Consider the following 82,301-nt stretch of genomic DNA (forward strand, 5'->3'; position numbering starts at 1 on the left):
CGGCAGTATGGCACCCGAGATCGGGCCTGTACCGGGAAGACGCGCAAGCGAACGCGCGGGATGTCTGCGGCAGGAACGGGCCGGCTCGGGGACACCATCGTGTGTATCAGAACGCCCGGGTTCGAAATGCGAAAACTGGATAGGTGATGGCCATATCATTCAGCGCCACGGGCGGACGGCGAAAATACAACCGCTGGGTCGCCAACGAGACCATGGAGGACTTCGCCCTGCGCTATACCGCGCGGCGTGCGCGGCGCTGGAGCTATGGACGCGTGGCCAACACCGCGCTCGGCTCAATCTCGTTCCTGGCACTGGAGGCGATCGGCGGGGCGCTGACGCTGATCTACGGCTTCGACGCGGCTATCATCGCGATCATGCTGGCGGGGCTGATCCTGTTCCTGACCTGCCTGCCGATCAGCTATTACGGCGCGCGATACGGTGTGGACATCGACCTGCTGACTCGCGGTGCGGGGTTCGGCTATATCGGCTCGACCATCACCTCGCTGATTTACGCAACCTTCACATTCATCTTCTTCGCGCTAGAGGCCGCAATCCTGGCCTTCGCGCTGGATTTCTGTTTCGGCGTACCCCTGGGGATCGGGTACCTAGTGTCCGCGGTCGTAGTCATCCCACTGGTTGTCAACGGCTTTTCCAAGATCTCGACCTTCCAGACATGGACCCAGCCGTTCTGGGTCGTGCTGCATATTCTGCCCTTTGCCTTGCTGGCTTATTCCGGCGTCGACCTCGGAACGTGGACCCAGTTCACCGGCCAGCGCGGCGGCGACGGGCCGACGATCATGATGATCGGGGCGGCAATGGGGGTGGTGCTGTCGCTGATCGCGCAGATCGGCGAGCAGGTCGATTTCCTGCGCTTCCTGCGCGAACCAAGGACCCCTGCCGAGCGCCGCAAGTGGTGGCTCGCCCTGCTGGCCGCCGGCCCGGGCTGGACGGTTCTGGGCGTGGCCAAGATGCTGGCGGGATCATTCCTGCTTGTGCTGGCGATCGATGCAGCGGTGCCGCCGCGTGACGCCACCGACCCGACAAAGATGTATTTCACGGCATTCGACCAGGTGATCACCCTGCCCTTCGTGGCACTGGCCCTGACAGGCGCGTTCGTGATCCTGTCGCAGCTGAAGATCAACGTGACGAACGCCTATGCCGGGTCCATCGCTTGGTCGAACTTCTTTTCCCGAATTACCCATTCGCATCCCGGACGGGTGATCTGGCTGGTGTTCAACGTGTCGATCGCGCTGATGCTGATGGAACTGGGCGTCTTTCACGTCATCGAATCGATCCTTGGTCTTTATTCGCACGTGGCACTGGCATGGATCGGCGCGCTGACGGCGGATCTGGTTGTGAACAAGCCGCTGGGCCTGAGCCCGAAGGGCATCGAGTTCCGGCGCGCGCATCTTTACGACATCAACCCGGTGGGCACAGGTGCAATGCTTGCCGCGGTTCTGGTCTCCATTCTTGTGCTGCTGGGCGGGGCGGGGACGATCTTGCAGCCGTTCTCGGCGCTGATCGCGCTGGCCACGGCCTTTGTCGTGGCACCGCTGATCGCGTGGGGTACGGGTGGCAAGTATTACATCGCGCGCCCCGATACCGCGCCGCAGCCTACCACACCGGAAGGCGCGCAGACCTGCTGTGTCTGCGAATACCGGTTCGACCGCGAAGACATGACCGACTGCCCGTTCTACGCCGGGCCGATCTGTTCGCTGTGCTGTACGTTGGATGCCTCGTGTCGGGACAGCTGCAAACCGCATGCCACGCTGGGCGCGATGTGGATGAGCGCCTTGCGCAGGACGTTGCCGCAACGGGCGATCGACCTGCTGACCGCGCGACTGTCGGTGTTCTTCATGGCCACGGCGGTGCCGTCGTCGGTAGTGGCGGGGCTGTTGCTTCTGATCCGCGCACGGGCGCAGAGCGAACAGCTGGACGCGGTGCTGACGATTATCTTTTGCACGTTGCTGGTGGTGAATGGGATCGTGGTCTGGACCTTGATCCTGTTCCGCGAAAGCCACCACAAGGCGCGCGACGAGGCCGAATTTCAGACACAGCGCCTGCTGCGCGAGATCCGGGCGCACGACCGAACTGACGCGGCGTTGCAGGCCGCCAAGGAAAAGGCCGAGGCCGCGAACCTGGCCAAGACGCGCTACATGGCCGGGATCAGCCACGAGCTGCGCACCCCGCTGAACGCGATCTACGGATATGCGCAGCTGCTCGAACAGGACCGCGACATGCCCGCCGGCCGACGCGAGGCGGTACTGGCGATCCGGCGCGGGTCCGAGCATCTGGCGGCGCTGATCGAGAACCTGCTGGACATTTCCAAGATCGAGGCGGGCCGGCTGGAAATCTACCGTGACCGGATCAACCTGCCCGAGCTGCTGCGGCAGATCGCGGCGGTTTTCAAGCGGCAGGCGCGCGAAAAGGGACTGGATTTCGGGATCCAGACCTCGGGAAATCCGCCCGAGTGGATCGAGTTCGACGAGAAGCGCCTACGCCAGATCATCATCAACCTGCTGTCCAACGCGATCAACTATACGCCCCAGGGCACCGTGACCCTGCACCTGCATTATCGCAACGAGGTCGCGCGGATCGAGGTCAGCGATACCGGGACCGGGATCGAAGAAGGAAACCTCGAACGAATCTGGAAGCCGTTCGAGCGATTCTCGACCAGCTCTCCGGGCGGATCGGGGCTGGGCCTGACTATCACGCGGCTGCTGGTGGATATCCTTGGCGGTGAGATCACTGTGGACAGTGTGCCGGGCGAAGGCACAACATTCTCGGTGCGCCTGATGCTGCCGTCGCTGCGTGAGAGCGCCATTCCCAGTGCCGCGTGGAACATGCAGGAGCGCGCCATGGCGGTGGGCTATGTCGGGGTGCGCAAGACGGTGATGGTGGTCGATGACGACATGAATCACCTGCGCCTGCTGGAAGCCACGCTGAAGCCTTTGGGGTTCCTCGTGCAGGCGATGCCGTGCGGCGAGGATGCACTGAAGGCGCTGGAGGACGTGACACCGGACCTTTTCGTGCTGGATATCGACATGCCCGGGATGACTGGCTGGGAACTAGCGCAGGCACTGCGCGACCGGCCTGCGTACCGCTCGACCCCCATCATGATGGTGACGGGCCACGCTCTCGAAGCGCGGCAGTCGATCGACCGCGAACAGCTTTACGACGCGTTCATCGTAAAGCCCTATTCGCTCAGCGATTTCCTGGCGCGGATGGCCGGTCTGCTGAAGGTGGAGCTTACGACCGAAGCTCCCGAAACAGAGGCTGGGCCGGCAGCCGGAATACCCGACGATGCGCTGGCACGGATGATCCGGCTGGCCGAGATCGGCCACGCCGCGGGTATCGCGCGGGAACTGGATGCGATGACGGCCGGGACCGGACCGGAAAGCGGGCAGGTCGCGCGAGTGCGCCGCCACCTGGAGGTGTTTGACCTGCCCGGGATCGCCCGGATACTGAAGGAGATGATGCAAGATGCCGCCTGATGCCTTGCTTGACACCGTTGCCGCCGGCCGTTTCATCGCGCTGGTGATCGACGACGCACCCGAAACGCTGGGGCTCGTGTCCCGCGCGCTGGAAGAGAACGGGATGACCGTGCTGGTGGCGCGATCGGGCGAGGAAGGCATCAAGCTGGCACAAAGGGTGCAGCCGGATGTCATCCTGATGGACGCATTGATGCCGGAACTGGACGGGTTCGAAACAACTCGGCGGCTGAAATCCGCGCCCGGCGCGACACCCGCGCCGGTGATCTTCATGACCGGAATGACTGAAAGCGAACATATCCTGAAAGGGTTGCGGGCCGGGGGTGTGGATTACATCACCAAGCCCGTAGTCGTCGAGGAACTGCTCGCGCGGATCACAACGCACGTGTTGAACGCTCGTGCGATCCAGTCGGCCCGCGCCGCGCTGCACTATGCCGGGCAGACGGTGGTCAGCTTTGCAGTTGACGGACGGATCAGCTGGGGCACGCCGCAGGCGGTCGAACGCCTTTCGGAAACACCACTGACAGAAGACGGCGTCGCATCGCTGCCGGTGCAGGCGTGGCTGGCAAAGCTGGGGGCGCAGCCGATGTCGGATGCGCAGCCCTATGTCGAGGGGCGGCTGAGCCTTGTATACCTCGGGCAAGTCCAGGGCGAAACCGTTGTGCGGCTAAAGGAGGTCGAGACGGCGATCAGCGATGATGAGCAGTTGGCGCGGACCTTTGCGCTGACCACACGCGAGGCGCAGGTCCTGTTGTGGCTGTCGCACGGCAAGACCAACCGCGATATCGCGGAAATCCTGTCGCTGAGCGCGCGGACGGTCAACAAGCATCTCGAGCAGGTCTTTCACAAAATGGGGGTGGACAACCGTACCTCTGCCGCCGTTCTGGCGGACCGGGCGCTGCACGGCGTTTGAAAGCTTGCTTTGCACCAGAGTAGTTGTGCCTCTGAGATGATCGGCGGGCAGCAATCGGAATGTTTTATTAGTAGACTATTGCAGCGAAAGCGCCTCAATCGGACTTGTGGACTTGCCCGAGTCTTGTGGAGAGCGTTTAGCGCACTTCGAGGGCCCTGCGCTCGAGGGCGATAGGGCTCAGGAAGCCGAGCGATGAGTGTCGCCTGACGGGGTTATGGAACCCGTCGATGTATCTGGCGATGGCGTTTTCGCTGTCCGTGGTCCATTTGAACGGCCGCTTCTGACGGGCCACGAGGCCAGCCTCCGGCATCAGCCAAGCCGTGCGGTGACGCCCGATCCGATGGCCGTCGCCGACGAGATCCCGATGCATCCGTGGGTTACCATAGGTGCCATTCGGCAGGGCGAAGGCCGTGCGGTTATGTGCAAGGTGAACCATAGCCTGCCGCAGACGCTGGCAGGTCTTCAACAGGCTCCTCAGCGTCGCGATCCTGCCTCACCCAGCGTGTCAGCGTTGAGCGGTCGGCCGAGATCGTCGGCGATTTGACGTCGCGTGCGCCCGCTCGTCAGCGCCAGTCGCACCGCTTCACGACGAAATTCCGGCGTCGGTCGTTTCCCGTTGGACATAGTACGCCTTTTGGTTCCTCAGTTGATGCTCTCCACTTTTCGAGGGCAAGTCCAGATGAGTGCTGTCAGGGCTCGCAACTCGACGACCGCTACGAGCCATTTCACGACATTCGACAGCATGCCGCCTGGCCGGTAGGACCGGGAGGCAACGAGATCAGGTCTTTTATGCCGAAACCATCAACATCATTGGCCGTCCCACCTCGTCGGCCAACTCTGGCATCACGGCGATTTGGCCCGGTGTCGGTGCGAACTCCTCGATCCGGCGCAGGGTGAAGCCCACGCCGATCAGGGTATTGATCGTGGTCGCCAGTTTCCGATGCTGCTTCAGAACCCCTTCGTGGAAACCAGTTGGTGCGGCGTTCACCTTCCGCCGAATACCCGTTTACAGGCCATGTTTTTCGCCTGTCTTCGTCTTCAGTCCAATGCGGATGGGAAGCCGCCATGAAGATCGGGTGTTCAATGGTGAAGATTAGATCTCCGGCGAGTGTCAGCGCGCGGTGGATCGCGCCCATCAGCCGACCGAAATCCCGCACGCAAGGGAAAGTGAGCGCGCTACAGACCAGATCGAACGCGGCTTCCGGCAGGTCGAGCGTGTCGAGATCGGCAATGCGATAGTCGATTGCAGCATCGTCTGCGTCGGCCCGTGGCCGGTTGATCATGTTCTCCGATAGATCGACCCCCAGAACCGAGATCACATCGTTCTTGCGGAACCAGCGGGACGCCCAACCAAAGCTGCAGCCCAGATCGGCCACGCACTTGCCTGCTACGTCCGGCTGCACGGTAAGGATGGCGTTCCATTCCGGCGCCCCGTCCAGCCCTTGCACCTGCCGGGGAAGCTAGCTGTAGCCGGTGAAGAATTCGGGATTGTCGGAGATATTCTGTGCCATGTTCATCTCCAAAGTAAGGGGATACGAGGCACGTTTTCCACACCAGTGTCCCTCGTCCAAAAGAGCAGGGCCGAGGCTGGCAATCGGCGTGGTCAGGTCGCGTGATCGTCATGCTGGCATCCCGCCAAGGGGATACAGGCTGACCGGACGACTATGTGGAAATCCTTCTCAACCATGCGGGCGGTTTTGACCGCAAGGCAATAAAAGTCAATTTGACCGCCACTTGAACGGCAAGAATCTCCTGCCAAGTCGTCCTTGAGGGTAGATGGCTCCCGAAGATTTCTTCGGGAGCCATGGCGTGGTTTGGTGTCATGCTCTCAGGGGGCCAGGTCACGAGTGGCACCACGATATGCAACGGGCCGGACCCTGGGTCCGCCCTCTGAATTCAGACCTCGGGCAACTGGTCGATGAACTTGTCCAGCGTGACCGGATAGTCGCGGACGCGGACGCCCGTGGCGTTGTAGACGGCATTGGCTACGGCTGCAGCCACGCCACAGATCCCCAGTTCGCCGACGCCCTTCGCCTTCAGCGGCGTCGAGATCGCGTCGAGCGTGTCGAGGAAGATGACCTCCTGTTCGGGAATGTCCGCATGGACCGCGACCTCGTACCCGGCGAGGTCGTGATTGGCAAAGAACCCGCGCCCGCTGTCCAGCGCCATCTCTTCGGACAGCGCCGCGCCAACACCCATGGTCATACCGCCGATGACCTGGCTGCGGGCGGTAATGGGGTTCAGGATACGTCCTGCATCCGCGACCGCCAGCATCCGGCGCAGCCGGATCTCGCCGGTGCCGACATGCACGCCCACCTCGACGAAATGCGCACCGAATGTGGCAAGGACATAGTCCTGCTTGAACTCGCCCCATTCCATCGTGTCCGTTGCCTCAAGCTCGCCTTCGAGATCGGCCAACGCCATGTCGGTGTCGCCGCCAGTGACGCGGCCCTCGCGAAACTCGAGGTCGTCGACCCCCAGCTGCTCGGCGATCTGCTCGCGCAGTCCAATGCAGGCTGCATAGACACCAGCGGTCGAACTCGCCGCCCCGAACTGACCGCCGGAGCCGGAAGACACCGGATAGGCGCTGTTGGCCAGCCGGACCTCCACCGCGTCGAGCGGCAGGCCTAGGCACTCTGCCGCGGTCTGCGCCAGGATGGTGTAGGAGCCGGTGCCGATGTCGGTCATGTCGGTCTCGACCACCAGCTGTCCGCCGGACAGCCGCACCGTCGCGCCCGAGGCCAGCGTGGGGGCGCCGCGATAGGCGCCGGCCATACCGTGCCCGATCAGCCACTGACCTTCGCGACGGCCGCCCGGCGTCTCATTGCGCTCCGACCAGCCAAAGGCCTCCGCCCCCCGCTCCAGGCACTCGACGAAATGACGATCCGAGAAATCCTGTTCCGGGTTCGACGGGTTCACCTGCGTGTCGTTGATGATGCGCAGCTGCACCGGGTCCATGCCCAGCGTCTCGGCCATCTCGTCCATGGCGATTTCCAGCGCCATCAACCCGGAGGCTTCGCCGGGGGCACGCATGTCCGAGGCTTCGGGCAGCGGCATCTCGACGATATGATGCTGCACGCGCAGGGCCGGTGAAGCGTAGAAGAAAGGCGTCTGCGCTGTGGCATTCTCGCCCCGCCCCCCCGGCAGCGAATGCGAGGCCGCCTCGTGCCAGATACCCTGAAGCCGCCCGTCGGCATCGGCGGCCAGCCGGATACGCTGGACGGTCGCGGACCGGTGCGTGGAATTGTTCATCATCATTGGTCGGGGTATCGCCAGTCGTACCGGTGCTCCGACCGCGCGTGACCCGAGCGCCGCCAACACCTCGTCCGCCCTGAGCCAGAGCTTGCCGCCAAAGCCGCCGCCCACATACGGGCTTTCCACCCGGATGCTGTCCGGCTCGATTCCGAAATTGGTCGCCAGCGCCTGTCGGTTCCACTCGATCATCTGGTTCGAGGTCCAGACAGTCATGTTTTCGCCGTCGGACCAATCGACGATCGAGGCGAAAGGCTCCATCATCTGATGGCTCTCGGACGGGGTATGATACATCTGGTCGACCACTGCGGCAGCGTCGCGGAACGCGCCGTCCACGTCTCCCACCATCGTGCCCGGCTCGCCCGTGCCTTCCAGCCGCTCGAAGGCCGCGTCCAGATCGTAATCAGCCGGATCGCCCTCCTCGTAATCGACCTCGATTAGCGCGGCCGCGGCGCGCGCCTGCTCGAAACTCTCGGCCACGACCACGGCGATCGCCTGGTGGTAATGCTCGATGACGTCGCCGCCGAAAAGACGCGCGACGTTGTAATCCCAGATACCCAGCGGCTCGATCTCGAGCGTCGTCACGACACCCCGGACACCGGGGGCGTTCCGCGCGGATTCAGCGTCCATGGCGGTTATGCGCCCGTGCGATATGCCGGCAACGACCGGATACCCGTAGAGCTGGCCCGGCACCACGTCATGCCGTTCGTGGGCATAGGGGGCGGTGCCGGTCACCTTGAGCGGGCCGTCGATGCGGTGCGCGGGCCGGCCGACGATGCGGGCATTGTCGAACAGGTTCTGTCCTGCGGGTTCGGTGAACTGCATGGGGTTACTCCTCTGCCAGCATGGCGGCAAGCGTCCGCTCTGCCAGGGTGATCTTGAACGCGTTCTCTTCGGTCGGGCGCGCGCCTTCCAGCAAGTTGGCCATCACCGCGCGGGCGCCGTTCGGCACCTCGGCATCGGCCGCGTCCGACCGCCAGGGTTTCGGCGCGATCCCGCCCAGCGCGACGCGGCCCGTGCCGTCCGGCTGACGGATCAGCGCGACGGACACCAGCGCAAAGGCATAAGAGGCCCTGTCACGCGCCTTGTGATAGGCCTGCGTTCCGCCGACCGGCGCCGGTAGGCTAACATGGGTGATCAGCTCACCCGGCATCAGCGCCGTCTCGATCTCGGGCGTGTCGCCCGGCAGCAGGTGAAGATCTTCCAGCGCAATACGGCGCGTCATGCCCGTGGGGGTCACCGTTTCGACCGTGGCATCAAGCACACGCATCGCGACGGCCATGTCGGAAGGATGGGTTGCGATGCAAGCGTCCGACGTGCCGATGATCCCCAGCTGGCGCGAAAACGCGCCCTCGGTCAATGCACCGCACCCCGATCCGGGCTCGCGCTTGTTGCAGGGCATCGCCGTGTCATAGAAATACGGACAGCGCGTGCGTTGCAGCAGGTTGCCACCGGTTGTCGCCTTGTTGCGCAACTGGCCCGATGCGCCGGCGGCCAGTGCCCGCGTCAGGACCGGATAGTCACGGCGGATCCGCATGTCGGCCAGCAGATCGGTGTTCGACACCAGCGTGCCGATGCGCAACCCGCCCTTCTCGGTCTCCGTGATCTCGTCCAGTCCAAGACCGTTCACGTCGATCAGATGGGCCGGCGTCTCGATCTCCAGCTTCATCAGGTCCAGCAGGTTGGTCCCGCCCGCGATGAACTTCGCGCCTTCTGCCTCGGCAGCGCGGGCGGCAGCGGCGACATCGGCCGGCTTTTCGTAGGAAAACGCTCTCATGTCTGCTCCTCCGCGACTTGAGTGATGGCGGCGAGGATGTTGGAATAAGCCCCACAGCGGCAGATATTGCCGGACATCCGCTCGCGGATCTCGGCGTCGGTCATGGCGATCTCGGCTGTCAGGTCGGCGGTGACATGGCTGGGGATGCCTGCGCGGATCTCCTCGATCACCTTGCGGGCGGACGAAATCTGGCCCGGTGTGCAGTATCCACACTGAAATCCGTCGTGTTCGACAAAAGCGGCGTGCATCGGCTCCATCTGATCGGGCGTGCCGAGACCCTCGATCGTTTCAACCTCGTCACCGTCATGCATGACGGCAAGGCTCAGGCACGAGTTGATCCGCGATCCGTTGACGGTGCACGTGCACGCGCCGCATTGGCCGTGATCACAGCCCTTCTTGGTGCCGGTCAGGTGCAGATGTTCACGAAGGGCATCAAGCAGCGTGACGCGGTTGTCGACGGTCATGTCCTGCGGCGTGCCGTTGACCGTGACGGTGATGTCGGTCGTCTCGGGGCCGGCCGGCGCGGTTCCGTTGTCCGTCTGTGCGCCGACGCTCCGGCCAACGCCGGCTCCTAGTGCGGCGGCAGCCGTGCCAACCAGCAGCGTTCTGCGCCGAAGTTCGAATTCGATGGGGGGCGGGCTCATATGAGTTTCCTTCCTGACCTGTCTCGCAATCATGTACAGGTTCACGTAGCGCCTCCGCCGCCGCTGCACAGTCTGCGGTAGCCGATAGCACCGATGAACCGGGCTCATGAGTTGACCGGCACGGGGCAGCGCATGCACGTCTCGCTGCCACGCAGGTGCAATCCATCCGTGATGGTGACGCCCCTCCGGTCGGGTTTGTCTTCGGCGTCGCAGCGGCACGTCGGCTTCGGCTTGCGGGTCCGCGGGTCGCAGGCTTTCGCACAGTGTCCACCGCGCGCCAGCGGGCCGTGGTCTCGCCTCCCGGTTCCGTGGCACGCGGGCGTCGGCTTCATCCTTGGCGGAATATGGCGCCGGATCAGCCGTTGTAATCGGCGTCCGAAACCTTCTCCAGCCACGTGACCGGCGTACCGTCGATGCTTTCCTGGATCGCGATGTGGCTCATCGCCGTATCTGCATCGGCACCGTGCCAGTGCTTTTCGCCGGCGGGAAACCAGACCACGTCGCCTTGGCTGATTTCTTCGACCGGCCCGCCGTCGCGCTGGACGCGCCCGCGGCCGAACGTGACGATCAGCGTCTGGCCCGCGGGGTGTGTGTGCCAGGCGGTGCGGGCGCCGGGCTCGAAGGTGACATGCGCACCGCTGGTGCGGCCGGGCTCCTCGGCCTGGAACAGGGGGTCGATACGAACGGTGCCGGTGAAATAGTCTTCCGGTCCCGGATTGGACGGCGAGCTGCCGGAACGGGTGATCTTCATGTCTTTTCCTTTCAATGCGCAGCGCGCAGTTTTTCGAAACGGTAGGTCAGGGCCGGACCTCCGGGCTGGCCATAGGCCAGTTCGGCGGTGACCATGGCAAAGGGCTCGACGAAGCGAGCGGTGCGCAAACCACCGGCCTCCAGCGGCTCGAAGCCGGCTTCGCGGATAAGGCCGCGCGCCACTTCCTTTGCGCCCTCGTCGTCGCCATAGGTAAGAACCTGCGGCCGCGGCTTTTGGTTCCTGCGGTCGAAGACCGGTCCGAAGGCTTCAGACGGCACGGTGTTGAAGCACGACACCCAGCGGGCGCGCGGCCGCAACGCCGCCAGTTCCTCGGCCCCCGAGGTGGTGGTTCCGACGACGAGGTCGGTATTGCTGTCATCCAATGGCACGCAGCAATTCAGCACGACCGCACCGCTCAGTTCTCCTGCCTGGTCCAGTACATCGACGATGCGCGACCAGTGGACGGCAAGCAGAACGGCATCGGTCCCGGACACGGCCTCTGCCACGCTGCCATGCGCGGCGCCTACATCTCGCGCCAGCCGCTCAAGCTTTTGCGCGCTGCGGGAATACGAGAACGTGACCGCATGCCCGCTGGCAGCCCAGAGCCGCCCAAGCTGCGATCCCATCAGGCCGCTTCCGATGATGCCGATCTTCATTCCGGTCTCCTGTTGATGAACCGGCGGGGGTTGTCCCCGCCGGCAAAGGCTCATTCAGAGCGGTTTGCGAACACGTCCTTGGCCACCGGCATCGCCGAGAAGACGCGCGGCCAGCCCGTGTAGAAGGCCAGGTGCGACAGCATCGCGCCGGCTTCCTCCTGCGTCAGGCCGTTGTCCATGGCGCGGTTCAGGTGAAAGGTCATCTGCTCGGGCTGACCGGCGGCGATCAGTGCGGCCACGGTAACGAGGCTGCGGTCCCGCGGCGCCAGCGCCGGGCGCAGCCACAGGTCGAGGAAAAGCAGTTGCTCGGTGTTGTCCACCACACCTTGGCTGACCTCGCCATACGTGCCCTGGACGTTCTCCTGACGAGCGGCTTCGGACTCTTCGTCCAGCGGCAGGAGCTCCGGATCGACGTCCGGCAGGGCCTCGGCGCTCACGCCGCGCTCCTCGTAGACCGGGGCGGCGGCCTCGGCGGCAGCGGTTGCGTTGCCCCAGCCGGAATAGAAGGCAAGATGCGTGATCGTCTCGGAAATCTCGGCGGGCGTCACACCGGCATCAAGCGCGAGGGCGATGTAATCGCCAAGGTCTTCCGTCTCGTGCCGGGTCATCAGGGCGGCGAAGGTGATCAGGGAACGGTCGCGCACGGACAGGTCTTCGGACTGCCACACGGACCCGAAGAGGGAATCCTGGGAATAGGCCTCCAGCGCGGGGGCCACGCTGCCGACGGCGTCTGGAAGTGTTTCAGCCGGTGTCTGCGCCGAGGCGGACGCGGCGAGGAGGGAGAGGGCAGAAGCGGCAAAATGCGTCTTCATGGGGAAAACCTTTCGGATCATGTTGTAACTGCCCCATGATCTGGTCGCTTCGGAAGAAACGTTAATGCCGTCCGGCCCCAAGCCACTCATGAGCTTGGCTCATGAACCCTCACGCGCGCTCGCGCAGTGCATCCAGAACGACCTGAAACGCCGAGGACGGGCGTTGCCGGCTGGGATAGTACAGATGGAAACCGGGGAAATACGGCGAATAACTTTCAAGGCAGATGCGCAATTCACCCGCATCGAGCTTCTCCTGCGCCAGGCGTTCTGGCACCAATGCAAGACCATGACCGTCCGTGGCCGCACGCAGGACAGGGTTGATCATGTTGAAAACAGCCTGCCCTTGCACCTTCACCCGGATCTCGTTTCCGTCAGCATCCTCGAACTCCCAGGCGTAGAGCGCGCCATGCGTCGACAGGCGCAGGTTGATGCAGCGATGGCTCGTCAGGTCCTGCGGCGTCTCGGGCACACCCGCCGTCTCGAAGTAGTCTGGGGCGCCGACACAGATCATCCGCTCGTCCGGCCCGATCCGCATCGCGATCATGCCTTCGCTCACCTGCTCGCCGTACCGCACACCGGCATCACATTGCGACTCCGCAAGATCCGAATAGCCGTAATCGACCACGAACTCGACCTTTACCGCCGGATGCGCCTTGAGCACCGGGGACAGCTTCGGCCACAGAAGGGACTCGATCGCGTATTCCACCGCGACGATCCGCACCGTACCGGTCGGCTGGTCCTGCGCATCGTTCAGCGCCTGAAGCCTAGACTCGATCTTCTCGAAGCAGGGATTCAGCGTGGCCAGCAGATCCTCGCCCTCGATCGTCGGTGCAACCGAACGGGTCGTGCGCGTCAGCAGGCGCAGACCAAGCCGCTTTTCCAGCCCCTTGATCGTGTGGCTGAGCGCGGATTGCGACACGTTCAGCCGCGCCGCGGCCCTGGTAAAGCTGCGTTCCTCAGCAACGGCGGCCAGCGCGATGAGGTCGTTGATGTTTTCTCGTAGCATGGCGGAAGCTCTGATCTCTCTGTCGATGATCATGGCGGGTTCGCCTCCGGATATATGTGCTTGGCTCATAAAGTCCATGCATTATGCGCTTGCGAGTTACGGAAGGATCCGGATGAGCCGGTCGCGCGAGGCGCCTTCGCCGCGCGGGGAGCGGTTGGTGGTGATGGCAAGAATACCCTCTTGCGTGACAACGATGTCGCGTATCCGTTCGCCGGCGTGGAAGGCTTCGCGCACCTCTCCGTCCTCGGTCACGGCAAGCACACCCTGCGCCCGAAGTCCTGCCAACAACAGAGTCTCACCGTCCCAGGCCAGGCCCGACGGCGCCCAGGTTGTGCCCCCGGACTGCGCCAGCGGCGCATGCATCCCGTCCCGCGTCTCGTCACCTTTTATCAGCGGCCAGCCATAGTTGCCGCCTGCCTCGACGCGGTTCACCTCGTCCTGGCCGGACTGCCCGTGCTCGGCGACGAACAGCACGCCGTCGTCGTTCCAGGCAAGGCCCTGCGGATTGCGGTGCCCCAGCGAATAGACTGGCGAGCCCGGAAACGGATTGTCGCCGGGCACGTCGCCCTCAGGCGTGACCCTCAGGACCTTGCCCGCCAGGCTCTGCAGGTCCTGCGGCCGCTCCCGGTTCTCGGTCCACCCGGTGGTGACATAAAGCATGCCATCCGGGCCAAAGGCGACGCGGCCGCCGTTGTAGAGCGGGTGACCGGGGATGTCTTCGACAAGAACCCGCGTCTCGCGCCAGGCATTGCCGTCGCGCACAACCTCGATAACCCGGTTCCTGCGGTTCTCGGACGTTCCATGGTGCTGATACAGGATCACACGCCCGCTTTCAGTGAAATCCGGCCTCAGCGCGAGACCAAGCAGCCCACCGCCACGGTCGTCGAGGATCGGCACACTGGTGACCACCGGCAGGCGCAGCAACTCGCCGTTTTCCAGCACCGACAGGGTGCCGGCCTTTTCCGTGATATAGAGACTCCCTTTACTGGCCTCGATGTCCCAGGGGTAGTTCAGGTCGGGCAGAACCGTTTCAATCGTCTGGCCATGCGCGGGCAGCGCCAGCATCGCTGCGGTCAAAAAGTGCAGAACGCGTTTCATGTCGACGAAAGCTCCAAAGCGTGAGAGTAGGCGGCCCGCACAACGCGGACCGCCGAAAGGTCACTGCGCATATTCCTCATCGGTGACATGCTCGCCCCAGGTCACGGCCGAGCCGTCCTCGTTTCCCTGGATGGCATAGTGCGTCACCGAGGTGGTGTCGGTCGCACCGTGCCAGTGCTCAGTTTCCGGCGGACACCAGACGACATCACCGGCCTGGATGACCTCCTTTTCCTGCCCGCGTTCCTGCACCCAGCCAGTGCCGTCGGTGACCACCAGCATCTGCCCCACCGGATGCGTGTGCCAGGCCGAGCGGGCCCCGGGCAGGAATGTCACCTCGCCCGCGCTGACGCCGTTCATCTCGGGCGGAAAAACGGGCGCGACATAGGCGGTGCCGGTAAAGGTTTCTTCGCTCCCGATCTGCCCGCCGCGATCTTCGGTCTGGGTGATGGTCTGGGATTGCGCAAAAGCGGCCGGGGCGGCCAGCCCAAGCGCGAGGGTCGTTCCGATAAGGTGTTTCATGACGGGATGTCTCCTTTCGTCGAATTGCGGCCTTGCGGCGGGGCACGTCCCGCGCCGCTGACAGTCAAGCTAGAGTGCGTATCAGCCGGGATAATGCGGCGCAGGCGGCATCCACCCATGAGACGCATTCATGAACGGGTAGGCTTGCGAGTGGATCGTGAACCGCCGGGCTCGCTGTCGCATCCTTGTCGACAGGGCCGGCACCCGGGCCGGCATGGACCTGAAGGGCGGAATGCCGTCATACTGATGGCCGTGGCTCATGAGTGGAAGCGACATCTTCCCCCTATTCTCCGCCGTCGTAGCGGTTAGAGTGCTGGCGAGGCGAGGAAGGAAACCCAGTATGGCCGGCAGACCCGATATTCCACTGGCACTGACCGCTGCGGCCCTTTTCTTTGCACCGGCCAAGGCCGGAAATGCTGATGATTTCAATAGCAGGAGTGCCATGACCCGGATCAACGTTATTGTCGGAGACGAGGTGATGCCCGCGACGCTGGACGACACCCCTGCCGCGCGGGACTTCGAATCGATGCTCCCGATCGACCTGACGCTCAGCGATTACCACGGCATCGAGAAGGTCGCCAACCTTGACCGAAAGCTCGACGACACGGGCGCGCCGCGCGCCTATGAACCCGAGCCGGGTGACATCACGCAGTATCGACCATGGGGCAACCTCGCGATCTTCTACAAGCCATTCCAGTCCTCGGCAGGCCTGCTGCGGCTGGGCGAGATTGACGGTTCGCTCGAGCCGTTGATGCGGGAGGGGGATTTTTCCGTGCGCATCGAACTCGCCGACTGATAACTGTCCTCGCACCAATCCTGACCGGGCTGCGTATGTTACGCGTGCGGGGCTGCTGGCGTTCCGTGGTAAAGGAGAACCCCAACACCATGGCCGATATGTTAGCATTCCGGATTTCCCACCGCGGTAACGTGGGCATGAATGTTAAAGAGGCAAACAGATGCTATCGTCGGGAATAGGTGGCCAGCTTTTGTTGTATCCTTCCAGCCCATCAAGACATCATGGACGGCACTTTGCGCTCCACTCTAGGCGCGCAGGAAAGGCGATTGAAAGAGACTGAAGGACGACGTGAATGCCATGAACTGCCTACCTAGTCTAATCAATCGGATCTTTGGATCATAAACTTGAAGTGACCGAAAACTAAGAGCCAATTGATCCTTATCAACAAATCCCGAAAATATGGGCGCCGCCTTCGGGCAGCGTCGGACTGGAGTCCGGTGGGTGGTGTTCCTATGTGAAAGGAAATCAGAATGCCGATTTGTTCGGAGGGTCCTTTGTTACCTAAAGACAAACGGGCGGATCGTGACGCAAGCAAACGCAAGTACGCCAAAACAGAAGAGCCGTTATTGTGTCGAGCCAAGACCAGAAATCATCGTGATTTCCTGAAGAATTTCGTCGACACCGACACCCGACTTGAGCGATGTGAAAATGAACGGGCGGCCTTGGCGCATCCGCGTGGCGTCCTGTCGCATCACGTCGAGCGAAGCGCCTACATGGGGTGCGAGGTCGGTCTTGTTGATCACCAGTATGTCGGAGCGTGTTATCGCCGGACCGCCCTTGCGCGGGATCTCCTCTCCCGCCGCCGTGTCGATCACATAGACCGTCAGGTCGGCCAGTTCCGGGCTGAACGTGGCGGACAGGTTGTCACCGCCCGACTCGATCAGGACAACCTCGAGATCCGGGTGGCGTTCACGCATCTCGGCGACAGCGGCGAGGTTGATGGACGCGTCTTCACGGATCGCGGTGTGCGGACAGCCCCCTGTTTCAACTCCGATGATCCGGTCCGAGGGCAGGATCTGCATCCGCACAAGGGCGTCCGCATCTTCCTGAGTATAGATGTCATTGGTGATCACGCCGATCGAAAACCTGTCTTTCATCGCCTCTGAAAGACGGGCGGTCAGCGTGGTTTTGCCCGCGCCGACCGGACCGCCGATTCCGATGCGCAAGGGGCCGTTCATCCTGGTCATGACTGAAATAGCCTCGGTTCGAGAGTTTCGTGCCGCATCGACGCTATATCGGACAGAAACGCGTTGCTGAAAATGTCGTCAGGGACCGCGCCGCGCGTCTCGGCCTCCACCCGGATCACGTCAGCCTGAAGCGCGGCCAGCACGCGTTGCCCGTCTGTCTGGCCAAGCGGCATCAGGCGCAGCGCGGCGGACACAAGGTTGGAGACGAAGGATTGCAGGTAAAGCAGCACGCAGGCGTCAATGTCGAGCTTCATGAGATGCGCCGCCCGACCTGTTGCAACCGGCAAGGTCAGCTGCGGAAGATCAAGCCCCCAGACGGCGTTGGTCGTGCGCACGAAGGCTGCTCCCTGCCGCACGGTCTCGGACAGGCGTTCGGCGGAGGGCGCGAAGGCGCGGTTCCGCGAATCGATCTCGGTCACATCGCCTGGTCCGGCGGCAAGCCGCAACCAGATCGCGTCATTGCGGCCCCCGCCTTGGTTCAGGCAGCTGCGCAGCCATGCCTGCAAGGTGTCGGCTTCCTTGATCTGTTCATCCCGGATGGCTTGCTCTATCCCGTGCGACCATGCAAAAGCGCCGATGGGATAGGCCGGGGACAGCCATTGCGCCAGTGTCAGCAGCTCGGCATCAGTGGGCATGCGCCGTCGCCCCGTGCTCATGGCTGTGCGTGCGGCCGTGGCCATAGGCGCCGCCCTCGGGCTTGAAGGGCTCGGTAACCGCCGTCATGGTCGCCCCCAGATGCGCCAGCATATGCGCGATCACCGGATCGTCGCGGATCAAAAGCCGATCAGCCTCCACCTGGCAAGGCGTGTGCCGATTGCCGATATGCCAGGCCAGCCGCGCCAGATCGGACCCCGACACGGCCAACAGCGCCTCCGGGGCCGCGATGATCCGCACGAGGCGGCCGTCGGTGGTTTCCAGCGCGTCCCCGTCGTTCAAGGATACCGTCTGCTCGAAATCGGCCACGAGCGACCATCCTTGATCGACGGTAAGCTTGCGGCGCCGGAAAAACCGGTCTTCGTAGGACAGCGCACAAAGTGCCGCGTCACCGGTCCAGGTTCCGGCCTTGTGCAGGTGTTGAGCGATCGGGAGTTGGGTCATGGCGGTCAATACAGGAAATAGCGCTGCGCCATGGGCAATTCGCTGGCCGGCTCACAGGTCAGCAGCTCGCCGTCGGCGCGCACTTCGTAGGTTTCGGGGTTCACGTCGATTTCGGGGCAGGCATCGTTAAGTTTCAGGTCGGCTTTTCCGATACCGCGGGTCTTTTGAACAGGCAGTGTCCGCTTGGCCAGACCGAGGCTATCGCCAATGCCTGCATCCGCGGCTGCTGCCGAAACGAAAGTCACGGCCGACGCTTCGACGGCGCGCCCGAATGCCCCGAACATGGGTCGCGTGTAGACCGGCTGTGGCGTCGGGATCGAGGCGTTCGGGTCGCCCATCTGCGCACAGGCAATCGAGCCGCCGATCAGGACCATCTCGGGCTTCACCCCGAAAAACGCCGGGTTCCACAGCACAAGGTCGGCCCGCTTGCCTTCCTCGATCGAGCCGATGTGGTCCGAAATACCATGCGCGATGGCGGGGTTGATCGTATATTTGGCAACGTAGCGGCGGACACGAAGGTTGTCGTTTTCGCCAGACTCCGCATCCAGCCGCCCGCGTTGTTTCTTCATCTTGTCCGCGGTCTGCCACGTACGGATGATCACCTCTCCGACGCGGCCCATGGCCTGGCTGTCGGAGGCGATGATCGAAAAGGCCCCCATGTCGTGCAGAATATCCTCTGCAGCTATGGTTTCGCGCCGGATGCGGCTTTCGGCGAACGCGATATCCTCGGGGATCGATTTGTCGAGGTGATGGCAGACCATCAGCATATCCAAGTGTTCTTCCAGCGTATTCACGGTGAAAGGTCGCGTCGGGTTGGTAGACGACGGCAACACGTTTTCCTGCCCGCAGATCTTGATGATGTCCGGCGCATGGCCGCCGCCCGCACCCTCGGTGTGGAAGGCATGAATGGTTCGCCCCTTGAGCGCGGCCACCGTGTTCTCGACAAAGCCCGATTCATTGAGCGTGTCGGTGTGGATCATCACCTGAACATCCATCGCGTCGGCGACCGACAGGCAACAGTCGATCGCGGCTGGCGTGGTGCCCCAATCCTCGTGCAGTTTCAGCGCGCAGGCCCCGGCATTGACCTGCTCTTCCAGCGCGCCGGGCAACGAGGCGTTGCCTTTTCCCGCGAATGCGAGGTTCATCGGGAAAGCGTCCGCCGCCTGCAACATGCGCCCAATATGCCAGGGGCCGGGTGTGCAGGTCGTCGCAAGCGTCCCTTGCGCGGGCCCCGTACCGCCACCCAGCATGGTGGTCAGGCCGGAATGCAGCGCATCCTCGATCTGTTGCGGGCAGATGAAATGGATGTGGCTGTCGAACCCGCCTGCGGTCAGGATGCGGCCTTCGCCTGCAATGACCTCGGTGCCGGGACCGATGATGATGTCGACGCCGGGCTGCGTATCGGGATTGCCGGCCTTGCCGAGCTTGTGGATATGCCCCGCTTTCAGGCCAACATCAGCCTTGTAGATGCCGGTATGATCGACGATCAGCGCATTGGTGATAACCGTATCGACCGCGCCCTCGGCCCGGGTCGCCTGGGATTGGCCCATTCCGTCGCGAATGACCTTGCCGCCGCCGAACTTGACCTCTTCGCCGTAGAGCGTGGCGTTATCTCCGGTACCGCCCGTCGTGGCGGCGCCTGCGTTCAAGGCGGTCAGGTCACGTTCGACCTCGATGATCAGGTCCGTGTCGGCCAGACGCACCTTGTCGCCCGTCGTGGGGCCGAACATCGCGGCATAGTCGCCCCGTGAGATCGTGGCGGGCATTACAGCTCTCCCATGATGTGCTGGTTGAAGCCGTACACGCGGCGCGCGCCCGACATCGGGATCAGCTGCACCTCGCGCCGCTGTCCGGGTTCGAACCGCACGGCGGTGCCGGCCGCGATGTCAAGACGGTGGCCGCGTGCGGTGTCACGGTCGAACTCCAAGGCTGGGTTCGTTTCGGCAAAATGATAATGGCTGCCCACCTGAACGGGCCGGTCGCCGGTATTCGCCACCTCCAGCGTGATCGCCTGGCGGTCAGCGTTCAGCTCCAGCGTGCCTTCGGCGGGAAAGATTTCTCCGGGGATCATCGATTTATCCAATCATGACCAATGCGGACCCGCCCATGGCGACGGCCAGCCCGGCGCCACGCGCCATCAGCGCGCCGCCCGAACGGCCCAGCGTCCAACCTGCCGCGGCCCCCAATGCATGAAGCGCCGCCGTCGCGGCGACAAACCCGGCAAGATAGGCTGACGCCCCCGCGCTGCCAATCTCGGCCCCGTGCGCGTGACCGTGGAACACGCCCATCGCCGCCACGATCGCCACCGCGCCAGGCAAGGGCAACCGCGCCGCCATGGCGACCAACAGGCCAAGACAGAGGACAGAGGCAAGTATCATCGGCTCGACCATGGGAAGCGGCAGTCCACCCAGTGACAGCACGAACCCACCCGTCATCGCGGCCACGAAGCCCACCGGCAACGCCCAAAATGCGCGTCCGCCAAGGCTGGCGGCCCACAGCCCCACCGCTACCATCGCAAGGATATGATCGGCCCCAAAGACCGGATGCGAGGCACCCGCCGCGAAAGAGCCGTGCGCACCCGGATCGAGATGGGCAAGCGCCGGGCCGGCAGCCAGCAAAGCGGGAACGAGGGAAATGGCGAGGCGTTGCATGAGGGTGGTCTCCTGTGGGCTTAGCGAATGGGATTGTGAACGGTGACAAGCTTGGTGCCGTCGGGAAAGGTGGCTTCGACCTGAACCTCATGGATCATTTCAGGCACGCCCTGCATGCATTGCCCGCGAGAAACCACTTCGGCCCCGGCGGCCATCATGTCCGCGACAGTGCGGCCGTCCCGTGCGCCTTCGACAACCGCGTCCGTGATCAAGGCAATCGCTTCGGGATAGTTCAGCTTCACCCCCCGCGCCAGCCGCTTTCGCGCCACTTCGGCGGCCATCGCGACCATCAGCTTGTCCTTTTCTCTTGGCGTCAGTTGCATTTCTCTCAAAGCCTCCAGGATCTGGGAAGTGTGGCACCCGACAGCGCCTCCAGCACCGGGCACAGCACCGTGCGCAGCAGGAAACCATCTTGTGCAAGCACGCGGACCACGAGGGTATCGGGACGAAGAAGGCTGGCACCGCCAGTCGACGGCAGAAACCCGCGGACCTTTTCAAGCAAGGCTTCTGCCCGCGGGCCGACATAAAGCGCGCTTGCCATCGCGTGCATCCCGCCAGCGGCCGCGGCCTGGGCCAAAAGCGCCGGGATATCCCCTGTCAGGGCAAGACGGTCTTCATAGACCGGCTGCCCGCCGCGACGAACGCTGATGCGGTCGAGAAAAGTCGCATCGTTGACCACTTCGCCCATCGCCGTACGCCCCAAGACGATCGGCTCGGCCATCACGAACTCCGCGGCTTTTTCGGACAGATCGACCTCCAGCCGTCGGTCCAGGGCCGCACCATCAAAAACCAGCAATTCCTGCGGAAGCCAGTACATCGCCGCCCCGGCCTCGACAGCAAGTCTTGTCCTGACATGCGCACGGCCACCAGAACTGCGATACGCCCGTTCTGCGGCTTGCGTCGTCATCACCAGCCTGCTGTCACGACCGGCGCGTGCGTCGATGTCAAAACGATCCCCGCCTGTCAGCCCACCGGAGGTGTTAACCACGATAGCTTCGACAGCATCCTTTCGGCGCGGAAAAACAGCGCGTGCGCATCCCGCACTGTGCAATCCGTCGATCCAGCTATGGCCATCCCGCATCTTGGACGACACCTGCAACCCGCCGACCGCCCGGGGAAGGCACGGTGCATCGGCAGAAGCCTTGAAGTCTTGAACGAGATGCATGGGCGTTTCCGAGCGAGAGGACACCGGAAACGAGCACGCCCCACGCGCCCTGTTCCAGTCCAAGCCCTTCTGGAGGCCCCGTCGCCATGCCGCCACGCTCAAGAATTCGGCGGCTTTGACCCGTAATGCTCGAAAATTGGGCAAACGCGGGACGAAATGGCCGCACCCATCGCGGCCCTTGGAGCAACGGTGAAACTCATGTTGCTTGCCGCATTTTTAGACTGGACGATCAGGAAATGAGCGGAATGAAGACAGGCGCATTTGTTCTCGGCATCATGCTTGGCGGGCCAGCCGCCGCCACGACGCTGCCGCAGGTCTTTGCGAGCTGCACCGGACGCTTCTCCGCCGAGCTTGAACATGCCTGGTTGATGCGGAGCGTAGACGCAGAGGTTCTGGAACTGCGCCGGGCGCATTTCGAAGACATGCTCGCCTCAGTGACGAAAAACGAGATGCGCAGCAGCCTTCTGGATCAGCGGATAAAGGCGAAAAGCGCGCATGCGCACATTCTGAGCATGGCACAATTCGAACGAGATCCAGACATAGCCCGCTGGGCCAGACACCGCGCGAAGGTCGAGATCGGCTATTGTGAAAGCTTGCTCCTGGAAAGCTGATCGTCGCGAAAAAGAGAGCGCCCAAAAAACAGACGAAAACTACCGATTGCGCTGAAAATTTAGACTTCGACAGTAGACTCCGGCCCATCGCCACGCTGCAACCTCGCCGCTTTGCAGAAGCATGTGGAAGCACTGTGTGCGGCGGACGAATCCCGTCCGGTCGAACGTGCGATGGTGCAGGCCTTGCAATCCAGATCACCACCGCACTCCGCAACATGTTGCGTGGGGGATATATGGGACATTTGGATATTGCCCACAAGCACCCTGCGCGTTACGCAAAGGGGACTGAATCAATGTCAAAAAAGCTGTTAAGCTCCGTCGCTGTCGTGATGGCAACCGCGCTGCCCGCAATGGCGCAGGACTGCCCGATCAAGGTCGGCGTACTGCACTCGCTGTCGGGCACCATGGCAATCTCGGAGACCACGCTCAAAGACACCATGGAAATGCTGATCGAACAGCAGAACGAGAAAGGCGGCGTTCTGGGCTGCGAACTGGAAGCAGTGGTCGTCGACCCCGCCTCGGACTGGCCCTTGTTCGCCGAGAAAGCGCGCGAGCTGCTGACCGTGCACGAGGTCGACGTGATCTTCGGCAATTGGACCAGCGTCAGCCGCAAATCCGTGCTGCCAGTCATCGAGGAACTGAACGGGCTGCTGTTCTATCCCGTGCAGTACGAGGGCGAGGAAAGCTCCAAGAACGTATTCTACACCGGCGCGGCACCGAACCAACAGGCGATCCCCGCCACGGATTACTTCCTGGAAGAACTTGGCGTCGAAAGCTTCGCGCTGCTAGGCACCGACTATGTCTATCCGCGCACCACGAACAATATCCTGGAATCCTACCTGAAATCGAAGGGCATCTCCGACGAGGACATCTTCGTCAACTACACGCCCTTCGGCCATTCAGACTGGTCCAAGATCGTGTCGGACGTCGTGGCGCTGGGTGCAGGCGGCAAACAGGTCGGCGTGATCTCGACCATCAACGGCGACGCTAACGTGGGATTCTACAAGGAACTCGCAGCACAGGGTGTTTCGGCCGATGACATCCCCGTCGTCGCCTTCTCCGTGGGCGAAGAAGAGCTGTCGGGCCTCGACACTTCGAACCTCGTTGGGCATCTCGCGGCGTGGAACTACTTCCAGTCCGCCGACACCGATGCCAACGCCGAATGGATCGAGGCATGGAAGGCCCGCATGGGCGAGGAACGCGTGACCAACGACCCGATGGAGGCGCATTACATCGGCTTCAACATGTGGGTGAACGCCGCCGAAGAGGCCGGCACTACCGACGTCGATGCGGTCCGCACCGCCATGTACGGTCAGGAATTCCCGAATCTGACCGGCGGCACCGCGGTCATGCTGCCGAACCACCACCTGGCCAAGCCGGTTCTCATCGGCGAGATCCAGGAAGACGGTCAATTCGACATCATCAGCCAGACCGAGGAAGTGCCGGGCGACGCCTGGACAGACTACCTTCCGGAGTCGGCTGTGCTGAAGTCCGACTGGCAGGAACTCGAGTGCGGTATGTACAACACCGAGACCGAGACCTGCGTGCAGATCAAGTCGAATTACTGACCCTCTAAGACTTGAAGGGCGGACCCTGCGCCGCCCTTCACCCCCTTCTTTTCCCTTTGGGAGGCCCGTGCATGGCACGTCTTTTGCTGATCCTCACGCTTGTTTTCGCATACTTGCCCGCCTCGGCACAGCAAGCGGATGCGCCGATCCAGCAACTGATGCAGGAGCATGCGAACCAGCTGGCGAAGCCATCGCGCACCAAGGTCGCCCCCACCATCGACGCCATCGCCGGAAGTGGCCTACCCGAGGCGCAGACCGTCCTGCGCAAGTGGCAGGACAAGGAGCTGTGGCGGAATGCTGAGACCGGCCTTTTCATCTGGGCCGAGGAAATCGACCGCGACACTATCCGAGGTTTCGACTTTGCCGGGGACACGGCCCTGGGCGAGTTGCCCGACGACGACTTTGAGCAGTCCAAACCCAATTCCGGCGTGCGCAAGATGATCGGCGCCGCGCTGGTGAGATTCCAGCTGACCGCCGAAGACCTCCCAACCCGCCGCACCGCCATCGACAACATCGAGCGGGACGCAGAAGCCTCGCACCTGGCCCCCCTGCGCGAGGCGATCGAGGCCGAGACAAGCCCGACCCTCAAGGCCCGCGCCGAACGCCTCGAACGTCTGCTGACCATCCGTTTCGGCGAAACCGAAGAAGAACGCATCGCCGCCATCGAAGGCTTCCAGGGCGACCTGGGAGTCGATTTGCGCGGTGCGCTGAACCCGCTGGTGACGACCCGGCTAGAAGCCGCGGAAACCGCGCCCGAAAGCCCCGAAATCGCCCGCGTCCTGAAACCCGGCTCCGAGGCCCTGCCCCGCGAGGACGCCTACGACCTGCTGGTCTCGGAAGGGTTCGCCAAGCCCCGCATCAGCCGCACCGACAAGGCCGCGGCGCTCGTGGTCAATATCGACGACGCGGCAGTCGCCGGAATCGAGGTCGCCACCTTGGACACCGAAGACGCCCGCGACATGGCCTATGCCAAGCTGGCCGAGCAAGGTACAGTCGACCCCGTCGCTACCGAGGCTGAGATCGACGAGACACTTGGCGAATACGCGTTCTACGAGGTCTTTACCGGCGCCCCGCCCGCCGTCGCGCTGGCCGCGATGGATGCCCTCAACGGCATCGAAACCCGCGTCGCCGTCAACCAGGCCGCCGACCTCGCGCTCGACGCCATTTCGCTCGGGTCGATCTATTTCCTCGCCGCCATCGGGCTTGCCATCACCTTTGGCGTGATGGGCGTGATCAACATGGCCCATGGCGAGTTCATAATGATGGGCGCCTATACCGGCTTTGTCGTGCAGCAGATCATCCCTGACCAGACGCTTTCGGTGATCCTCGCCATCCCGCTGGCCTTTGCCGTGACCTTCGCGGCGGGCGTGGCGATGGAACGGCTGGTCATCCGCTGGCTCTATCACCGCCCGCTGGAAACGCTGCTGGCCACCTTCGGTATCTCCATCGCGCTGCAACAGATCGCCAAGAACATCTTTGGCACGCAGGCCCGCCCGCTGACGGCGCCGGGCTGGCTCGACGGGTCACTGGTGTTCAACGATATCGTTTCGATCAGCTATATCCGCATCGCGATATTCGTGCTGGCGCTCTTGTTCCTTGCGCTGTTCCTGGTCGTGATGAACCGCACCCGGCTGGGGCTGGAGGTGCGCGCGGTCACCCAGAACCCGCGCATGGCGGCCTCGATGGGCATCAACCCCGACCGGATCAATATGCTGACCTTCGGGTTCGGGTCAGGCATAGCGGGCATCGCCGGTGTGGCCATCGGGCTATATGCCAAGGTCACGTCCGAGATGGGTGCCGACTACATCGTGCAAAGCTTCATGACCGTGGTCGTGGGCGGCGTCGGCAATATCTGGGGCACATTGCTGGGCGCGACCCTCGTGGGCTCACTGCAGAAAGGGATCGAATGGCTGAACCCCTCGAATACGCTGGCAGCGCAGACCTACATGATCTTGTTCATCATTCTCTTCATTCAATTCCGGCCGCGCGGTATCATCGCGCTCAAGGGCCGGGCGGCGGAGGCGTGACATGACCGACAGCACCCTCGCCCGCCCCGCACCGCGCCAGCCTCTGTTCCTGCGCTTTCCGGCGATCCTGATCTTCATGGCCTGCCTCGCGCTCTTCACGGTGGGCGTCACCATCCTGTCCGAAGGCTTCGGCATCGGCATCATTTCCACCAGCTTCGTCAAGACGCTGGGCAAGACGCTATGCCTCTGCCTCGTGGCGCTGGCGATGGACCTCGTCTGGGGCTATTGCGGGATCCTGTCGCTGGGGCACATGGCCTTTTTCGGACTGGGCGGCTACGCCATCGGCATGTGGCTGATGTACGAGCGCACCCGCCTGATCGTGGTCGAAAGCATGTCCGCCGAGGTTCTGCCGCCCACGCCCGAACAGGTATCCGACGGCATCGCCAGCCAGATCTTCGGCGTTGTCGGCGCGTCCGAATTCCCGCCGATCTGGGCGGTCGCCCACTCGCTGCCGCTGCAACTGGCCGCCGTGGTGCTGATACCGGGCCTCTTGGCGCTGGTCTTCGGCTGGTTCGCCTTCCGCAGCCGCGTGACGGGCGTGTACTTGTCGATCCTGACCCAGGCGATGACTCTCGCGCTCGCCCTCTACCTCTTTCAGAACGACAGCGGGTTGCGTGGCAACAATGGCCTCTCGGGCCTGCAAAACCTGCCCGGCCTCGGCAATGTCCCGCAATCCGTCGTCTCCGTGTGGTTCCTCTGGGCCTCGGCGCTCGCGCTCGGGCTGGGCTACTGGCTGGCCACCTGGGTCGTCTCGGGCAAGTTCGGCTCGGTGCTGCGCGGCATCCGCGATGACGAGGCGCGCGTGCGCTTCCTCGGCTATCCGGTCGAGGCGTACAAGCTTTTCGTCTTCACTCTGTCGGCGGTCATCGCGGGCATCGCCGGCGCGCTTTATTATCCGCAGGCCGGCATCATCAATCCGGCGGAACTGGCGCCCATCGCCTCGATCTACCTTGCCGTCTGGGTCGCCATCGGCGGGCGTGGGCGGCTATACGGCGCGGTCATCGGGGCGGCCTTCGTGTCGCTACTGTCGACGTGGTTTACCGGCGGACAGGCCCCCGACATCGTGCTGGGCAGCTGGCGCATCCAGTGGGTCGATTGGTGGACGGTCCTGCTCGGCGTCTCCTTCGTTGCGGTCACGCTGTTTGCCCCGAAAGGCATCGGCGGGCTCTTTGACCTGTTGGCGGATCGCCTGACTCCCGATCGCCACGGCGCCGACCTCGGCCCAGACCAGGGCGCCTTGCGCGAACAGGAGGCCGACAAATGAGCCAGCTTCTGGAGGTCTCCGGCGTCTCGGTCAGCTTCGACGGCTTCAAGGCTTTGAACAACCTGTCCTTCTCGATTGGCAACAAGGAACTGCGCGCCGTCATCGGCCCCAACGGCGCGGGCAAAACCACCTTCATGGACGTGGTCACCGGCAAGACCAAGCCCGACGAGGGCCGTGTCCTCTGGGGCGAGCCGCCGGTTTCATTACTGGGGAAATCCGAAAGCAGCATCGCCATGGCGGGCGTGGGTCGCAAGTTCCAGCGCCCGACCGTGTTCGAGGATCAGACGGTTGAGGCCAACCTGATGATGGCGCTGCGCAAACCGCGCTCACCCTTCGCCGTTCTATTCTTCAAGCCGAGCGCCGAGGATCGCGACCGCGTCGCCGAGCTGGCCGAAACCATCGGTCTGGCGCAGGCGCTCGGGCGCAAATCTGGCGAGCTGTCGCACGGTCAGAAGCAGTGGCTGGAAATCGGCATGCTGCTGGCGCAGGACCCGCAGCTTCTGCTGGTGGACGAACCGGCGGCGGGCATGACCACCGTTGAGCGGGAAAAGACAACCGACCTTCTGCGCGAAGCCGCCAAAACCCGTGCCGTAGTCGTCGTCGAACATGACATGGAATTCGTCCGCCGCCTTGGTTGCAAGGTCACGGTCCTGCACGAGGGCGCGGTGCTGGCCGAAGGCTCCATCGACCATGTGACCAAGAACGAAAACGTGATCGAGGTGTATCTTGGCCGATGATATCCTGAGCGTCGAGGGCCTGACCCTTCACTACGGCGGCAGCCAGATCCTGAACGGCATCGATATGGGCGCGCGGCAAGGCGAGGTCACCTGCATCATGGGCACCAACGGCGTCGGCAAGACCTCTCTGCTGAAGGCGCTGTCGGGCACCCATCCCCGCTCCGGCGGAGCCTACACGCTGGCGGGGGAAAGCATCGGCAAACTGGGCGCGTATGACATGGCGCGGCGCGGTGTTGGCTACGTCCCCCAAGGGCGGGACATCTTCCCTTTCCTGACGGTCGAGGAAAATCTTGAGACAGGTTTTGCCTGCCTGCCGCGCAGCGAACGCCACCTGCGCGACGATATCTTCGACCTCTTTCCCATCCTCAAGGAATTCATGCCAAGGCGCGGCGGCGACCTCTCGGGCGGTCAGCAGCAACAGCTTGCTATTGCCCGCGCGCTGATCACGAAGCCCAAGGTACTGCTGCTGGATGAACCAACCGAGGGCATCCAGCCCAACGTGATCCAGCAGATCGGCGAAGCCATCCGCCTCCTGCGCAGCCAGGGCGACATCGCGATCATCCTTGTCGAGCAGTATTTCAGCTTTGCCTTCGACCTGGGCGACCGGTTCTACGTGATCGAACGCGGTGCTGTGAAACTGAGCGCGGACAAGGAAACCGTGACGAGCGAAGAACTTGCGAAAAGCACGGCGATTTGACGAGGCTCGAAAATCGCGGTGGATTGTATGTGGCAAGTCAAAAGAAGACGCCGTTTGCTTTGAGGTGAAATGCCTTGGCTTTTGGTGTGGCTGAAATGAACTCTGATCCGGATCCACGGATTGCAGCATATCACCCCGATAACATCGAATGACCTGCGCACGCGCGCTATGATCGGGTGTTTGAAAGCCTGAAACAAAAAAGGGGCGTCGCCGCCCCTTTTTTCATGCCTTGCTTGACCGGCCTCAGGCCAGGCCGTGCTGCGACATCGGCAGGCTGCGCACCCGCTCGCCGGTCGCCTTGTAGACGGCATTCGCCACGGCAGGGCCGATGGGCGGCGTGCCCGGCTCACCGATGCCGGTGGGCGCTTCGGTCGAGGGCACGATATGCACTTCAACCTCGGGCATGTCCGAAATCCGCAGCGGCGTGTAGTCCGGGAAGTTGAACTGGTCCACCTCTCCATCGGTCATGGTGATCTGCTCCCGCAGGATCGATGACAGGCCATAGCCAAGGGCGCCCTCGACCTGTGCCACGATGTTGTCGGGGTTGATCGGCACACCGCAATCCACGCCGCAGGTGACTTTCTCGACCTTGATCGTGCCGTCTTCACGCAGTCGCACATCGGCCACTTCGGCAACGTAGCTGCCAAAGCTCTTGTGCACGGCAATCCCGCGATGGGTGCCTTCCGGCCCGGATTCTCCGGCCTTTTCTACCGCCAACCGCAACGCTCCGGCCAACCGCGCATCCTCGCCCAGATAGGTCAGGCGGAACTCCACCGGATCGCGCCCGGCGGCCTCTGCCAACTCGTCCATCATGGTCTCCATGACATAGGCCGTGTGCGTGTGCCCGACCGAGCGCCACCACAGGACCGGCACGCCGACATCCGGGTGGTGCACGTCGACCGTAAGGTCAGGAATGGCATAGGGCGTGGGGTGAATGCCCTCGATCGTGGTGTCGTCGACCCCTTCCTTGACCATGTATTGCTCGAACGGCGTACCCTTGGCGATGCTCTGGCTGACGATGCGGTGCTCCCAGCCAGAGATATTGCCGTCGGCGTCAAGCCCAGCCCGCACGCGGTGCATCGTGAGGGGGCGATAGTAGCCGCCCTTGATGTCATCCTCGCGCTTGTAGATCAGCTTGATCGGCCGTGCGTCGTGACCAGCCTCCAGCCAGGCCTTGCCGATGGTCGCGGCCTCGGCGACCAGGTGCGCGTCGCCCGTCGCGCGACGACCGAAAGATCCGCCGCCCCACTTGGTATGCACCTGCACCTGCCCCATCTCAAGCCCAAGGACCGAAGCCGCGGTGCCGTGATCCACGGTCTGCAACTGCGAACCGCCCCAGAACTGCGCGGAACTTCCGTCGAAATGCACGGTCATGTCCAGCGGTTCCATCGGCGCGTGAGCCAGATAAGGAAACACGTAGTCCGCTTCGATGATCGTCTCTGCCTGCTCCAGCTTGGCAGCGGCGTCGCCCTTTGGCTCTGCCGGGTTTCCGGGCTGGTCCAAAAGCGCACGGAACTCTTCCATCAGGGCGTCCGTCCCCCGAGTCTCACCCGAGCCTTCGGCCCATTCCAGCGCCAGCGCGTCCCGCGCCTGCATCGCCTTCCACGTGGTGTCGGCCACCACGACGACGCCTTGCGGGATTTCCAGCACATCATGCACGCCGTCCATCGCTTTCGCGTCGGCCGCGTCCATCGAGGCCAAGGTCGCGCCGAACCGCGGCGGGCGTGCCGTCACGGCAACCAGCCCACCCTCGGGCTGCTGATCGATCCCGAACATGCCGACGCTGCCTCGCGTCTTTTGCGGCACCTCCACGCGGGCGAAGGACTTGCCGATATAGACCCAATCCTCGGGTGCCTTCAGCACAACATCCTCGGGCGGTTGCTGGCCGGCCGCAAGGCTCGCCATCTCGCCGAATGTGACACTGTTTTCGCCAGCCGAAAGTTTGCCCTCGGAAACGCCGATCTCGGAGGCATCGACGCCCCACTCGCTTGCAGCCGCATTGACCAGCATCGCCCGGACGGTCGCGCCGGCTTTGCGGTACTGCTCCCACGAATTGGGCATTGCTGTAGACCCGCCTGTACCCTGCACGCCGAACGCGCTGTTCGCATAAACTTCGGGGTTCGACGGTGCGAAATCCGTGGTGATCTGATCCATCGAGGCATCCAATTCCTCGGCCACCAGCGTGGCAAGACCCGATGCCGTGCCCTGCCCCATATCCAGGTGCTTGCTGAGTACAAGAACGGTGTTGTCCGGCATCACGTGGACGAACGGCGTCACCAGCACGTCGCCCTCGGCAGCGGACTGTGCCAGACCACGCACAGGCACGGCAGCGCCGAGCAACAGACCACCGGCGGCACCGGCGGACAGGGTCAGAAATCCGCGCCGCGTCGTCGTGAGCGCGCGTGTGGCGGGCATCAGGTCGCGTTTGTCGATCAGTCTCATCTTACGCCTCCATGATTTCTGCGGCCCGGTGAATGGCCTTGCGGATACGGGCGTAGGACGCGCAGCGGCACAGGTTGCCATCCATTGCCGTGTCGATGTCTTCGTCAGTGGGTTTGGGCGTTTCCGCCAGCAGCGCCGAGGCCGACATGATCTGCCCCGATTGGCAATAGCCGCATTGCGGGACCTGAAGCTCGACCCAGGCCTCCTGAATCGCCTTCGCAGCGTCGTTTTCGACGCCTTCGATCGTGGTGATCGTCGCGCCCTCAAGGTCGCCGAGGTACGTCTGGCAGGATCGCGACGGCACGCCGTCGATATGCACCGTGCATGCCCCGCATGAGGCGACACCGCATCCGTACTTGGTGCCGGTCATTTTTAGTTCATCGCGCAGCGCCCAAAGCAATGGCATATCCGGGCTTGCGTCGATTTCCGTTTTTTTTCCGTTGAGTGTGAATGTCGTCATGTCTGGCTCCTATCCCTGTTGGCAGTCGCTGGAACGTCAAACGGGCGCGAGGACCGCACCTTGGTGATCACAACTTACGAGTTAGAGCGGATCCGCAAAAGTCGATACCGGCCACGTCACCCGCACAGGCATGCGTTCAAATTCGCACAAGGCACCGGCGGATCAGCGCGTGAAACGGTCTGGCGCAAAGGGGGTAACGTCGATATTCGGACGCCCGCCAGAGATCATCTGCGCCAGCAATCGGCCCGTTTTGGGTCCGCCGGTCAGCCCCACGTGATCGTGACCGAAGCCGGTATAGGCACCGGCAACAGCCGGCACCGCCCCGATCAACGGCAGCGAGTCCGAGACTGCCGGACGATGGCCCATCCACCGCGTGGTTTCGCGCCATGTCAGACCCGGCAGCGCCGCTTTCAGATGACGCATGAACATGCGGTAGGGCGCCTCGGGCGGCGGCGCGTCGAACCCGCCATACCCGACCATTCCGGCCAGCCGGATGCGGCCTTCCATCGGCGTGATCACGAACTTGCCCGCCGAGAACATCAGGGGAGACCGCGGCATCTGCGACGGCTCCCAAAGCTCGACATGAAAACCGCTCTCGGGATGCAGGGGAACCGCTATGCCTAACGACTCGGCCAGGGGTTTCGACCATGCGCCGGTCGTGACAACGGCCGTATCCACCGCGAGCGTTTCGCCCGTCAGGCGCAGCCCCGTGACTTGCCCATTGGTGCGTTCGATCGCTTTGACCTCATCACGGATCAGCCGAACTCCAAGGCGTTCGGCGGCTCTTGCAAGCGCTTTGACATAAGCCCCCGGATCCGAAATGCGCCCATGGTTCGCTATACGGGCGGCACATCCGATCGCCTCCCCGTAGATCGGGTCGTAAGCGCGCAAGGCCTCGCGATCCATCACCGAAAAGTCGAACCCCTGCGCCGTGCGGATGTCCCAGGTGAACCGATCCGCATCGAACGCCTTTCGGGTCGTATAGCCATAGAGATAGTCGCAGGGCACGACGTATTTTTCGGCTTCGGTTCCCGCCGCAAGGGCCTGGTGGTCTGCCAGGCTGTCGCCTATCAACGGCAGCATCGCGTTCGCCCGGGTCTTGGCTGCATCCGCCGTCGCGTAGCGCAGGTATTTCATCAGCCAGGGCGCAAGCGCGGGCAAATGGCGCCACCGGATGTAAAGCGGTTCACGAGGATCCAGTGCCATGCGCGGGGCCTTGCGCAAGAGGCCGGGACCGGGCACAGGCAGTGTGCCCGCGGACGCCAAAAGGCCCGCGTTTCCGAAACTTGTCGCCTCGCCGGGACCGGCCTTGTCGAGCAGGGTGACCGTATGACCTTCGCGCGCCAGCCAAAGCGCGGTGGACACCCCCACGATGCCCGCGCCGATCACTGCAACATTACATGTCTTGCCTGTCATAGGTGCAGCTTTAGCGGCGCCTTCATTGCTGTCAATGGCACCGCAACTGGCGTGGCGTGCTGCCGTACTGCCGTCGGATCGCACGGGTCATGGAAGACGGCGAATCATACCCGCAGCGAATGGCGATCTCGGCAATTCCCAAGGTGCTGTCCTCGATCAGCTTACGCGCGGCGGCCAGGCGCAGATGTCGATAGACCTTGCCCGGAGACGCCCCCAACCGCGCGCGAAACCGGCGGTCAAGTGTCCGGGGCTGACACGACAAACGCGTCGCAAGCTGTTGCAGGGTCAGCGGTTTTTCGACGGTGTCGCGCATCACCTGCAAGCCACGGCGCACCAGTGGGTCAGCGACCTGCCTGGTCCTGCCCCGTCCCACCGGCGGCTCGCCATGCAAAAACAGCGCCTCGACGTCCAGCCGGACGGCCATGCCGGCATGCTGCGCGATCAACTCCAGTGTCAGGTCGAGCGCCGACATGGCGCCGGCGCATGTGATCACGTTTCCATCCCGCAGCACCCTGGCCTGCTCGGCATCGACGGTCAGGAACCGTTCGGTGAAGGCGTCCAGTAGGTCCCAGTGCACCGTTGCCCGGCGCCCGTCCAACAACCCGGCGGACGCAAGCAGCCACGGTCCTGCGTCCAGTCCCACAACGACATCGGCGTGGTGAACGGCATCGCGCAATCGCCTGCGGGTGCGCGGGCTGTCATGCACTTCGTGGCCGTAGCTTGCCACTACGAACAGGTAGTCGACCTTCGGCATCGCGGTCACCGAGGCGCGGGCGATCATTTCGATGTCGCTGGAGGACCGAGACGGACCGCCATCAAGGCTGAGCACTGTCCAGTCGAAGATCGGCCTTGGTCCGACCGTGTTGGCGGCGCGCAGAGGCTCGATGCAATTGGCCAGGCACAGGTTCGAGAACCTGTCGAACAGCAGAAACCCGATCCGCGTGGTATGAAGCGCTGATTTTGTCCATTCCGGCATGATTTTTGTCAATTAGCGCAAACTTGGCGATATCGCCAGCGCGATATGATCTGGCCAACAAAGGGAGACCACCATGCCGCTTGCCATGAACCGAGAGGTTTTTATCACTTGTGCCGTGACCGGATCGGGCGGGACACAAGACAAGAGCCCGCACGTGCCACGAAGCCCCGAGCAGATCGCGGACAGCGCCATTGCTGCGGCCAAGGCGGGGGCGGCGGTGGTGCATTGTCATGTGCGAGATCCCGAGACCGGGGTGCCGTCGCGGGACGTGAAGATGTTCCGCGAAGTGACCGAGCGGATCCGGGATGCGGACGTCGACGTGGTGCTGAACCTCACCGCCGGGATGGGCGGGGACATGGTGTTTGGCGATGTCGAAAGCCCGCTGCCGCTGAACGAAGCGGATACCGACATGATCGGCGCCACCGAGCGGGTGGCGCATGTGGCAGAGTGCCGGCCGGAAATCTGCACCCTGGATTGCGGCACGATGAACTTTGCCGAGGCCGATTACGTCATGACCAACACGCCCGGCATGCTGACGGCGATGGGCCGGATGATGACCGAGCTAGGAGTAAAGCCCGAGATCGAAGCCTTCGACACCGGGCATTTGTGGTATGCAAAACAACTGGTTAGCGACGGAGTGCTGGAAAGCCCCGCGCTGGTGCAGCTGTGCATGGGCGTGCCGTGGGGCGCGCCGGATGATCTGAACACCTTCATGGCGATGGTCAACAACATCCCCGACGACTGGCACTTCAGTGCGTTCGGCCTCGGGCGCAACCAGATGCCTTACGTCGCCGCCTCTGTGCTGGCGGGGGGCAATGTGCGCGTCGGGCTGGAGGACAACCTGATGCTGGACAAGGGTGTGCTGGCCACCAATGAACAGCTTGTCGCCCGCGCGAAGGAGATCGTCGAACGGCTGGGCGCCCGTGTGATCGGGCCCGAGGATGTGCGCAAGAAGCTGGGGCTGACCAAGCGGGCGCCGGTCTGAAAATGGCTGTCGGTATCGCGTCGGTATTTGGGTGGCATCGCGTCGGTGCCATTTACGCCTGTCGGACGACCCGGCCATGAGCCGCCGCGTGGTCATCACCGCCGGCGCGTCCGGGATCGGCAAGCGGCTGGCCGAACGGTTCCTGGAAATGGGCGACCGCGTGGCGATCTGTGACACCGACCCGATGGCGGTGGCCGCGATGGCCGAGGCCAACCCGTCGCTGATCGCGCAACAGGCCGATGTCACCGATGAGGCCGACATGGACGCTTTCCTGAGCCAGGTCGAAGGTGAATGGGGCGGGGCCGACGTGGTCTGCGCCAATGCCGGGACGGGCGGACAGGCGGGGCTGATCGAGGATCTGGACTATGCCGCCTGGCAGCAATGTATCGCGGTCAACCTGCACGGGTCGTTCCTGACCTGCCGCTGGGCCGCGCGAGTGATGCGGACCCAAGGATCTGGACTGATCGTGCTGACCACGTCGACGGCGGGGCAATGGGGCTATCCCTATCGCTCGCCCTATTCCTCGGCCAAGTGGGCCTTGGTGGGCCTGACCAAGACACTGGCGATGGAGCTTGGCCCGGCAGGCGTACGCGTGAACGCCATCGCGCCCGGCGCGGTGGAAGGCGAACGTATGGATCGCGTCGTGGCCATGGAGGCCGCCGCCAGCGGCAAGGCCGAGGACGAGGTCCGCGCGCAATACGTCAAGGGCGTCAGCCTGCGCTCGTGGGTCAGCGCCGATGACCTTGCCGACATGGTGCTGTTTCTCGCATCGCCGGGGGCGTCGAAGATCTCGGGGCAGGTTATGGCGGTGGATGGCCACACCGAGACACTGGTGCCATGATGCGCGCGAAGCATCACGACATGAGGCAAACCATGCGAAACTGGACGAACCGGATCACATACCTCGCGGCGGCCCTGGCGCTGGCGGGCTGCGCCAGCGGGCCCTTGGCCCCGGACAGATCATTCCGCGACACGGGTCAACCGCTGTCGGTGACGACGCGCGGCAACGGGATGAAGGACATGGGCGGTCCGTGGTTCGTGCGAGGATATTTCCCCGGCGACGGCGGGCTGGCGATGGTGACCTTCCTGCCCGATCTACGCGGCCAGCAGGCGGTGGAGTTTCGCACCGAGGCCTGCCTGCTGTCCGGCGACTGCGAGACGGACGCCGAGATATGGATGGCCCGGCCGCTGGGCCAGAACCGCTGGCAACTGAACCGCGAGGGCGAAGCGCCGCGGCAGATGTGGGTCGTGTGGGTGGATGACGATTTCCGTACGGCGGCAATCGGGACGCCCGATGGCAGCTATGGCTGGATCCTCGACCGTCGCCCCGAGGGCGGGGCGGACCGGCTGCGGGCGGCGGCGGAGATCCTGAATTTCAACGGCTATGACACCTCGCGGATCAAGGTGCGATGACGAAGGGAACGACGATGGCGAAACGGGCGGCAATCATTGGTGGCGGCGTGATCGGCGGCGGCTGGGCCGCGCGGTTCCTGCTGAACGGCTGGGATGTGCGGGTTTTCGACCCCGACCCGCAAGCCGAGCGCAAGGTGGGCGAGGTGCTGACCAATGCGCGCGGCGCGTTGCCGATGCTTTATGATTGCGCCCTGCCCGCCGAGGGCAAGCTGAGTTTTCACGGCTCAATCGCCGAAGCGGTCGACGGCGCGGACTGGATACAGGAAAGCGTGAGCGAGCGGCTGGACCTGAAGCACAAGGTCTTTGCCGAGATCCAGGCCGCGGCACCGGGCGTGCCCATCGGATCGTCCACCAGCGGGTTCAAGCCGTCGGAGTTGCAGCAAGGTGCCGCCGATCCGTCGACGATCATGGTCACGCACCCGTTCAACCCGGTCTACCTGCTGCCCCTGATCGAGGTGGTGCCATCCGAGGCCACGGCGCCCGCGATGGTCGAGGCGGCCAAGGCGACGCTGACAGAGGTTGGCTTGTATCCGCTGCACGTGCGCAAGGAGATCGATGCGCATATCGCGGACCGTTTCCTGGAAGCGGTCTGGCGTGAGGCCCTCTGGTTGGTGAAGGATGGCATCGCCACCACAGAGGAGATCGACAACGCCATCCGCTATGGCTTTGGTCTGCGCTGGGGACAGATGGGCCTCTTCGAGACGTACCGCGTGGCCGGCGGCGAGGCCGGGATGCGGCATTTCATGGCACAGTTCGGCCCGGCGCTGAGCTGGCCCTGGACCAAGCTGATGGACGTGCCGGAGTTCACGCCCGAGTTGGTGGACCTGATCGCGGACCAGTCGGACACGCAGTCTGGGCACCTGTCGATCCGGGAGTTGGAGCGCAAGCGAGACCGCAACCTGATCGCCATGATGCGGGCGCTGAAGCAGCAGGGGACGTCGTCGGGCAAGCTGGTCGGTCAGCATCAACGCACGCTGATGCATCCGCCGAAGGACGCCCAGCCCATGATCACGCAGGACCGGATGGTGCCGGTCGACTGGACCGACATGAACGGCCACATGAACGAGGGCCGCTACGGGCAGGTGTTCAGCGATGCGGCCGAGGGCGTGATGGCGTTTGTGGGCGCGGACGAAGCCTATGTGTCCGAGCGGCAGCTGAGTTATTTCACCGTGGAGACGACCATCAAGTATTTGGCCGAGACGCAGGCCGGGGAAGAGATCATCGTCGAGAGCCGGGTGACCGAAGGCGGCGGCAAGAAGCTGCGCTGTTTTCACGAGATGAAGCGCAAGAGCGACGGCGAGGTAATGGCGACCTGCGACCAGCTGATGCTGCATGTGAGCCTGGAGACCCGGCGCACCTGCGCGCCGCCCGAGGACGTGGCGGACAAGGTGGCGGCGCTGGCCGCCCTGCACGCGGAGGAGTGAGACCATGCATTTCGGATTGACGGACGAGCAGGAGATGATCGTCTCGACGGTGCGCAGTTTCGTCGAGAAGGAGGTCTATCCCCACGAGGAACTGGTCGAACGGACCGGCGAGGTGCCGCCCGAGGTGGCGCAGGAGATCAAGCGCAAGTGCATGGATCTCGGGTTTTACGCCTGCAACTTCCCCGACGAGGTGGGCGGCGCGGGCCTCGGCCACGTGGATTTCGCGCTGGTCGAGCGGGAACTGGGGCGCGGGTCGATGGCGCTGACGCATTTCTTCGGCCGGCCGCAGAACATCCTGATGGCCTGCGAGGGCGAGCAGCGCGAGCAGTACCTGCTGCCCGCCGTGCGGGGCGAGCGGATGGATGCGCTGGCGATGACCGAGCCCGATGCCGGGTCGGACGTGCGGGGGATGAAGTGTTTCGCCAAGCGTGACGGCGGCGACTGGGTGGTGAACGGCACCAAGCATTTCATCTCGGGTGCGGATCATGCCGATTTCATCATCGTCTTCATCGCCACGGGCGAGGACGACACGCCCAAAGGCCCCAAGAAACGCATCACCGCCTTCCTTGTCGATCGCGGCACGCCGGGATTCACCATCCGCGACGGCTACAAGTCGGTCAGCCACCGCGGTTACAAGAACATGGTGCTGGAATTCGATGATTGCCGCCTGCCCGACGCGCAGGTGCTGGGCGAGGTCGATGGCGGGTTCGCGGTGATGAACGAATGGCTATACGCCACGCGCATCACCGTGGCGACGATGAGTGTCGGGCGGGCCCGGCGGGCCTTTGACTACGCCTTGAGTTACGCCGCCGAGCGCAAACAGTTCGGCCAGCAGATCGGCAAGTTCCAGGGCGTGAGCTTTCAGATCGCCGACATGGTCACCGAGATCGACGCCGCTGACTGGCTGACCCTCGCCGCCGCCTGGCGGCTGGATCAAGGCTTGCCGGCGAACCGCGAGATCGCCTCGGCGAAGCTATATGCCAGCGAAATGCTGGCCCGCGTGACCGACGCCACCTTGCAGATCTTCGGCGGCATGGGCCTGATGGACGACTTTCCCATCGAGCGGTTCTGGCGCGACGCACGGGTCGAGCGGATCTGGGACGGCACATCGGAAATCCAGCGGCACATCATCAGCCGCGAGCTTCTGCGGCCGCTGGGAGCATAAGAGACGAATGCCTTCGGCGAGGATACTCCTGGTGCAAGGATCCGCCCCATGCGCGACCTGAGCCGCCTCTTCCAGCCCAAGTCGATCGCCGTCATCGGCGGCGGCGCGTGGTGCACGAGCGTTGTGCAACAATGCCTCAAGATGGGCTTTGCCGGGCCAGTCTGGCCGGTCCATCCGACCAGGACCGAGATCGCGGGCCAAACCGCCTGGGCGCGGCTGGAGGATCTGCCCGAACCGCCCGACGCGGTTTTCATCGGCGTGAACCGCCACGCGACGGTCGAGACCGTGGGCCGCCTGCACGCGATGGGTGCGGGCGGTGCCGTGTGCTTTGCCAGCGGCTTTCGCGAGGCACAGGCCGAAACCGGCGACGGCGCCGATCTTCAGCTGGCCTTGCTGGATGCCGCGGGGGATATGCCGATCCTGGGGCCCAATTGCTATGGCTTCATCAACTATCTCGATGGGGCGCTGCTGTGGCCCGACCAGCATGGCGGCGCGCGTGTCGAAAGCGGGGTGGCGGTGCTGACCCAAAGTTCCAACATGGCCATCAACATCTCGATGCAGTCGCGCGGCCTGCCCCTGGCCTATGTGACCACTGCCGGGAACCAGGCGCAGACCGGATTGGCCGAACTTGGCATGGCGCTGCTTGACGACCCGAGGGTGACCGTTCTGGCGCTTCATGTCGAAGGCGTGGGCGACGTCGCCGCGTTTGAGGCACTGGCGCTTGCGGCACGCGCGCTGGGCAAACCGATCGTGGTGTTGAAGGCCGGAAAATCGGCGCGGGCCCAAGCTGCGGCTGTCTCGCACACCGCCTCCCTCGCCGGCAGCGATGCCGGGGCAAGGGCATTGTTGAAACGCCTGGGGATGGCGCAGGCCGATAGTCTGCCTGCCCTGTTGGAGACCGCGAAACTCCTGCATTTCGCCGGTCCCTTGCGGGGCACGTCGCTTGCGTCGGTGTCCTGTTCCGGCGGCGAGGCCAGCCTGATGGCCGACAGCGCCGAGGACAGGGGCGTGCAGTTCCCCGATCTGACAGCCGCGCAAATCACCCGTTTGCGCGAGGTGCTGGGACCCATGGTAGCGCTGGCCAACCCATTGGATTATCACACCTTTATCTGGAACGATGACGAGCGCATGGCACAGGTCTTCGCCACGATGCAAGGCGGCGAGGCCGACCTGACCTGCGTGATCATCGACTTTCCGCGCAAGGATCGCTGCGATCCGGCGGCGTGGGATTGCGTGTTCGCCGCCGGTTCAGCGGCGGTGGCAGAGACCGGCAAACCTCTGGTTCTGGTCTCGACCCTGCCGGAGTTGCTGCCCGAAGACATGGCGGCGCGCGCCGTGGCCGGGGGTATGATCCCGATGCAGGGCCTCGATGATTTCCTGACCGCGCTGGAAGCGGCCGCTTTTGCCGGACAGTGCGGACCGCCGCCCGCGCCGGCCTTGGCCGTCGCGCCAATCGAGTCATCCGTGGTTATGGAGGAGGCCGAGGCCAAGCGACACCTGGCCGAGGCCGGGCTGGACGTGCCGCGCCTGGTGTCTGCCCGGTCAGTCGACGAGGCCGCGGCCGCAGCCGAGAAGGTGGGATTTCCCGTTGTGCTGAAAGGCACCGGCGCGGCGCACAAGACCGAGGCCGGGCTTGTCGCCCTGGGCCTGAAGAGCGCCTCGGACGTCGACGCGGCGGCGGGCGGGATGGCCTGCAAGGGCTACCTCGTCGAAGAGATGATAACGGGTGGCGTGGCGGAACTGTTGCTGGGTGTGGTACGGGACCCAGCGCATGGCTTCGTGATGACACTGGGGGCCGGTGGCACGCTGACCGAGATCCTGCGGGACACGGTTTCGATGTTGTTGCCGGTCTCGGAGGAAGAGGTCGCCGAGGCTCTGGCACGGTTGAAAATCGCGCCGGTGCTGGACGGGTATCGCGGGCAACCGGGCGTGGACAAGGCTTCGATCATTCGCGCGACTATGGCGCTGCAGGACTATGTAACGGCCCATCGCTGCATAGTGGAGGAAGTCGAGGTCAACCCGCTGATCTGTACGAACACCCGCGCGGTGGTCGCGGACGCATTGATACGGCTAGGAGAACGAGATGACGGATAATCCGGTAAAGACCGAAAGACGCGGCCATGTTCTGGAAGTGACATTGGACAGGCCCAAGGCCAATGCGATCGACCTGACGACAAGCCGGATCATGGGCGACGTATTCAAGGACTTCCGCGACGATCCGGAGTTGCGCGTGGCGCTGATTACCGGGGCGGGCGACAAGTTCTTTTGCCCCGGTTGGGATTTGAAGTCAGCCGCGGATGGTGATGCGGTGGACGACGATTACGGCGTCGGCGGCTTCGGGGGCTTGCAGGAAATGCGGGCGATGAACAAGCCGATCATCGCCGCCGTCAACGGCATCTGCTGCGGCGGCGGGCTGGAATGGGCGCTGAGCGCGGACATTATTTTGGCCGCCGACCATGCGCAGTTCGCCCTGCCCGAGATCCGGTCGGGCACGGTGGCCGATGCGGCCAGTGTGAAGCTGCCCAAGCGTATCCCGTATCACATCGCGATGGAAATGCTGCTGACCGGGCGCTGGATCGATGCCGAAGAGGCCGCGCGGTGGGGGCTGATCAACCAGATCCATCCGGGCGACCAGCTTATGGCGAACGCGCGGGACATGGCGGATTTGCTGGCGAGCGGCCCGCCGCTGGTTTACGCGGCGATCAAGGAGATCGTGCGCGAGGCCGAGGCGATGACATTCCAGGACGCGATGAACCGGATCACGCGGCGGCAATTCGAAAGCGTCGATGTGCTGTATGATTCCGAGGATCAACTGGAAGGCGCCAAGGCCTTTGCCGAAAAGCGCGACCCGGTCTGGAAGGGGCGCTGAGGGCGGTCGAAGGCGGCTGAAAATTCGGAGGATTTTCTGGCGCGCGGGTGATCGGACCGCGCGCCAGTGGCATCAGTTGGTGATGATCTCCGGCCCCATGAAGGTCGTGGGCAGGTAGGTCGATATCCACGGGATATACGTCACCATGATCAGGAAGACGAAGAGCACGGCGAGGAACGGCAGGGCCGCGCGCACCACGTTCATCATCGGCATGCCCGCGACGCCCGAGGTGACGAAGAGGTTCAGGCCGACGGGGGGCGTGATCATCCCGATTTCCATGTTCACCACCATGATGATGCCCAGGTGAATGGGGTCGATGCCAAGCTCGATGGCGATGGGGAACACGAGCGGAGCGACGATGACCAGAAGGCCCGATGGCTCCATGAACTGGCCGCCGATCAGCAGGATCACGTTGACCATCACCAGGAACATCACCGGGCCGAGGCCAGCGGCCAGCATGCTTTCGGCGATGGCCTGGGGGATCTGTTCGTCCGTCAGCACGTGCTTCAGGAGCAGCGCGTTGGCGATGATGAACATCAGGGTGATCGTCAGTTTCGCGCCTTCGAAGACGGTGTTGACCGTGTCGCGATGCCAGAAGGCCGTCACCAGCGCCCAGGGCTTTTGCAGCAGGGTCGCCGGGCGCGGCGCCACGGCGGCGTTGACGCTGCGCTCGCCCATGGCGCCGGTATAGGTTTCCTCTTCCGAAGGTGCGGCGAGGGGACCCATGTCACGGTAGATGAAGCAGGCCACGAAGAAGGCGTAGACGGCGGCCACGGCGGCGGCCTCGGTCGGGGTGAAGGCGCCGGGTTGCCAGTAGATCAGGCTGCCCTCGCCGCTGAGGTTGATCCAGGGATGGCCATAGATGCCGCCCATGATGATCCCAATCAGCAAGAGGCCCCAGAAGGCGTCTCGGAAGCTGTCGAAGATTTCGCCCCAGCCTTTCCATTCGCCCGCGGGCATGTTGCGGATGCGCGCCATGATGTAGATCGTGATCATCAGCATCGTCCCGGCCAGCAGGCCGGGGATGACGCCCGCGAGGAACATCCGCCCAACCGACACGTCGGTGGCCGAGGCGTAGACGACCATCACGATGGAGGGCGGAATGAGGATGCCGAGCGTACCGGCATTACAGATCACCCCGGCGGCGAAGTCCTTGGTGTAGCCCACCTGCCGCATGGCGGCGATGACGATCGTGCCGATGGCGACCACGGTGGCGGGCGACGAGCCCGAGAGCGCGGCGAAGATCATGCAGGCGAGAACACCGGCGATGGCTAGACCGCCCTTGAGGTGCCCGACGCAGGCGATGGAAAAGCGGATGATCCGTTTCGCCACGCCGCCCGTCGACATGAAGCTGGAGGCGAGGATGAAGAACGGGATAGCCAGGAGCGTGTAATGTTCGGCCATCGCGTCATAGAGCGACTTGGCCACGGCGCCGATGGAGGTGTTCGAAAACATCAGCTGGAACACGATCGAGGAGAACCCGAGCGAGACCGCGATCGGCACGCCGATCAGCAGAAGGCCGATGATCATGACGAAGAGAAAGGCGACTTCCATGATCTCAGACCTTTTTCGCGTTTTCGCCACGGGCGAGCTTGTCGGCGGCGGTTTCCACCGCGTCCTCGGCCTCGTGGCTGGTGATGATGCGCTGGCGGGTGCCGCGGATGACGCCAAGGGTGGCCTGACACACGCGGAACAGCAGCAGCGCCGCACCGATGGGCAGGATCAGGTAGGGAATGACGCGCGGCAGGTAGTCGTATTCCTCGACCACGCGCGTGTCGCCGTCCATGTACCAGTTGAAGGTATTCTCGAGGAACTCCTTGCCAAAGGGGATCGGCACGGGGCGCACCACGGCGTAGCCTTGGGCGCGGGCCTCTTCGAAACCCGTTGGGAACCAGCGGCCCGAGGTCGGATCGAGGTTCGAGAAAGGCGCCCAGAAATCGTAGGCCCCCTTGAGCAGCAGGAACGCATAGGCCACGCAGACGACGCAGGCCATCAGCGCCAGCACGCGCTTGAGACCACCGCCTAGCATGTTGATGACCGCATCCACGCCCAGGTGGGCGGTGACCTTGAAGCCGTAGGAAATGCCGAAGAGGACCAACCAGGCGAACAGGATTTCGACCACCTCCTGCCCCCAGAGCAGGCTTTCGGAGAAGCCGTAGCGCAGAACGACGTTGGCGAAGGTGATCAGGGTCATCGCGCCAAGGATCAGGGCGATGAAGATTTCCTCGGCGCGGTGGACGAAGCGTCCGACCGGGCCCGATGGTGTGTATCCGCTCACGCTCATGGCGTTTCCCTCCGGATATTGTGGGGTAAGGCCGGTGCAGGTTCCGGCGGCTCGGGTGGTGCCGCCGGGGTCCGGCGCAGCGGGCGCGATGCGACCTGAAGGAAGCCGCAGGCGCGCCCGCCCTGCCCTACGTCAGCTTCCGCTGTTGTGGGACTGGGCCGCGTCGATGTTGTCCTGGCCCACGTCTTCGACGAACTGGTCCCAGACCGGGCGCATCGCGTCCACCCATGCCTGACGCTGGTCGGCGTCGAGCTCGCGCACCTCGCCACCGGCGTCGATGATCGCCTGGCGGTTTTCCTGGTTCACGTTGTAGCTTTCGGCGTTCCGCGTCTGGGTGACTTCGTCAACGATGGTCATGAACTGCTCACGCACGTCAGGCTCCAGCGAATCCAGCCAGTCGACCGGGGCCACCAAGAGGTAGTCGATGATGCCGTGGTTGGTCTCGGTGATGCCGTCCTGCACCTCGAAGAACTTCTGGCCGTAGATGTTGGACCAGGTGTTTTCCTGGCCGTCGACAACGCCGGTCTGCAGCGCGCCATAGACCTCGGAGAAGGCCATGGGCTGCGGCGAGGCGCCAAGGGCTTCCATCTGGGCCACGAGCACGTCGGAGGTCTGAACACGGAACTTCAGGCCTTGGGCGTCGCCCGGCTCCACCAGCGGGACGTTGGCCGAGAACTGTTTCATGCCATTGTGCCAGAAGCCCAGGCCCTGCAGGCCACGGCGCTGCATGGAATCGAGCATGTCCTGGCCGGCGTCGGACGCCTGGAAGCTGTCGACGGCGTCGATGTTCTTGAACATGAAGGGCAGGTCGAAGATGCGGAACACCTTGGTGAAGTTCTCGAATTTCGACAGCGACGGCGCGGCCAGCTGGACGTCGCCCTGCAGCATCGCCTCGAGCACCTGGTCATCGTTGTAGAGCGTGGAGTTGGGGAACACCTCCATGCACATCTTGCCGTCCATTTCCTCGTTGACGCGCTCTTGCAGCAGCGAGGCGGCGATCCCCTTGGGGTGCCGGTCGGTGTTGGTGACGTGGCTGAACTTGACGACGACTTCGCCATCGTCACAGGCGGCGTTTACGGCACCTGCGGATACAGTTAGTGCGAGTGCCGCGGTTGCGGCAGACAGGAATTTCATGGTCTCTCCTCCCTAGTTCGAGACTGGCTTTGATACCGTCACGGTATTGCGCAGCCAGAATGGCGATTGGGAAGGATGCAACAAGCCGATTCGAGGCAGGATGACGCGAATCAAAATATATTTATAAGGATCAATATCTTGAGGACTTCGAATCGCCATGAGCTGAAGCGCGCTCGAAATGGCTGTGCGGATTCCCGCACGCGTTTTTTCGGCGTTGTGCGGATTTCCGCACAGCCCGCGACCGACGGCGTTCAGGCCGCCTGGCCTGGCCAGCGCCGCGTCGCAACCAGAACGCCGACCGCGACCAGCCCCACGGCCAGCCAATTGACGCCACTGGCATTGTCGGCCCCAAGACCGACCATTGCCATGACGATCAGTCCGGCGCATGCCATCACTGCTCCGAGCATTGCAACAAGTGGACCGGGACGCCCCGAGGACGGTGTCCGACTTCCGGCCTCGAACCGAACGAAGATCAGCACGAGCGGGACAAGCACGACCGTGAACAAGGTCAGCCAGACAGGCCGCATGGCCCACCACGCGCCGCTGCCCGGCGGCTCGTGCAGGCCAACGCCGCCCAGCAATACGGCAAGGCCGACGACAATGATCAGCGCCGTCATGTGCCACAGGTAGATCGACATGATCATCTGGTTGAACAGGATCACCAGCGACCAAGGACGCGTGCGTTGCAACCAGGCCTGTGCGATATCCGTAAACAGCAGGATCGCGCCGATCTGCACCGCGCCGACGGCCAGCATCGCCGTGGTGGGCGGGCGGGTGTTGGACATCTCGGCGCCCGGCACGCTGACCATGGCGACGGGGTATCCGAACTGCACGATCAGCACGTAGAGGCCGGCGACGCCCAAGCCGATGAAACCCAGCGCCCAGGTCTTGGGCCGCGCGGCGCGGCGCCACCAGTAGCCAAGCTGGTGCACCGCAAGCCAGACGAAGCCGTAATTAGCCCAGCGCAGCCAGCCTTGGTTCAGCCCGAAGGCAATGGCATCCACCGCGATGGCGCCGAGGGCCAGCAGGAGGACCGACAGGACCCCGATGCGATCCCAGAGCGCGACGGTGACCGGCACGGCCATGGTGATGACGATGTAGACGGCCAGAAACCAGACCGGCACCAATGCGGCCTGTGACGCAAAGCCGATCAGCTCGGGCGAGACGCCCGTGGCGCGTGCGACGACCCCGCCCGCGGCCCAGGCCAGAACCACGGGAACGGTGGGTTTCAGAAGGCGCGACAGGCGTGTGGCGGCCCAGGCGCGTTTCTTTTCCGGGTCTTTCCGGGCAGAGTCCCAGGACAGGCTGTTGGAAAATCCGCCGACGAAGAAAAAGACCGGCATGACCTGGAAAAGCCAGGTGGCGTAATGGGTCCAGCGCTGTTCGGCCAGCAGGATCACCAGCGTCGCCTCGCCGTCACGCATCACCGCGGCGACCAGCAGCCAATGGCCGAGGATCACGAAGCTGATGGCGATGGCGCGGTATAGGTCGACAGCGCGGTTGCGGCTCTCGGGTGTGCGCTCGGCGGCCCAACGGGCCGCGGCCATCAGGCCCTTGGGCATTCGGTCTTCAGTGGTGGTGTTCATCCTGGTTTTCCGCTCCGGCACTGCGCGTCCGCGATTTGGGCCGCATGACCTCGGTCAGGATGCTAACTCGCTTCCATGCCACGCGGAATCGCGGATATCGGAAAGACCGGAGAGGGTCGGCCCTTGTGGCACCGAAGCCGCGCTCAATCGTCGCCGCGGCGATAGTCCTCGGGCTTGATGCCGTAGCGTGAAAGCTTGTCGTAGAACGTCTTGCGCGGCAGCTTCAGCGCCTTCGCGGCCTCGGAGGCGCGGCCGTTCTGGCGGCCAAGCGCGGCGATCAGCAAAGAGCGCTCGACCTGTGCCATCTGCTCTGAAAGCCCCAGGTCGGCGGCGCGGGTCACTTCATCCGGCATGCCGAGAACAAAGCGCATGGCCGCGCTCATCAAGGACCTTGCGTTGCCGGGCCAATCCTGTGCCATAAGGCGGGCCACGTGATCGGGGGCGATGTCCGGCGCGGCGATACCGGATTGCTCGGCCGCTTGCGCCACGTAGTGCCGGAAGAGAACCGGAATGTCCTCGGGCCTTTCCGACAAGGCCGGGATGCGCACCGGCGCCACGTCAAGCCGATAATAAAGCTCGGGGTAAAAGCGGCCGTCGCCGGCAGCTTTGGCAAGATCCGTCGTCGTACCCGCGATCAGGCGCGTTTCGGCGCCTTCCTCCAGCCGGTCCAGCAGGGCGTGCTGGGCATGAGGGGGCAACGCGGTAATTTCTTCGATGAAAAGACTGCCGCCGCGGGCCGAAGCCATCGCATCATCCAGTGCCCCGACATCAAGCGCGGCAGCAGGGTGTTTGACATAGGGGCCACGGCTGGCGGGCGTCATCAGATGCACGACCTCGGCCACTTTCGAAATGCCCGCGCCCGGGGGGCCGGTCACGAGAACGTCTGCCCCCATCGCGGCGACGCGGCGCACGCGCTCGCGCAGTTGCTCGGCCAGTTCCGAGGTGCCGAACAGCATCCGGGCCGCGGCGTCGCCCGTCTCAAGCTGGCGTTTCAGCCGCCGGTTTTCCAGCACAAGGGATCGTGTCTGCAACGCGCGGGTCAGAACTGGCAACAGGGCATCGGGCGCACAGGGTTTTTCAAGAAAGTCGAACGCGCCCTGCCCCATCGCACGGACCGCCATGGGGATATCGCCCTCGCCGGTCAGCAGGATAACCGGCAGTTCGGCATCGGTTTTGCGAGTATGGTCCAGAAGGTAAAATCCGTCGCGCCCCGGCATGCGGATGTCCGACAGTATCACGCCCGGAAAGTCCGGAGTTATATGGTCCTTTGCCTCGATGAACGAGCCCGCAAGGCGCGGTCGAAGCTCGTTCAGTTCCAGCGTCTGGGCCAACGCCTCTCGGACTGCCGCGTCGTCGTCGACGATCAGAACATCCCTTTTCATGCCGCGGCCTCGTCTTTCCAGGGGTCCAGTTCGATGCGGAAGATCGCGCCTCCGTCATCCGCGTTGCTGCCACTGATGCGGCCTCCGAAACTTTCGACCAAACCGTAGGAGATCGAAAGACCGAGACCCAGGCCATCCTCGCCGCCGACCTCCTTGGTGGTATAGAAAGGTTCGAACATCTTTGCCGGATCGGAGATGCCCGGCCCGTTATCCCGCACCGTCACGGTAGGGTGAGCACCGGGGAGGAGTGAAATCTCGATATGTTTGTCAACCTGTCCGGCCATGGCATCGACCGCGTTGTTGATCAGGTTCACCATAACCTGGCCCAATCGGACTTCGCCGGCCTGCACATGCACCGGAAACTCGGGCCGGTGCCAATCCAGCGCCACGCCTTCGTTGCCGAGGCGCTGTTCGGTCAGCTCGACGGCGGTGTCGATCACGGCGCCCAGGTCGACCTTTCCGGCGGGCTCGGCCTCGTTGCGCGCAAAGGCTCGCAAGTTCCGAATGATCCGCGCCGCGCGCGCCGCAAGATCAGAGATGCGGCCGAGGTTGTCTCTGGCGGATTGCGTCTTGCCGGTATCGAGAAGCGCGGTGCCGTTATCCGCGAACTGCTGAATCGCCATCAAAGGCTGGTTCAGCTCGTGACTGATACCCGCCGACATCTGCCCCAACGCGCTTAGCTTGCCGGCCTGAACTAGGTCCTCCTGGGCACGGGTCAGCGCGGCTTCGGCTTCCATCCGCTCGGCCACTTCGCGGCGCAGGACGGCATTGGTCTGCGACAGTTCCGCCGTGCGGTTCGCAACACGCGTTTCAAGCTGGGCGTTGGAGATAGCAAGCGCGCGACGGCGTTCGGCGAACAGCAACAACACGGCGCCGAAGGCAAGGCACGTCGCGGCAAAGACCGCCGCTTGCAGCATGGCCAAGCGAGACGCGGGGGCCGCGTCCATCAGCGCATGACCGGTCATTCCGATCACCGGCTTGGGGGTGGCCAGGTGCAAGGCACGCTTTGGCAGATAGCTGCCGTGATCGAGCGTCCAGATATCCGGATCTTTCCTGCGTGCGCCACCTTCCGCCTCGGCGGCACCGGGCGGGGCCAGACCTGCAGCGGAGGGTCGGATGCGCCAACCCAGTATCTCTTCCCTGTTGGAGATAAACACGCGATCGTCATTGTCGGTAAAGAAAACCACCGGCTGACCGCCGATCCAGCCCCATTCGATTTCGGAAATGTCGACGACGGCGATGAGACTGCCACGGATTGCGCCATCCTCGGCGAAGGAGGGTGCGGCATAGGCGTAAACGCGTCGTCCCTCGGGGCCAAGCCGTCCGAAGAAGGACCCGAGCGCCCCATGCATGGCGCGGCGAAAGTAGCTGCTGCCGGCGGGATCAAGAGAGACCTCGCCCGCCTGCGCAAGTACCGTACCGTTGGCATCGGTAAATATCAGCCCGGCGGCCCCGCTTTTGTCGACGGCCTCCTGCAAAAGCTGGGTGGCCGCGGGGACGTCCGGGCTGGCACTTGTCAACGCCGCCAGCCTGGGATGATCGGACATGAGAACCGCGAGTTCGCGAAAGCGGCGCATCTCGCCGGTAAAACGGTCGGCCGCCAACGCGAGATCGGCACGCCCCTGCTTGGCCAGCTGTGTCAGTCCCTGGCTATGGCCATAGCGCCAAACGGTTGCTGCCGCGGCGGTGACCGCAAGCAGGAAGAACGCGATGACGATCCACCGGGCGCGAAGGAGTGACAACATGCCAAGGTGATAGCAAGCCTGTCCCCTGCTTGACCAGATAAAGCGTGCGCGAGCGCCATGGTCAGTGACCGGTGTCCGAGCCTGGCAGGTCGAAGCGCAGCGAAAGGCCACGCGGGGCGTCCGCCTCAACGATCGCGATCTCGCCGCCCATGGAACGCACGACTTTCCGTGCTATCGCAAGACCGACGCCGACGCGCCCGGTCTCGCTTTTGGGGCGCAGGGTGGCGAGGGGTTTGAACACCGCCTCCCGGTGAGCGGGTGGAATTCCGGGCCCGTCGTCGGAGACGGTGACCTGAACCCGGCCATTCCAGCGGGTGGCGGCGATCCGCAGGTTGCCGAAATCCCGGTCATGATGCACAGCCGCATTGCCGATCACCGCATCGAACAGTCGGCGCAGATCGTTTTTTGCCCCCCTGACGCTCAGCCCCAGGCACTGGAGATCGCAGGTCAGCTTGGGCACCGCTGGCAGTTCGGCGCAACTGCTGGCGACAAGCGCGTGAAGGTCATGCGTGGCAGGCGGATCCGCCAATCGCCCGACCCGCGACAACTCGGTCAAAGCGTTCAGCGTATCGTCCAGCCGATGCGCGTAGTCACGCAACATGGCCAGGTTTTCCGCGGAGTCCGCCGGCAGCGCAAATCCCTGAGCGGCAAGATCGTCGTAGATCCAATCCGGGATGGTGCGCATGGCACGGGCGAATGCCTTGAGGTCATGTGTCAGGATATACAGGAATTCTTCGGCCTCTCGGACCGGTCCAGGACTGTCAGAGGTGAACGAGCGTGACACGTGTCTCCCCTTTTCATCTTTGTTCGCGCGTCGGGCAAACCTGACAGGCACATGTTTCCAACCGGTGAACGGCAGCCGCCGGATGCCGACGAAACTGTTAAAATCAGCAACACCGGGCGCGTCGACGGTAACGGTCTGGTAACAATCACGGCCCTAGCATCGCACCACGAATTCTGGGTGTTTTCGTAGGAAAGGAAACGAAATGGCGTCTATCTCTCCAATCCCGGCCGAGCAAATGGTCGCTCAGGCGCTGCCCGCGGCCAACCTGCACGGGGCCCGTCGCGGCGACTGCTTTGACGTACTTATCCTTGACGATGACCCGTTCGACCAGAAACGTTTATTGCGAACGCTGGAGTCGACTGGCCTGCCCGTGAACACGGTCAGTGCCGCGACGATCCGTGAATTCGACGCCGCGCTCGACGCCGGCAGCTTCGACGTGGTGCTGATAGATTACCTGCTGCCGGACAGCGACGGCCTTGCCGCGCAAAAGATGGTACAAAGCCACCCAACGAACTTTGCGGCCGCCGTGGTCATGATGTCGAACAAGATGCGCACCGACGTCGCCATCGAGTCGATCAAGCAGGGCTCTCTGGACTGTCTCGACAAGGTCGAGTTGAGCACCGACAAGCTGCGGGAGCTGATGATGGCCTCCGTCAAGGTCCTCGCGGAAACCTCGCGCCACTGGATCGGGGAACTTCTGGCACAACAGCGGACGCTGATCGCGCAGGACGTCGCCAAGTTGGTACGCGACGAGATGGAGTTCGGACGCCTGATCGACACGATCGACAAGCGCATTCTGGACATGTTGGCGGCCCGCGGGTTGACGCTGGCCGATCGTTGGGATGCCGACGGCGTCATGGACCCGGACCCGCCCTTCGCCTTTCGCTGAACCAGCGGGCGATCACGCCACCAGTTGCCAAGCTGGTGCGGGTCGGCGAGACTGGTCGCGAACAGCGAATGAGGAAGATCATGACCGCGAACACCCCGCCCGTGTGCGACTTCAACTGGCCTGCGCCGGATTTCGATCTGCCGGGGACGGACGGCAAGCGCTACACGCTGAGCGATGTGTCCGGCCCGCGCGGCACGCTGATCATGTTCATCTGCAACCATTGCCCTTACGTTCTGGCGGTGCTGGACCGGATCGTGCGCGACGGTAAGGATTTGCAAGCGCTGGGGATCGGCGTTGCGGCGATCTGTTCCAACGATGCCGAGACGTATCCGGACGACAGTTTCGACAACATGGTGAAACTGGCCGAGAAAGCCGGGCTACCCTTTCCCTATCTGCATGACGAGGATCAGTCCGTGGCGCGGGCCTATCACGCCTCCTGCACGCCGGATTTTTTTGGTTTCGACGCAAAAGGCGGGCTGCAATACCGTGGCCGGCTGGATGCGTCACGCATGTCGCCTGCGCCAGAGGACGCGCCGCGCGAGTTGTTCGATGCGATGAAACAGGTCGCGGAAACCGGCGAGGGTCCGCGCGACCAGGTCGCGTCGGTCGGCTGTTCGATCAAGTGGAAACCGGCAGCGTAAGAACCGGCGCCTTGCGGAAAATGATGCCATTCCGAGCTGAGCGCCGTTCAAGACGCGCCGATGACAAGAACCAGAGGCCGAAGAAATTCTCGGGAGCTGGTTGAGATGAGTTTCGGCCATGCTGACTTTGCTGCCATTCACGACGGAGGCAAACGTCAGCCCATGGGGTGGCGACCCGACGGCAATTTCAAAGCACTTTATGCCTGCCAGGTACATCCCCAGAAAGATCGTTGCGCCCAGCCTCAGCCAAATCGCCAGCCCTTGGGAGGGGCTGACGGTGGCCGGGCCGCTGCGCGGCTGTTAACCGGCTGAGTGCTCGACACGGATGTTTCACAAGGGACGGCGCTTGCGCGACTCGAAACATTCGCACATATTCCTATAAGAGAATTTCTGGGAGGAATACCATGCGAATGACCCGACGCCACCTGATGGCGACCGGTGCGACCCTGCCCCTTGCCGCGGCCCTGCCGCGCTGGAGCCTGGCGGAAATGTCCCTTGGCGATGCGACAGTCACGACCGTCAGCGACGGCAACCTCGTGCTGCCGGGCGATTTCCTGTTCGAGCCGATGCCGCAAGACGAGCTGATGCCGATCCTCGAGGCCACCGGCCAGAGCCGCGACGAGTTGCGCCCCGAATGCAACCTGACGCTTTACCGCGACGGCACCAATACCGTGCTGTTCGATGCCGGCGCCGGGTCGAATTTCATGCCGAGTGCGGGCGAGTTGCCGGCCAGCCTTGAGGCCGCGGGGCTGTCGCCCGAAGACATCACCCACGTCGTTTTCACCCACGCGCATCCCGATCATATCTGGGGCGTCCTGGACGATTTTGGAGACCCGTTGTTCGCGCAAGCGGTGCACATGATGGGCCGCGCCGAGTGGGATTACTGGTGGAACCCCGAGACCGTGAACACCATCGGCAAGGCGCGCGCCGCGTTCGCCGTAGGCGCCAAGAACCGGATGGAGGCGATCGAGGACATGGTCGCGTTTTTCGACGACGGCGAGGAGGTGCTGCCGGGCATCGCCGCGGTCTCGACCCCGGGCCACACGCCCGGACACATGAGTTTCGAACTGCGCAGCGGAAGCGAGGCGGCGATGGTCATCGGCGACGCGATCGGCAATCACCACGTCGCCTTCGCCCGGCCAGACTGGCCCAGCGGATCGGACCAGGACCCGGACATGGCGGTGGCCACGCGCAAGACGCTGTTCGACCGCCTGACCGCCGACGACATGACCCTGATCGGGTTCCACCTGCCGGGGGGCGGTGTGGGCCGGGCCGAGGCGTCAGAGACCGGATACCGTTTTGTCGGAAAGGATGCGTGATGCGTGCGCTTGCTGCCTGCCTTGTTGCCCTGTGCACGAGCCCCGCACTGGCCGATGAAAACATACCCGACCAGTATCCCGGTTCGCCGCTCTATTCCAAGCCGGTCGAGGTGATCCCGCATGTCTGGTCGGCCATCGGCGCGACCGCGCCGCCGACCTATGAAAACACTGGGCATAACAACAACCTGAGCTTCATCGTGACGGGTGATGGCGTTGTCGTGGTGAATGGCGGGGCGGCCTATATCCTGGCCGAAGCGCTGCACGACGAAATCAAGCGCATCACCGATCAGCCGGTGAAGCTGGTGATCAATGAGAACGGCCAGGGCCATGCGATGCTGGGCAACGCCTATTGGGCCGAACAGGGCGTGCCGATCCTGGCGCATGTGGATGCCGCCGAGGAATTCGAGGAATACGGTGCCCAGATCCTGCGGCGGATGGAGGAATACAACCGCGACAAGGCCGAGGGCACGGTGCTGGCCGGGCCGACGGAAACCTTCGAGGATGAGAAGATCATCGAGATGGGCGAGTTCCGGATCGAGGTTCTGCATCTCGGCCCTGCGCACAGCCCCGGCGATATCTCGGTCTGGCTGCCCGAGCAGAGCCTGGTGATTGCGGGCGACATGGCGTTTCACGAACGGATGCTGCCGATCTTCGAGGATACGATCACGAAAGACTGGCTGGAAACATGGGAGACCGCGTTCGAGCCGCTGGAGGCAACGTATGTGATCCCCGGCCACGGGCATCCGACCAACATGGCGCAGGTGCGGCGGTACACGCATGACTACCTGGTTTACCTGCGGGAACAGGTGGGCGCGCACCTGGAGGAAGGCGGCAGCCTGGCCAACGCCTATTACGTCGACCAGACGCCATATAAGCACCTGCATACATTTGAAGAACTGGCCACCAAGAATGCGGGCCGGGTGTTTGAGCAGATGGAGTTCGAGTAGGGCTTACTCGGCGGGAACGGCAACACCGCGAGGTGCCAGCACGCCGCGGGCCGCGACCGCGCCCAGCACGATGAACCCGAGCGCCAGCAGGGCGGCGATGCTAAGGTTCGCGCCGCCGCTGAGGCCCGCGCCGATGGTGCAGCCCCCGGCCAGCACGCCGCCGAAGCCCATCAGCACGGCGCCGGCGCTGTAGCGCAGGGTCTGCACGGGGGACGAGAAGCTTTGCAAGGCCAGTTCACCGCGCGCGGCGGCGCTGAGGAAGCTGCCGACGATGACGCCGCCGATCACACCGACACCGAAGCCTGCGGGCACAGCGGTGGACGCGATGGCGTAGAACAGAGTGTCGGTCCACGGCAAGGTGAAGGCCATCGACTGGGCGGGCAACGGATCGAAGTCATCCAACAGCAGAACGGAGGTTCCGGCCCAGCCGGCCACGACCACGAGGCCGATCACCGCGCCCATGACAAGGTGCAGGACGCGCGCGCCGGAGCGGTGTGCGAGCAGCACGGCGATGGCCAGCAACGCCAGCGCCACGGCCGGGGCAACACCCGGAATGGACGCGAGACTGCCGATACCGAAATCGTACTGAACCGCGCCGAGCGATGTGCGGACCGGGGCCAGAACGCCCTTCAGCGTTGCGTGGGCGACGATGGCAAAGAGGGCGATGACACTGACCGCGCGCAGGTTGCCCGTACCGGCCAGCACCGTCAGGCGGGACATGCAGCCCCGCGTCAGGACCATGCCGATGCCGAAGGCGAGCCCACCGAGGGCGATCGCGGCGACCGGCACGCTGCTGGACAGGTAGCGATGGTCGCCAAGCTCGACAAAGCCCATGCCACCGGCCAGGGCCACCCCGCCGATGGCCACGGCCAGCGCGACCAGCCAGACCGAGAGGGCCGAGCGGTCCATGCCATCCTCGCCCGCCACGGCCCGCCGCAGGCAGAAGCGCGAGATCTGGGCGGCAATGCCGAAGGCAAGGCCCAGAAGTGCGCCCAGCAGCAGGTGCAGGGTTTGTGCAGGCAGGTCGAACGGCAGGGAGTCAAGCAGCATGGGTCATGTCCTGATTCAAGTAATCCGCCCTTATCTGGTGCGTTTTCGCGCGAGTCAAAGCCCGGCGGAAAGAGCATTGTTCCACGTTCCACAGCGAATGCGAAACAACGTTCCGGAACGCGGACAACGTTGCAACGCCGGACCATCACGGGACGGTCCGGCGAAACGGATTTTCCTATTTTTCGCGTTGGCGGGAAATTTTTCCGATTACTGCGCGGCGATGGGCAGCCGGGCAAGCTGGCACTGCGCCCAGAGTTCTTCGAGGGCGGATATCAACCGATCGACATCCTCGGCGGAGTGCACTGGCGACGGCGTGATACGCAGCCGTTCGGCGCCCTTGGGCACGGTCGGATAGTTGATCGGCTGGATGTAGATCCCGTGGTCGCGCATCAGCACGTCCGAGATGTATTTGCACTTTACCGGGTCGCCCACCATCACCGGGATGATGTGGCTGGGGTTCTCGATATGCGGCAGGCCGATCGCGTCGAGCCGAGCGCGCACCTCGGCCACGCGGGCCTGTTGCTGGCTGCGTTCCTCGCTGCTGTGCTTGAGGTGGCGCACGGCAGCGGCGGCACCGGCGGCGACGCAGGGTGGCAGGGCGGTGGTGAAGATGAAGCCCGAGGCAAAGGAGCGGACAAAGTCGCACAGCTCGGTCGAGGCGGCGATATAGCCGCCCATGACGCCGAACGCCTTGCCCAGCGTGCCCTCGATCACGGTCAAGCGGTCCATCAGCCCCTCGCGCTCGGCAATGCCGCCGCCGCGCGGGCCGTACAGGCCGACCGCGTGCACCTCGTCGAGATAGGTCATGGCGCCGTATTTATCCGCCAGATCGCAGATCTCCTTGATCGGGGCGATGTCGCCGTCCATCGAATAGGCGCTCTCGAACGCGATCATCTTCGGGGCGTTGGCGGGCAGGGCCGCCAGCTTGGCCTCGAGATCGGCGAGGTCGTTGTGTTTCCAGATCACTTTCTGGGCGCGACTGTGCCGGATGCCTTCGATCATCGACGCATGGTTCAGAGCATCGGACAAAACCACAAGCCCCGGAATGCGCGACGCCAATGTGCCAAGCGCGGCCCAGTTCGACACGTAGCCGGAGGTGAAGAGCAGCGCACTGTCCTTGCCGTGCAGGTCGGCCAGTTCCGCCTCGAGCTGCACATGGGCGTGGGTTGTGCCGGAAATGTTGCGCGTGCCCCCTGCCCCGGCGCCGGTGGTGTCGAGGGCGTCGTGCATCGCGTCGAGCACGACCGGGTGCTGGCCCATGCCGAGGTAGTCGTTCGAACACCATACCGTCACGTTCTCGGGGCCGTTGTAGCAATGCGCCTTCGGAAACTGCCCGCGCCGCCGCTCGAGTTCGGCGAATTCGCGATAGTTGCCTTCAGCCCGCAACCCATCGAGTTCGGAGCGGAAAAATTCCTGGTAGTTCATCAGTTCTCTGTCGCCTCTTTCACGATCTCGGCCAAGAGCGCCTCGACCTTTTCCATCGGGCCATCGGGGTAGTCGCGGTAGCCTATCGTCACGGCACCTTCCGCGTCCTCGGCCACGAAAATGCCGTAGGGGCAGTGCGCGATGTTCATCGGATCGGCCTCCATCACTTCGCGCGACACGACGGCCGAGCAGAAGATGAAGATATCCGCTTCCTTGAAGATCATGACATCGCTGCCCACGTCCTCGCCCGTGCGGTTGAGCATTTCTCCCACGTGGCTGACGTAATCGATCACCAGCCCCTGGCCCACGATCGCCGTTTCCACGGCAAAGGCCGCGTCGTCGAACGAACCCTCGTAGGGCGTGGTGATCGGGGCCTCGGCATGGGCTGCTGTGGCAAATGTCAGGGCAGCCGTCAGAATCACGGGTTTCATGGTGGGTCCTCCTAGGTGTCGGTTTGTTTTCGCACGGGGGCATCGCCCCGGTCATTGAGCGAGATCAAAGCCGGGACGGCGCGTTGGCTTAGCCGAACATGTCGGTGGTGATGCCGGTGTACCAGCCTTCGGACTCTTCGTAGGTCGCCTTGCGCAGGGCGGAATCCTCGCCGGTTTCGCTGATGAAGCCGTCGACCTTGGCGATTTTTTCCTCGGTCGCCTCGTAGGTCGCACCCACCTTGACGCCGTCATCGGTGGCGATGAGCGACCAACAGGTGTTCGAGAACTTGGCCGGGAACACCTTGGAGCCCGTGAGCGCACCGCGCACCGCGTTGGCGCAGACCTTGGCCTGGCTGTTGGCGGCAAAGCCCGATTTCGGCATGTCGCCCTGTGCAGCGGCGTCGCCCAGCACGTAGACATCCGCGTCGGCCTTGGTGGACATGTCGGCGGCATTCACCGGCGCCCAGTTGCCGTCGGTCACGCCCGCCATGTCGGCGATGCGGCCCGCCTTTTGCGCAGGTATGACGTTGCAGACGTCGACGCTGGTTTCCTCGCCGTCGATGGTGACGGTCATGTTCGCCGTGTCGACCGAGACGTTGCCGCCGCCGAATTCCTCGCCGATCCAGTCGACCACGCCCGGGTAATGCTTGTTCCAGCCTTCCTGGAACAGGGCCATCTTGGAGAATTTCGGCTTGGGGTCGGCCACGATGATCTTCGCGGTCGGGTTATTTTCCTTCATGAAATGCGCGACCATCGAGACCCGTTCATAGGGCCCCGGGGGGCAGCGATAGGGGTTCGGCGGGGCCACCATGGCAAAGGTGCCGCCTTCTGGCATCGCTTCCAATTGGGCGCGCAGCAGTTCGGATTGCGAGCCGGCCTTGTAGGCGTGTGGCATGGCGTTCTGGGCCTCGATGCTCCAGCCTTCGACGGCGCCATCGACGAAATCGATGCCGGGGCTGAGGATCAGCTTGTCATAGGGCAGCGTGGACCCACCTGCGAGCGTCACGGTCTTGGCGTCGCGGTCGACATCGACGGCCCAGTCGTGGATCACGTTCACGCCGCTGGCCGCGATGGTGCCGTAGGTGTGGCCGATATCGCTGAACTCCTTGAAGCCACCAAGGTAGAGGTTGGAGAAGAAGCAGGTGAAATAGGTGCGCGTGGGCTCCACGAGCGTCACGTCGATGGCGCCGTCGCTGTCCTTGGCGATATAGCGGGCCGCCGTGGCCCCGCCTGCCCCGCCGCCGATAACGACGACGCGCGGTTTGCCCGCGCCTTGCGCCAGCACGGTCGGCGCTGCGAGCGTCGTGGCCGCGGCGGCCGTCGTTCCAAGGAACGTCCGTCTGTTGAGTGTCATTTCTTGTCCTCCCTAAGATAATTTATTTTTATTCTGTCGTCAGTTGGCCGAAATAGGCGGCCAGTGCGGCAATCTCCTCATCGCCCAGGCGCCCGGCGACCATTTGCATCACCGGATGATTGCGTTGCTTGTTCTTGTAGGCGTGCATGGCGACGACGAAATCCTCCTCCGGCCAGAGCACGATAGACGGAATCCCGTCATTGGCGCCACCCGCCTGATGGCACGACACGCATTCGCCGCTGAGATATTCGCCATATTCCGGGTCGCCCACAAGCGCGAGGATTTCCGGATCGAGGTCATGGTCCATGCCCTGGATGGTCGGGTCCGCCTCGGGGATGTCGCGGGGATTGTCGGAAAAGCGCCGCAGGTAGGCGATCAGGTCCAGACGCTCTTGCGGGTCCTCCAACCCGTCAAAGCTCATCCTTGTGCCCGAGGCGATCGCGGTGGGGTTCTCGAGGAAAACATCGAGGGTTTCGGCGTGCCATTCCAGGCCGCCTGTACCAGCGCGCTTGAAGCTTTCGGAATAAGGGAAGCCTTCTTGCGTGGCCGCTTGCCGGCCGAAAAGGCCATTGAGGTGCGGGCCGATGCCATGCTCGGCCCCCTTGCCCACTTCATGGCAGCCGGAGCAATAGGCGAACACCTCCTTGCCGGCTTCCGGGTCGCCCTCTTCAGCCGCCACAGAGGTGGCGCAGGCCAAAAGGCCTGACGCCAGGGCGAAGGGGAGCGCGCGGAAGCCGACCGTCACGCGGTCAGTCTCCGAAGCTTTGCAGATAGGCGATGATCGCCTCGATATCCTCGTCCTTCTTGAGACCGGCAAAGCTCATCTTGGTGCCTTTCATGTAGCTTTTCGGCGCGGCAAGGAATTCGGCCATCGCGGCCTCGTCCCATTTGCGGCCTGCTTCGGCGGCTTCCTCGAAAACGCTGGAATACTTGAAGTCGTCGTGGCCGCCGATGGTCGCGCCCATGACGCCGTTCAGCACCGGACCGACGCGGTTCTTGGCGCCTTCGCCCACCATGTGGCAGGCCTTGCACTTGCGGAAGACCTTTTCGCCCGCCGCCACCAGTTCGGGATCGGGGCCAGCGGAGGCCTCAGCCGCTGGCGCGGCCGTCTCGGTGGGTTCGGGGTCTGCGGCGGCCATCTCGACCTCCTCCGCCGCTTCTTCGGCGGCGGGTTCGGCGGCGGCTTCTTCCTCGGGCGTCACGTCGACGACGGAGGCGCGCATGGTGATCTCGACGCTGTCCTTGCAGCCTTCCATGCAGGGCTCGGTACGCCAGATGGTGTATTCGGTTTCGGGACGGTCATCGACGATGAAGCCATCCGCGTTGGGCATCTCGAACTCGGCGAAGTTTTCGTGGCTGAGCTCGAAATCGTCTTCGACCAGGTAGTTTGAATAGAGGATGTAGGCGGTGATCGCGTAGACCTCATCGGGGCTGAGCGACTGCGCGTTCCCGAAGGGCATTGAGCGGTGCACGTAATCCCAGACGGTCGACAGGTACGGCCAGTAGGAGCCGACGGTTTTCACAGGGTCCTTGTTGTCGAGCGTGTCGAAGCCGCCCGCCAGCACCGGCCAGTTGCCGACGCCCTCGGCGAAGTCGCCGTGACAGACGGCGCAGGCCTCGGCGAAGACCTGTTCGCCGGTTTCCACGTCGCCGCGGCCTTCGGGCAGGCCGATGCCGCCGGGGCGCACGTCGACGTTCCAGGCGGCGATTTCCTCGGGCAGTGCTTCCCGGCCCAGGCCAAAGCCGCCTTCGGGTGTTTCGGTTGCGGCTGCTTGGGTTTCTTCCGTGGTGCTGTCGCTTGCCGCATCGGTCGAGGCGGCATTGGCCTGTGACACGAGCACTGGGGCAATCGAGGGGATGTCCACGACGAACTGGTCGGCCAGCACGTAGGCCATCGTCAGGACGCCCGCGGCGCCACCGGCGGCGGGTGCGAATATCTTAAGAAACTTCGACATTTTCGGCCTCCCCGTTGGCTTTGACGTGCCAGGTCTGGATGCAGTTATTGTGGTAGATCGAGTTTTCGCCGCGCACCTCGCGGAGTTGCGCCTTGGTCGGCTGGACATAGCCCGTCTCGTCCATCGCGCGGGCCTGGAGCAGCATTTCCCCGCCGTCCCAGGTGGTGTCGAGGTAGAAGCGGGTCAGCGCCTTGGCATCACCCTGGGTGCCGAGGCGGGCGGTTTCCCACGTGACGCCGCCATCGCGGGAGACATCGACACGGGTGATCTTGCCGTGGCCAGACCAGGCGAGGCCCGAGATGACCAGCGGGCCAGGACCGTGGCTGATGGGCGATTGCGGGCTGGGGGAGGTGATGACCGACTTGGCATCCATCACCCAGGTCCATTTGCGGGCCGTGCCGTCGGCCAGAACGTCGGTGTATTTCGACGTCTCCTCGCGGCTTTCCACGGGGCCGTCCATGACCTCGATCCGGCGCAGCCACTTGACCCACATGTTGCCTTCCCAGCCCGGCACGACAAGGCGCACCGGGTAGCCGTGTTCCTTGCGCAGCGCCTCGCCATTGGCCTTGAAGGCGACGAGGCAGTCGTCCAAAGCCTTTTCCATTGGAATGGACCGACCGTTCGAGGACGCGTCGGCGCCTTCGACATAGACCCACTTGTCCGAAAGGTCGCCGGCGGCATCGAGACCCGCCTCTTCCAGCAGGGTGCGCAGGGTGACGCCGGAATATTCCATGTTGTGGATCATGCCGTGGGTGAACTGCACGCCGTTCAGCTGTGCGCCCGCCCATTCCATGCCGGTATTGGCCGCGCATTCACAGAAATAGACGTGGTTTTCGCGCGGGAAGCGCTCGAGATCGGCGTAGTGAAAGACCAGGGGCTTATCCACGAGGCCGTTGATCATCAGGCGGTAGTCGTCCTTGGCCAGTTCGATAGCGCCGGAATGGTGACGCTCGAACGCGCAGCCTTGCGGAGTGATGGTGCCGTCCAGCGCGTGGATCGGCGTGAAGTTGATCGAGCTGATCGGGTCGGCGGTCAGCCACGGCACGTTGCGGCGCACCACGTCGTCCTCGAACCGGATCGGCAGGCCATAGGGGGTTTCGTCGACGCCCTCGCCGGTGATCGCGGCCCAGTCCTGAACCTCGGTGATCAGCGGATCGGGATCTTGTGCCGAGGCCGCGCCGGCCACGGAGCCTGCGACCGCCGCCGCGCTGCCACGCAGGAAGGCGCGGCGAGACGGTGATTTGAAAAGATCATTCATGGCTGAACGCTCCCTTGATGAATGCTCAGACGCCGGTCACTTCGACGCTGTCGTTTTCCTGCACCGTGACGGTGCCCATTTTCCTGATGTGGCTTTCGACCACGTCCCAGATCTGCGGCCCTTCTGTGCCCTCGTTGACCGAGGCCCAGCCCGCGATGACGTAGTTGCGCGAGGGGTCGATCGGCTCGCCGCTGCTGAGCAGGGTCATGTTGCTGATCCGCTCGCCCTGCGGCGCACTGACGTCGATGCTGTAACCAAGACCGCCGGTGCGAACCATGTCGCCGCCCTGCTGGTAATAGGGATCGGGGTTGAAGATGTTGTCGGCCACGTCTTCCAGAACGACCTTGAGGAATTCACCCGTCATTTCGGTGCGATACGCCTCGCCATAGGTCATGGAGGTGACGTTCCAAATATCCTCGCGGGTGATGTCCTGGCCGGGGATCAGGGACGGGCCCCAGCGGACGCCGGGGCTGAGCGCGATTTCGGCATCGCGCTCGGACAGAAGCGCGTCGCAAATCAGGTCGTCCCAGCTGCCGTTGAAGTTGCCGCGACGGTAAAGCAGACTCTCGGTCTGGCCGATCACCTCCGACAGCTTGTCCTCGTAGGGTGCGCGCTCAGCGTCGATCAGCGCGGTCATCTGGGCATCGGGTTCGATCACGTCCGAGAAGATCGGGATCAGCTTGTGGCGGTAGCCCATCATCCGGCCGTCGCGGATATCGAGGTCGACGCGGCTGACGAACTTGCCGTTGCTGCCCGAGGCGATGATGAGCGTCTCGCCCGACAGGACAGGTTCCGGCAGCGCGTCGTGCGTGTGGCCCGACAGGATCACGTCGATGCCGCTAACCACGGTTGCCATCTTCTTGTCCACGTCAAAGCCGTTATGGCTGAGCACGACGACGCATTCCGCGCCTTCGTTGCGGACCTGGTCGACGATTTCCTGCATGTTCTCATCCCGGATGCCAAAGGCGTATTCCGGGAACATCCAGCCGGGGTTGGCGATGGGCATGTAGGGGAAGGCCTGGCCGATCACCGCGATCTTGGTGCCGCCGCGTTCGAACATCGTGTAGGGCGGGAAGAGATCGGTGGGTTCGTCCCACTCGGCGTCGAAGATATTCTGGCCGAGCGCGGCAAACGGGAGAGAGGAGACGAGCTCGGCCACGCGATCGGACCCCAACGTGAATTCCCAGTGGAATGTCATCGCATCCGGTTTGAGCGCGTTCATCACGTTGACCATGTCCTGGCCCTGGGTGTGATAGCAGGTGTAGGAGCCGTGCCACGTGTCGCCACCATCGAGCAGGATGGCGTCGGGGCGGTCGGCGCGAATGGCGTTCACGACGGTCGCGACGCGGTCGAGCCCGCCGACGCGGCCGTATTCACGGGCGAGCGACGTGAAGTCGCCGCTGCTGAGCGCATAGTGGCTGGGGCTGCCATCCTCGATCCCGTAAAGGCGGCGGAAATCGGCGCCGGTGACATGCGGCACCTCGCCCTTGTTCTCGCCCACGCCGATATTGACCGAAGGTTCGCGGAAATAGATCGGCTTCAGTTGCGCGTGGATGTCGGTGACGTGGATCAGGGACACGTTGCCGAACGTGTCGAACTGCAAGAGCTGGTCCTGGGTCAGTGATTGTTGTGCGGCCAGCTTGGCCCAGTTGCCGAAGCCCGAGGCCCCGACCAAGGCCGATGCCGCCATGCCGACCTGTAGAAAATCCCTGCGCGAAATCATGTGTAGCTCACCCTTTGAGACATATGCGCATATTTGAATATAGCGCGAATGAAAAAGGCCCCGCCGTTATGACGGAGCCTTGAATTGAGTCTAGTTGCGGACCGAAGGTCCTTCGACGCTGAGGCCGTTGCCGCGCGAGGCGACATAAAGCTCGAGCGCCACGAATTCCGGGCTGCCGGGCGAGAAGGTGTGTGCCCGGGTGTCGCGGATGCAGCCCTTGAATCGGGACTGCACGGCGTTCAGCTTGGTGTTCTTCAAACGGTAGGTCGGAAAGCCGTTGATCTGACCCTGGCTGAGATGGTCCGCGCGGATCATGTTGCCCCAGTTGTCCTCGTGGCAGTTGGCGCAGCTGAGTTCTAGCTGGCCGAACCGGGTATAGTAGATCTCCTTGCCCTTTTCCCAGGTGGACTGGGCGGGACCGTCGATGGCCACGTTCACGGGCATGCCGCGCGACACCGACGCCAGAAGGGCTGACATGTTGGTCATGTCGCCGCCGGCATATTTCCACGGCTCGGCGCCCATACGGTTCTCGCGGCAGTCGTTGACCTGCATCTCGATCGTGCGGACTTCGCCGGCATCCTCGTTCCACTTGGGATAGACCGCCTTGACGCCAGCCATGCTGTCGACCTCGTTGTGGCACGACGCGCAGGACTTGCCCTCGGACCCTTCCGCGGTGTTCCAGACCTCGGCGGCCTGTTCCACCCAGAGCATCGCCGGGTTGTCGAAATCGTCCGCTTGCACCGCCTGCGTTTCGTCCGAGCGGAACCGCCAGCCCGAATAGATCGTGTCGATGGCATCCATATGATCGGGCGCATCGGTCTTGGTGACCATCTCGATATCGCCGTTGACGACCAGTTCGTCATCGTCGGGCCCGGCATAGGCAGCCAGCGCGAACACGCTGGCGGCTGCTGCCATGATCAAACGTCCACCCGTTACAGTCGTTCTTGTCATGTTATCCTCCCTGACGCCGGGGCGCCTTATCCGACCGTAACCGTCTTGGTCTCTTCGTAGACGGACCCGTCATCGTCGTACCAGGTGAACTTGAAGTCACCGGTTTCGGGCACGGTCGCCTCGAACTCGAAGAAGGGGTTGGTCGAGATCGCCGGCTCCATCGCCACGTCGATCACGTTCTCGCCGTTGAAGTCGACAACGAAGCGGTTGATGATCGAGCGCGGGATGGTGTTGCCGTCATCATCCTTGCGCTGACCGCTTTCCATCTGGTGGCTGATTAGCGTCTTGATGGTGATCGTATCACCGGCGCTTGCCTTGCTCGGGACCTTGACGCGGGGTTTTACACCTTCGGCCATGTTCTAATCTCCTTGTCCTCTACTCAGCCGCCGCAGCCGCCGATGGTGACTTTGACGTTTGCCGATGCCTGCTTGAACGAGCCATCTTCCATCTGGGCGACGGCGATGACGTTCTGCGTGCCGGCAAGGCGGATACGGGTCGACGCGAATTGCGACGCGGCCAGCGGGCCGAACTTGAACGTCGCCACGGGCGGCGTCGGGTTGCCATCGGCGAAGATCGAGATCGCCACCGCACCCGGGGCGCTGACCTCGATCGGCACGGTGTTGCCGTTCTCGGCGATTTCAGGCGCGGTCAGTTCGACACCACCCTCGCCCACATCGGCGCCGCCGGTGAACTTCGCGATTGCGTCTTCGGTGGCCGACGCGAAGGCCGGCAGCGCGCCGAAGGCCGTCACGGCTGCGCCTGCGGTGCCAAGCACCAGCATCTTTCGGCGATTCAGTTCCATCTTGTCCTCCAGAATCTGAGTTATTCGTATTTGAGCGTCATCAGGTAGGCGACGACGTCTTCGATTTGCTGGCCGGTCAGCAGCGGCTCGACCTCACCTTCGTGCGCTTCGCCGGTATAGGCGTCGCCCAGGCGCGTGAAGCCATCGACCTTGTAGAAGGCCGGCATCATCGTGCCCTCGAACATGACCTTGGCGTTGGCCACGATACCGCGGATCTCGGCCTCGCTCCAGCGGTCGGCGACACCATCGAGCGGCGGGCCGATTTCGCCGTGAAACTGAAGATGCGACTGATCAGAGATCATGTGGCAGGCGATGCAGTTGCCCGCCCCCTTGTTCATCAGCACGGCGCCCGCCTCGGGGTCACCGGGCTGGCCGGTCAGCGAAGTTTCAACCGCACCATCGACGTATTCGACGTCTTGCGGTGCGATGGTTTCCGCAGCCGCAACGGTCGCGAATAGCGCGGCCGCGGATACAAAAGCAGTTAGACGTGTCATGTGCCCTCCCGTATGACAGTTACTGTATACTTGCACACACAAAAGCGATTCACGCAACAACAAATTCAATTAAGCGAATTTTTAAATTTGTTTGCGTTCGTAGAAAATGAGGCGGATCACCTTGCTTGTGCAGCGTAAATTCATTCGGCCAACTTGCGCGCAAGGTATTTCTGAAACGGCTCGTCACCTTCATAGCCCTTTTCGACGACCCAGCGCAGCAGGTTCAGCGTGGTTCCCTTCTCGAACGCGCCGGGCATGGTGACAACCGCCAGCTCGTCGGCAGGCAGCTCGCCTTCGGATTCCTCCGGGAAGAACATCATCGTCGGCGTGAACATGGCGTTCCAGCGGCGCACGGCATCTTTCTCGGCCATCGCCTCGCCGTCGAAATCGGTCACTTCGACATCGCCGAACATGTTGATCTGCACCACGAAATAGTTCTCCTCGATGAACTGCTCGATCTCGGGGACGACGAACACTTCCTCGTGCATCTTGGTGCAGTAGATGCAACCGCGCTGTTCGATCAGGACAAGCAGTCGCTTGCCCTCGGCGGTGGCCTCTTCGAGGTCGTCGCCAAGATCCTTGAAGGTGTCGCGCATCCACGGGGCCTTGTGCAGGCCGTCGTCACCCAACTCCGCCGCGAAGACCGGCAGCGCGATCAGCGTGGCTATTATGAAAGCTAAAATTCTGGTCATCTGACTGTGTCCTGTGATTTATCCGATTGTGCTGAACCAGGGGACATTTTCAAGCATCCACTGGGCGATGATGTTCACCGAGTTGGTCGCGATCAGGACGCCGAACAGGATAAGCAGCGCGCCCATGATCTTTTCGACAAGGCCGAGGTGGCGGCGGAACCGCGCCATGAACCGCATGAATGGCCCGATGAACAGCGCCGCCGCGATGAAGGGCAGCGTCATGCCGAGGCCGTAGACGAAAAGAAGCGTGGCGCCCTGCGCCGTGGAGTCCTGCCCCGCCGCCGTGAACAGGATCGCCGCCAGCACCGGCCCGACGCAGGGCGTCCAGCCGAAAGCGAAGGCAAGGCCGATCACGAAGGCGCCAGCAAGGCCGACATTGCTGGTATCGCCGGCATCCGCCCGGAACTGGCGGTAGAGGATGCCGATGCGAACCACGCCGAGGAAATGCAGGCCCATCGCGATGATGATCGCCGCGGCGACCCAGCGCAGGATGTCGAAATACTCCTGCACCAGCTGGCCGAAGGCGGTGGCGGAGGCCCCCAGCCCGACGAAGACGGTGATCACGCCAAGCGCGAAGAAACACGCCGCGAGGAAGGCGCGCACGCGGACCCCGCGCGAGATCTCGGCCTCTGCCGTGATCTGGTTCATGCCCACACCGGCAAGGTAACTGAGGTAGAACGGCACGATCGGCAGGATGCAGGGCGACAGGAAGGACAACAGCCCCGCGATCAATGCCCCGTAGATCGTTACGTCAAACATGCCTTCACCCGTTGCATTCTCTTGAAATATTCGAATATTAGATTATGATCGGTTTTAGCAAGCCGTCAATCGGAGTTTCACGTGGCAGCGATCAGAGCATTCCTGCTCGTTTTCCTGACCTGGCTTCCCGCGCCCATGCTGGCAGAGACCTATCTGCTCATGGCCGAGGAAGACGGGTGTTATTGGTGTGCCCAGTGGAACGAGGAGGTTTCGGCGAAATATCCGAAGACCCCCGAAGGACAAGCCGCGCCACTGCGCCGCTATGATCTTTACAGCGAATCGCCGGACGTGGAATTCGACCGGCGCGTCCGCTTCACGCCGACCTTCATCCTGGTCCGGGACGGAGCCGAACTGGGCCGGATCGAAGGATACCCCGGAGAAGATTTCTTCTGGGGTCTGCTTGGCATGATGCTGGAAGAGGCGCGCATCGACCCCGACAAAACAGGCTGAAGAACCCCATGACACTCGATCCCCAGAATTCTTCCGACGCATCAGAGCCCGAAACGCGGTTGCCGGTGCTCGACGCCGACATGCGCGCCGAGGACATGGAAAAGATGATGAAAAACGCCCAGCGCGCGTCGAACTTCCTGAAGGCGATCAGCCACGAGGGGCGGCTGATGATCCTGTGCCATCTTGCCTCTGGCGAGAAGTCGGTGACGGAACTGGAAGACCTGCTGTCGGCCCGCCAGGCGGCGGTGTCGCAGCAGCTGACACGCCTGCGACTGGAGGGTCTGGTGACCCCGCGGCGAGATGGCAAGGCAATCTACTATAGCTTGACAGACGACAGGCCGCGGCAAATCATGGAGGTCGTCTATGACCTCTTTTGCAGGGAAGACTGACCGGGATTGAGGAGAGGTTCCGGTCGTTTAACGGGAACCAAAATGCTGGACGTTCTGGGCGAAGCCAATAGCGCAGCCTTGATCGGGCTGTTGGGTGGCCTGGCCTTGGGGCTGGCCGCGCGGCTGGGGAGATTCTGCACGCTCGGCGCGATCGAGGACGTGCTCTATTCCTCGGATGATCGTCGGATCCGCATGTGGGGCATCGCAATCGGCGTGGCCATCATGGGCACGCATTTCGCCATGGCCGGCGGCTTGATGGACGGAACCGCCACCGCGTATCTCGATAGGGTCTGGAACCCTTTGGGCACCATCGTCGGCGGGCTGATGTTCGGCTATGGCATGGCGCTGTCGGGCAATTGCGGCTACGGCGCGCTGGCGCGGCTGGGGGGTGGCGACCTGCGCTCTTTCGTGATCGTGATCGTGATGGGGCTGTCGGCCTACCTGGTGATGTCCGGCCCGCTGGCCCATTTCCGCGTCTGGCTTTTCACTGTCGAGGAAGGTGCGACATCGCCCCAGGGGTTCAGCCAGTTGGCGCAGGTACATTTGGGCATCGGCCCCGCGCTGACCGGTCTTCTTCTGGGCGGGACCATCCTGGTATTTTCCCTCGCCAGCGCCCGGATGCTGCGCTCGCTGAATATGGTGTTCTGGGCCGCCGTGGTGGGCATGGCCATCGTGCTTGGCTGGGTCGGCACCTACTGGGTGGCCATGACGGGGTTCGAAGCCGAACCGATCGAGACCCATTCCTTTGCCGCGCCCATCGGAGACACGATCTATTACGCGATGACCGCCTCGGGCAACAGCCTATCGTTCAGCGTGGGGTCCGTGCTGGGCGTCGTGATCGGGGCCTTCATCGGGTCCTGCTTCAAGGGGCATTTCCGCTGGGAAGCCTGCGAGGACCCGCGCGAATTGAAGCGGCAGATCTTCGGTGCGGCGTTGATGGGGCCGGGTGCGATTTTGGCGGTGGGGTGCAGCATCGGACAGGGGGTTTCGGCCTTCTCGGTGCTGGCCTTTTCCGCGCCGGTGGCGTTTCTCGCGATCTTCGCCGGGGCGGCGCTGGGGCTGAAACAGCTGATCACCGGGTTCGCGCCGGCGGAATAACCAAGCCGGCGGAACAACCAAGCCGGCGGAACAACCAAGCCGGCGGACAAAAAAAGGCCGCGCCGGGATGGCGCGGCCTTGATTGATTGCGACAGGACGGTCTCAGCCCAGCACGTTTTTCACGACCTTGCCCAGCTTGGTGGCCACTTCGTCTGCCTCTTCGCGGGTCATGCAGAAGGGCGGCGCAAAGCCAAGGATATCGCCCTGCGGCATGGCGCGTGAAATCACGCCTTCCTTGACCAGTTCACCGGCCAGCCGTGCGCCGACCTTCTCGGAGGCGTCGAAGAACACGCGGTCATCGCGGTCCTTGACGAACTCGACAGCACAGAGAAGGCCCTCGCCGCGCACTTCGCCAACGTGAACGTGGTCGCCCACGGCCTCGGTCAGCGCCTTCTTGAAGTAGGCCCCAACCTCGCCGGCGTTTTGCACGAGCTTCAGGTCGTCGATCAGCTTGAGGTTGGCGACACCGGCGGCGGCCCCGATCGGGTGCGCCGAGTAGGTCCAGCCGTGGCCGATGGGGCCGTTCTCATCCGTGCCTTGTTCCAGCACTTTCCAGACCTTGTCGGACACGATGGACCCGGACAGGGGCGCATAAGCCGAGGTCAGGCCCTTGGCGATGGTGATGATGTCGGGCTTGATGCCGTAATGATCGGAGCCCATCATGCTGCCCAGGCGGCCAAAGCCGGTGACGACCTCGTCGGCGATCAGCAGGATGTCGTGCTTGGCCAGCACTTCCTGGATCGCGGCCCAGTAGCCTGCCGGCGGCGGCACGAGGCCCCCGGTACCCAGCGCGGGCTCGCCGATGAAGGCGCCGATGGTGTCGGCCCCCTCGCGTTCGATCAGCGCCTCCAGCTCGGCCACGCAATGAGCGACGAACTGTTCCTCGGTCTGGTTCACATCGGCGCGGCGATAGTAATAGGGCGCCTCGGTGTGCAGCACCTGCGCCAGCGGCAGGTCGAACTTCTGGTGAAAGAGGTGCAGCCCGGTCAGCGAGCCGGTCATCAGGCCCGAGCCGTGATAGCCGCGCCAGCGCGAGATGATCTTTTTCTTCTGCGGAAGCCCACGGATGTTGTTGTAGTACCAGACCAGCTTGATGTTGGTCTCGTTGGCGTCCGAGCCCGACAGGCCGAAATAGACTTTCGACATGTGGTCCGGCGCGCGGTCCAGCACCATCTTGGCGAGCGTGATCGCCGCCTCGGTGCCGTGGCCGACATAGGCGTGGTAATAGGCCAGCTCGCGGGCCTGTTCGGCGATGGCGTCGGCAATCTCGGGCCGGCCATAGCCGACGTTCACGCAGTAAAGCCCCGCAAAAGCGTCGAGCAGACGGTTGCCGTCGCGGTCCTCGATATGACAGCCGGAGCCACCGGTCACGATGCGCTGCGGCGCCTCACCCCGGGCGAATTCCGCCAGGTGGGTCGAGGGATGGAAAAAGTTCTCGCGGTCCCACTGGTCAAGTTGATCGTTCTTCAGCATTCGTACTCTCCTTAGCCCCAATCGCGGCAGACGTATTTGATTTCCATGAACTCTTCCATGCCCTTTCGGGCGCCCTCGCGGCCAAGGCCGGATTGCTTGACCCCGCCGAACGGGATCGGCGCGCCGGTGACCTTGGTGCGGTTGACCGCGACCATGCCGAACTGCAGCGCACGGCTCAGCCGGTAGATGCGGCGCGGGTCGTGGGCGTGGACGTAAGCCACAAGGCCGTATTCAGTGTCGTTGGCACGGCGGATGGCTTCGTCCTCGGTCTCGAACGGCGTGATCGGCGCGACGGGCCCAAAGGTTTCCTCGCGCATGATCTCGGCCTCGTCCGGAACATCGGTCAGCACGGTCGCGTCGTAGAACAGCCGCCCGAGCGGATTACGCTTGCCGCCGCAGGCCAGTTTCGCGCCTTTTTCCAAGGCGTCGGCGACATGCGCCTCCTGCTTGGCGACGGCGCCTTCGTTCATCAGCGGGCCGAGATCGCAGTCATCCATGCCGACGCCAATCGTCAGCGCCTGTGTCGCGTTGGTGAAACGCGTGCAGAATTCATCGTAGATGCCGCGCTGGACATAGATGCGGTTCGCGCCCAGGCAGTCCTGACCGGACGTGGCGAACTTGGCCTTGATGGTCTCGGCGACGGCATGATCGAGGTCGCAATCGTCGAACACGATCACCGGGGCATGTCCGCCCAGTTCCATCACCAGCTTCTTCACGGTTTCCGCCGACGCGCGGTAGAGCAGCCGCCCGACCTCGGTCGAGCCGGTGAAGGACAGGGCCCGCACCCGCGAGTCGTCGGTCCATGGCGGCACCACGGTCGAGGCGCGGCCCGTGACGACGTTGAATACCCCCGGCGCGACGCCCGCGCGTTCGGCCAATTCGGCCAGTGCCAGCGCCGAGAACGGTGTTTCATGGCTGGGGTGCGCAACGATGGTGCAGCCGGCGGCAAGGGCCGCGGCGGCCTTGCGCGTCAGCATGGCCGAGGGGAAGTTCCACGGCGTGATCAGCGCCACGACGCCCACGGGTTCAAGCCACAGTTCGACCTCGGCGGTGTTCAGATGGCTGGTGACGCCCTCGATGTTGGGGCGCTTTGCCTCTTCAGCGTAGAATTCGACGAAGGACGCGGCGTAGTCGATCTCGCCCCGCGCCTCGGACAGGGGTTTGCCCTGTTCGGCGACCATCAGCTTGGCGAGGTCCTCTCGGTTCTCGATGATCAGGTCGAACCACCGGCGCAGGATCGCGGAGCGGTCCTGTGGCAGCATGGACGACCACTTCGGAAAGGCGTGCTGGGCGACGGTGACGGCCTCGGCGCTTTCATCGGCAGAAAGGCTGGCAACCTCGCCAACGACCGCGCCATCGGCGGGATCTGTCACGGTCAGGGTGCTGCCATCGGCGGCGGCGACCCATTTGCCACCAACATAGGAAAAGTTGCGCACGAGGCGCAGGTCTTCGATCAGGCGCAAAGACGTGTCGGGCATTGTGTCCTCCTTTGACTTGCGGAGGTTTTATATGGTTTGGGCAATGGGTGAGCCTGAATGAACCTGCCGTGGAAGTGGATTTTTCTGCAAATTGCAGCAGGCACAGAAGAATCTACTGCGCACCCAGAATCACGTCGATGGGCGGGGCGGTCAGGCCCTTGACCGGCTTGGTCACGACATAGCTGAAATACCGCGCCATCCCGATCCGGTCGTTGAGCATCTGGTCGACAAGCCGCTGATAGGCATTGATGTCGGGGGTCACGATCTGCATCAGGTAATCATAGCCGCCGCCGATGCCCCAGCAGGCGACGATCTGCGGATACTGCTGCACGGCATCCTCGAAAATGCGGAATGTCGCGGCGGTATGATCGGTCAGCTCCACGGCCACGAAGACCGTTACGTGCGGGCCGATTTTCCGCAAAGCGATCTCGGCGCGGTAGCCGCTTATCAGACCCGCCTTTTCCAGCCGCTTCAGTCTTTCCCAGCACGGCGAGGCCGACAAGCCCACACGCTCGGCAAGCGCGGCTTTCGTGATCCGTCCGTCCTCGGTCAGGACCTTGAGGATCTCGATATCGCGCGCGTCCAGCCGTGTCATGGTCGGGTCAGGTCCGAATACGCGTGCCCGCATCGGGCAGTGCCGCGCGGACGTGACTGGCGATAGCGGTATCCTGCGCCCCGGTGCCGGTGAGATCGCAGATGGTGATGTCCTGCGCCGACTGTCGGCCCCGGGCCTTGCCGGCAATGATGTCTCCCAGCTCCGGCGGGGTGGCGCCCGTCAGAACCCCCGCGGCCCGGGCGGCTTCCAGCTCGCCGCTGGTTTCACATTGGCTGACCCGATCACAGGCGTAAAGGTCCGCGGCCGCGATGGCCTGCGGGTCGATCTCGTTCTTGCCTTCCTGGTCCGAGCCCATGGCGGTGATGTGAAGACCGGGATGAAGCCAGTCGGCCATCAGCACCGGGGATCGCGCTGGCGTGGTGGTGACGACAAGCTGGCTGTCGGCCACCAGCGCGGCGGGATCGGTGACGGCCTCAGCCTCGATTTCCAGTGCCGCGGCAAGATCCTCGGCACAGGCGGCGGCCTTGTCGGCGTCTCGCCCGTGCACGAGCACACGCTTGAAAGGACGGACCAGATGTGCGGCCTGCATCTGAAGCCGCGCTTGCACGCCGGTTCCGATGACGCCTGCTGTCTCAATCGTGTCCGGGGCGAGGTGCCACGCGGCCACCGCACCCGCGGCCGCCGTGCGGATGTCGGTCAGATAGCCGTTGTCCAGGTAGACCGCTTCGACCAGGCCCGTCTTGGCTGAAAACAGGATCATCAGGCCGTTAAGGCTGGCAAGACCCAGTGCCGGGTTGTCGAAAAAGCCGGGGCTGACCTTGATGGCGAAACCGTCGAAGCCGGGGATATACGCGGTTTTCACGTCGACTTCGGCGTTGACCTGCGGCAGGTCCATGGAAAGGATTGGCGGCATCACGACATCGCCGCCCGCCAGCGCGGCGAAGGCGCGTTCGATGACATCGACCATGTCCACGTCAAGCCGGATCGCCGCGCGCAATTCGGCCTCGGTCACGATCTGGATTTCATGTGACATAGGTGTTCCCTTTCACCAGCGTGTCGCCAAGCTGAATGTCCTCACCGGCCATGATTCGGTGAAACATTCCCATATCGAGGTTGCGGCCCGTGATAATCGTACCGATCGGCCCCGGCATCTCTGGTAATTTGCCAGCCAGAAGCGCGGCGATTCCGACAACGCACGCCCCTTCCGCCACGATCCGGTCCTCGTAGAACAGCACCTGCATGGCGTGATAGATCTCTTCCTCGGTCACCAGCACGGTGTCATCGAGGTAATCGCGGCACAGGGCGAAAGACAGCTTGTTGTTCATCCCGATCCCGCCTCCAAGGCTATCCGCGAGGCTTGCGACCTCTTCGACCTCGACAGGCCGACCCTCGGCAATGGAAGCATGCATGGCGGCGCCTCGATCCATGCTGACGCCGATGACCTTGATCTGCGGGTTGATCGTTTTTGCCGCGACGGCAACGCCCGCCGCCAACCCGCCGCCTGACAATGGCACAAGGATCGTGCCCAGATCGGGACGCGCCTGCAACATTTCCAGCCCGATGGTCCCCTGCCCTGCGATGACATGCGGATCGTCGAAGGGTGAAATTTCCACCAGACCCTCGGCCTCGACCAGCCTCAGACTTTCGGCCAAGGCGTCGTCCTGGCTTTTACCGCAGGTCCGCACCTCGGCGCCCAGGGCCTTTATGCCGTCCACCTTGGCCTGCGGCACCAGGTTCGACATGCAGACCACGGCGCGCAGTCCGCGGTGCGCGGCGGCATAGGCCACGCCGCGCCCGTGGTTCCCGGTCGAACAGCACGTGACGCCTTCAACATCCTCCGGCAGGTTCATCACCGCGTTCACCGCGCCGCGCAGCTTGAACGCGCCGATAGGCTGCATGTTCTCGAGCTTCATCAGGAATTCCGCGCCCGACTTCTGCGTCATGAAGGGGGACGGCACGAACGGGGTGTTGTCGGCAATTCCCGCAATCGTCCGTCGCGCGGCAAGGATGTTGGACAACGCAAATGCCAAGTGGAAACTCCTCTGGCTGTTAGCTTTGCAGACCCGGAAGTGCTGAGACCCGGTCCCTTTTGGAACAAGATGCGGGATGCGATGGGTCAAACGCAACCGGAATGCGCCGCGGCGCGGTCAGTGGGGCGGATTCCCTGGGCGATTACACGCTTTCGGTTGGTGCCGGCCCGAGCACGGGTGACGGACAGACCGATCGGTTTGAACCGGACAAACGCCTTTGGCTTTGCGACCAGAAAGGCCATTGGCTTGCAGCTCAGGTTGGGTCCGTAAAAGACACGTCACCGTCCTGGCTGGCTGAACCCGGCCCAAAAACAAGACCGCCCCGGTGACATACATCACGGGGCGGTCCAGTTGCCTTCAGTTCGGGAAAGTCAGGCGGCCGCCTTGCGCCGGTTTTCCGCCAGCCGGGTATCAATGATCTCGGCGGTCTCGTCGGCTTCTGCCATTGGCTGCCCCATCTGGTCCGCAATCAGCTTGACCAGCAGATCCACGCGCTCGATCTCCTCGGCACCGCTTTCGATGGCACGCGCGGCGGAGGATGGCTTCAAGAGGCCGTTCGCGGCATTCGCATATTTTTCGAAGGGAACCTGATCCTCTTCGTCTGCCCCAAGCGCCGTGACAAGGTCGCATACCTTTTTGTAGATCGACTGCGACTCCAGGAGGTCGCCGTGCACGGCTTCCTTGATGGGACGCGCGCCGTCGCGCTGAACGCAACGGTAGTTGCCGGTCAGAAGCATGGCCCATTTCGCGAACGGCACGAACAGCGAGTCGAACAGCCGAAGCTTGACGGGCACATCTTTACCATCCACGCGCACCGCTTCGATCTTCTCCTCCAACTCGCGCACGATGGCGGTATGCGCCGGGTCTTCGAAAGGTGCAGCCTTGAAGTTGGTGGGCAGACCGACGTGCAGCACGTTGGGGCCCTCCTCGGGCGGGCGGAACGCCTGCGGGTCGGGGCTGCAAAGCGAGACGAGGCCCGGCTTGAAACCCTCCCACGGCTCAATGCTGTTGAATGCTGGCCGCAGCGCGTCGGCATCCAGCTTTTCGATGCGCTTCAGATACGGCAGCGGCGGCATGTTCATGATCGACATGCAGGGCCGCTCGGCCGCCGCAATCCGCTTCATCAGCTTCGAGATCTCGTCGTTGCCGTATTGCGGTTCGGACATGGCGAGGGCCACGAGGTCATAGTCTTCGGGGATCACGTCGCCGGGTGCCTTTGCATCCAGCGTGCCGGGCAGGTCGCCGGATTTGAACGCGCGGTGCTCGTCTTCGTCGCGAAGTTTGATGCGCACTTCGGTGCCGTGCTCGTTGATGATGTCGGCCGTCGCCTGGCGACAGACCAGCGTGACGTCCTGGCCGGCCATCAGCAGTTTCGTGCCCAGCAGCGAGCCGTAGGATGCGCCCAGAATAAGAACCTTGCGAGCCATGATGCGATCTCCTTGTTATTCACTGCGCAACATAATTGCGTGAACAGATTCTTCTACAAAATTCGTGTAAATGTGTTATTGATAATACTTACACTCCACTATTCTGTAATTTTGTAAAGTTAACCCCATGTCGAAGACTTTCATCGGACCAAAGCTGCGCCAGATGCGCATCGCTCGCGATATGACCCAAGCAGAAGTCGCCGAGCGTATCGGGATCAGCCCGGCCTATGTTAACCTCTTGGAAAATAACCAGAGAAGCCTCTCGGTCAAAATGCTTCTGGCCATTTCCGAGACGTTCGAAGTGGACGTCAAGGAACTGACAAAAGACGATAGCGCCCATATGCTGGCCGACCTGCGCAACGCCTTCGGCGACACCACGCTGGAAGGCGATCCGCCGGACGTGCAGGAGCTGCGCAGCGCGATCGACCGCGCCCCTGCGCTTGTCGATCATTTCCTGCAACTGCACCGGGCGCATCGCGCTGCGCTGAGACTTATCATGCGCGGCGGGATGGATGGCCGGGACGAACAGATGCTGAACGCCTCGCCCGAAAACGCGATCCACGATTTTTTTCGCAAGAACAGCAATTATTTCGCCGTGCTCGAGGTGGCCGCCGAAAATGCCCGGCGCGAGATTCCGGTCGCGCCCGAATCGCTCTTTGTGGACATGCGCGCGGGGCTCAGGAAACACCACGGTGTGTCCGCCGAGGTCCGGCCGCTGGAAGAAATGGGCGAATCGCTTCGGATCTACGACGAGAAGAGTCGCACGCTGCATCTGTCGCAAGCGCTCAATACAGAGAACCGCGCATTCCAGATGGCGCATGTGCTGGCTTTCCTGACAGAGGGCCGGATGATTGCCAAGATGGCCCGGAACGCCCAGGCCGACCCCGAACGGGTCCAGCCCCGGCTTGAGGTCGAACTTGGCAATTATTTCGCCGCCGCGTTCCTGATGCCCTACGAGCCGTTCCTGAAGACCGCCGAGGAGACGGGCTATGACATCGACCGCATCGCGCTGGCCTTCGGCGTGACGTTCGAGCAGGTCTGCCACCGCCTGACGACAATGCAGCGCGACAAGGCGCAGGGGATACCGTTCTTCCTGTTGCGGCTGGACCGTGCGGGCAACGTGACCAAGCGGTTCAATGCGACGTCGTTCGATCTGGCGGAATATGGCGGGGCCTGCCCGGTGTGGAACGTGCACGCCGCCTTTTCGGTGCCCGGCGTGATCTTTCCGCAATTCGTCGAGATGCCGGACGGGCAGCAGTTCTTCTCGATCAGCCGGACGGTCCACCGGCCCGTGTTCAGCGCGGAAACCCAGGATCGGCGCCTGACGCTGACGCTGGGATGCGAGGCCCGGCACGCGCACCGCCTCCGCTATGCCGCCAGCTTCAAGATCGACGATCCGACGCTTTATCAGCCGATCGGCATCAACTGTCAGCTTTGTCCGCGCCAGGCCTGTTCGCAGCGCGCGCACCAACCGTTGTTCATCAACCTGCCGATCGACGCCAACCGGCGCGGCTCCACCCGCTACGAAAGCTGACGGCGTAAAAAAGCCTGCCCCCCGGGAGATCAGGGGGCAGGCGTTGGGCGTCGCGGTAAGCTGCGTGGCCCGTATCAGGCCTGGCTTTCCGCCGCCTTCTTGCGCTTGCGCATGATGCGCTGCACGACCGGGAACAAGACCAGCGCCAGTGCAAGGCAGATGCAGACCAGCGAGATCGGGCGGGTGATGAACGTGGTCGCGTCACCCTGAGCCGAGATCAGCGACTGGCGCAGCGACCGTTCGGCCAAGGGCCCCAGAACGATGGCCAGAACCGCCGGCGCCACCGGGTAGTTCAACTTCCGCATCAGGTAGCCCACCACGCCGATGATCAGCATGATCCAGGTGTCGAACATCCGGTCGGTCGTGGCGAAGACCCCCAGCACGCAGAGCGTGAAGATGATCGGCGTCAGCAGGGTGAACGGCATCGCAAGAACCCGGATGAAGATCGGGATAAGCGCGATGTTCAGGATCACCGTCACCGCGTTGGCCACGTACATCGAGCCGATCAGGCCCCAGACGAAATCCGGGCTCTCGGTGAACAACAGCGGGCCGGGGCGCAAGCCCCAGATGATCATGCCGCCCAGCAGGATCGCCGTGGTGGGCGAGCCGGGAATGCCCAGCGTGATCATCGGCAGCATCGAGCCCGTCGAGGCCGCGTTGTTCGCCGATTCAGGCGCGGCCACACCGGCCACGTTACCCTTGCCGAAGCTGTCGGGATCCTTCGAGAAGGTCTTGCTGAGACCATAGGACATCAGCGCCGCAGGGGTGGCCCCCGCCGCGGGCAGCGTGCCCACGAAGAAGCCGAGGAACGAGCCGACCCAGGTCGAGTTGATGTATTCCCGGATCTGCTTGAAGTTGGCCTTCATCCGCGACATCGAGATCTTGACGTTGTGCATCTGGACCTTGCCGCTGGTGGATTCCAGCGTCCAAAGCATCTCGCCCACACCGTAGATGCCGATCGCCAGCACGAGGAAGCCGATGCCGCGCTGGAATTCGACCATGTCGAAGAAGATCAGGCGCGGGCTGCCCGAGATGATGTCGAAGCCGACCGCGGCCAGCACGAGGCCCAGAAGGATCGAGAAGATCGTCTTGGGTATGTCGTCCCCGCCCAGCCCGATGAAGGTGGCGAAGGCCAACAGCATCAGCGCGAACTCCTCCTGTGGTCCGAACTTCAGCGCGAAGGCAGCCAGAGGCGGCGCGAAAAGCGTGAAGAGGACGATCGAGACCGTGCCGCCGATGAACGACGCGATGGCCGCGGCCATGAGCGCCTGGTCGGCCTTGCCGGCCTGGGCCATAGGTCGCCCATCGAACACCGTCGCCACGGCCGTCGAGGCCCCTGGAATGCCCAGGGTGATCGAACTGATCGCCCCCCCGTACATCGCCCCGTAATAGAGCGCGGCAAGGAAGATGATCGCCGTCGTCGGCGGCACCAGGAAGGTGATGGGCAGCAGGATCGCCACCCCGTTGACCGAGCCGAGGCCCGGCATACAGCCCACGAACAGCCCCGCAAGGCAGCCCGCGAAAATCATCATCAGGTTCAGGGGCTGAAACGCCTCAAGAAGGCCTGCTGTCAATGATACAAGTATCGTTTCCATTTGTCGTCAGACCTCTCAGTAGAACCATTCGTAGCGGAAGTTGTCGATCCAGAGGAAACCGTCCTCGAAGATCGGCAGACCCTTCGGCAAATACTTCGTCAGGGCCACCTCGAAGAGCAGGTAGACGAAGATCGGTGTGCCGATTGCGAATGCCAGGGTCATTGGCCAGGAATGCCGCCCCATGAAGCGCACGAAGAAGAGCATAAAGACGATCAGCGCCAGGTAGGTGCCGATGAACGTCATCATGATCAGCAGTGCCAGGATCGACCCCGCCGAGATCGACACGAGGAAAATCGTGTCTTTCGAGATGTAGGGATCGGTGCTGCGCGACTCGGGCGTCTTTTTCTGCGCCCACCGCACGAGTGTGGCGACGGAAGCCAAGGCCATCCCCGCCGACAACCAGAACGGCCACATGCCTGCACCGGGACCTCTGCCCCTGACCCAGCCGATACTGAGGTCGTCTGTGTATACGTTTAGCATCAGGCCGAGCGACACTATCAGTGTCGTGATGGCCATCAGAAGTTCCGCTGTCCGGACCGTCATTCTCTTTGGCTCCGTATAAATCGTTTGCGATCTTTCGAGGGGGCGTGTCCCTGCCGGACGAATCTGCCCGCGCCCGGATCGTCAGGCATCCAGGTGCAGGGCCCGGTACATCCGGACCCCGCTGTTTTCAGGACTGTCTTATTCGCCGGTGATGGACGCGGCGCCGACCTTTTCGATCAGCTTCTCGTGCGCGACCTTCTGGTTCGCGTGGAACGTGGCAAGGTCCTCGCCTTTCATCATCGTCTCGCAGGTCAAACCATCGGACTTGCAGAACGCCTGCCATTCCTCGCTGTCGAACAGCTCCTGGAACAGGTTCACGTACCATTCCACCGCTTCCGGATCCATGTCCGGCGGGCCGTTGACCGAGCGCTGCATGTAGTACTCGATCTCCACGCCCAGCTCCTTGGCCGTCGGCACGTCCGGGAAGGCAGCCATCCGCTCGGCCGAGAACTGCACGAGCGGCTTGGTGTTGCCCGCGCGCCAGAACTCCATCTGCTCGGCGGGGTTGTTCACCGTGCTGTCGATCTGGTTGCCCACGAGGTTCTTGGCCACCGTGCCACCGCCCGGGAACGGGATGTAGGTCACGTCATAGCCGAACTCGGCTTCCATCATCGCGGTCAGAACGCTGTCTTCCTGGCCCGACCCGGTGCCGCCGACTTTCCAGTCCTTGCCCGCTTCGGACACGGCCGCGTTGAAGCTGTCGAGATCGGTGATGTCCTCGCGGTCGGTGTTGACCCACAGCAGGAACGTGTCCATCGCCATCAGGCCGATCGGCGTGAACTCGGTCACGTCGATGCCCAGGTCCTCCTGGATGATCGGCGTGGTGTAGAAGCTGTTCAGCGTCATCATGACGGTGTGGTTGTCGCCCGTCTTGTCCTGCATGTAGCGCAGCGCCTCGGCGCCCGACCCGCCCGGCTTGTTGATCGGGATGAACGGCCGCGGGCTCAGGTCCTTCTTCTGGATCAGGCCTTGCAGCAGGCGTGCGATCTGGTCCGCGCCACCGCCGGTGCCGGCCATGATGATGAACTCGACCGGTTTTTTCGGCTGCCATTCCGCCAGCGCCGCCGGCGCCGTCAATGCCAGAGCCGATGCACTCGCAACGAGTAGTTTAAACGTATTCATGGTTATCCTCCCTATGGTCTCCATGTGTGTCGAGGCTGGTGCGCGCTGTTTCTTGATATGGTTGGCGCCTGCCCCATTCTTGGTACTGCAGTCAGTCTTCGCCTGTCCTCCCTTCTCTCCTCAATGAACCATGACGACGGGAAAATCCGCCTCGGCGACAACGACTTGCGAGTTGCCACCGAACAGGGATTCCCGTTCGTAACTGTCGTGATAGGCGCCGATGATCAGCATGCCGGCGCCCGCCGCGCGGGTTTCCGACAGAAGCTGCCGGCCCACGTTGCGCCCCTCCGCCTTGAACATCCGGATCTCGGACGCAACGCCGCGCAGTTCGAGATAGCGCTGCAACTGATCCGCCCCGGGATGTTCGTCCTTGGGGCTGTCACCGGTGTGCAGGATCGTGACCTTCTTGGCGCTGGAAATCAGCGGCATCGCCATGGCCACGGCCCGCGTCGCCTCGAGCGACCCGTTCCAGCCGATGGCCACGTGATCCGCGAAATCCGCGTCCGACACGTCGTTATCGGGGCACATCATCACCGGGCGACCCGACGAAAACAGCGCCGATTTCAGCGTGTTGACCCCGAGGTTCATCTCCTGGTCCGGCTTGGCCACGCAGACAATGTCGCACAGGCGACCGTATCTTTGCACCGCATCGACCTGTTTGCCCTCGTATTCGATGAACCGCGTCGTCGGCTTGTCCATCTCGTGATCAGCGATCTCGAGCCCGAGTTTCTTGGCTTGCTTCTCGAACTCACCGTAGAGCTGGTCGCGGGTCACGTCGGCATTGGCATGCGCCGCATCCTCGATCTGGCGGCGCAGCATGGTCGGGATCACGACGCCGTACGGCATCATGTCCTCGGTTTTCGGATGACAATGCACCACGCGGACCCGGGCACCGAAGCGCCGCGCCAGGGCGGCGGCGTGGGCAAAGACGTTGTCGCCTTTGCCGTCGCCCCGCACCGGAAGCATGATGCTGTGGATGGAGTCGTAAGCCATGGCTTAGAACAATCCTTCGATTTCGCCCTGGTCGTTCAGGCGGATGGATTCGGACGCGGGACGGCTGGGCAGGCCCGGCATGGTCATGATCTCGCCGCAGACGACGACGACGAAGCCCGCGCCGGCCGACAGGCGCAC

General features: G+C 63.5%; 78 protein-coding genes and 1 pseudogene. 24 read left to right on the forward strand and 55 right to left on the reverse strand.

Annotation, left to right across the window (positions count from 1 at the left end; translation table 11 throughout):
- Positions 1 to 146: 146 nt before the first annotated feature.
- A complete protein-coding gene (locus RBB18_RS12285) occupies positions 147 to 3,494 on the forward strand; it encodes an ATP-binding protein (RefSeq protein ID WP_103761995.1) in 3,348 nt (1,115 codons plus the stop codon).
- The gene (locus RBB18_RS12290) at positions 3,484 to 4,404 is read left to right on the forward strand and encodes a DNA-binding response regulator (RefSeq protein WP_103761994.1); all 921 of its coding nucleotides are present in this window, start codon (positions 3,484 to 3,486) and stop codon (positions 4,402 to 4,404) included. Before RBB18_RS12285 ends, RBB18_RS12290 begins: the two co-directional genes overlap by 11 nt.
- Before the next feature lie 136 nt (positions 4,405 to 4,540).
- On the opposite strand, the pseudogene RBB18_RS23190 reads toward RBB18_RS12290, so the two are convergent.
- The 11 genes and pseudogenes from RBB18_RS23190 to RBB18_RS12350 all read right to left on the reverse strand — a co-directional run.
- Positions 4,541 to 4,840 (reverse strand): annotated as a pseudogene (locus RBB18_RS23190) (IS3 family transposase); the annotation flags it as partial.
- A 289-nt stretch (positions 4,841 to 5,129) separates the two neighbouring features.
- Positions 5,130 to 5,780: a class I SAM-dependent methyltransferase gene (locus RBB18_RS12305; RefSeq protein WP_306111019.1), complete on the reverse strand. Its 651-nt coding sequence runs from the start codon at positions 5,778 to 5,780 to the stop codon at positions 5,130 to 5,132.
- 520 nt (positions 5,781 to 6,300) lie between these two features.
- Positions 6,301 to 8,481 (reverse strand): xanthine dehydrogenase family protein molybdopterin-binding subunit, encoded by a 2,181-nt coding sequence (locus RBB18_RS12310; protein ID WP_306111020.1) that lies wholly within the window; start codon positions 8,479 to 8,481, stop codon positions 6,301 to 6,303.
- Positions 8,482 to 8,485: 4 nt separating this feature from the next.
- Complete coding sequence (locus RBB18_RS12315; RefSeq protein WP_306111021.1) at positions 8,486 to 9,433, reverse strand: xanthine dehydrogenase family protein subunit M; 948 nt, start codon at positions 9,431 to 9,433, stop codon at positions 8,486 to 8,488.
- A complete protein-coding gene (gene paoA / locus RBB18_RS12320; RefSeq protein WP_306111022.1) occupies positions 9,430 to 10,077 on the reverse strand; it encodes an aldehyde dehydrogenase iron-sulfur subunit PaoA in 648 nt (215 codons plus the stop codon). Before paoA ends, RBB18_RS12315 begins: the two co-directional genes overlap by 4 nt.
- Positions 10,078 to 10,432: 355 nt before the next feature.
- Positions 10,433 to 10,828 (reverse strand): cupin domain-containing protein, encoded by a 396-nt coding sequence (locus RBB18_RS12325; protein ID WP_103761989.1) that lies wholly within the window; start codon positions 10,826 to 10,828, stop codon positions 10,433 to 10,435.
- Positions 10,829 to 10,839: 11 nt separating this feature from the next.
- The gene (locus tag RBB18_RS12330; protein WP_371931644.1) at positions 10,840 to 11,484 is read right to left on the reverse strand and encodes an NADPH-dependent F420 reductase; all 645 of its coding nucleotides are present in this window, start codon (positions 11,482 to 11,484) and stop codon (positions 10,840 to 10,842) included.
- Positions 11,485 to 11,534: 50 nt separating this feature from the next.
- A complete protein-coding gene (locus tag RBB18_RS12335; RefSeq protein ID WP_306111024.1) occupies positions 11,535 to 12,296 on the reverse strand; it encodes a carboxymuconolactone decarboxylase family protein in 762 nt (253 codons plus the stop codon).
- Positions 12,297 to 12,405: 109 nt separating this feature from the next.
- The gene (locus RBB18_RS12340) at positions 12,406 to 13,302 is read right to left on the reverse strand and encodes a LysR family transcriptional regulator (RefSeq protein WP_306111025.1); all 897 of its coding nucleotides are present in this window, start codon (positions 13,300 to 13,302) and stop codon (positions 12,406 to 12,408) included.
- Between the two features lie 96 nt (positions 13,303 to 13,398).
- Positions 13,399 to 14,400, reverse strand: coding sequence for a sorbosone dehydrogenase family protein (locus RBB18_RS12345; protein WP_306111026.1), 1,002 nt, complete (start codon positions 14,398 to 14,400; stop codon positions 13,399 to 13,401).
- A 60-nt stretch (positions 14,401 to 14,460) separates the two neighbouring features.
- Positions 14,461 to 14,919 carry a cupin domain-containing protein gene (locus RBB18_RS12350; protein WP_274594448.1) on the reverse strand — a complete coding sequence of 153 codons (459 nt, stop codon included), beginning with the start codon at positions 14,917 to 14,919 and terminating at the stop codon, positions 14,461 to 14,463.
- 340 nt (positions 14,920 to 15,259) lie between these two features.
- Here RBB18_RS12350 and RBB18_RS12355 point away from each other — a divergent pair, with 340 nt between their 5' ends.
- Positions 15,260 to 15,715, forward strand: a complete 456-nt coding sequence (locus RBB18_RS12355) for a cyclophilin-like fold protein (RefSeq protein WP_274594449.1) — start codon at positions 15,260 to 15,262, stop codon at positions 15,713 to 15,715.
- Positions 15,716 to 16,278: 563 nt separating this feature from the next.
- Here the strand turns inward: RBB18_RS12355 and ureG are convergent.
- Genes ureG through RBB18_RS12395 form a run of 8 tightly spaced genes read right to left on the reverse strand, consistent with a single transcriptional unit; the run spans position 16,279 to position 21,816 of the window.
- Positions 16,279 to 16,902 (reverse strand): urease accessory protein UreG, encoded by a 624-nt coding sequence (gene ureG / locus RBB18_RS12360; RefSeq protein WP_103761985.1) that lies wholly within the window; start codon positions 16,900 to 16,902, stop codon positions 16,279 to 16,281.
- On the reverse strand, positions 16,899 to 17,537 hold the full coding sequence (locus tag RBB18_RS12365; protein WP_103761984.1) for an urease accessory protein UreF: 639 nt from the start codon (positions 17,535 to 17,537) through the stop codon (positions 16,899 to 16,901). The genes ureG and RBB18_RS12365 overlap by 4 nt, the downstream gene beginning before the upstream one ends.
- Positions 17,527 to 18,000, reverse strand: a complete 474-nt coding sequence (locus tag RBB18_RS12370) for an urease accessory protein UreE (RefSeq protein WP_274594451.1) — start codon at positions 17,998 to 18,000, stop codon at positions 17,527 to 17,529. Before RBB18_RS12370 ends, RBB18_RS12365 begins: the two co-directional genes overlap by 11 nt.
- Positions 18,001 to 18,005: 5 nt before the next feature.
- Complete coding sequence (gene ureC / locus RBB18_RS12375; protein WP_306111027.1) at positions 18,006 to 19,766, reverse strand: urease subunit alpha; 1,761 nt, start codon at positions 19,764 to 19,766, stop codon at positions 18,006 to 18,008.
- Positions 19,766 to 20,071 (reverse strand): urease subunit beta, encoded by a 306-nt coding sequence (locus RBB18_RS12380; RefSeq protein ID WP_306111028.1) that lies wholly within the window; start codon positions 20,069 to 20,071, stop codon positions 19,766 to 19,768. Before RBB18_RS12380 ends, ureC begins: the two co-directional genes overlap by 1 nt.
- Positions 20,072 to 20,075: 4 nt before the next feature.
- A complete protein-coding gene (locus RBB18_RS12385; protein WP_306111029.1) occupies positions 20,076 to 20,651 on the reverse strand; it encodes a HupE/UreJ family protein in 576 nt (191 codons plus the stop codon).
- A 20-nt stretch (positions 20,652 to 20,671) separates the two neighbouring features.
- Positions 20,672 to 20,974 (reverse strand): urease subunit gamma, encoded by a 303-nt coding sequence (locus tag RBB18_RS12390; RefSeq protein ID WP_306111030.1) that lies wholly within the window; start codon positions 20,972 to 20,974, stop codon positions 20,672 to 20,674.
- Between the two features lie 5 nt (positions 20,975 to 20,979).
- The gene (locus tag RBB18_RS12395; protein ID WP_306111031.1) at positions 20,980 to 21,816 is read right to left on the reverse strand and encodes an urease accessory protein UreD; all 837 of its coding nucleotides are present in this window, start codon (positions 21,814 to 21,816) and stop codon (positions 20,980 to 20,982) included.
- Between the two features lie 125 nt (positions 21,817 to 21,941).
- On the opposite strand from RBB18_RS12395, the gene RBB18_RS12400 reads away from it, so the two are divergent.
- From RBB18_RS12400 to urtE, 6 genes are all read left to right on the forward strand, one after another.
- The gene (locus RBB18_RS12400; protein WP_306111032.1) at positions 21,942 to 22,427 is read left to right on the forward strand and encodes a hypothetical protein; all 486 of its coding nucleotides are present in this window, start codon (positions 21,942 to 21,944) and stop codon (positions 22,425 to 22,427) included.
- A 293-nt stretch (positions 22,428 to 22,720) separates the two neighbouring features.
- Positions 22,721 to 23,995, forward strand: coding sequence for an urea ABC transporter substrate-binding protein (gene urtA / locus RBB18_RS12405; protein WP_103761977.1), 1,275 nt, complete (start codon positions 22,721 to 22,723; stop codon positions 23,993 to 23,995).
- Between the two features lie 71 nt (positions 23,996 to 24,066).
- Positions 24,067 to 26,022 (forward strand): urea ABC transporter permease subunit UrtB, encoded by a 1,956-nt coding sequence (gene urtB, locus RBB18_RS12410; protein WP_103761976.1) that lies wholly within the window; start codon positions 24,067 to 24,069, stop codon positions 26,020 to 26,022.
- Position 26,023: 1 nt separating this feature from the next.
- Positions 26,024 to 27,286 (forward strand): urea ABC transporter permease subunit UrtC, encoded by a 1,263-nt coding sequence (gene urtC / locus RBB18_RS12415; RefSeq protein ID WP_306111033.1) that lies wholly within the window; start codon positions 26,024 to 26,026, stop codon positions 27,284 to 27,286.
- On the forward strand, positions 27,283 to 28,023 hold the full coding sequence (urtD, locus tag RBB18_RS12420) for an urea ABC transporter ATP-binding protein UrtD (protein WP_103761974.1): 741 nt from the start codon (positions 27,283 to 27,285) through the stop codon (positions 28,021 to 28,023). Before urtC ends, urtD begins: the two co-directional genes overlap by 4 nt.
- 1 nt (position 28,024) lies before the next feature.
- Positions 28,025 to 28,720, forward strand: coding sequence for an urea ABC transporter ATP-binding subunit UrtE (gene urtE / locus RBB18_RS12425; RefSeq protein ID WP_103762468.1), 696 nt, complete (start codon positions 28,025 to 28,027; stop codon positions 28,718 to 28,720).
- 243 nt (positions 28,721 to 28,963) lie between these two features.
- On the opposite strand, the gene RBB18_RS12430 is transcribed toward urtE, so the two are convergent.
- The 4 genes from RBB18_RS12430 to RBB18_RS12445 all read right to left on the reverse strand — a co-directional run bounded on the left by RBB18_RS12430 (position 28,964) and on the right by RBB18_RS12445 (position 34,014).
- Positions 28,964 to 31,162: a xanthine dehydrogenase family protein molybdopterin-binding subunit gene (locus RBB18_RS12430; protein WP_306111034.1), complete on the reverse strand. Its 2,199-nt coding sequence runs from the start codon at positions 31,160 to 31,162 to the stop codon at positions 28,964 to 28,966.
- Position 31,163: 1 nt separating this feature from the next.
- A complete protein-coding gene (locus tag RBB18_RS12435; RefSeq protein ID WP_103761973.1) occupies positions 31,164 to 31,622 on the reverse strand; it encodes a (2Fe-2S)-binding protein in 459 nt (152 codons plus the stop codon).
- Between the two features lie 162 nt (positions 31,623 to 31,784).
- Positions 31,785 to 33,038 (reverse strand): FAD-binding oxidoreductase, encoded by a 1,254-nt coding sequence (locus RBB18_RS12440; RefSeq protein ID WP_306111035.1) that lies wholly within the window; start codon positions 33,036 to 33,038, stop codon positions 31,785 to 31,787.
- 31 nt (positions 33,039 to 33,069) lie between these two features.
- Positions 33,070 to 34,014 carry a GlxA family transcriptional regulator gene (locus RBB18_RS12445; RefSeq protein ID WP_306111036.1) on the reverse strand — a complete coding sequence of 315 codons (945 nt, stop codon included), beginning with the start codon at positions 34,012 to 34,014 and terminating at the stop codon, positions 33,070 to 33,072.
- 73 nt (positions 34,015 to 34,087) lie between these two features.
- Here RBB18_RS12445 and RBB18_RS12450 point away from each other — a divergent pair, with 73 nt between their 5' ends.
- The 7 genes from RBB18_RS12450 (at position 34,088) to RBB18_RS12480 (ending at position 41,870) form a co-directional block, all read left to right on the forward strand.
- A complete protein-coding gene (locus tag RBB18_RS12450; protein ID WP_306111037.1) occupies positions 34,088 to 34,999 on the forward strand; it encodes a 3-keto-5-aminohexanoate cleavage protein in 912 nt (303 codons plus the stop codon).
- A 76-nt stretch (positions 35,000 to 35,075) separates the two neighbouring features.
- Positions 35,076 to 35,840, forward strand: coding sequence for an SDR family oxidoreductase (locus RBB18_RS12455; RefSeq protein WP_306111038.1), 765 nt, complete (start codon positions 35,076 to 35,078; stop codon positions 35,838 to 35,840).
- Between the two features lie 32 nt (positions 35,841 to 35,872).
- Positions 35,873 to 36,412, forward strand: a complete 540-nt coding sequence (locus RBB18_RS12460) for a lipocalin family protein (protein WP_306111039.1) — start codon at positions 35,873 to 35,875, stop codon at positions 36,410 to 36,412.
- Between the two features lie 14 nt (positions 36,413 to 36,426).
- A complete protein-coding gene (locus tag RBB18_RS12465; protein WP_306111056.1) occupies positions 36,427 to 37,836 on the forward strand; it encodes a carnitine 3-dehydrogenase in 1,410 nt (469 codons plus the stop codon).
- A 4-nt stretch (positions 37,837 to 37,840) separates the two neighbouring features.
- Positions 37,841 to 39,001, forward strand: coding sequence for an acyl-CoA dehydrogenase family protein (locus RBB18_RS12470; protein WP_306111040.1), 1,161 nt, complete (start codon positions 37,841 to 37,843; stop codon positions 38,999 to 39,001).
- A gap of 48 nt (positions 39,002 to 39,049) precedes the next feature.
- Positions 39,050 to 41,095, forward strand: coding sequence for an acetate--CoA ligase family protein (locus RBB18_RS12475; protein ID WP_306111041.1), 2,046 nt, complete (start codon positions 39,050 to 39,052; stop codon positions 41,093 to 41,095).
- Entirely contained in the window at positions 41,085 to 41,870 is a 786-nt protein-coding gene (locus tag RBB18_RS12480) for a carnitinyl-CoA dehydratase (RefSeq protein WP_103761965.1), read from the forward strand. Before RBB18_RS12475 ends, RBB18_RS12480 begins: the two co-directional genes overlap by 11 nt.
- Before the next feature lie 72 nt (positions 41,871 to 41,942).
- Here the strand turns inward: RBB18_RS12480 and RBB18_RS12485 are convergent, their stop codons facing one another.
- From RBB18_RS12485 to RBB18_RS12515, 7 genes are all read right to left on the reverse strand, one after another.
- The gene (locus tag RBB18_RS12485) at positions 41,943 to 43,424 is read right to left on the reverse strand and encodes a TRAP transporter large permease (protein WP_103761964.1); all 1,482 of its coding nucleotides are present in this window, start codon (positions 43,422 to 43,424) and stop codon (positions 41,943 to 41,945) included.
- A gap of 4 nt (positions 43,425 to 43,428) precedes the next feature.
- Positions 43,429 to 44,154, reverse strand: coding sequence for a TRAP transporter small permease (locus RBB18_RS12490; protein ID WP_274594467.1), 726 nt, complete (start codon positions 44,152 to 44,154; stop codon positions 43,429 to 43,431).
- A gap of 132 nt (positions 44,155 to 44,286) precedes the next feature.
- Positions 44,287 to 45,288 (reverse strand): DctP family TRAP transporter solute-binding subunit, encoded by a 1,002-nt coding sequence (locus tag RBB18_RS12495; protein WP_274594468.1) that lies wholly within the window; start codon positions 45,286 to 45,288, stop codon positions 44,287 to 44,289.
- Positions 45,289 to 45,539: 251 nt separating this feature from the next.
- Positions 45,540 to 46,874, reverse strand: coding sequence for an acyltransferase (locus tag RBB18_RS12500; RefSeq protein WP_306111042.1), 1,335 nt, complete (start codon positions 46,872 to 46,874; stop codon positions 45,540 to 45,542).
- 143 nt (positions 46,875 to 47,017) lie between these two features.
- Entirely contained in the window at positions 47,018 to 48,256 is a 1,239-nt protein-coding gene (locus RBB18_RS12505; RefSeq protein ID WP_274594470.1) for a sigma-54 dependent transcriptional regulator, read from the reverse strand.
- A complete protein-coding gene (locus RBB18_RS12510) occupies positions 48,253 to 50,001 on the reverse strand; it encodes an ATP-binding protein (protein WP_306111043.1) in 1,749 nt (582 codons plus the stop codon). The genes RBB18_RS12505 and RBB18_RS12510 overlap by 4 nt, the downstream gene beginning before the upstream one ends.
- 61 nt (positions 50,002 to 50,062) lie before the next feature.
- The gene (locus RBB18_RS12515; RefSeq protein WP_306111044.1) at positions 50,063 to 50,785 is read right to left on the reverse strand and encodes an ATP-binding protein; all 723 of its coding nucleotides are present in this window, start codon (positions 50,783 to 50,785) and stop codon (positions 50,063 to 50,065) included.
- 202 nt (positions 50,786 to 50,987) lie between these two features.
- Here RBB18_RS12515 and RBB18_RS12520 point away from each other — a divergent pair, with 202 nt between their 5' ends.
- The 4 genes from RBB18_RS12520 to RBB18_RS12535 all read left to right on the forward strand — a co-directional run bounded on the left by RBB18_RS12520 (position 50,988) and on the right by RBB18_RS12535 (position 54,581).
- Positions 50,988 to 51,674: a response regulator gene (locus RBB18_RS12520; RefSeq protein ID WP_306111045.1), complete on the forward strand. Its 687-nt coding sequence runs from the start codon at positions 50,988 to 50,990 to the stop codon at positions 51,672 to 51,674.
- Between the two features lie 80 nt (positions 51,675 to 51,754).
- A complete protein-coding gene (locus tag RBB18_RS12525; RefSeq protein WP_306111046.1) occupies positions 51,755 to 52,315 on the forward strand; it encodes a thioredoxin family protein in 561 nt (186 codons plus the stop codon).
- A 404-nt stretch (positions 52,316 to 52,719) separates the two neighbouring features.
- Positions 52,720 to 53,634 (forward strand): MBL fold metallo-hydrolase, encoded by a 915-nt coding sequence (locus RBB18_RS12530; protein WP_306111047.1) that lies wholly within the window; start codon positions 52,720 to 52,722, stop codon positions 53,632 to 53,634.
- Entirely contained in the window at positions 53,634 to 54,581 is a 948-nt protein-coding gene (locus tag RBB18_RS12535) for an MBL fold metallo-hydrolase (RefSeq protein WP_306111048.1), read from the forward strand. The genes RBB18_RS12530 and RBB18_RS12535 overlap by 1 nt, the downstream gene beginning before the upstream one ends.
- 3 nt (positions 54,582 to 54,584) lie before the next feature.
- Here RBB18_RS12535 and RBB18_RS12540 read toward each other — a convergent pair whose 3' ends face one another.
- The 14 genes from RBB18_RS12540 to RBB18_RS12605 form a co-directional block, all read right to left on the reverse strand.
- Positions 54,585 to 55,631 (reverse strand): YeeE/YedE family protein, encoded by a 1,047-nt coding sequence (locus RBB18_RS12540; protein ID WP_274594476.1) that lies wholly within the window; start codon positions 55,629 to 55,631, stop codon positions 54,585 to 54,587.
- Between the two features lie 207 nt (positions 55,632 to 55,838).
- On the reverse strand, positions 55,839 to 57,056 hold the full coding sequence (gene hemA / locus RBB18_RS12545) for a 5-aminolevulinate synthase (protein ID WP_306111049.1): 1,218 nt from the start codon (positions 57,054 to 57,056) through the stop codon (positions 55,839 to 55,841).
- Positions 57,056 to 57,487 carry a DUF302 domain-containing protein gene (locus RBB18_RS12550; RefSeq protein WP_274594478.1) on the reverse strand — a complete coding sequence of 144 codons (432 nt, stop codon included), beginning with the start codon at positions 57,485 to 57,487 and terminating at the stop codon, positions 57,056 to 57,058. Before RBB18_RS12550 ends, hemA begins: the two co-directional genes overlap by 1 nt.
- 88 nt (positions 57,488 to 57,575) lie before the next feature.
- Positions 57,576 to 58,841 (reverse strand): NAD(P)/FAD-dependent oxidoreductase, encoded by a 1,266-nt coding sequence (locus RBB18_RS12555; protein ID WP_103761949.1) that lies wholly within the window; start codon positions 58,839 to 58,841, stop codon positions 57,576 to 57,578.
- 28 nt (positions 58,842 to 58,869) lie between these two features.
- Entirely contained in the window at positions 58,870 to 59,586 is a 717-nt protein-coding gene (locus RBB18_RS12560) for a c-type cytochrome (protein WP_371931645.1), read from the reverse strand.
- Positions 59,587 to 59,590: 4 nt separating this feature from the next.
- Positions 59,591 to 60,796 (reverse strand): c-type cytochrome, encoded by a 1,206-nt coding sequence (locus RBB18_RS12565; protein ID WP_306111050.1) that lies wholly within the window; start codon positions 60,794 to 60,796, stop codon positions 59,591 to 59,593.
- Positions 60,780 to 62,054, reverse strand: coding sequence for a sulfite dehydrogenase (soxC, locus tag RBB18_RS12570; RefSeq protein WP_103761947.1), 1,275 nt, complete (start codon positions 62,052 to 62,054; stop codon positions 60,780 to 60,782). The genes RBB18_RS12565 and soxC overlap by 17 nt, the downstream gene beginning before the upstream one ends.
- Positions 62,055 to 62,079: 25 nt before the next feature.
- Positions 62,080 to 63,777 (reverse strand): thiosulfohydrolase SoxB, encoded by a 1,698-nt coding sequence (soxB, locus tag RBB18_RS12575; RefSeq protein ID WP_306111051.1) that lies wholly within the window; start codon positions 63,775 to 63,777, stop codon positions 62,080 to 62,082.
- 90 nt (positions 63,778 to 63,867) lie between these two features.
- A complete protein-coding gene (gene soxA / locus RBB18_RS12580) occupies positions 63,868 to 64,692 on the reverse strand; it encodes a sulfur oxidation c-type cytochrome SoxA (RefSeq protein ID WP_103761945.1) in 825 nt (274 codons plus the stop codon).
- Between the two features lie 62 nt (positions 64,693 to 64,754).
- Positions 64,755 to 65,084 (reverse strand): thiosulfate oxidation carrier complex protein SoxZ, encoded by a 330-nt coding sequence (gene soxZ / locus RBB18_RS12585; protein ID WP_103761944.1) that lies wholly within the window; start codon positions 65,082 to 65,084, stop codon positions 64,755 to 64,757.
- Between the two features lie 23 nt (positions 65,085 to 65,107).
- On the reverse strand, positions 65,108 to 65,530 hold the full coding sequence (soxY, locus tag RBB18_RS12590) for a thiosulfate oxidation carrier protein SoxY (protein ID WP_103761943.1): 423 nt from the start codon (positions 65,528 to 65,530) through the stop codon (positions 65,108 to 65,110).
- A 20-nt stretch (positions 65,531 to 65,550) separates the two neighbouring features.
- Entirely contained in the window at positions 65,551 to 66,024 is a 474-nt protein-coding gene (gene soxX / locus RBB18_RS12595; RefSeq protein WP_306111052.1) for a sulfur oxidation c-type cytochrome SoxX, read from the reverse strand.
- 140 nt (positions 66,025 to 66,164) lie between these two features.
- Positions 66,165 to 66,716 (reverse strand): thioredoxin family protein, encoded by a 552-nt coding sequence (locus tag RBB18_RS12600; RefSeq protein ID WP_274594482.1) that lies wholly within the window; start codon positions 66,714 to 66,716, stop codon positions 66,165 to 66,167.
- Between the two features lie 18 nt (positions 66,717 to 66,734).
- Positions 66,735 to 67,475 carry a cytochrome c biogenesis CcdA family protein gene (locus RBB18_RS12605; RefSeq protein ID WP_306111053.1) on the reverse strand — a complete coding sequence of 247 codons (741 nt, stop codon included), beginning with the start codon at positions 67,473 to 67,475 and terminating at the stop codon, positions 66,735 to 66,737.
- Positions 67,476 to 67,610: 135 nt separating this feature from the next.
- Here RBB18_RS12605 and RBB18_RS12610 point away from each other — a divergent pair, with 135 nt between their 5' ends.
- Genes RBB18_RS12610 through RBB18_RS12620 form a run of 3 tightly spaced genes read left to right on the forward strand, consistent with a single transcriptional unit; the run spans position 67,611 to position 69,412 of the window.
- Positions 67,611 to 67,925: a hypothetical protein gene (locus RBB18_RS12610; RefSeq protein ID WP_103762464.1), complete on the forward strand. Its 315-nt coding sequence runs from the start codon at positions 67,611 to 67,613 to the stop codon at positions 67,923 to 67,925.
- An 8-nt stretch (positions 67,926 to 67,933) separates the two neighbouring features.
- Positions 67,934 to 68,314 carry an ArsR/SmtB family transcription factor gene (locus RBB18_RS12615; protein WP_371931646.1) on the forward strand — a complete coding sequence of 127 codons (381 nt, stop codon included), beginning with the start codon at positions 67,934 to 67,936 and terminating at the stop codon, positions 68,312 to 68,314.
- A gap of 42 nt (positions 68,315 to 68,356) precedes the next feature.
- On the forward strand, positions 68,357 to 69,412 hold the full coding sequence (locus RBB18_RS12620; RefSeq protein ID WP_103761939.1) for a YeeE/YedE family protein: 1,056 nt from the start codon (positions 68,357 to 68,359) through the stop codon (positions 69,410 to 69,412).
- Between the two features lie 102 nt (positions 69,413 to 69,514).
- Here RBB18_RS12620 and RBB18_RS12625 read toward each other — a convergent pair whose 3' ends face one another.
- The 6 genes from RBB18_RS12625 to RBB18_RS12650 form a co-directional block, all read right to left on the reverse strand.
- On the reverse strand, positions 69,515 to 70,885 hold the full coding sequence (locus RBB18_RS12625) for an aspartate aminotransferase family protein (protein WP_103761938.1): 1,371 nt from the start codon (positions 70,883 to 70,885) through the stop codon (positions 69,515 to 69,517).
- Between the two features lie 11 nt (positions 70,886 to 70,896).
- On the reverse strand, positions 70,897 to 72,363 hold the full coding sequence (locus RBB18_RS12630; protein WP_103761937.1) for an NAD-dependent succinate-semialdehyde dehydrogenase: 1,467 nt from the start codon (positions 72,361 to 72,363) through the stop codon (positions 70,897 to 70,899).
- Positions 72,364 to 72,475: 112 nt separating this feature from the next.
- Positions 72,476 to 72,958, reverse strand: a complete 483-nt coding sequence (locus RBB18_RS12635) for an Lrp/AsnC family transcriptional regulator (protein WP_274594485.1) — start codon at positions 72,956 to 72,958, stop codon at positions 72,476 to 72,478.
- 7 nt (positions 72,959 to 72,965) lie between these two features.
- Positions 72,966 to 73,952 (reverse strand): cyclodeaminase, encoded by a 987-nt coding sequence (locus RBB18_RS12640; protein WP_306111054.1) that lies wholly within the window; start codon positions 73,950 to 73,952, stop codon positions 72,966 to 72,968.
- Complete coding sequence (eutB, locus tag RBB18_RS12645) at positions 73,942 to 74,949, reverse strand: hydroxyectoine utilization dehydratase EutB (protein ID WP_103761934.1); 1,008 nt, start codon at positions 74,947 to 74,949, stop codon at positions 73,942 to 73,944. The genes RBB18_RS12640 and eutB overlap by 11 nt, the downstream gene beginning before the upstream one ends.
- 371 nt (positions 74,950 to 75,320) lie before the next feature.
- The gene (locus RBB18_RS12650) at positions 75,321 to 76,376 is read right to left on the reverse strand and encodes a ketopantoate reductase family protein (RefSeq protein WP_103761933.1); all 1,056 of its coding nucleotides are present in this window, start codon (positions 76,374 to 76,376) and stop codon (positions 75,321 to 75,323) included.
- A 127-nt stretch (positions 76,377 to 76,503) separates the two neighbouring features.
- On the opposite strand from RBB18_RS12650, the gene RBB18_RS12655 reads away from it, so the two are divergent.
- The gene (locus RBB18_RS12655) at positions 76,504 to 77,910 is read left to right on the forward strand and encodes a short-chain fatty acyl-CoA regulator family protein (protein ID WP_274594488.1); all 1,407 of its coding nucleotides are present in this window, start codon (positions 76,504 to 76,506) and stop codon (positions 77,908 to 77,910) included.
- A 74-nt stretch (positions 77,911 to 77,984) separates the two neighbouring features.
- Here the strand turns inward: RBB18_RS12655 and RBB18_RS12660 are convergent, their stop codons facing one another.
- The 5 genes from RBB18_RS12660 to RBB18_RS12680 form a co-directional block, all read right to left on the reverse strand.
- Positions 77,985 to 79,442 carry a tripartite tricarboxylate transporter permease gene (locus RBB18_RS12660; RefSeq protein ID WP_371931647.1) on the reverse strand — a complete coding sequence of 486 codons (1,458 nt, stop codon included), beginning with the start codon at positions 79,440 to 79,442 and terminating at the stop codon, positions 77,985 to 77,987.
- A 78-nt stretch (positions 79,443 to 79,520) separates the two neighbouring features.
- Complete coding sequence (locus RBB18_RS12665; protein ID WP_103761930.1) at positions 79,521 to 80,048, reverse strand: tripartite tricarboxylate transporter TctB family protein; 528 nt, start codon at positions 80,046 to 80,048, stop codon at positions 79,521 to 79,523.
- Between the two features lie 138 nt (positions 80,049 to 80,186).
- On the reverse strand, positions 80,187 to 81,170 hold the full coding sequence (locus tag RBB18_RS12670) for a tripartite tricarboxylate transporter substrate binding protein (protein ID WP_103761929.1): 984 nt from the start codon (positions 81,168 to 81,170) through the stop codon (positions 80,187 to 80,189).
- A 120-nt stretch (positions 81,171 to 81,290) separates the two neighbouring features.
- Positions 81,291 to 82,163, reverse strand: coding sequence for a universal stress protein (locus tag RBB18_RS12675; protein WP_103761928.1), 873 nt, complete (start codon positions 82,161 to 82,163; stop codon positions 81,291 to 81,293).
- A 3-nt stretch (positions 82,164 to 82,166) separates the two neighbouring features.
- Positions 82,167 to 82,301, reverse strand: a 135-nt coding sequence (locus RBB18_RS12680) for a formate--tetrahydrofolate ligase (RefSeq protein ID WP_306111058.1), incomplete at its 5' end; no start/stop codon positions are given.

The organism is Roseovarius sp. MMSF_3298, from assembly GCF_030733705.1.
Classification (GTDB): domain Bacteria; phylum Pseudomonadota; class Alphaproteobacteria; order Rhodobacterales; family Rhodobacteraceae; genus Roseovarius; species Roseovarius confluentis.

Coding starts and splice junctions, on each gene's coding strand:
- RBB18_RS12285 (WP_103761995.1), top strand. CDS start 147: ATGGCCATATCATTCAGCGCCACGGGCGGACGGCGAAAATACAACCGC.
- RBB18_RS12290 (WP_103761994.1), top strand. CDS start 3,484: ATGCCGCCTGATGCCTTGCTTGACACCGTTGCCGCCGGCCGTTTCATC.
- RBB18_RS12310 (WP_306111020.1), bottom strand. CDS start 8,481: ATGCAGTTCACCGAACCCGCAGGACAGAACCTGTTCGACAATGCCCGC.
- RBB18_RS12315 (WP_306111021.1), bottom strand. CDS start 9,433: ATGAGAGCGTTTTCCTACGAAAAGCCGGCCGATGTCGCCGCTGCCGCC.
- paoA (WP_306111022.1), bottom strand. CDS start 10,077: ATGAGCCCGCCCCCCATCGAATTCGAACTTCGGCGCAGAACGCTGCTG.
- RBB18_RS12325 (WP_103761989.1), bottom strand. CDS start 10,828: ATGAAGATCACCCGTTCCGGCAGCTCGCCGTCCAATCCGGGACCGGAA.
- RBB18_RS12330 (WP_371931644.1), bottom strand. CDS start 11,484: ATGAAGATCGGCATCATCGGAAGCGGCCTGATGGGATCGCAGCTTGGG.
- RBB18_RS12335 (WP_306111024.1), bottom strand. CDS start 12,296: ATGAAGACGCATTTTGCCGCTTCTGCCCTCTCCCTCCTCGCCGCGTCC.
- RBB18_RS12340 (WP_306111025.1), bottom strand. CDS start 13,302: ATGCTACGAGAAAACATCAACGACCTCATCGCGCTGGCCGCCGTTGCT.
- RBB18_RS12345 (WP_306111026.1), bottom strand. CDS start 14,400: ATGAAACGCGTTCTGCACTTTTTGACCGCAGCGATGCTGGCGCTGCCC.
- RBB18_RS12350 (WP_274594448.1), bottom strand. CDS start 14,919: ATGAAACACCTTATCGGAACGACCCTCGCGCTTGGGCTGGCCGCCCCG.
- RBB18_RS12355 (WP_274594449.1), top strand. CDS start 15,260: ATGGCCGGCAGACCCGATATTCCACTGGCACTGACCGCTGCGGCCCTT.
- ureG (WP_103761985.1), bottom strand. CDS start 16,902: ATGACCAGGATGAACGGCCCCTTGCGCATCGGAATCGGCGGTCCGGTC.
- RBB18_RS12365 (WP_103761984.1), bottom strand. CDS start 17,537: ATGCCCACTGATGCCGAGCTGCTGACACTGGCGCAATGGCTGTCCCCG.
- RBB18_RS12370 (WP_274594451.1), bottom strand. CDS start 18,000: ATGACCCAACTCCCGATCGCTCAACACCTGCACAAGGCCGGAACCTGG.
- ureC (WP_306111027.1), bottom strand. CDS start 19,766: ATGCCCGCCACGATCTCACGGGGCGACTATGCCGCGATGTTCGGCCCC.
- RBB18_RS12380 (WP_306111028.1), bottom strand. CDS start 20,071: ATGATCCCCGGAGAAATCTTTCCCGCCGAAGGCACGCTGGAGCTGAAC.
- RBB18_RS12385 (WP_306111029.1), bottom strand. CDS start 20,651: ATGCAACGCCTCGCCATTTCCCTCGTTCCCGCTTTGCTGGCTGCCGGC.
- RBB18_RS12390 (WP_306111030.1), bottom strand. CDS start 20,974: ATGCAACTGACGCCAAGAGAAAAGGACAAGCTGATGGTCGCGATGGCC.
- RBB18_RS12395 (WP_306111031.1), bottom strand. CDS start 21,816: ATGCATCTCGTTCAAGACTTCAAGGCTTCTGCCGATGCACCGTGCCTT.
- RBB18_RS12400 (WP_306111032.1), top strand. CDS start 21,942: ATGCTCGAAAATTGGGCAAACGCGGGACGAAATGGCCGCACCCATCGC.
- urtA (WP_103761977.1), top strand. CDS start 22,721: ATGTCAAAAAAGCTGTTAAGCTCCGTCGCTGTCGTGATGGCAACCGCG.
- urtB (WP_103761976.1), top strand. CDS start 24,067: ATGGCACGTCTTTTGCTGATCCTCACGCTTGTTTTCGCATACTTGCCC.
- urtC (WP_306111033.1), top strand. CDS start 26,024: ATGACCGACAGCACCCTCGCCCGCCCCGCACCGCGCCAGCCTCTGTTC.
- urtD (WP_103761974.1), top strand. CDS start 27,283: ATGAGCCAGCTTCTGGAGGTCTCCGGCGTCTCGGTCAGCTTCGACGGC.
- RBB18_RS12430 (WP_306111034.1), bottom strand. CDS start 31,162: ATGAGACTGATCGACAAACGCGACCTGATGCCCGCCACACGCGCGCTC.
- RBB18_RS12435 (WP_103761973.1), bottom strand. CDS start 31,622: ATGACGACATTCACACTCAACGGAAAAAAAACGGAAATCGACGCAAGC.
- RBB18_RS12440 (WP_306111035.1), bottom strand. CDS start 33,038: ATGACAGGCAAGACATGTAATGTTGCAGTGATCGGCGCGGGCATCGTG.
- RBB18_RS12445 (WP_306111036.1), bottom strand. CDS start 34,014: ATGCCGGAATGGACAAAATCAGCGCTTCATACCACGCGGATCGGGTTT.
- RBB18_RS12450 (WP_306111037.1), top strand. CDS start 34,088: ATGCCGCTTGCCATGAACCGAGAGGTTTTTATCACTTGTGCCGTGACC.
- RBB18_RS12455 (WP_306111038.1), top strand. CDS start 35,076: ATGAGCCGCCGCGTGGTCATCACCGCCGGCGCGTCCGGGATCGGCAAG.
- RBB18_RS12460 (WP_306111039.1), top strand. CDS start 35,873: ATGCGAAACTGGACGAACCGGATCACATACCTCGCGGCGGCCCTGGCG.
- RBB18_RS12465 (WP_306111056.1), top strand. CDS start 36,427: ATGGCGAAACGGGCGGCAATCATTGGTGGCGGCGTGATCGGCGGCGGC.
- RBB18_RS12470 (WP_306111040.1), top strand. CDS start 37,841: ATGCATTTCGGATTGACGGACGAGCAGGAGATGATCGTCTCGACGGTG.
- RBB18_RS12475 (WP_306111041.1), top strand. CDS start 39,050: ATGCGCGACCTGAGCCGCCTCTTCCAGCCCAAGTCGATCGCCGTCATC.
- RBB18_RS12480 (WP_103761965.1), top strand. CDS start 41,085: ATGACGGATAATCCGGTAAAGACCGAAAGACGCGGCCATGTTCTGGAA.
- RBB18_RS12485 (WP_103761964.1), bottom strand. CDS start 43,424: ATGGAAGTCGCCTTTCTCTTCGTCATGATCATCGGCCTTCTGCTGATC.
- RBB18_RS12490 (WP_274594467.1), bottom strand. CDS start 44,154: ATGAGCGTGAGCGGATACACACCATCGGGCCCGGTCGGACGCTTCGTC.
- RBB18_RS12495 (WP_274594468.1), bottom strand. CDS start 45,288: ATGAAATTCCTGTCTGCCGCAACCGCGGCACTCGCACTAACTGTATCC.
- RBB18_RS12500 (WP_306111042.1), bottom strand. CDS start 46,874: ATGAACACCACCACTGAAGACCGAATGCCCAAGGGCCTGATGGCCGCG.
- RBB18_RS12505 (WP_274594470.1), bottom strand. CDS start 48,256: ATGAAAAGGGATGTTCTGATCGTCGACGACGACGCGGCAGTCCGAGAG.
- RBB18_RS12510 (WP_306111043.1), bottom strand. CDS start 50,001: ATGTTGTCACTCCTTCGCGCCCGGTGGATCGTCATCGCGTTCTTCCTG.
- RBB18_RS12520 (WP_306111045.1), top strand. CDS start 50,988: ATGGCGTCTATCTCTCCAATCCCGGCCGAGCAAATGGTCGCTCAGGCG.
- RBB18_RS12525 (WP_306111046.1), top strand. CDS start 51,755: ATGACCGCGAACACCCCGCCCGTGTGCGACTTCAACTGGCCTGCGCCG.
- RBB18_RS12530 (WP_306111047.1), top strand. CDS start 52,720: ATGCGAATGACCCGACGCCACCTGATGGCGACCGGTGCGACCCTGCCC.
- RBB18_RS12535 (WP_306111048.1), top strand. CDS start 53,634: ATGCGTGCGCTTGCTGCCTGCCTTGTTGCCCTGTGCACGAGCCCCGCA.
- RBB18_RS12540 (WP_274594476.1), bottom strand. CDS start 55,631: ATGCTGCTTGACTCCCTGCCGTTCGACCTGCCTGCACAAACCCTGCAC.
- hemA (WP_306111049.1), bottom strand. CDS start 57,056: ATGAACTACCAGGAATTTTTCCGCTCCGAACTCGATGGGTTGCGGGCT.
- RBB18_RS12550 (WP_274594478.1), bottom strand. CDS start 57,487: ATGAAACCCGTGATTCTGACGGCTGCCCTGACATTTGCCACAGCAGCC.
- RBB18_RS12555 (WP_103761949.1), bottom strand. CDS start 58,841: ATGACACTCAACAGACGGACGTTCCTTGGAACGACGGCCGCCGCGGCC.
- RBB18_RS12565 (WP_306111050.1), bottom strand. CDS start 60,796: ATGTCGAAGTTTCTTAAGATATTCGCACCCGCCGCCGGTGGCGCCGCG.
- soxC (WP_103761947.1), bottom strand. CDS start 62,054: ATGAATGATCTTTTCAAATCACCGTCTCGCCGCGCCTTCCTGCGTGGC.
- soxB (WP_306111051.1), bottom strand. CDS start 63,777: ATGATTTCGCGCAGGGATTTTCTACAGGTCGGCATGGCGGCATCGGCC.
- soxA (WP_103761945.1), bottom strand. CDS start 64,692: ATGGCAGCAGCCGCCAGCGTGTTCGCGCTGGCTGCCTATGCCGGGCCC.
- soxZ (WP_103761944.1), bottom strand. CDS start 65,084: ATGGCCGAAGGTGTAAAACCCCGCGTCAAGGTCCCGAGCAAGGCAAGC.
- soxY (WP_103761943.1), bottom strand. CDS start 65,530: ATGGAACTGAATCGCCGAAAGATGCTGGTGCTTGGCACCGCAGGCGCA.
- soxX (WP_306111052.1), bottom strand. CDS start 66,024: ATGACACGTCTAACTGCTTTTGTATCCGCGGCCGCGCTATTCGCGACC.
- RBB18_RS12600 (WP_274594482.1), bottom strand. CDS start 66,716: ATGACCAGAATTTTAGCTTTCATAATAGCCACGCTGATCGCGCTGCCG.
- RBB18_RS12605 (WP_306111053.1), bottom strand. CDS start 67,475: ATGTTTGACGTAACGATCTACGGGGCATTGATCGCGGGGCTGTTGTCC.
- RBB18_RS12610 (WP_103762464.1), top strand. CDS start 67,611: ATGCTGGCAGAGACCTATCTGCTCATGGCCGAGGAAGACGGGTGTTAT.
- RBB18_RS12615 (WP_371931646.1), top strand. CDS start 67,934: ATGACACTCGATCCCCAGAATTCTTCCGACGCATCAGAGCCCGAAACG.
- RBB18_RS12620 (WP_103761939.1), top strand. CDS start 68,357: ATGCTGGACGTTCTGGGCGAAGCCAATAGCGCAGCCTTGATCGGGCTG.
- RBB18_RS12625 (WP_103761938.1), bottom strand. CDS start 70,885: ATGCTGAAGAACGATCAACTTGACCAGTGGGACCGCGAGAACTTTTTC.
- RBB18_RS12630 (WP_103761937.1), bottom strand. CDS start 72,363: ATGCCCGACACGTCTTTGCGCCTGATCGAAGACCTGCGCCTCGTGCGC.
- RBB18_RS12635 (WP_274594485.1), bottom strand. CDS start 72,958: ATGACACGGCTGGACGCGCGCGATATCGAGATCCTCAAGGTCCTGACC.
- RBB18_RS12640 (WP_306111054.1), bottom strand. CDS start 73,952: ATGTCACATGAAATCCAGATCGTGACCGAGGCCGAATTGCGCGCGGCG.
- RBB18_RS12650 (WP_103761933.1), bottom strand. CDS start 76,376: ATGGCTCGCAAGGTTCTTATTCTGGGCGCATCCTACGGCTCGCTGCTG.
- RBB18_RS12655 (WP_274594488.1), top strand. CDS start 76,504: ATGTCGAAGACTTTCATCGGACCAAAGCTGCGCCAGATGCGCATCGCT.
- RBB18_RS12660 (WP_371931647.1), bottom strand. CDS start 79,442: ATGATGATTTTCGCGGGCTGCCTTGCGGGGCTGTTCGTGGGCTGTATG.
- RBB18_RS12665 (WP_103761930.1), bottom strand. CDS start 80,048: ATGACGGTCCGGACAGCGGAACTTCTGATGGCCATCACGACACTGATA.
- RBB18_RS12670 (WP_103761929.1), bottom strand. CDS start 81,170: ATGAATACGTTTAAACTACTCGTTGCGAGTGCATCGGCTCTGGCATTG.
- RBB18_RS12675 (WP_103761928.1), bottom strand. CDS start 82,163: ATGGCTTACGACTCCATCCACAGCATCATGCTTCCGGTGCGGGGCGAC.